General features: G+C 60.5%; 109 protein-coding genes, 1 tRNA gene and 1 pseudogene (2 of these 111 only partly in view). 44 read left to right on the top strand and 67 right to left on the bottom strand.

What is annotated here, in order from left to right; translation table 11 throughout:
• Both J2T09_RS11465 and J2T09_RS11460 read right to left on the bottom strand, forming a co-directional pair.
• On the bottom strand, positions 1–419 hold the 5' portion of the coding sequence (locus J2T09_RS11465; protein WP_306834382.1) for an HNH endonuclease. It extends 139 nt beyond the left edge of the window; the window shows 419 of its 558 coding nt (coding positions 1–419); the start codon lies at positions 417–419; its stop codon lies beyond the left edge, outside the window.
• Positions 420–553: 134 nt separating this feature from the next.
• Positions 554–1195, bottom strand: coding sequence for a DNA-3-methyladenine glycosylase family protein (locus tag J2T09_RS11460; protein ID WP_306834380.1), 642 nt, complete (start codon positions 1193–1195; stop codon positions 554–556).
• 72 nt (positions 1196–1267) lie between these two features.
• Between J2T09_RS11460 and gluQRS the strand changes: the two genes are divergently transcribed.
• On the top strand, positions 1268–2149 hold the full coding sequence (gluQRS, locus tag J2T09_RS11455) for a tRNA glutamyl-Q(34) synthetase GluQRS (RefSeq protein ID WP_306834378.1): 882 nt from the start codon (positions 1268–1270) through the stop codon (positions 2147–2149).
• On the opposite strand, the gene J2T09_RS11450 is transcribed toward gluQRS, so the two are convergent.
• Positions 2114–3091 (bottom strand): YihY/virulence factor BrkB family protein, encoded by a 978-nt coding sequence (locus tag J2T09_RS11450; protein ID WP_306834376.1) that lies wholly within the window; start codon positions 3089–3091, stop codon positions 2114–2116. The two genes, gluQRS and J2T09_RS11450, sit on opposite strands and share 36 nt — an antisense overlap.
• A 119-nt stretch (positions 3092–3210) precedes the next feature.
• Here J2T09_RS11450 and J2T09_RS11445 point away from each other — a divergent pair, with 119 nt between their 5' ends.
• The 6 genes from J2T09_RS11445 (at position 3211) to J2T09_RS11420 (ending at position 7748) form a co-directional block, all read left to right on the top strand.
• Positions 3211–4044, top strand: coding sequence for an SDR family oxidoreductase (locus J2T09_RS11445; RefSeq protein WP_306834374.1), 834 nt, complete (start codon positions 3211–3213; stop codon positions 4042–4044).
• 32 nt (positions 4045–4076) lie between these two features.
• On the top strand, positions 4077–4274 hold the full coding sequence (locus J2T09_RS11440; protein ID WP_112729151.1) for a twin transmembrane helix small protein: 198 nt from the start codon (positions 4077–4079) through the stop codon (positions 4272–4274).
• Positions 4274–4852, top strand: coding sequence for a cob(I)yrinic acid a,c-diamide adenosyltransferase (locus J2T09_RS11435; RefSeq protein ID WP_306834370.1), 579 nt, complete (start codon positions 4274–4276; stop codon positions 4850–4852). Before J2T09_RS11440 ends, J2T09_RS11435 begins: the two co-directional genes overlap by 1 nt.
• A gap of 184 nt (positions 4853–5036) precedes the next feature.
• Positions 5037–5783 carry an electron transfer flavoprotein subunit beta/FixA family protein gene (locus J2T09_RS11430; protein WP_306834368.1) on the top strand — a complete coding sequence of 249 codons (747 nt, stop codon included), beginning with the start codon at positions 5037–5039 and terminating at the stop codon, positions 5781–5783.
• 23 nt (positions 5784–5806) lie between these two features.
• Positions 5807–6736, top strand: coding sequence for an electron transfer flavoprotein subunit alpha/FixB family protein (locus J2T09_RS11425; RefSeq protein WP_306834366.1), 930 nt, complete (start codon positions 5807–5809; stop codon positions 6734–6736).
• Positions 6737–6866: 130 nt separating this feature from the next.
• Positions 6867–7748 (top strand): 3-hydroxybutyryl-CoA dehydrogenase, encoded by an 882-nt coding sequence (locus tag J2T09_RS11420; RefSeq protein WP_306834364.1) that lies wholly within the window; start codon positions 6867–6869, stop codon positions 7746–7748.
• A gap of 4 nt (positions 7749–7752) precedes the next feature.
• Here the strand turns inward: J2T09_RS11420 and J2T09_RS11415 are convergent, their stop codons facing one another.
• From J2T09_RS11415 to tlpA, 3 genes are all read right to left on the bottom strand, one after another.
• Positions 7753–8151, bottom strand: a complete 399-nt coding sequence (locus J2T09_RS11415; RefSeq protein ID WP_306834362.1) for a type II toxin-antitoxin system VapC family toxin — start codon at positions 8149–8151, stop codon at positions 7753–7755.
• Positions 8151–8393, bottom strand: a complete 243-nt coding sequence (locus tag J2T09_RS11410; protein ID WP_306834360.1) for a type II toxin-antitoxin system VapB family antitoxin — start codon at positions 8391–8393, stop codon at positions 8151–8153. The genes J2T09_RS11415 and J2T09_RS11410 overlap by 1 nt, the downstream gene beginning before the upstream one ends.
• Before the next feature lie 104 nt (positions 8394–8497).
• Positions 8498–9172, bottom strand: coding sequence for a thiol:disulfide interchange protein TlpA (tlpA, locus tag J2T09_RS11405; RefSeq protein ID WP_306834358.1), 675 nt, complete (start codon positions 9170–9172; stop codon positions 8498–8500).
• Positions 9173–9193: 21 nt separating this feature from the next.
• On the opposite strand from tlpA, the gene argH reads away from it, so the two are divergent.
• From argH to J2T09_RS11385, 4 genes are all read left to right on the top strand, one after another.
• Positions 9194–10597, top strand: coding sequence for an argininosuccinate lyase (argH, locus tag J2T09_RS11400; RefSeq protein WP_306834356.1), 1404 nt, complete (start codon positions 9194–9196; stop codon positions 10595–10597).
• Positions 10598–10706: 109 nt separating this feature from the next.
• Positions 10707–10916 (top strand): LPS translocon maturation chaperone LptM, encoded by a 210-nt coding sequence (gene lptM / locus J2T09_RS11395; RefSeq protein ID WP_306834354.1) that lies wholly within the window; start codon positions 10707–10709, stop codon positions 10914–10916.
• A gap of 13 nt (positions 10917–10929) precedes the next feature.
• Positions 10930–12198, top strand: a complete 1269-nt coding sequence (gene lysA, locus J2T09_RS11390) for a diaminopimelate decarboxylase (RefSeq protein WP_306834352.1) — start codon at positions 10930–10932, stop codon at positions 12196–12198.
• Positions 12199–12369: 171 nt separating this feature from the next.
• Entirely contained in the window at positions 12370–15144 is a 2775-nt protein-coding gene (locus tag J2T09_RS11385) for a TIGR02302 family protein (RefSeq protein WP_306834350.1), read from the top strand.
• Positions 15145–16131: 987 nt separating this feature from the next.
• Here J2T09_RS11385 and J2T09_RS11380 read toward each other — a convergent pair.
• From J2T09_RS11380 to J2T09_RS11370, 3 genes are all read right to left on the bottom strand, one after another.
• Positions 16132–16512, bottom strand: coding sequence for a response regulator (locus tag J2T09_RS11380; protein WP_306834348.1), 381 nt, complete (start codon positions 16510–16512; stop codon positions 16132–16134).
• A 129-nt stretch (positions 16513–16641) separates the two neighbouring features.
• Positions 16642–17202 (bottom strand): hypoxanthine phosphoribosyltransferase, encoded by a 561-nt coding sequence (gene hpt / locus J2T09_RS11375; protein WP_306834346.1) that lies wholly within the window; start codon positions 17200–17202, stop codon positions 16642–16644.
• A 162-nt stretch (positions 17203–17364) separates the two neighbouring features.
• Positions 17365–18075, bottom strand: coding sequence for a hypothetical protein (locus tag J2T09_RS11370; RefSeq protein WP_306834344.1), 711 nt, complete (start codon positions 18073–18075; stop codon positions 17365–17367).
• 216 nt (positions 18076–18291) lie between these two features.
• Here J2T09_RS11370 and ftsE point away from each other — a divergent pair, with 216 nt between their 5' ends.
• The 4 genes from ftsE (at position 18292) to J2T09_RS11350 (ending at position 21683) form a co-directional block, all read left to right on the top strand.
• Positions 18292–18951 carry a cell division ATP-binding protein FtsE gene (gene ftsE / locus J2T09_RS11365; protein WP_153355299.1) on the top strand — a complete coding sequence of 220 codons (660 nt, stop codon included), beginning with the start codon at positions 18292–18294 and terminating at the stop codon, positions 18949–18951.
• 100 nt (positions 18952–19051) lie between these two features.
• Complete coding sequence (locus J2T09_RS11360) at positions 19052–20002, top strand: cell division protein FtsX (protein WP_306834549.1); 951 nt, start codon at positions 19052–19054, stop codon at positions 20000–20002.
• A 70-nt stretch (positions 20003–20072) separates the two neighbouring features.
• Positions 20073–20801 carry a YdcF family protein gene (locus tag J2T09_RS11355; RefSeq protein ID WP_306834342.1) on the top strand — a complete coding sequence of 243 codons (729 nt, stop codon included), beginning with the start codon at positions 20073–20075 and terminating at the stop codon, positions 20799–20801.
• A gap of 90 nt (positions 20802–20891) precedes the next feature.
• A complete protein-coding gene (locus tag J2T09_RS11350) occupies positions 20892–21683 on the top strand; it encodes a lysophospholipid acyltransferase family protein (RefSeq protein ID WP_306834340.1) in 792 nt (263 codons plus the stop codon).
• On the opposite strand, the gene J2T09_RS11345 is transcribed toward J2T09_RS11350, so the two are convergent.
• Entirely contained in the window at positions 21684–22235 is a 552-nt protein-coding gene (locus J2T09_RS11345) for a gamma-glutamylcyclotransferase (protein WP_306834339.1), read from the bottom strand. It abuts the gene before it with no gap.
• Positions 22236–22280: 45 nt separating this feature from the next.
• Here J2T09_RS11345 and J2T09_RS11340 point away from each other — a divergent pair, with 45 nt between their 5' ends.
• Complete coding sequence (locus tag J2T09_RS11340; protein WP_306834338.1) at positions 22281–23282, top strand: DUF2125 domain-containing protein; 1002 nt, start codon at positions 22281–22283, stop codon at positions 23280–23282.
• On the opposite strand, the gene J2T09_RS11335 is transcribed toward J2T09_RS11340, so the two are convergent.
• From J2T09_RS11335 to J2T09_RS11325, 3 genes are all read right to left on the bottom strand, one after another.
• Positions 23283–24212, bottom strand: a complete 930-nt coding sequence (locus tag J2T09_RS11335; RefSeq protein ID WP_306834337.1) for a prephenate/arogenate dehydrogenase family protein — start codon at positions 24210–24212, stop codon at positions 23283–23285.
• On the bottom strand, positions 24209–25318 hold the full coding sequence (gene hisC / locus J2T09_RS11330; RefSeq protein ID WP_306834335.1) for a histidinol-phosphate transaminase: 1110 nt from the start codon (positions 25316–25318) through the stop codon (positions 24209–24211). Before hisC ends, J2T09_RS11335 begins: the two co-directional genes overlap by 4 nt.
• Positions 25319–25412: 94 nt before the next feature.
• Positions 25413–26156: a class I SAM-dependent methyltransferase gene (locus tag J2T09_RS11325; RefSeq protein WP_306834334.1), complete on the bottom strand. Its 744-nt coding sequence runs from the start codon at positions 26154–26156 to the stop codon at positions 25413–25415.
• A gap of 88 nt (positions 26157–26244) precedes the next feature.
• Between J2T09_RS11325 and gloB the strand changes: the two genes are divergently transcribed.
• Positions 26245–27015, top strand: a complete 771-nt coding sequence (gene gloB / locus J2T09_RS11320; protein WP_306834332.1) for a hydroxyacylglutathione hydrolase — start codon at positions 26245–26247, stop codon at positions 27013–27015.
• On the top strand, positions 27015–27446 hold the full coding sequence (locus J2T09_RS11315) for a cupin domain-containing protein (protein ID WP_306834330.1): 432 nt from the start codon (positions 27015–27017) through the stop codon (positions 27444–27446). The genes gloB and J2T09_RS11315 overlap by 1 nt, the downstream gene beginning before the upstream one ends.
• A gap of 9 nt (positions 27447–27455) precedes the next feature.
• Here J2T09_RS11315 and J2T09_RS11310 read toward each other — a convergent pair whose 3' ends face one another.
• Both J2T09_RS11310 and J2T09_RS11305 read right to left on the bottom strand, forming a co-directional pair.
• The gene (locus J2T09_RS11310) at positions 27456–27581 is read right to left on the bottom strand and encodes a hypothetical protein (protein WP_306834328.1); all 126 of its coding nucleotides are present in this window, start codon (positions 27579–27581) and stop codon (positions 27456–27458) included.
• A gap of 258 nt (positions 27582–27839) precedes the next feature.
• Positions 27840–28613: a DUF3108 domain-containing protein gene (locus J2T09_RS11305; protein WP_306834326.1), complete on the bottom strand. Its 774-nt coding sequence runs from the start codon at positions 28611–28613 to the stop codon at positions 27840–27842.
• Positions 28614–28849: 236 nt separating this feature from the next.
• Between J2T09_RS11305 and rpmB the strand changes: the two genes are divergently transcribed.
• Together rpmB and J2T09_RS11295 are read left to right on the top strand one after the other, a co-directional pair.
• Positions 28850–29140 carry a 50S ribosomal protein L28 gene (rpmB, locus tag J2T09_RS11300; RefSeq protein WP_306834325.1) on the top strand — a complete coding sequence of 97 codons (291 nt, stop codon included), beginning with the start codon at positions 28850–28852 and terminating at the stop codon, positions 29138–29140.
• A gap of 104 nt (positions 29141–29244) precedes the next feature.
• The gene (locus J2T09_RS11295) at positions 29245–29880 is read left to right on the top strand and encodes a queuosine precursor transporter (protein WP_306834323.1); all 636 of its coding nucleotides are present in this window, start codon (positions 29245–29247) and stop codon (positions 29878–29880) included.
• On the opposite strand, the gene J2T09_RS11290 is transcribed toward J2T09_RS11295, so the two are convergent.
• The 5 genes from J2T09_RS11290 to J2T09_RS11270 all read right to left on the bottom strand — a co-directional run bounded on the left by J2T09_RS11290 (position 29867) and on the right by J2T09_RS11270 (position 35099).
• Positions 29867–30433 carry an ATP-binding protein gene (locus J2T09_RS11290; RefSeq protein WP_306834547.1) on the bottom strand — a complete coding sequence of 189 codons (567 nt, stop codon included), beginning with the start codon at positions 30431–30433 and terminating at the stop codon, positions 29867–29869. The two genes, J2T09_RS11295 and J2T09_RS11290, sit on opposite strands and share 14 nt — an antisense overlap.
• A gap of 46 nt (positions 30434–30479) precedes the next feature.
• Positions 30480–31487 (bottom strand): esterase-like activity of phytase family protein, encoded by a 1008-nt coding sequence (locus tag J2T09_RS11285; RefSeq protein WP_306834321.1) that lies wholly within the window; start codon positions 31485–31487, stop codon positions 30480–30482.
• Between the two features lie 14 nt (positions 31488–31501).
• A complete protein-coding gene (gene cobT, locus J2T09_RS11280) occupies positions 31502–33394 on the bottom strand; it encodes a cobaltochelatase subunit CobT (RefSeq protein ID WP_306834319.1) in 1893 nt (630 codons plus the stop codon).
• Between the two features lie 20 nt (positions 33395–33414).
• Positions 33415–34407, bottom strand: coding sequence for a cobaltochelatase subunit CobS (gene cobS / locus J2T09_RS11275; protein WP_306834317.1), 993 nt, complete (start codon positions 34405–34407; stop codon positions 33415–33417).
• 65 nt (positions 34408–34472) lie between these two features.
• Positions 34473–35099 carry a J domain-containing protein gene (locus tag J2T09_RS11270; RefSeq protein WP_306834316.1) on the bottom strand — a complete coding sequence of 209 codons (627 nt, stop codon included), beginning with the start codon at positions 35097–35099 and terminating at the stop codon, positions 34473–34475.
• A gap of 103 nt (positions 35100–35202) precedes the next feature.
• Between J2T09_RS11270 and J2T09_RS11265 the strand changes: the two genes are divergently transcribed.
• On the top strand, positions 35203–35484 hold the full coding sequence (locus tag J2T09_RS11265) for a BolA family protein (protein WP_306834314.1): 282 nt from the start codon (positions 35203–35205) through the stop codon (positions 35482–35484).
• A gap of 18 nt (positions 35485–35502) precedes the next feature.
• On the opposite strand, the pseudogene J2T09_RS11260 reads toward J2T09_RS11265, so the two are convergent.
• The 3 genes and pseudogenes from J2T09_RS11260 to J2T09_RS11250 form a co-directional block, all read right to left on the bottom strand.
• Positions 35503–36249 (bottom strand): annotated as a pseudogene (locus J2T09_RS11260) (transporter associated domain-containing protein); the annotation flags it as partial.
• A 128-nt stretch (positions 36250–36377) separates the two neighbouring features.
• A complete protein-coding gene (aroB, locus tag J2T09_RS11255) occupies positions 36378–37511 on the bottom strand; it encodes a 3-dehydroquinate synthase (protein ID WP_306834312.1) in 1134 nt (377 codons plus the stop codon).
• A gap of 23 nt (positions 37512–37534) precedes the next feature.
• Positions 37535–38131, bottom strand: a complete 597-nt coding sequence (locus J2T09_RS11250) for a shikimate kinase (protein WP_306834310.1) — start codon at positions 38129–38131, stop codon at positions 37535–37537.
• A 235-nt stretch (positions 38132–38366) separates the two neighbouring features.
• Here J2T09_RS11250 and J2T09_RS11245 point away from each other — a divergent pair, with 235 nt between their 5' ends.
• The 5 genes from J2T09_RS11245 (at position 38367) to J2T09_RS11225 (ending at position 42274) form a co-directional block, all read left to right on the top strand.
• Positions 38367–38537, top strand: coding sequence for a hypothetical protein (locus J2T09_RS11245; RefSeq protein WP_306834308.1), 171 nt, complete (start codon positions 38367–38369; stop codon positions 38535–38537).
• A gap of 16 nt (positions 38538–38553) precedes the next feature.
• Entirely contained in the window at positions 38554–39504 is a 951-nt protein-coding gene (xerD, locus tag J2T09_RS11240) for a site-specific tyrosine recombinase XerD (RefSeq protein ID WP_373458423.1), read from the top strand.
• A gap of 53 nt (positions 39505–39557) precedes the next feature.
• Complete coding sequence (locus J2T09_RS11235; protein WP_306834306.1) at positions 39558–40511, top strand: acetyl-CoA carboxylase carboxyltransferase subunit alpha; 954 nt, start codon at positions 39558–39560, stop codon at positions 40509–40511.
• 193 nt (positions 40512–40704) lie between these two features.
• Entirely contained in the window at positions 40705–42018 is a 1314-nt protein-coding gene (locus J2T09_RS11230) for a L,D-transpeptidase family protein (protein WP_306834543.1), read from the top strand.
• 7 nt (positions 42019–42025) lie between these two features.
• Positions 42026–42274 carry a sulfurtransferase TusA family protein gene (locus tag J2T09_RS11225; protein ID WP_306834304.1) on the top strand — a complete coding sequence of 83 codons (249 nt, stop codon included), beginning with the start codon at positions 42026–42028 and terminating at the stop codon, positions 42272–42274.
• A 3-nt stretch (positions 42275–42277) separates the two neighbouring features.
• Here the strand turns inward: J2T09_RS11225 and J2T09_RS11220 are convergent, their stop codons facing one another.
• A complete protein-coding gene (locus tag J2T09_RS11220) occupies positions 42278–43468 on the bottom strand; it encodes a CobW family GTP-binding protein (RefSeq protein ID WP_306834302.1) in 1191 nt (396 codons plus the stop codon).
• A 46-nt stretch (positions 43469–43514) separates the two neighbouring features.
• A complete protein-coding gene (locus tag J2T09_RS11215; protein WP_306834541.1) occupies positions 43515–44567 on the bottom strand; it encodes a D-alanyl-D-alanine carboxypeptidase family protein in 1053 nt (350 codons plus the stop codon).
• A gap of 208 nt (positions 44568–44775) precedes the next feature.
• Here J2T09_RS11215 and J2T09_RS11210 point away from each other — a divergent pair, with 208 nt between their 5' ends.
• Positions 44776–45939: a M20 aminoacylase family protein gene (locus J2T09_RS11210; RefSeq protein WP_306834300.1), complete on the top strand. Its 1164-nt coding sequence runs from the start codon at positions 44776–44778 to the stop codon at positions 45937–45939.
• A gap of 73 nt (positions 45940–46012) precedes the next feature.
• Positions 46013–46089 (top strand) — tRNA-Arg (locus J2T09_RS11205).
• A gap of 20 nt (positions 46090–46109) precedes the next feature.
• Here J2T09_RS11205 and J2T09_RS11200 read toward each other — a convergent pair.
• Positions 46110–47342 (bottom strand): FAD-dependent oxidoreductase, encoded by a 1233-nt coding sequence (locus J2T09_RS11200; RefSeq protein ID WP_306834298.1) that lies wholly within the window; start codon positions 47340–47342, stop codon positions 46110–46112.
• Positions 47343–47481: 139 nt separating this feature from the next.
• On the opposite strand from J2T09_RS11200, the gene dxr reads away from it, so the two are divergent.
• The gene (dxr, locus tag J2T09_RS11195; protein ID WP_306834297.1) at positions 47482–48651 is read left to right on the top strand and encodes a 1-deoxy-D-xylulose-5-phosphate reductoisomerase; all 1170 of its coding nucleotides are present in this window, start codon (positions 47482–47484) and stop codon (positions 48649–48651) included.
• An 81-nt stretch (positions 48652–48732) separates the two neighbouring features.
• Here dxr and hemA read toward each other — a convergent pair whose 3' ends face one another.
• On the bottom strand, positions 48733–49947 hold the full coding sequence (hemA, locus tag J2T09_RS11190) for a 5-aminolevulinate synthase (protein ID WP_306834295.1): 1215 nt from the start codon (positions 49945–49947) through the stop codon (positions 48733–48735).
• 325 nt (positions 49948–50272) lie between these two features.
• Here hemA and J2T09_RS11185 point away from each other — a divergent pair, with 325 nt between their 5' ends.
• The 5 genes from J2T09_RS11185 to J2T09_RS11165 all read left to right on the top strand — a co-directional run bounded on the left by J2T09_RS11185 (position 50273) and on the right by J2T09_RS11165 (position 61609).
• Positions 50273–50539: a YMGG-like glycine zipper-containing protein gene (locus tag J2T09_RS11185; RefSeq protein ID WP_306834293.1), complete on the top strand. Its 267-nt coding sequence runs from the start codon at positions 50273–50275 to the stop codon at positions 50537–50539.
• A gap of 271 nt (positions 50540–50810) precedes the next feature.
• Positions 50811–52742 carry an autotransporter assembly complex protein TamA gene (locus J2T09_RS11180; protein WP_444939723.1) on the top strand — a complete coding sequence of 644 codons (1932 nt, stop codon included), beginning with the start codon at positions 50811–50813 and terminating at the stop codon, positions 52740–52742.
• A 49-nt stretch (positions 52743–52791) separates the two neighbouring features.
• Complete coding sequence (locus J2T09_RS11175) at positions 52792–58887, top strand: translocation/assembly module TamB domain-containing protein (RefSeq protein ID WP_306834291.1); 6096 nt, start codon at positions 52792–52794, stop codon at positions 58885–58887.
• A gap of 221 nt (positions 58888–59108) precedes the next feature.
• Positions 59109–59588 carry a chemotaxis protein CheW gene (locus tag J2T09_RS11170; RefSeq protein WP_153355374.1) on the top strand — a complete coding sequence of 160 codons (480 nt, stop codon included), beginning with the start codon at positions 59109–59111 and terminating at the stop codon, positions 59586–59588.
• Between the two features lie 236 nt (positions 59589–59824).
• Positions 59825–61609, top strand: a complete 1785-nt coding sequence (locus J2T09_RS11165) for a methyl-accepting chemotaxis protein (RefSeq protein ID WP_306834288.1) — start codon at positions 59825–59827, stop codon at positions 61607–61609.
• A gap of 76 nt (positions 61610–61685) precedes the next feature.
• Here the strand turns inward: J2T09_RS11165 and J2T09_RS11160 are convergent, their stop codons facing one another.
• The 16 genes from J2T09_RS11160 to J2T09_RS11080 form a co-directional block, all read right to left on the bottom strand.
• On the bottom strand, positions 61686–63344 hold the full coding sequence (locus J2T09_RS11160; RefSeq protein ID WP_306834286.1) for an OFA family MFS transporter: 1659 nt from the start codon (positions 63342–63344) through the stop codon (positions 61686–61688).
• A 290-nt stretch (positions 63345–63634) separates the two neighbouring features.
• Positions 63635–64435 (bottom strand): formate dehydrogenase accessory sulfurtransferase FdhD, encoded by an 801-nt coding sequence (gene fdhD / locus J2T09_RS11155; RefSeq protein ID WP_306834538.1) that lies wholly within the window; start codon positions 64433–64435, stop codon positions 63635–63637.
• 171 nt (positions 64436–64606) lie between these two features.
• Positions 64607–65500, bottom strand: coding sequence for a LysR family transcriptional regulator (locus J2T09_RS11150; protein ID WP_306834284.1), 894 nt, complete (start codon positions 65498–65500; stop codon positions 64607–64609).
• Positions 65501–65570: 70 nt separating this feature from the next.
• Positions 65571–66503, bottom strand: a complete 933-nt coding sequence (locus J2T09_RS11145) for an L-lactate dehydrogenase (protein ID WP_306834282.1) — start codon at positions 66501–66503, stop codon at positions 65571–65573.
• 61 nt (positions 66504–66564) lie between these two features.
• The gene (locus J2T09_RS11140; RefSeq protein WP_306834280.1) at positions 66565–67689 is read right to left on the bottom strand and encodes a mandelate racemase/muconate lactonizing enzyme family protein; all 1125 of its coding nucleotides are present in this window, start codon (positions 67687–67689) and stop codon (positions 66565–66567) included.
• 6 nt (positions 67690–67695) lie between these two features.
• Positions 67696–69195: an aldehyde dehydrogenase gene (locus J2T09_RS11135; RefSeq protein WP_306834278.1), complete on the bottom strand. Its 1500-nt coding sequence runs from the start codon at positions 69193–69195 to the stop codon at positions 67696–67698.
• A complete protein-coding gene (locus tag J2T09_RS11130) occupies positions 69192–70337 on the bottom strand; it encodes an iron-containing alcohol dehydrogenase (RefSeq protein WP_306834276.1) in 1146 nt (381 codons plus the stop codon). The genes J2T09_RS11135 and J2T09_RS11130 overlap by 4 nt, the downstream gene beginning before the upstream one ends.
• A 408-nt stretch (positions 70338–70745) precedes the next feature.
• Complete coding sequence (locus J2T09_RS11120) at positions 70746–71153, bottom strand: F0F1 ATP synthase subunit epsilon (protein WP_306834274.1); 408 nt, start codon at positions 71151–71153, stop codon at positions 70746–70748.
• 77 nt (positions 71154–71230) lie between these two features.
• The gene (atpD, locus tag J2T09_RS11115; RefSeq protein WP_306834271.1) at positions 71231–72688 is read right to left on the bottom strand and encodes a F0F1 ATP synthase subunit beta; all 1458 of its coding nucleotides are present in this window, start codon (positions 72686–72688) and stop codon (positions 71231–71233) included.
• Between the two features lie 23 nt (positions 72689–72711).
• On the bottom strand, positions 72712–73593 hold the full coding sequence (locus J2T09_RS11110) for a F0F1 ATP synthase subunit gamma (protein ID WP_306834269.1): 882 nt from the start codon (positions 73591–73593) through the stop codon (positions 72712–72714).
• 30 nt (positions 73594–73623) lie between these two features.
• The gene (gene atpA, locus J2T09_RS11105; protein WP_306834266.1) at positions 73624–75153 is read right to left on the bottom strand and encodes a F0F1 ATP synthase subunit alpha; all 1530 of its coding nucleotides are present in this window, start codon (positions 75151–75153) and stop codon (positions 73624–73626) included.
• Positions 75153–75719 (bottom strand): F0F1 ATP synthase subunit delta, encoded by a 567-nt coding sequence (locus J2T09_RS11100; RefSeq protein WP_306834536.1) that lies wholly within the window; start codon positions 75717–75719, stop codon positions 75153–75155. The genes atpA and J2T09_RS11100 overlap by 1 nt, the downstream gene beginning before the upstream one ends.
• 261 nt (positions 75720–75980) lie before the next feature.
• Positions 75981–76364 carry an AGROH133_08824 family phage infection protein gene (locus tag J2T09_RS11095; RefSeq protein ID WP_306834265.1) on the bottom strand — a complete coding sequence of 128 codons (384 nt, stop codon included), beginning with the start codon at positions 76362–76364 and terminating at the stop codon, positions 75981–75983.
• 58 nt (positions 76365–76422) lie between these two features.
• Entirely contained in the window at positions 76423–78645 is a 2223-nt protein-coding gene (locus J2T09_RS11090) for a primosomal protein N' (RefSeq protein WP_306834263.1), read from the bottom strand.
• A gap of 63 nt (positions 78646–78708) precedes the next feature.
• Positions 78709–79854, bottom strand: a complete 1146-nt coding sequence (locus J2T09_RS11085; protein ID WP_306834261.1) for an AAA family ATPase — start codon at positions 79852–79854, stop codon at positions 78709–78711.
• A 44-nt stretch (positions 79855–79898) separates the two neighbouring features.
• The gene (locus J2T09_RS11080; RefSeq protein ID WP_306834259.1) at positions 79899–80825 is read right to left on the bottom strand and encodes a GNAT family N-acetyltransferase; all 927 of its coding nucleotides are present in this window, start codon (positions 80823–80825) and stop codon (positions 79899–79901) included.
• 133 nt (positions 80826–80958) lie between these two features.
• Here J2T09_RS11080 and J2T09_RS11075 point away from each other — a divergent pair, with 133 nt between their 5' ends.
• A complete protein-coding gene (locus J2T09_RS11075) occupies positions 80959–81894 on the top strand; it encodes a tyrosine recombinase XerC (RefSeq protein WP_306834257.1) in 936 nt (311 codons plus the stop codon).
• 83 nt (positions 81895–81977) lie between these two features.
• Entirely contained in the window at positions 81978–83075 is a 1098-nt protein-coding gene (locus J2T09_RS11070) for a TraB/GumN family protein (protein ID WP_373458422.1), read from the top strand.
• A 19-nt stretch (positions 83076–83094) separates the two neighbouring features.
• On the opposite strand, the gene J2T09_RS11065 is transcribed toward J2T09_RS11070, so the two are convergent.
• The 18 genes from J2T09_RS11065 to sdhC all read right to left on the bottom strand — a co-directional run bounded on the left by J2T09_RS11065 (position 83095) and on the right by sdhC (position 101022).
• Positions 83095–83400: a type II toxin-antitoxin system RelE/ParE family toxin gene (locus J2T09_RS11065; protein ID WP_306834255.1), complete on the bottom strand. Its 306-nt coding sequence runs from the start codon at positions 83398–83400 to the stop codon at positions 83095–83097.
• On the bottom strand, positions 83397–83663 hold the full coding sequence (locus J2T09_RS11060) for a ribbon-helix-helix domain-containing protein (RefSeq protein ID WP_306834254.1): 267 nt from the start codon (positions 83661–83663) through the stop codon (positions 83397–83399). Before J2T09_RS11060 ends, J2T09_RS11065 begins: the two co-directional genes overlap by 4 nt.
• 103 nt (positions 83664–83766) lie before the next feature.
• Positions 83767–85173: a dihydrolipoyl dehydrogenase gene (lpdA, locus tag J2T09_RS11055; RefSeq protein ID WP_306834251.1), complete on the bottom strand. Its 1407-nt coding sequence runs from the start codon at positions 85171–85173 to the stop codon at positions 83767–83769.
• Positions 85174–85200: 27 nt separating this feature from the next.
• Positions 85201–85839, bottom strand: a complete 639-nt coding sequence (locus J2T09_RS11050; RefSeq protein WP_306834250.1) for a LysE family translocator — start codon at positions 85837–85839, stop codon at positions 85201–85203.
• Between the two features lie 19 nt (positions 85840–85858).
• Positions 85859–86611, bottom strand: a complete 753-nt coding sequence (locus J2T09_RS11045) for an SDR family oxidoreductase (RefSeq protein ID WP_306834248.1) — start codon at positions 86609–86611, stop codon at positions 85859–85861.
• Between the two features lie 36 nt (positions 86612–86647).
• Positions 86648–87061 carry an MAPEG family protein gene (locus J2T09_RS11040; RefSeq protein WP_306834246.1) on the bottom strand — a complete coding sequence of 138 codons (414 nt, stop codon included), beginning with the start codon at positions 87059–87061 and terminating at the stop codon, positions 86648–86650.
• Positions 87062–87090: 29 nt separating this feature from the next.
• A complete protein-coding gene (odhB, locus tag J2T09_RS11035) occupies positions 87091–88326 on the bottom strand; it encodes a 2-oxoglutarate dehydrogenase complex dihydrolipoyllysine-residue succinyltransferase (RefSeq protein WP_306834244.1) in 1236 nt (411 codons plus the stop codon).
• Between the two features lie 61 nt (positions 88327–88387).
• Positions 88388–91390: a 2-oxoglutarate dehydrogenase E1 component gene (locus J2T09_RS11030; RefSeq protein ID WP_306834242.1), complete on the bottom strand. Its 3003-nt coding sequence runs from the start codon at positions 91388–91390 to the stop codon at positions 88388–88390.
• Between the two features lie 204 nt (positions 91391–91594).
• Positions 91595–92500, bottom strand: coding sequence for a succinate--CoA ligase subunit alpha (sucD, locus tag J2T09_RS11025; RefSeq protein ID WP_112509123.1), 906 nt, complete (start codon positions 92498–92500; stop codon positions 91595–91597).
• 17 nt (positions 92501–92517) lie between these two features.
• Positions 92518–93711, bottom strand: a complete 1194-nt coding sequence (gene sucC / locus J2T09_RS11020) for an ADP-forming succinate--CoA ligase subunit beta (protein ID WP_306834238.1) — start codon at positions 93709–93711, stop codon at positions 92518–92520.
• A gap of 35 nt (positions 93712–93746) precedes the next feature.
• On the bottom strand, positions 93747–94709 hold the full coding sequence (gene mdh / locus J2T09_RS11015; protein WP_112728974.1) for a malate dehydrogenase: 963 nt from the start codon (positions 94707–94709) through the stop codon (positions 93747–93749).
• A gap of 189 nt (positions 94710–94898) precedes the next feature.
• Positions 94899–96059 (bottom strand): cell division protein ZapE, encoded by a 1161-nt coding sequence (gene zapE, locus J2T09_RS11010; protein WP_306834234.1) that lies wholly within the window; start codon positions 96057–96059, stop codon positions 94899–94901.
• A 31-nt stretch (positions 96060–96090) separates the two neighbouring features.
• Entirely contained in the window at positions 96091–96615 is a 525-nt protein-coding gene (locus J2T09_RS11005) for a protease inhibitor Inh/omp19 family protein (protein WP_306834531.1), read from the bottom strand.
• Positions 96616–96755: 140 nt separating this feature from the next.
• Entirely contained in the window at positions 96756–97562 is an 807-nt protein-coding gene (locus tag J2T09_RS11000; protein WP_306834232.1) for a nucleotidyltransferase domain-containing protein, read from the bottom strand.
• A 17-nt stretch (positions 97563–97579) separates the two neighbouring features.
• Positions 97580–98359, bottom strand: a complete 780-nt coding sequence (locus J2T09_RS10995) for a succinate dehydrogenase iron-sulfur subunit (protein WP_306834230.1) — start codon at positions 98357–98359, stop codon at positions 97580–97582.
• 18 nt (positions 98360–98377) lie between these two features.
• On the bottom strand, positions 98378–100234 hold the full coding sequence (gene sdhA, locus J2T09_RS10990; protein ID WP_306834228.1) for a succinate dehydrogenase flavoprotein subunit: 1857 nt from the start codon (positions 100232–100234) through the stop codon (positions 98378–98380).
• A 6-nt stretch (positions 100235–100240) separates the two neighbouring features.
• The gene (gene sdhD, locus J2T09_RS10985; RefSeq protein ID WP_306834226.1) at positions 100241–100621 is read right to left on the bottom strand and encodes a succinate dehydrogenase, hydrophobic membrane anchor protein; all 381 of its coding nucleotides are present in this window, start codon (positions 100619–100621) and stop codon (positions 100241–100243) included.
• An 11-nt stretch (positions 100622–100632) separates the two neighbouring features.
• Complete coding sequence (sdhC, locus tag J2T09_RS10980) at positions 100633–101022, bottom strand: succinate dehydrogenase, cytochrome b556 subunit (protein ID WP_306834224.1); 390 nt, start codon at positions 101020–101022, stop codon at positions 100633–100635.
• 302 nt (positions 101023–101324) lie between these two features.
• Between sdhC and J2T09_RS10975 the strand changes: the two genes are divergently transcribed.
• A complete protein-coding gene (locus tag J2T09_RS10975; protein ID WP_306834221.1) occupies positions 101325–101729 on the top strand; it encodes a hypothetical protein in 405 nt (134 codons plus the stop codon).
• A 9-nt stretch (positions 101730–101738) separates the two neighbouring features.
• On the opposite strand, the gene J2T09_RS10970 is transcribed toward J2T09_RS10975, so the two are convergent.
• Genes J2T09_RS10970 through tsaD form a run of 5 tightly spaced genes read right to left on the bottom strand, consistent with a single transcriptional unit; the run spans position 101739 to position 105250 of the window.
• Complete coding sequence (locus tag J2T09_RS10970; RefSeq protein WP_306834219.1) at positions 101739–102383, bottom strand: class I SAM-dependent methyltransferase; 645 nt, start codon at positions 102381–102383, stop codon at positions 101739–101741.
• An 18-nt stretch (positions 102384–102401) separates the two neighbouring features.
• Positions 102402–102842 (bottom strand): EVE domain-containing protein, encoded by a 441-nt coding sequence (locus J2T09_RS10965; RefSeq protein ID WP_306834217.1) that lies wholly within the window; start codon positions 102840–102842, stop codon positions 102402–102404.
• Between the two features lie 6 nt (positions 102843–102848).
• Positions 102849–103145 carry a YciI family protein gene (locus tag J2T09_RS10960; protein ID WP_306834215.1) on the bottom strand — a complete coding sequence of 99 codons (297 nt, stop codon included), beginning with the start codon at positions 103143–103145 and terminating at the stop codon, positions 102849–102851.
• A 24-nt stretch (positions 103146–103169) separates the two neighbouring features.
• Positions 103170–104159 carry an NAD(P)H-dependent glycerol-3-phosphate dehydrogenase gene (locus tag J2T09_RS10955; RefSeq protein WP_306834213.1) on the bottom strand — a complete coding sequence of 330 codons (990 nt, stop codon included), beginning with the start codon at positions 104157–104159 and terminating at the stop codon, positions 103170–103172.
• Positions 104156–105250: a tRNA (adenosine(37)-N6)-threonylcarbamoyltransferase complex transferase subunit TsaD gene (gene tsaD / locus J2T09_RS10950; RefSeq protein WP_306834211.1), complete on the bottom strand. Its 1095-nt coding sequence runs from the start codon at positions 105248–105250 to the stop codon at positions 104156–104158. Before tsaD ends, J2T09_RS10955 begins: the two co-directional genes overlap by 4 nt.
• A 73-nt stretch (positions 105251–105323) precedes the next feature.
• Between tsaD and hemC the strand changes: the two genes are divergently transcribed.
• The 6 genes from hemC (at position 105324) to J2T09_RS10920 (ending at position 111492) form a co-directional block, all read left to right on the top strand.
• The gene (hemC, locus tag J2T09_RS10945; protein ID WP_306834209.1) at positions 105324–106253 is read left to right on the top strand and encodes a hydroxymethylbilane synthase; all 930 of its coding nucleotides are present in this window, start codon (positions 105324–105326) and stop codon (positions 106251–106253) included.
• 3 nt (positions 106254–106256) lie between these two features.
• Positions 106257–106955 (top strand): uroporphyrinogen-III synthase, encoded by a 699-nt coding sequence (locus tag J2T09_RS10940; RefSeq protein WP_306834207.1) that lies wholly within the window; start codon positions 106257–106259, stop codon positions 106953–106955.
• Between the two features lie 111 nt (positions 106956–107066).
• Complete coding sequence (locus tag J2T09_RS10935) at positions 107067–108536, top strand: mitofilin family membrane protein (protein ID WP_306834205.1); 1470 nt, start codon at positions 107067–107069, stop codon at positions 108534–108536.
• A 9-nt stretch (positions 108537–108545) separates the two neighbouring features.
• Positions 108546–110234, top strand: a complete 1689-nt coding sequence (locus J2T09_RS10930) for a heme biosynthesis protein HemY (protein WP_306834203.1) — start codon at positions 108546–108548, stop codon at positions 110232–110234.
• Positions 110234–110725: a tellurite resistance TerB family protein gene (locus J2T09_RS10925; RefSeq protein WP_306834201.1), complete on the top strand. Its 492-nt coding sequence runs from the start codon at positions 110234–110236 to the stop codon at positions 110723–110725. Before J2T09_RS10930 ends, J2T09_RS10925 begins: the two co-directional genes overlap by 1 nt.
• Entirely contained in the window at positions 110722–111492 is a 771-nt protein-coding gene (locus J2T09_RS10920) for a glutamine amidotransferase (protein ID WP_306834199.1), read from the top strand. The genes J2T09_RS10925 and J2T09_RS10920 overlap by 4 nt, the downstream gene beginning before the upstream one ends.
• A 3-nt stretch (positions 111493–111495) precedes the next feature.
• Here J2T09_RS10920 and J2T09_RS10915 read toward each other — a convergent pair whose 3' ends face one another.
• Complete coding sequence (locus J2T09_RS10915; protein ID WP_306834197.1) at positions 111496–112740, bottom strand: MFS transporter; 1245 nt, start codon at positions 112738–112740, stop codon at positions 111496–111498.
• Between the two features lie 115 nt (positions 112741–112855).
• Here J2T09_RS10915 and J2T09_RS10910 point away from each other — a divergent pair, with 115 nt between their 5' ends.
• On the top strand, positions 112856–112881 hold the beginning of the coding sequence (locus J2T09_RS10910) for a YggT family protein (protein WP_306834195.1). 319 nt of this gene lie beyond the right edge of the window; 26 of the gene's 345 nt are visible here — the first part of the coding sequence; its start codon is at positions 112856–112858; its stop codon lies beyond the right edge, outside the window.

Here is a 112881-nt window from a genome sequence, read left to right as displayed (position 1 = left end):
TGCTTTGGCAGCTTGCTGCCCTTTTTCAGATTGCAGGGCGAACAGGCAGCCACGACGTTTTCCCAGGTCGTCTCGCCGCCATGGGCACGCGGAATGACATGGTCGAAGGTCAGGTCGTTGTGATCGCCGCAATACTGGCATTCGAACTTGTCGCGCAGGAACACGTTGAAGCGTGTGAAGGCCGGGTTGCGGGTCGGCTGCACATAGGTCTTCAGGCTGACGACACTCGGCAGGCGCATCGAAAAGCTGGGAGAAGACACCGCGTGATCGTATTCGGCGATGATGTTCACACGGTCAAGGAAAACCGCCTTGATCGCGTCCTGCCAGGACCATAACGACAAGGGATAATAACTCAGCGGCCGATAGTCGGCGTTCAAGACGAGCGCCGGCAAGGCCTGCGGGGAGACTGCAATCGTCAAATGACGCTCCTACCCGATTCGGCATCTATCTCCTCTATATTAGGACCGTTGTTACAGGAATGTGAAGCCAAGAAATGCAGGGGCTTGCCGGCTGAGCGAATCAGTCACAGGCAATGCGGTGCACTTGTGCCGAATCAGAGCGTCGGCAGGGCATCCCGGCGCATATGGGTGGCGTAATAGGCCCAGAACAGACGTGCCGCCACCGAGCGCCAGGGCGACCAGATTGTGGCCATCTGCCGCAATTGTTTCGGCGATGGACGTGCCTCCAGCGCAAAGGCATGCGCCACGGCTGCCTGCAGGGCAACGTCGCCGCTCGGAAACACATCGGGATGTCCGCCGCAGAACATCAGATAGACCTCCGCCGTCCATGGACCGATGCCGGGCAGAGCGGTCAGCGTGGCAATCGCCTGATCGGGCGGCAGATGCAGCAGCGCATCGAGATCGACACGGTCTTCCACCATCGCTTCCGCAAGACCAGCTAGCGTTTTCGCTTTCGCCCGAGACAGGCCGAACGTCGCGGAAATTTCCGGCGCAATCGCCAGATAGTTTTGCGGCGTCACCATGCCTTGCGCCAGAATGCGGCTCCAGATCGCAGCGGCACTGGCCTTCGACACCATCTGCGAGACGATGATCGAGGCAAGGCTGGCAAAACCGGGTTCGCTCAGCCGCAGCGGCACGACGCCGGATGCGGAAACCACCATTTCAAGGCGCGGGTCGAGCGCGACGAGATGTGTCAGGCCGGTTTCGATATCGGTCATGTCTCGGATTGTTGTCATCGGCCTTCATCGAATTTCGCTGGCGGTTATGGCAGGGCTTGACCCGAAACGCCAAAAACAAGCAAATCGCGCATGCCCGCCAATGTCCACCCAAAACCTGTCTTCCGTTTCGCGCCGAGCCCCAATGGTCTTCTGCATCTCGGCCATGGGCTGTCGGCCATCCTCAACCACGACATGGCGGTGGAGACCGGCGGACGTTGTTTGCTCAGGATCGAGGATATCGACCTCACCCGCTGCACGCCTGAATACGAGCAGGCGATTTTCGAGGACCTGGCATGGCTGGGCCTGACATGGGAAGAGCCGATCCGAAAACAATCGCAACATTTCGATGCCTATGCCGCAGCACTCGCACGGCTCGATGCCATGGGCCTGATCTATCCGGCCTTCCTGACACGCGGCGAAGTGAAAGCGATCGTGGCCGCGCATGAGAAGACCGGAAACATCTGGCCGCGCGATCCCGATGGTTCACCGCTTTATCCCGACAGGGACGCGCAACGATCCGCCGAAGAGCGGCAAGCGCTGATGAGCCAAGGCATTCGCCATGCCTGGCGGCTGGATATGAAAAAGGCCATGCAGCTGGTGAAAACACCATTAAACTGGCAGGAAACCGGTGACGGCGCACGCGGCACCATCCCCGCCGATCCGGCCGCATGGGGCGATATCATCCTGTCGCGCTCGGATGCGCCGTCGAGCTACCATCTGTCCGTGGTGGTCGATGACGCGTTGCAGGGCATCACCCATGTGGTGCGTGGGCTGGACCTTTATCACGCCACATCCGTGCACCGGCTTTTGCAGACTTTGCTCGATCTGCCGCAGCCGCTTTACCACCACCACCGGCTGCTCCTCGACCAAGACGGCAAAAAGCTTTCGAAAAGCAGTGGCTCCACCGGCCTCAAACATCTGCGCGAACAGGGCCTGTCAGCGGCCGATATCCGCCGTCTTGCCGGCCTGTAACGACGGCTCTGCGTCAACGGGGTCATCACCGCCTGCGCCCGTCTTTTCATCGCCCGGCATTTCTCCCGTGCGCAGACGGTGGGTAACCACAGAATAGACGCGGTATTTCATCAGCGCCGCATTCACTTCTGCACCCAGCATGAAAATCACGCCGACCATATAGAGAAACACCAGCACGATCATCACCGAAGCCAGACCGGCATAGGTGGCGGCGTAGGTGGCGAAGGTGGACAGGTAGGAGGCAAAGGCAAACGCGCCGCCGGCCCAGAAAATGATGGTGAGAAACGCGCCCGGCAGGATATCGACCAGACGCCGGCTTCCGGCCGGCAACCATTTGTGCGAGGCGATCAGCCCGATCACCACGATCGCCACCGTGCCATAAATGCCGTAGGTGCTGTAGTTCATCAACCCGCCGAGCCATTCCTGCAATTGCGGAAATCGCGTGCCGGCAAAGCGCAGGGCGATCGGAATGGCGACAAGAAGAATGCTGATCGCCGCAAACACCACAACGATCACGACGATGTAACCGAGGCTGGCAAGACGTGTCATATACCAGGCGCGGGTTTCGCTGACCCGGTAGGCACGGTTGAGCGAGATGCGCAGTGCCTCGACACCATTGGAGGCGAAATAGGCGGCCGCCAGCACCGAAACGGTCAGCAGTCCGCCACGAGGAATTTCCAGCACACGCTGGATTTCCGCCTGCAGCGGATCGGCGATCTCCGCCGGCCAGGCATCGAACAGCAGATGGATGGAGGTCGAGGAAAACGTGCTGGCGCCGAGAAAACCGGCCAGCGCCGTTCCGAAAATCAGGAACGGGAAGAGCGCCAGCAGGCCGGACAGCGCCACATGGCTGGCCATCGCCCAGCCATCATCCTCATGGAAATGGTTATAGGCATCCGACAGAACAGTGTAGACGAGGCTGTACCAGGCGGTTTTGCGCATTCTCTTCGGCCAGGCTTTCCAGCCCTTGCCGCTCCGTTGTTTTCGATCCTGAAATATGGGAAATCGCTGTCCATTGTACAGGATCTATCGTTCCGAATGAGCAGGAAGGTTTGCACACCATGGCCGAGCGGCGCACAATCATCGTCACCGGTTGCTCATCCGGCATCGGCGCCCATTGCGCACGGGCATTGAAGGCCGAAGGCTGGCGGGTTTTTGCGACGGTGCGCGCAGAAGAGGACCTTTCACCACTCGAAGCCGATGGCATCGAAGCCCTGCTGATGGATTACACGAAGCCGGATACGATCGCGGCACTTGTGGAAACGGTCTCGGCCCGCTCGAACGGCCGCATCGATGCGCTGTTCAACAATGGCGCCTATGGCCAGCCGGGTGCGGTCGAGGACCTGACGACCGATGTCCTGCGTCTGCAATTCGAAACCAATGTGTTCGGCTGGCACGAACTGACGCGGCGAGTGATCCCGATCATGCGGGCACAGGGCCATGGCCGCATCGTCAACTGCTCGTCCATTCTCGGCCTCATCCCCTATCGTTATCGCGGCGCCTACAATGCCTCCAAATTTGCGCTGGAAGGCCTGACGGTGACGATGCGCATGGAACTCGACGGTTCCGGCATTCATGTCGCCCTCATCGAACCGGGCCCGATCGCCTCGCGCTTCACCGCCAATGCGCTCGAGGCCGTGCGCAAAAACATCGACCTCGAAAATTCCGCCCATGCGCAGGAATACAAACGGCAACTGGCGCGGCTTGATGGTTCAGGCCCGGTCAACCGCCACAAGCTCGGCCCGGAAGCGGTGCAGAAGGTACTGATGCATGCCTTGACCGCCCCACGGCCAAAGCCACATTATCTCGTCACCAAGCCGGCGAAGCAGGGCATGTTTTTGAAATGGTTTTTGCCGGCGGATCTTTTCTACCGGCTGATGCGCCGGTTTGATTGAACAACAAAAAGAAGATCGGGGAGGCGCCAAAAATGTCCAGTTTTACCACCGTGCTGACGGTGATCGTCATGGGCCTCGTGGCGCTCGTGCTGATCCGTGGCCTGTTCAACATGGTCAAGGGGCAGGATGCCAACCGTTCCAACAAGCTGATGCAGTTGCGCGTGCTGCTGCAGGCGGTCGCCATCGGCCTGATCATGCTCACGCTATGGCTTTCCGGCGGTGGCCGCTGATGGTCAAGCTCAACAAGATTTATACCCGCACCGGCGATAACGGCACGACCGGCCTCGTGGATGGCCCGCGCCGCTTCAAGCATGACCTGCGTGTCGAGGCCTATGGCACAGTAGACGAGACCAATTCGCTGCTCGGCATCGCCCGGCTGCATACCGGCGCGATGTCGACCCTCGATCCGATGCTCTTTCGCATCCAGAACGACCTTTTCGATCTCGGCGCAGACCTTGCCACGCCGGATACCGGCGAGGCTCCGAAATACGAGCCACTGCGCATCTTGCAGTCGCAGGTGGACCGGCTGGAGGCCGAAATCGACCGACTGAACGAAAGCCTCGACCCGCTGACCTCCTTCGTTCTGCCCGGCGGCAGCCCGGCCGCCGCCAACCTGCATGTCGCCCGTGCGACATCGCGACGGGCCGAACGCATCATGGTGGCGCTGGCACAGCAAGCCGATGAGGTGGTGAGCGAAGCAGCGCTGAAATATATCAACCGGCTTTCCGACTTCCTGTTCGTTGCCGCGCGTTATGCCAACGGCAACGGCAAGGCCGATATTTTATGGGTACCGGGGCAAAATCGCTGAATGCGGTTGCCTTCTCGCGGCAAGCCGATGGTGAGGAATGGTGCTATGACAAATCGACACGCCCGATGTCGGGCAACCACATTGTGTTCGCTCAAAAAAATGCTTACCCATGTCGTCAATTGACAACTGAACGCGTGGGAGACGTCGCATCTTGCGGCGGCGTGATGTCCAAAGGAAGGAAGCCATGAAGATCCTTGTGCCGGTAAAACGTGTGGTCGATTACAACGTGAAAATCCGGGTGAAACCGGACAATACGGGTGTCGAACTGACCAACGTGAAGATGTCGATGAACCCGTTCGACGAAATCTCCGTCGAGGAAGCACTGCGTCTGAAGGAAGCCGGCAAGGCGGAAGAGATCGTCATCGTCTCGATCGGCCCGGCCAAGGCGGAGGAAACCATCCGCACCGCTCTTGCCATGGGCGCCGATCGCGGCATCCTGATCGAGACCGATGAAGCTGTCGAACCGCTCGCCGTCGCAAAGCTCTTGAAGGGCGTGGTCGAGGCTGAACAGCCGGGCCTCGTCATCGTCGGCAAGCAGGCGATCGATGACGATTCGAACCAGACCGGCCAGATGCTGGCAGCCCTTCTCAACTGGGGTCAGGCAACGTTTGCATCGAAGATCGACCTCGGTTCCGACAAGGCGACCGTCACCCGCGAAGTTGATGGCGGTCTGCAGACGATCGACGTCAAGCTGCCGGCCATCGTCACCTCCGACCTGCGTTTGAACGAGCCGCGTTACGCATCTCTGCCGAATATCATGAAGGCGAAGAAAAAACCGCTCGACAAGAAGGCTCCGGCCGATTTCGGCGTCGATGTCGCCCCGCGCCTCAAGGTTCTGAAGACGGAAGAGCCGGGTGGCCGCAAGGCAGGCATCAAGGTCAAGTCGGTTGAAGAGCTGGTCTCCAGCCTCAAGACCGCCGGCGTGATCTGACGGTAAGGAAAGGAATAGAAACAATGACCATTCTTCTTCTCGCCGAACACGACAATGCCAGCCTCAACGAGCAGACCGCCAAGGCGCTGACCGCAGCGTCGCAGATCGGTGGCGATGTGCATATCCTGGTCGCCGGCTCGGGCGCCAAGGCTGCGGCCGATGCCGCCTCAAAGCTTTCGGGTGTGGCAAAAGTCCTGCTCGCAGACGATGCGGCATATGCCAACAATCTGGCCGAACCGCTGGCCGATCTGATCGTCTCGCTGGCCGGCTCCTATGACGTCATCCTCGGACCGGCTTCCGTTTCGGTGAAGAACGTCCTGCCGCGCGTTGCAGCCCTGCTCGACGTCATGCAGATCTCCGAAATCACCGAGGTCGTATCGGCCGATACGTTCAAACGTCCGATCTATGCCGGCAACGCCATCCAGACGGTTCAGTCGGGCGATGCCAAAAAGGTCATCACCGTGCGTACCGCCTCGTTTGCGGCAACGGCAGAAGGCGGATCGGCATCGGTCGAAAACGCGACAGCTGCCGGCAATTCCGGCCTGTCGAGCTTCGTGTCGGACGCGCTGGCCGAATCCGAGCGTCCGGAACTGACCTCGGCCAAGGTGATCATTTCCGGTGGTCGCGCCCTTGGTTCCTCGGAAAAATTCCAGGACGTCATCCTGCCGGTGGCCGACAAGCTCGGTGCCGCCGTCGGTGCCTCGCGCGCTGCCGTCGATGCCGGTTATGCCCCCAACGACTGGCAGGTCGGCCAGACCGGCAAGGTCGTCGCACCGCAGCTTTACATCGCGGTCGGCATTTCCGGTGCGATCCAGCATCTCGCCGGCATGAAGGATTCGAAGGTCATCGTCGCCATCAACAAGGACGAGGAAGCACCGATCTTCCAGGTCGCCGATTACGGCCTTGTCGGTGATCTGTTCGAAATCCTGCCGCAACTGGAAAAGGCACTTTAACCGAGTGCATCAAAAGGGGCTGGCTAAAGTGCGCCCGCATGAATAACAATCTGCCGGACCCGATTAGGGTTCGGCATTTTACATTCAGACGACATTTTTTAATGACACCGGCAAAGACGCAGGAGCGAACATGTCCACGGCCATCAGGAATATCGGCATCATCGGCGCAGGTCAGATGGGCTGCGGCATCGCACATGTTTCCTCCATCGCCGGTTACAAGATCCAGATCTATGATCTGGCGCAGGACCGCATCGAAGCGGCCCTTGCCACGATCAACGGCACGCTCGCCCGCCAGGTCGGCGCCGGCAAGCTGACGGAAGAAGAACGCAAGACGGCGCTCTCCCGGATCAGCGGCTCGACCGATGTCAACGACCTCGCCTCGATGGATCTCGTGGTTGAGGCGGCAACCGAAGATGAAGCGATCAAGCGCAAGATCTTTGCGACCGTTTGTCCCGTCCTGCGCCCGGAAGCGATCCTCGCCACCAACACCTCATCGCTCTCCATCACCCGCCTTGCCTCCGCCACCGACCGCCCGGAACGTTTTATGGGCATCCATTTCATGAACCCGGTGCCGGTGATGAAACTGGTGGAACTGGTGCGCGGCATCGCGACGGAAGAAAAGACGTTCAACGCCGCCAAGGAATACGTCACCACCCTCGAAAAGACCTTTACCGTCGCCGAGGATTTTCCGGCCTTCATCGTCAACCGTATCCTGCTGCCGATGATCAATGAGGCGATCTATACGCTCTATGAAGGCGTCGGCTCGGTCGAAGCGATCGACACCGCCATGAAGCTCGGCGCCAACCATCCGATGGGCCCGCTGCAGCTCGCCGACTTCATCGGCCTCGATACCTGCCTGTCGATCATGCAGGTCCTGCATGATGGCTTGGCCGACAGCAAATACCGCCCCTGCCCGCTTCTGGTGAAATATGTCGAGGCCGGCTGGCTCGGCCGCAAATCCGGTCGCGGCTTCTACGACTATCGCGGCGAAGTGCCGGTGCCGACGCGGTAAGGCACTAACCGGCAACGATGTCGGTATGCGAAAAATCATTGCCCTTGAACAGAAGCCGGACGCCGGCTGACTTGGCGCATGCATAGGACATGCAATCGGCCAGATTGAGCTGCGCCGGATGGCCGCGTCCCTTGCCATAGTCGGCAAATGCTTCGACGGAAATGGTGGCAATTGCACTATCGATCGGCATGACGGAAATACCGGCTTCGGCAAGCAGCAGGCGAACACGCTTTTCGACGATCACCGGGTGAATATCGAGCATTGTTGCGAGGCGCATGGAAGCTTCGAGAATGACGAGGCCGGACGTCAGGCAACCCGGCGTCTGTTCGATACGCTGCGCATAGTCTGCGGCATCGGCTTCATCGGCAAGAATGGCAACGATAACCGATGTATCGATGAACATCAGGGTTGCCCCCAGAGTTCATCGACCTCCTGCTTACTGAGGCTGCGCCCCTTCGGACCGGCCTGCGCTTTCAAGTCATGGGCAATATCCGCTGCCCGCTTCGAAAGTGGCACGGTGGCGTTTTCGCGCTGCAATTCCCCTTCCAGCGCCTGAATGACGGCAGCCGTCATCGTGACATTGCGTTTTTTCGCAAGTTTCTCGGCAAGTTCACGGGCACGTTCATCTCGGATTTGCAGCGTCATGACCTGACTCTAAAAGCATTCGGAGAGCATATCATTACGATTGCCGGGCGTCATCCATACAGGACTGGCAGGATGAGGCGAATAAATGACAAGCACAGGATGCCTCAGATCGGCGCCTTGACACCGTTCACCAGCTTCTTGGCATCCTCGCTCGCCCACTCCGCCGGTCCATTCATCGAGCCGATCAGACACCCCTTGTCATCGAACAGCAGCGACACCGGCAAGCCAAAGGCAAGGCCTTCCTTCTTCAGCGCGTTGAACACGCCCATCGAACTGTCGCGATAAAAGCCAAGCGCATCGACGCCGGTATCGGTGAGAAAATTCTTCGGCTTCTGGTCGCTACCTGTATCGATGTTGATGGCGACGACCTCGAAGTCATTGCCGCCCAATTCGTGCTGCAATGTGTTCAGTGCCGGCATTTCCTCGCGGCAGGGCACGCACCATGTGGCCCAGAGATTGAGCAGCACCGTCTTGCCGGCAAAATCGGCCATGGTCAGATCCGGCGCGCCCTCGCCTTTCGCCGCATCCTTGAAGACAAGCGTATCGATCGGGCGCGGGCGATCGACGCCGCTCATCGCCGCCACTTCGCCCTTCGACAGCTCGTTGACCGTCGCCACCCGCTTGACCGCGCCCTCGCAGGCGCCGCCGGCAATCTCGCTGGCATTGCCAGACCCCATGTTCGTCACGTATACCGCCACGGCTCCCGCCAGGATCCCCGCGGTGGCAGCAATGGCAATCAATCTGGCAGACGGTAGGCCGAAAGGTCGTTTCTCTGTCATAACTACTCCAGGACGGGCATCATGGCTGACGGCACGAAGGACGCACTCTCCTCCAACCAGATGTGGGGCGGTCGTTTTGCTTCCGGGCCGGATGCCATCATGGAGGAGATAAATGCCTCCATCGGTTTCGACAAGAAGCTCTACGCCCAGGATATTCGCGGCTCGATCGCGCATGCGACCATGCTCGCCGAAAAAGGCATCATTTCGAGCGAAGATAAAGACAAGATCATCACTGGCCTGAACACGATCATGTCAGAGATCGAGCAAGGCTCCTTCCAGTTCTCGCGCAAGCTCGAGGACATTCACATGAATATCGAGGCGAAGCTGGCCGACATCATCGGCGCCGCCGCCGGCCGCCTGCACACCGCCCGTTCGCGCAACGATCAGGTGGCGCTCGATTTCCGTCTCTGGGTGAAGGAAGAACTGGCCAAGACGGAAAAGATGCTGAGCGACCTGATCGCCGCCTTCCTCGACCGTGCGGAAGAACATGCCGATACCGTCATGCCCGGCTTCACCCATCTGCAGACCGCCCAGCCGGTGACGTTTGGCCACCACTGCATGGCCTATGTCGAAATGTTCGGCCGTGACCGCGCCCGCGTGCGCCACGCCATCGATCATCTCGACGAAAGCCCAATCGGCGCCGCGGCGCTGGCCGGCACGCCTTACCCGATCGACCGCCACATGACCGCCAAGGCGCTCGGCTTCCGCGAACCGACCCGCAACTCGATCGACACCGTGTCCGACCGCGATTTCGCGCTGGAATTCCTGTCGGTCGCCGCCATTTGCGCCATGCACCTGTCGCGTCTCGCCGAAGAGATCGTCATCTGGTCGACGCCGCAATTCGGTTTCGTGCGCCTGTCGGATGCGTTTTCCACCGGCTCGTCGATCATGCCGCAGAAAAAGAACCCGGATGCCGCCGAACTGGTGCGCGCCAAGACCGGCCGTATCAACGGCTCGCTGGTCGCCCTCCTCACCGTCATGAAGGGCCTGCCGCTCGCCTATTCCAAGGACATGCAGGAAGACAAGGAACAGGTGTTCGACGCCGCCGAAAACCTGGAACTGGCGATTGCCGCCATGACCGGCATGATGCGCGACATGACCATCCGCACCGACCGCATGCGCCAGGCCGCCGGCGCCGGTTATTCGACCGCGACCGACCTCGCCGACTGGCTGGTGCGCGAAGTCAACCTGCCCTTCCGCGAAGCCCACCATGTCACCGGCCGCGCCGTGGCGCTGGCTGAAAGCAAGTCTTGCGACCTGTCCGAGCTTTCGCTCGCCGAACTGCAGGAGATCAACCCGGCGATCACCGATGGCGTCTTCAACGTTCTGTCCGTCGATGCCTCGGTTGCCAGCCGCACCAGCTTTGGCGGCACGGCGCCTGCAGAAGTGCGCAAGCAGATCGCCTGGTGGCGCGCGCGCAACTGATGGCAAACAACAGCCGGGCAAGCCGCCCGACTTTTCGAATGTGACTGCACAAGGACGACGAAACCCTCTATGACATCGTCGTCCGCCAAGCTGTTTTAAGGGAACCGGAATGTCGAAATCGCTGCTGAATTTGGGGCGCCATGCTGGCCGCATCACGGTCATCGCTGCCGTTGCCGGCCTCGTTCTTGCCGGCTGTGGCCGCAAGGGCGATCTCGACCGTCCTAGCACGCCGATCGAAATGCAGAACAAGCGCAAGGACACCCATGCGCCGAAGGAACAGGCGCCTGAAAAGCCCTTCGTCCTCGACTCCCTGCTTTAATCCGGGCTGATCCGTGAACCATTTTCAATATATCGACGGCGTGCTGCACGCCGAAAACGTGCCCGTTCCCGAGATCGCCAAGGCGGTCGGCACGCCGTTCTACATCTATTCGACCGCAACGCTTGAGCGGCATTACAAGGTGTTTTCGAAGGCCTTTGACGGCCTCGACGCCATGGTGTGTTACGCCATGAAGGCGAATTCCAACCAAGCGGTGCTGAAGACGCTCGCCCGCCTCGGCGCCGGTGCCGACGTCGTTTCCGGTGGCGAACTGCGCCGCGCGCTGGCAGCCGGCATTCCGGCCGAACGCATCGTGTTTTCCGGCGTAGGCAAGACCGTCGCCGAAATGGATTTCGCGCTTCAAGCCGGCATCTACTGCTTCAACGTGGAGTCCGAGCCGGAACTGGAAGTGCTGAACCTGCGCGCCGTCAAGGCCGGCAAAAAGGCGCATGTCTCCTTCCGCATCAACCCGGATGTCGATGCCCGCACCCATGCCAAAATCTCTACGGGCAAGAAGGAAAACAAGTTCGGCATTTCCTACAAGCGCGCCCGTGACGTTTACGCGCATGCCGCCACCCTGCCCGGCATCGAAGTCGCCGGCATCGACATGCATATCGGCAGCCAGATCACCGAGCTGCAGCCGTTTGCCGATGCCTTCAAGCTGATGCGCGAACTGGTCGAAACCCTGCGCGGCGATGGCCACACGATTACCCATGTCGATGTCGGCGGTGGCCTCGGCATTCCCTATCACGACGACAACAACCCGCCGCCGGAACCGACGGCCTATGCGGAAATCGTCACCGAAGGCCTGAAAAGCCTCAACTGCCGCATCGTCACCGAACCCGGCCGCCTGATCGTCGGCAATGCCGGCATTCTGGTCACGGAAGTGCTGTACGTGAAGGATGCCGGCGAAAAGACCTTTGTCATCGTCGACGGCGCCATGAACGACCTGATCCGCCCGACGCTCTACGAGGCCCATCACGGCCTTCGCCCGGTCGTCCTGCCGGAAAAGGATGCGGCCCACATCAAGGCCGACGTCGTTGGCCCGGTCTGCGAGACCGGCGACTATCTGGCGCTCGACCGCGACATGGCGGTGCCGAAGCCCGGCGACCTGTTCGCCATCGCCTCCGCCGGTGCCTACGGCGCCGTGCAGGCCGGCACCTACAATACCCGGCTTCTCGTTCCCGAAGTGCTGGTCAAGGGCGATACGTTCCACGTCATCCGCCCGCGCGGCACATATGAAGAGCTGATCGCGCTCGATTCGATCCCCGACTGGCTGGCCTGATATCGGCCAAAAACCCGTTCACGATTGAGCGATACTGCGCAAAATGCGGGGGCTTAGGCCCCTGCCCCCTCGTCTTCGCCACAAAGATTGCTATCCTTGCTGTTTGAAGGATCGCGTTTACAGCGCACCGCGCCGCCGATTTGCGCCGCCACGACGACGGAGACGGACCGCATGAGACCGGAAGACACGGGCAACAAGACCGGAAACAGTGCCGCCAAAGGTGCCTTCGCGCTGAAGCCGGAACTGGCCCGCCGCGTTTCCCTCAAACGCGGCGTCGCCCGTCTTGTGCTTTTCCTCGAGCGCCTGCTGCCGCTGGCCATAGCGCCGCTCTGCGTGGTCGCGCTGTTCCTGTCCGTCTCGTGGTTCGGCCTCCTGCGCATCTCGCCGGACTGGCTGCGCTGGACGCTGAATTTTGCCTTCATCTTCGCCTTCCTGGCTTCGCTTCTGCCTTTGGCGCGCCTGCGGTTTCCGAACGCCGCCGATGCCGACCGTCTCTTGGAAGACCGCAATAATCTTCCCCACCAGCCCGTCGGCGTGCAGGACGACGAACCGGCCTTCGAGACTCCATTTTCACGCGCACTTTGGCGCGAACACCAGACCCGCATGGCGCAGCGCATCGCCGCGCTCGATGCCGGCCTGCCCCGACCCGGCATCGCCAACCACGACCGTTACGGCCTGCGCGCATTTCCGGCACTCATTCTGGTCGCAGCCTTCGGGTATTCCTTTTCGAACGGCGGTGGCTCGCCAGCCGATGCCCTCATGCCATCCGCACCGGCTGCCCGCATCAATCCCGATCTGCGCATCGATGCCTGGCTGACGCCACCCGGCTACACCGGCAAGGCCCCGGTTTTCCTCACCGGCCGCCAGTCGACCGGCGCACAGGCCGTCGAAATCCCAGAAAATTCGGAACTCACCGTTCGTGTCACCGGTGGTGAAGGCGAAGAAACCGTTCGCTTCTCACCCCTTGAAGGTGGCGAAGCCCGCATCCTTGCCGCCAACGAACAAAAACCGCAGGACCCAGCCACACCACCGGGCAGCGCACAGCCGGCATCGACCACAGCCTCCGACGACGCAGACAAACCGTTAGCCCCCCGCACCTATGCGATGAAGGTCGGCGAAAGCGGCGATCTCAGCGTCAACGGTCAACAATGGATGTTCGACGTCATCCCCGACAAGGCACCTGAAATCGCCTTCGAAAACCAGCCGCGCCGCGCCGTCAATGGTGCCCTGGAAATCGGTTTCCGCGCCAAGGACGATTACGGGATCGTCAAGGCACAGGCACTGATCGAACCGGTAGAAAAGCCCGACGACAAGGCCAAGCCGCTCTACCCCCTGCCCGACTACAAGCTGGACATCCCGCGTCAAAACAATCGCGAGGCCAAGGGGCTGTCCAGCCGCAACCTCACGGAACATCCGCTGGCCGGAAAACGCGTGCGCATCACACTGGTGGCCACCGATGGCGCCGGTCAGGAAGGCCGCAGCCCGTCCTTGGAAATGGTTCTGCCGTCGCGCAACTTCACCGAACCGCTGGCCGCAGCCGTTGCCGAAGAACGCCAGGTGTTTGCGCTCGACATCCGCCAGATGCCCAAGGCGATCGCGCTCAACGAGGCGCTGACCATTCGCCCCGACGAAACCATTCCCAATCTCAGCCACTTTCTGCTGATCCGGTCCGCACACACGCGCATGGAACTGGCACGCGGCGAGGAACAGCTGAAACAGACCGCCGAATATCTCTGGGAGATCGCCCTCGGCATCGAGGACGGTGACCTTTCGGCTGCGGAAAAACGCCTGCGCGATGCCCAGCAGAACCTGTCCGACGCCATTGAAAAGGGCGCGTCTGACGAGGAAATCGCCAAGCTGACGCAGGAACTGCGTGAAGCCATGCAGGAATTCATGAACGAAGTGGCCAAGCGCATGCAGAACGCGCCGCAGGGCCAGCAGAACATGCAGGCGCAAAACATGATCCGCCAGCGCGATCTGCAGAACATGATGGACCAGATCGAAAATCTGGCCCGTTCCGGCAATCGCGATGCCGCCCAGCAGATGTTGCAGCAATTGCAGCGGATGATGAACAATTTGCAGGCCGGTCGCCCGCAGCGCGGCCAGCAGGGTCAGCAAGGCCAGCAGCAGAACAGCCAGATGCGCCAGCAGATCGACAAGCTCGGCGAGATCATGCAGCAGCAGCAGCGGCTGATGGACGAGACCTTCAAGCTCGATCAAGCCCTGCGCGATCGCCTGCAGCGCGGTGATCCCGGCGAAGAGGGCGAAAGCCCCTATGAGCAGGGCCAGAATCAACAGGGACAAAACCAGCAAGACCAGCAGGGGCAGAACCAGCAAGGTGGCCAGCAGCCCGGTCAACAAGGCCAGCAGGGCCAACAGGGCCAAGGGCAGCAGGGTCAGGGCCAGCAATCGACGGACCAGATGACCGCCGAACAGCTGCGCGAGGCGCTCAAGAATCTGCGCGCCCAGCAGGAAGGTCTCGGCAAACAGCTCGGCGAATTACAGAAGAGCCTCAAGGAACTCGGCATGGATCCCGGCCCCGGCTTCGGTCAGGCCGAACGCGAAATGGGCAATGCCGGTCAGGCACTGGGTCAGGGTCAGGGCGAACAGGCCGTCGAAGGTCAGGGCAATGCGCTCAATGCCCTGCGTCAGGGTGCCCAAAGCATGATGCAGCAGATGATGCAGGCCATGCAGGGCCAGCAGCCCGGACAGGGTCAGGGCGAAGGGGAAGGCATGGCCAATCAGGGTGGCCAGAACGGCCGCGACCCGCTCGGTCGCCTGCGCTCCAGCTCCGGCCCGGAATTCGGCGATCAGGTGAAGGTGCCGGACGAAATCGACGTGCAACGCGCCCGCGAAATCCTCGATGCCATCCGCGAAAAGCTCGGCGGCGCGCTCTCGGGTGAAGCCGAACGGCGCTATCTGGAACGCCTGCTGGAAATGCGCTGATCCGGTGGGGTGCAGCCCTTCCTCCGTCATCCTCGCCCTTGTGGCGGGGATCCAGCAGCGCCGCGTCTGTGGCGCGCAAAACTCGCGAACAGCCACCTCGAAGAGAGAGTTCTCTCACCGCGCAGACGCGCGGTGGCTGGATCCCGGCTCAAGGCCGGGATGACGGCGAGAAAAGAGTGCATCGCACCCAAAGGTGAGCCCCTCACTGGCGATTTCTAACACTTAGCCTTCGGCTAAGATGTTGAAATCGCTTTCTCTCCCACCAGGGGAGAGATAACGCTGCGGCACCCTCGACGCCTCCCTCTCCCCTTGCGGGAGAGGATAGCAAGTCCGCGAGAGGCTAAGCCGAGCGCTGGACGCGCTTGGTGAGGGGGCCCCACCCCAGACTCGACGTCCTGAACGCCGATCCGGCTTACACCGTCATGTCGCAAACAGAACACGCTGCCCCAATTGCCTTATTTCCAGAAAATAGTTTCAAGCGAAAACAACGGCTTGTAAAAAAGTTTAAGCGCACTTCATCCACGCTCTGAAAGCCCGTGCCTAAACTCAACGTGTTCCATCGTGGATACACCGGGAGGCGTCCCGGCGAGTTGGAGCCGGCGCTGGTGTTGGAGAAAAGACGTAAGTCTCCAGCAACAGGGTTCGCGGAAACTGGTTCCCCTCCGGCGACACGGGGGAAGTCGTGCGAGCGTCAAAACTCGTATGGCTTCTGAAGCCCGAAAGAAGCGCGCCGGGCGTGCCTGTGCGGCACACATGATCGCCGGTTCATGAGCAATCACGGGCACGGCTTTCGCAGAGGAACCGAAGTCGCGGACAAAAACCGCCGAAACGGGGCACGTCGTGCGCCATTATAAAATTAAATTAGGAGGCACAGGACGTGCCCCGGCCGCATAACCCGCAAAGCGCGGGTGTTTTTTAAAAATCCGAAGATCGCCAAGGGCGGACTCTGCCCTGACATCAGAGCAGAAAGATTGACGGCGAACCGGATCAGGCCGCCCGCGTCTCGCGCTGCACCGCCAGTGCCTGCGCCACGGCCTTGCGGATATCCGGCAGGGCAAACGGCTTGTCGACCACATCGATCACCTTGGTCATCAGGTCGTCGGCGCGTTCGCGCTGTTCGGCATAACCGGTCATCAGCAGGATGCGTAGGTCGGGAAACTTTGCCGATGCCTGATGCGCCAGCTCGATACCGTCCATGATCGGCATGCGGATATCGGAGAGGAGAAGGTCGAACGGACCTTCATCGAGCAGCGCCAGGCCTTCGGCGCCATCCGCCGCCTCGCAGGTTTCATGACCGTCGAGACGCAATGCGCGAGCCACGAAACGACGCAGGGAATCCTCATCCTCGGTGATCAGGATCTTTGCCATGGCTGTTTTCTCCGTGCTTCAATTTGGCACCCAAATGACCAGTCTTTCCTTTTTAAGGAGTAAACGCCGGTCACAGGGTCAAGCAACGTGGTTAACAGGCCGTGTCATTGTGTCAGGTTACGACATCTGTCAGCCTTCCGATGCGGCCTCGGCATCACCGGTGACGACACCGACGAAAGGCAGTTCGCGAAACGCATAAGCCACGTCCATGCCGTAACCGACGACAAAATAGTCCGGGCATTCGAAGCCGACATAATCGGCCTCGAGGTCTTCCTTGCGCTTGACGCGCTTGTCGAGCAGCACGGCGATGGTGACGTTTCGTGCACCACGTTCGTAAAGCAGTTCCTTGGCGAATTTCAGCGTGCGGCCGGATTCGAGAATGTCGTCGATCAAAAGCACATCGCGGCCATGCACGTCGCTGTCGATATCCTTGACGATGCGAACGCCCTGCGAGACCGTGCCGGTGCCGTAGCTCGACAGCGTGATGAACTCGACTTCCGGGGCCAGATCCACATCGTGCATGGCACGCAGAAGGTCGGCGGCAAAAATGAACGAGCCCTTGAGGATGGCGATGACCAGCAGATCCTTGGTCGGACCGGTGGCGATCTGGGCGGCGATCGCATGGTTGCGCTCGGCAATCTGCTCGGCAGTGTAGAGCGGTTCGATAGTCTTTCCGCGGACCACGGGCATATGCTTCTCCTTTGGCCTGTTGGCGCCCGCGCAATCGACCCGAAAACCGGCTCCGGTTTTCGGAAAGTACGATGCGCAAATCTTAAAATGCTATCGCGTCCACTTTGCGCCATCTCCGGTGCAAAGTGGACGCGATAGTGTAAAGCGGGGCCGATAGCACAATCAGAGGCGCGGGGCACCCTTGTCGACGAAGGAAAGGCGCAAGTCCGGCTTTTTTCCACCGGCATAGGCCATGCGGGCCGAGAATCCACGGCTTTCTTTCGCCCCGATCGACGCCGCCGGCGGCGCGATCAATGTTTCGGCAACCACCAGACCGCCGGACACGAGTTCGGCGCGAATGACTGAAAGCGGCCGGTCGATGGCATCGCCGTTTTCGATAATGCCGGTCACCAGCATGGCCTGCATGCCATTGGCATCCTGCGGCGTCAGGTTGGCATGGGTGATGGTGAGGCCACGCACGGGTGCCGCATCCGCCGGCCCTCCTCCGATCAGCGAAAACCCGCCGGAAAGACCAAAGACCAGCACGAAGACCAGTGCAACGATGGCTGAGAAAAAATCCGCCGACATACGCATCAGCGCCTGTTCGGCGCGCCCCACCAGTCGCGCAGCAAAACCGCGCTGCGCCACCGACGAAACGGCAGCGGGCGCCGGACGGTGAACAGATCGGCGATTGTCGTTGCGGGGAGCGGCTTCGAAACTGCGGCGTTGGGCGCTGTCGCGCACCGTCACGAACTGCGCATCGACAACGTCATTTTGTGTTTGCCGACCTTGCGCCTGCGAACGACGGCTTGGCGAAGGCGGCAGGATGTCGTAGTCAGCGGTCGTGTTCTCTTGGTGTGAACGGCCCTCTTGGCGTGAACGAAATGCGCTCATGGCTTCTCCGGCCTCCTCCAGCCCGTTATCCCCGAGAGTTGAAAAGCACGAAGAAGCAGGGGCATTGAAACGAATCCCGCCCAGAAGTAAATTTAATTGGTTAATGCTTCGCAAAGACGGTCGCTAATCCACCTCTTTCCGCCAAAGATTCATGCTCTGTAAACCTTCTGCGTTTACGCACGCGAAAAACCAAAACCTGATGGACTGGACGATCGGTTGATCCATTTCGAAAATGTCGGTTTGCGGTATGGAATGGGTCCGGAAATTCTCCGGGACATGACGTTCGACATCCCGAGCGGCTCTTTCCAATTCCTCACCGGCCCATCCGGCGCCGGCAAGACCACACTTCTGCGTCTGCTTTTCCTGTCGCTGCAGCCGACCCGCGGCCTGATCCGCATGTTCGATCGTGATCTGACGCAGATCCCGCGCAGCGAAATGCCGATGCTGCGCCGGCGCGTCGGCATCGTCTATCAGGATTTTCGCCTTCTCGATCACCTGACCACCTATGAAAACGTCGCGCTTCCCTTGCGTGTACGCGGCAAGGACGAATCCTCGTATCGTAATGACGTCATCGAGCTTCTGAAATGGGTCGGCCTCGGCGAGCGTATCAACGTTCTGCCGGCAGTGCTTTCCGGCGGTGAAAAACAGCGTGCCGCCATTGCCCGCGCCCTGATGGACCAGCCGGAAATCCTGCTCGCCGACGAGCCGACCGGCAACGTCGATCCGCCGATGGCACGCCGCCTGCTCAACCTCTTCCTCGAACTCAACCGGCTCGGCACCGCCGTCGTCATCGCCACTCACGATCTGGCTTTGATGGATCAGGTGGATGCGCGCCGGATGATCCTCACCGAAGGGCGGCTCGATATCTATGAATGAGTTCGAGCGCATCAGGCGGTCACGCCTGCCGAAACAGGAATCCAAGCGGGCGATCCCCGCCACCGACGACCTGCCGGAGCAGCAGCCGCGCCGCGCCGAAATGCAGGTGCGCCCCACCGGCCCCATCCTGCCGCCCTCCAACATTCAGGGCAATGCGCTGATGGTGGTGATCGCCATCATGTCCTTCCTCGCCTGTCTCACACTCGGCGGCGTCAGCATGGTGCGGGCCACCGCCGCCAGTTGGGAAAGCCAGATCTCGCGAGAAATCACCATCCAGATCAAGCCGGATGACGGGCTGGACATGGATGCGACGCTTGTAAAGGCACGCGATCTGGCGCTCAGCTTCGTCGGCACCCGGGGCGGCACCATCATGGACGACGGTGCCACCGCGCGCCTGCTCGAACCCTGGCTCGGCAGCGGCCTCGACCTCAAGGAATTGCCGGTTCCGCGCCTTGTCATCATCACCATCGATGAAAGCAACCCGCCCGACTTCCAGGCCATGCGCGACCGTCTGCATGCGGAAATCCCGCAGGCCTTTCTCGATGACCACCGCACCTGGGTCGATCGTCTGGTTTCCATGGCCAAGACCACGGTGATGATCGGCGGCGGCATTCTCATCCTCGTGTTCACGGCGATGATCCTGACCGTCGTCTTTGCCACGCGCGGGGCCTTGTCCAGCAACCGCCACATCGTCGAGGTGCTGCATTTCGTCGGCGCCGAAAGCGGTTTCGTGGCCCGTGAATTCCAGAAACATTTTCTGAAGATCAGCCTGAAGGGCTCAGCCACCGGTGGCGTGCTGGCGGCATTGCTGTTCGCGATCGCAAGCTTCTGGCAGAGCCGGTCGCTGGCAACCCCGGAAAGCGATCAGGCGACAGCGCTGTTCGGCACATTCACCATCGGGCTCGGCGGTTATATCGGCATCATCGCCACGATCGCCATCATCGCACTGCTGACGACGCTGACTGCCCGTTTCACGGTCATGCGCACGATCGACGAGATCGATCTGGTCCGCTCCGATCCGGCCCGCTCAGACGGGCTTCCCTCGTCCTGACGTGACCGACGCCGGGCGGCTTCGAAATATGGCCCTGTTCTTGCCGCGAATCTCGGGCTAAGGACAGAGCATGACACCCGGGATGACCAGCAACGAGCAGGAACCGCAGCGCCAGCCGGAACGCCGGAAACGCAGCGGCTGGCTGTCACGCACCAGCCCGCTACGTCGGTTCGGACGCTGGGTGATCTTCTGCTGTCTCGTCGTCATTGCCGTGTTCTGCGGTGGTTTTTTGTGGTTTGCCAACGAGGTAACCTCGCTCAAGGAACCCGACGGGGTGAAGGCCGACGCGATCGTGGTGCTGACCGGCGGTTACCAGCGTATCGATCAGGCCGCCGGCCTGTTGCGTGACGGCGCCGGCAAACGGCTGCTGATATCAGGCGCGCACCCATCCGCCACACCGAACCAGATCCGCAAGACCACCCAGGTTTCCGCCGACCTGTTTTCGTGCTGTGTCGACATCGGTTACGACGCCATCGACACGATCGGCAATGCCAACGAGATCATCCGCTGGATCCACGATCACGGCTATCGCTCGGTTCTGGTGGTGACCAGCAATTACCACATGCTGCGCAGCCTGCATGAACTGCGCCGACGGGATGTGGAAACGGAATTCATCCCCTACCCGGTGATCAATTCCGATCTGGCGCGAAAAGCCTGGTTCACCGATCCGGATGCGATGCGCATCATGCTTGCCGAATACGGCAAGATGGCCGCCGCCATGCTGCGGGACTGGGCCGGCATGTATCAGGGCAGCGGCCTGCGGACCGACGCGGACGGTGAGGCGCCGAAAGGCAAATAACCCCTTCGCCGAACCTGCGAACCGACAGCGCGCTTTCCTCCTTCGCCGATATCGTGTACGCACCGCACACCCACCATCCGGAAATGCTTCATGCTGCTCTTGCGTTCGATCCTGTTCAACACCGCATTTTACGTCAACATCATCACCCGGATGGTCGTGTTCACGCCGATCTACTTTCTGCTGCCGCGCAAGAAGGCCTTTTTCATCCCGAAAGGATGGGCCTCGTCTTCGAACTGGCTGATGGAAAAGATCGTCGGCGCCAAATTCGAGATCGAGGGAACGGAAAACATTCCCGAAGGCGGCTGCATCTTTGCGCCCAAACACCAATCGGCCTGGGATACGTTTGCGCTTCTGCCCTATCAGCGCGACCCGGTCTATATCCTCAAGCGTGAGCTGATGTGGATCCCGCTATTCGGCTGGTATGTCGCCAAGCAGCGCATGATCCCGGTCAATCGCGGCGCCCGTGGTAAGGTCATGGTCGAGGTGATGAAGCGCACCAAGGAAGAAATGGATGCCGGCCGCCAGCTGATCATCTATCCCGAAGGCACCCGCCGCGCACCGGGCGATACACCCGACTATCGCTATGGCATTGCCCGCATCTACCGCGACATCCAGGTTCCGGTCGTGCCGATCGTTGCCCATTGGGGCCTGTTCTGGGGCCGCCGCAAGCTGGTCAAATATCCCGGCCGCTTCAAGGTAAAGATCCTGCCGCCGATCCAGCCGGGCATGGAGCCGGACGCCTTCTTCACCCACCTGATCGCCACGCTGGAACAGGCAAGCGACGAGCTGCTGATCCAGACCGCGATCGACAACCCGCACCTGCCTCTGCCGCCGACTGCCGTGAAGCGCCTGGCGGAACTGCAGGCGCAAACCGTTTCCTGATCAAGAACGGATCGCGACGGCATCCTGCCGCTGCAATGCCTGCACCCGATTGCCGACGCCTTCGAGCCAGAGATCGCGAATGCCCATTTCGCGCAGATGACTCAGCGTGTTGAGCACATAGGCATCGTTGGGACCGGACTGGCCGGTGGAGGCGTGCACGATGCGTGAGGCCTCTTCGACGTCCAGCGCGCCGGCATATTGCTGGTGGGCGCGATCGACGACATAACCGACCGCTCTTGTCTGGCGCCCGTCCGCCAGCATCAGCGGCAGCATGCGCTCCAGATAAACCTTCGTCACAAGTTCGCGTTCATGCAGATAAGCCATGACCGGCTCGCGCAGTTCTCCGCGCACCTTGAAGGCCACTCCGCGGCAGGAACCGCCACGATCAAGCCCCAGCACAAGCCCCGGATTTTCGGGCGTTCCGCGATGCACGAAGGACCGCACGCACAGCGACCGCCGGTATCCGAATGCGCGCGCCGCCAGTCGCTCTTCATACTCAAAGCCCGGATTCCACATCAAGGAACCGTAGCCAAACACCCAAAATTCGTCCATATCCGACGCCACACCTCTGCAATCGAAGCACCATTGGAGAACATCATGGCAGCGTCAAGCCGGCGGAGCGTCAGCGGCAAGATTTGGTTCCTGGCAGCCCTCATCGTTCTGGTGATCGGCGTTTATACGGGCGGCTGGTTTTATGCGGCATCGCTTCTGAAGGAACGCACCTTTACCCTGCTCGGCAGCCAGGAAAAGGCCGGCGTCATCGCCGAATGCACCGATGCCGAATATCGCGGTTATCCGTTCCGCATCGGCCTGTTCTGCTCCAAGGTATCGGTCGATGACCGCAACAATGGCGTATCAGCCGCCTTCGGCAGCCTGCGCTCGGCAGCACAGGTCTATGCGCCGCAACATGTCGTTTGGGAACTGGATGGCCCGTCGGAAATCCGCACCAGCCATGGCCTGAGCATTTCCTCTGAGTGGGAAAGCATGGTCTCCAGCCTGACGGCCAAGGGACGCGGCGTCGAGCGCTCTTCCACGGTCATCAGCGCATTGCAATCGGCAATCGTGTCGTCAGCCACCGGCCAGACCTTCAACTTTGCAGCCGGCGAGACCGAAATGCATCTGCGCCAGAACGGCGCCGATCTCGATGCGGCCATGACGGTGACCAATGCCAGCCTGACGGGTGGCAACCTGCCGCAAGGCCTGCCGGCACTGACCACAAGCGCCGATGTGACGCTGACCGGCAAGGCCGGGCTGATCGACGGCAGTGACCGCAATGTCTCGCTTTATGGTGCCGAAGGCGAAATCCGCAATCTTTCCGCCGACCTCGGCGAAGGCCGGCTGATCAGCCTGTCGGGCCCGTTCAGCTTTACGGCCGACGGCCGCCTGAACGGCAAGATGAAGCTTCGGGTGGAAAAGCTGGAAGCCTGGAAGCAGAGCCTGGAAACCATCATTCCGGGCATCGGGCCGATGCTGAACAACGCCACCAACATGCTTTCCGCTCTTGGCGGCGGTGATCGCGCCTCGATCGATTTCACGATCAAGAACGGCAAGGTTCTGGTCGGCGGCTTCATCGCAATCGGTGAAATTCCGCCGATCTGATTACTTCTTCTGATCCAGCGCGTGGCGTCCGAAGTCGGGCGCATCCACGTCCTGGCCGGCCTGAATGATCGACCGGCGAACATCACGGGTGCGGGTGAAAAGCTCGAACAGCTTGTCGCCCTCACCCCAGCGGATCGCCCGCTGCAGATAGGCGAGATCTTCCGAAAACCGCGCCAGCATTTCGAGGATCGCATCCTTGTTGTGCAGGCAGATATCGCGCCACATGGTCGGATCGGACGCCGCCAGACGGGTGAAATCGCGGAAACCGGAGGCCGAATATTTGATCACTTCCGATTCCGTCACCGTCTCCAGATCATCGGCTGTGCCAACGATGTTGTAGGCGATGATATGCGGCAGGTGCGAGACGATGGCCAGCACCTTGTCGTGATGCTGCGGATCCATGTCATCAACGCGCGAACCGAGAGCGATCCAGAACGCCTTGAGCCTGTCCAGCGCCTGCGCATCCGTTTCCGGCAGCGGCGTGAAGATGCACCAGCGATCACGGAACAGGCCCGCAAAACCGGCATCCGGGCCGGATTTTTCCGTACCCGCCAGCGGGTGGCCGGGAATGAAATGCACACCCGCGGGCACGAACGGTGCCATCTGGGCGATCACCGAAGCCTTGGTCGAACCGACATCGGTCAGGATCGCGCCCGGCTTGAGATTCGGCGCGATCTGCTCGGCAACCGCACCGGACGAACCGACCGGAACGGAGACGATAACCAGATCGGCATCCTTCACCGCTTCGGCAGCGGAAGAAACGTAATGCGTGCCGAGCTCCAGCTCTTCCGCACGCTTCAATGTCTCAGTGCTGCGCGAGGAAATCACCACCTCATTGGCCAGCCCCAGCGCCTTCACATCACGGGCGATGGAAGAGCCGATCAGGCCGATACCGATCAGGGCAATACGATTGAACTGCGGATCGGTCATACGCTTTTCGCCATGAACTCACCGAGTGTTTCGATGACGCCGCGGTTTGCTTCTTCCGGACCGACGGTCATGCGCAGCGCATTCGGCAGACCGTAGCCTTTGACCATGCGCAGGATGTAACCGCGGCTGGTGAGAAACGCATCCGCATCCGGCGCGCGCTTGCCATCAACATCCGGGAAATGGATCAGGATGAAATTAGTGACGGAAGGCGTGACCTTGAGACCGATCGTCTCGAAGGCATGGGTCAGCTTGTCGAGCCACAGCTTGTTGTATTCGACGGCATTGCCGATAAAGGCCTGGTCGCGCATGGCGGCAGCACCGGCAGCGATTGCAGGCGCATTGAGGTTGAACGGCCCGCGCACACGGTTCATCGCATCGACGATTTCGAGCGGGCCATACATCCAGCCGATGCGCAAAGCCGCCAGACCATAGACCTTGGAGAAGGTGCGGCACATGACGACATTGCTGTTGGACGAGACGAGTTCGATACCGGCCTCGTAATCGTTCTTGCGAACATATTCCGCATAGGCCGCATCGAGAACCAGAATGACGTTTTTCGGCAGCCCTGCCTGCAGCCGGCGGATATCCGCAACCGGCACATAGGTACCTGTCGGGTTGCCCGGATTGGCAATGAAGACGAGTTTTGTCTTCGGCGTGACGGCAGCGAGGATCGCATCGACGTCAACTGTGTAGTCTTTCTCCGGCACGGTCACCGGCGTGGCACCGGCGCCCATGATCTGGATCTTGTAAACGAGGAAACCGTGCTCGGTGATGATCGCCTCATCGCCGGCGCCGAGATAGACGTGGCAGAGCAAGCCGAGCAGTTCATCGGAACCATTGCCGCAGAGAAGATTTGCGGCATTCAGGCCATAGATCGAGGCAATCGCCTCGCGCAGATCATGCGCCTGGCCGTCCGGGTAAAGCTCGAGATTGCCGGCAGCCTCGCGAAAAGCCTCGATCGCCTTGGGGCTGGGACCATGCGGCGTTTCGTTGGACGAGAGCTTGTAGACGCGAGCCACACCTTCCGCATGATCCTTGCCGGGCACATAGGCGGCAATATCCAGGATACCCGGGCGCGGAACGGGCTTCATCATCTCGGTGCTCATCAGACAGACCTTCCAGGGAATACGCCGGAAAAGCCGGCGAAAGATTGCCCTGAGGCAATAAAACGGAAGCGCCGTCTTGTCGAGTGGAAGATCGTCAGTCGCGACTACGGGTGCTTGGCACGCCCTGCGGCGACAGAACCGGCACGAAGACACGGCGCGATGCGCGCGCAGCCACCGGCAGGCCCTGATACAGCCGCTTCTGCGCCTCTACCACGATCACGCCTGAAAAGACCGGCCAGAAACGCCGCCCGCCCTGCTCGAAGAGGTGCCGCAGCTTCAGGAGAAACCGCAATTTTGAAGGCGGAAAGAAGAGAGCCTCGGCGCTCGCCGATGGTGTAAAATTGCTTTCCCGCAGAAGCGAGGTGAGCTGGCTGCGCGAATAGGGTCGACCGGAACCGAAGGGCGTATGCTCCATGCGCGCCCACACGCCGCGACGGTTCGGCACAACGATCACAAGCCGACCGCCGGGCGCCAGAACGCGCCAGATTTCCTTCAGGCTCTCTCGCGGATTTTCGGCAAACTCCAGCGAATGCACCATCAGAAAACGGTCGATAGAGGAATCCGGCAGCGGCAGCTCTTCATCGAACACGAGCGCCGTGGAGGAAAGCTCGCCGGGCGGCCAGTTCACCGCCCCCTGCCCCGCCGGCATGAAGGCGAAGGTGCGTTCGGTATCCTTGCGGAAACGATCGAGATAGGGAACCGCATATCCCAGCCCCACCAGCCGCTCCTCCGGCAACCGCGCCCAGAGAGACGATAGCGCCATGGCGATCGACTGTTCGGCCACGCGGCCGAGCGGCGTCTGATAAAATTCGCGGAGGTCTACGATATCGGCGTGCATGGCAATTTTGCTATCAAACGGCTGTTGGACTTCAAGGAACCAATCTCTACATTGTTCAAACAAGCATTCAAACAAGTAGGGCAGACTGATGAAATCCCTGGAGATCGAAGTCTTTTCGTGTCGGACCGACAATTACGGCGTCCTCGTCCATGATCCCGAGACGGGCCTGACCGCCTCCATCGATGCACCGGAAGAAAAGCCGATCGTGGACGCGGCTGAACGGCGCGGCTGGAGCATCAGCCACATTTTCACGACCCACCACCATACCGACCACGTGGAAGCCAATCTGGCGTTGAAGGCGCGTTTCGGCCTGGAAATCATCGGTCCGATCAACGAAGCCGTCGCCATTCCCGGCCTTGATCGCAGCGTCGAGGATGGCGACGAATTCCTGTTCGGTGAACATCCGGTGCGGGTAATCGAAACGCCGGGGCACACCGCCGGCCACATTTGCTTTCATTTTCCCGACGACAAGATCCTGTTTGCCGCCGATACGCTGTTTGCACTCGGCTGCGGCCGCCTGTTCGAGCGCCCGGCTGCCGACATGTGGCATTCGCTGCAGAAACTGGCCGTGCTGCCGGATGAAACCGCCATCTATTTCGGCCACGAATACACGCTGTCCAACGCGCGTTTTGCGCTGAGCATCGACCCGGACAACGAGGCCCTGAAACGCCGCGCAACACAGATCGAGGAGATGCGCGCCGAAGGCCGCTTCACCATCCCGACCATGATGGGGCTGGAGAAGGAAACCAATCCCTTCCTGCGCGCCACCGACCCGTCGATCCGCCGCAATCTGATCATGGAAGGCAAGACCAACGAGGAAGTGTTTGCCGAGATCCGCAAGCGCAAGGACAATTTCTGATGACCGGCAGCGCGGAAGAGATCATTGCCACGCTCGGCATGCAGAAACATCCGGAAGGCGGATGGTATGTCGAAACCTTTCGAGATGACCATGGCGCGCCGCGCGGGCACTCGACGGCGATCTATTATCTGCTGCAAGCGGGAGAGCGCTCGCATTGGCACCGCGTGCGCGATGCCGCCGAAGTCTGGCACTTTTACGCCGGCGACCCGCTGATGCTGAAAATCTCGACCGATGGTCATGAAGTGGAAAGTGTAACGCTCGGCACCGATCTCGTGGCAGGTCAAAGACCGCAAGCCGTGGTGCCTGCGGATGCCTGGCAATCGGCGGAACCGCTCGGCGCCTTCACGCTTGTCGGCTGCACGGTGGCGCCGGGCTTTGATTTCGCAAGTTTCGAAACGGCGCCGCCGGATTGGCAGCCGAGTCAACCTTAGCGGACCGTCCTATTCGCCGGAACGTTCGCGCTTTTTTCGTTCGCTGTGACGGACCCACAGATAGGCGTAGGTCCAGCCGCCTGCGGCGATGGCAAGCGGCAACACAATGAATGCGTAAATCTGCAAACCAGTCATAGCAGACCTCGTAACGTGTACTTGCCCGACAAATGTAATATGGACGCAGCAAAAAGCCAACATGCGCCCACAGCCACCAGCGGCAATGCGCTCGCCATTGATCCTGCCGGCGCATAAAAGGCAGCCGCGATCGGCGCGAACACACCGACAGTCAGGCAGGATGTCGACGCCCGATCAAACGCGTTGGCGATATATTTTGTCTGCTCATTGTGAATGACCGACATTTCCCAACGCCCCCAAGCCGGACTGCAATCAACCTCACCCGCCGTATTTCGTCGCCTTCACATAAAGCGGGCCCATCCGCGTCGGGATATAGGCGTAAACCGGCGCATACACATTGGCCCCCTCCGCCTTGGCGAACCAGACTTCCATCGACACCGTCTTCAGATATTCGATATCCGTACGACCTTTCCGATAACCGGACTTCGGCACGTATCGGATCGAGCAGACGATCGCGTCACCCTTGAAGCCGCTCGTGGAGAATTTTTCCGTGCCCTTGGCCGTCAGCACCAGATCGAGGCGGGACTCGCCGTCATAAATCGGCAGCTTGTTGGGGCAGACTTTGGCATCGGCTGGAAAAATCATGCCGGACAGCGGATCGAGAACGGATCGCAGATCACCATCGCTGATCGGAATCCAGCTTTTCGGCCGCGCCTTCGGCTCCGGTTTCACCGTTGTCGAAACGACATTGCCGTTGCGATACTGGACGTCATAGGTCTGCGTTTTCTTTTTGGTCCTGTAGACCAGCGAATAGGAATTGGCCTGCAGCCGGTCGCGGCGTACGGACCCTTTGACCGTCGTTTCGGCGGAGGTTTTCGCGATCACATCAACGATGCCGGCAGAACTGAAGCGCCCGTTGATCGTATAGGAGTTATCGTCGAATGCACTGGCAAAGGACATGCGTGCCACCGGCAGGATGCCAAGCGAGACGCTGTACTCACTCGTATGGCGGATTTCGGCCGCACCGGCGGGCGGAGCGCCCGCGAACGCAATGACGATGGTGGCGAATGCGGCGGAAACCTTGGCGACCATGAACCAGTCCTGACCTTAAGAAATGTTGACGTCATATAGACGTGCCACTATGGCAAGAAAATAGCGACGCAAGCAGCCTGAGTCGGGATTATCCCGATTCGGTTGAAGGTTTGGCTTGACGCGCGCGGCCCCACTGACTATAGAACCGCAACTTTCCAATCAGGACCAGTTGGATCGGCGTGACGGGCATTGTCCGTATGAGCCTCCGATTGCAGAAGAAAATAAAGGTGAATGCCATGTCTCGTGTATGCGAACTGACCGGCAAGGGCGTAATGACCGGCAACAACGTCAGCCATGCCAACAACAAGACCCGTCGTCGGTTCCTGCCGAACCTCTGCCAGGTCACTCTGATCTCCGACGCTCTCGGCCAGCGTTTCCGTCTGCGCGTTTCGGCTCACGCCCTGCGCTCTGTAGAGCACCGCGGTGGCCTCGATGCATTCCTCGTCAAGGCTGACGAATCCGAACTGTCGATGCGCGCCCGTCTGCTGCGTCGCCAGATCGTCAAGAAGACCGCTGAAGCCGCTTAAGCTTCAACGTTTTACATCATCGGTTTAGGTGAAGGCTTGGGCGTTTTCGCACAAGCCTTTTCCTTTGCTTTATTCCAACTGGTGGCATCTCCCAGGATAAAAAAATGCTGACGCAACGTCATACCCTCATCTATGCCCTCGTCATGGCCGCCATCGTGGTTGCCTCCAACATTCTCGTCCAGTTTCACCTGACGGGAGTGCTCTTCGGCATCGCCCTCGGCGATCTTCTGACCTGGGGCGCATTCACCTATCCGGTCGCCTTCCTCGTTACCGACCTTGCCAACCGCCAGTTCGGCCCGGCCACGGCCCGCCGCATCGTTTATGTCGGCTTTATCGTCGGTGTCGCCCTGTCCTTCTGGCTGTCCGAGCCGCGCATCGCCATCGCCTCCGGCACGGCCTTCCTGATTGGCCAGCTGCTGGATATCTCGGTGTTCAACGAATTGCGCCGCAAAAGCTGGTGGAAAGCACCTTTGGCCGCTTCGATGATCGGCACGGTGATCGACACCGTCCTGTTCTTTTCGATCGCCTTCGCCTCGGTATTCGCCTTCATCGGCCCGAACCTCGAGTTTGCCGCAGCCCAGGCCCCGATCCTCGGCGTCATGGCAACGGAAGCGCCACGCTGGATCTCCTGGGCGCTGGGTGACCTCGTGGTCAAGATCGTGGTCGGCGTCGTTCTGCTGCTGCCCTATGGCGCACTGATGAACGTGTTGAAGCCGATGCCGCAGGTTACCGCCCGCTGAGAGCAACGCCTGCCTGAACAACCGGATGACGGAGCACAGCCTCGGCCAGCTCCGTCACCGAATTCATCGAATTGAGCCGCAACACCGGCGCCGTCTGCGTCTCAAGCCAGGCCTCATGGGCAGCAAGACTGCGCTGCCCAGGCCCCGCCACATCATAACTTTCTGCCCATTCCAGAAAAGCCTGGCTCTTTTGCGCCATATCGCCACCGGCTGAGATGCGCGCGCCATAGCGCTCGGCCTCCCGCTTGCGGATGCGCGCCATGCGGACGGCTGGATCCAGCCTCAAAAACACGATCAGCTGATACAGCGGCTCAATGGACATGCCCCATTTGAGCGCCGACCCGGTCAGCACCCAGCCGCGTTCCGGCTGCGCCTGCTCCTCCAGCATGGCGATACGCGGCCCGATCTCGCGCGGCGTCGTATAGGGCGGATCGGTGGGCATCCAGTAGAAATCGTCGGAATCGAGATGCGGAATGCCGAGCTTCTCCGCCAGCGCGATCCCGAGTGAGGTCGTGCCGGAACCGGATGCACCCATGACATGAATACGAACCATCATCCTCTCCTCCAGACCGTCAACAGCGGACGATAGAGAAGCGACCTCAAGGGTTCAACCGGAACTCCAGCATCAGGTTACGCTGAAAAATGGAATGATTGTCATCCGACACGACGATCAGATGCGGCACGCCATCCGGCCCGGCCACCACATCGATACCTTCCATATTGTCGATCTGCTGGCCGAGATCGGCCTCGATCAGCATGTCTCCATCCACCAGCGCGCCCGGCTTCAGGCTGTCGCCATCAATCCGGCGAATACGCATGCCGACGCCGCCCAGCAGGCTGAAAGACCGTTCCAGCAAAAGCAGGTCTCCGTCCGGCAGAAAGGCGCCATCGGTGATGTCGAAAGGATCGTGCCGCTTCACCTTGAACTGGCCCTTGCGCGGCCCGTCGAGGATGGCGGCGTAAAAATTGCCCTCGTCATCGACGCTCTTTTCCGCAACGACAACAATGGCACCGGAAAGCGGACTGGTTTCGGGAGCGGCAACCACGGTTTCCAACCCGCCATTGGCACGCAATTCCCGAAGCGGAATAAGAAAATTCAGCGTCCTTTTCGGACGGGACGTTTCGAAACCGGGATCGGGATAGACATCCACGCGGTGGCGGCGCTCGAAACTGACGATCACTTCGCCATCCCGAAGCGTCACGCCCTCGGCATCGATATCGCCCTTGGAACGCGGTTCACGGCCACTGGCATCAACCATGGGCCGGATGCGGACATCACGCATGCCCGACAGATGCCCCTGCCCATCCCGTTCGATCGCGCCGGTCATCCAGTGGCCGGTATCGAGCACGGCCACAAAGCTTTTCCCATCCGGCCGGAAACGAATACCGGACACGCCACCGAGAAGATCGTTGCTGGATGTATATTCGATGCCGCCGACAAACTCGAGCGCGCCGAATCTCGTGGCGGGATTGCCTGCCTTGAATTCACGAAAGGCACGCGCTTCTATCGGTGCATCGACCTCCGCCGCCATCGAAGACAGCGGAGCGAGCATCATCAGCATGGCCGCAACGACCGAGATGCGAAGACCGGAAGACTTGTGGCGCATACGCGGGTAGGCTCTCAACCCGCGCGACGGCCGCGGCCGGTGCCCGTATTTTCTTCGAACAGCGAAGCAAGCTGTTCGGTCATGGCGCCAGCCAACTCGTCGGCATCCACAATGGTGACAGCCTTGCGGTAATAACGCGTGACGTCGTGACCGATACCGATGGCCAGCAATTCGACCGGCGAGCGTGTTTCGATCTGTTCGATGACGGCGCGCAGGTGCCGTTCCAGATAATTGCCGGGATTGACCGACAGCGTCGAATCATCGACCGGCGCGCCATCCGAAATCATCATCAGGATCTTGCGCTGCTCACGGCGATTGATCAGACGGTTATGGGCCCACATCAGTGCTTCGCCGTCGATATTTTCTTTGAGCAGGCCTTCACGCATCATCAGGCCGAGATTGCGGCGCGAACGGCGCCACGGCGCATCGGCAGACTTGTAGATGATATGACGCAGATCGTTGAGACGGCCGGGCGTCGACGGCTTGCCGCTGGCAAGCCACTGCTCACGCGACTGTCCGCCCTTCCAGGCCTTCGTGGTGAAGCCCAGAATCTCGACCTTGACGCCGGAGCGTTCCAGTGTGCGGGCGAGAATATCGGCGCACGATGCGGCAACGGTGATCGGGCGACCACGCATGGAGCCGGAATTGTCGATGACGAGAGACACGACCGTATCGCGGAATTTCGTGTCACGTTCCTTCTTGAAGGACAGCGGCTGCATCGGATCGATGACCAGGCGCACGAGACGGGCCGGATCGAGATAACCCTCTTCCAGATCGAAATCCCAGGAACGGTTCTGCTGCGCCATCAAACGGCGCTGCAGACGGTTGGCCAGACGGCCGACGGCGCTCTGCAGATGCGCCAGCTGCTTGTCGAGGAAAGCGCGCAGGCGATCGAGCTCGGCCTCGTCGCAAAGCTCTTCTGCGGTGATTTCCTCGTCGAATTCCTTGGTGAAGATCTTGTAATCGACCTTCTCGTTGAAATCGTCGAACGGGCTGTTGGGGCGCTTGGTCTCGCCGGGCGTCTCGGAATGTTCATCGCTCTCTTCCGACATGTCGTCATCGGAGATTTCGGCGCCGTCCATCTCGCCGTCGTCCATCTCGTCTTCGGCAGCCTGGCTCTGTTCGGCCGGCGCCGCGTCGGATCCCGCCTCTTCCTCGACCTCTTCGTTTTCGGTCTCGTTGCTCTGGCCCTGGTCTCCGTCGCTCTGGTTTTCGAGTTCTTCCGGCTCGCTCTCGTCGTCGCCGTAATCCTCGGCCATCTGCATGGAGGACAGCATATGGCGGATGAGTTTTGCAAATGCCTGCTGGTCCTCGATCGCATCCTTGAGGTTATCGAGATCGGCAGACGCGTTTTGTTCGATGAACGGGCGCCACAGATCCAGCACCTTGCCGGCGCTCTCCGGCGGCGTCTGACCCGTCAGCTTTTCGCGCACCAGCATGGCAACAGCTTCAGCGATCGGCGCATCATCCTGACGCTCGATACCGGAGAAATTCGCCTTGGCATATTTTTCGGCATTCATGCTGCCGATATTTTGCGCCATGCCGGCCATGCGCAGCGAACCGATGGATTCGACGCGCGCCTGCTCGACGGCATCGAAAATGGCGCGGGCATCCGAACCTTGCGGCGCCATCGTCGCATGAACATTGGTATCGTGGCAGGCGAGCCTGAGCGCCATTGAGTCGCCAAGGCCGCGGGTGACCGCCAGCTCATGGGCAGTCGGACGTTTCGAGATTTCCGGCAGGCGAATGCGTTCGCCGGCCATGCCGGGGCGCTCGTTGGCGAAGGTGACCTCTACCTCGCCATTTCCGGCAACCGAACGCACGCATCCGGTAATCGCCCGGCGCAACGGCTCGGTATCGACCGGACCGCCTGCCTTGGGCTTCGAATTGTCTCCGCGACCTGCCATGCTTGCTGCTCCCGCGCTCTTTAAGCCCCGAGAACGATGTTGGCGGCGCTTTCCTTCAGCTCGACACCGAAAGCGCGCTGGTACTGTTCGGCCACCAGCGTGCGTTCCAGTTCGTCGCACTTGTTGAGGAAGGTGACACGGAAGGCGAAGGCGACATCACCGAAGATTTCGGCATTTTCCGCCCAGGTGATGACCGTACGCGGGCTCATCACGGTCGACAGGTCTCCGTTGATGAAGGCCGAACGGGTCATGTCGGCGATGCGGACCATCTTGGAAACCGTCTCGCGGCCTTCAGCCGTCTTGCCGAAGGATTTGACCTTGGCGGCAACGATATCGACTTCCTTTTCATGCGGCAGGTAGTTCAGCGTGGTGACGATCGACCAGCGGTCCATCTGCGCCTGATTGATCTGCTGCGTGCCGTGGTAAAGGCCCGTCGTATCGCCCAGACCAACCGTATTGGCGGTCGCAAACAGGCGGAAAGCGGGATGAGGACGAATGACGCGGCTCTGGTCGAGAAGCGTCAGGCGGCCGGAGCTCTCCAGCACGCGCTGGATGACGAACATCACGTCCGGGCGGCCGGCATCGTATTCGTCGAAAACGAGAGCGACATTGCGCTGGTAGGCCCAGGGCAGGATGCCGTCCTTGAATTCGGTGATCTGCTTGCCGTCTTTCAGGACGATGGCGTCCTTGCCGACGAGATCGATACGGCTGACATGGCTATCGAGGTTGACGCGCACGCAGGGCCAGTTGAGGCGGGCAGCGACCTGTTCGATATGGGTCGACTTGCCGGTGCCGTGAAAACCGGAAACCATGACGCGGCGGTTATGGGCAAAACCGGCGAGGATGGCGAGCGTGGTGTCGCGATCGAAAAGATAGTCGGGATCGAGATCCGGAACGTAAGGATCGCCGTTGCTGTAGGCCGGAACCTTCAGGTCGGTATCGATGCCGAAAACGTCTCTTACGGAAACGGTCGTGTCGGGAAGATTGGAAATATCAAGATCAATTTTGCTCATCACCACTCCATGCCGGACGGTCCGTAGCCCGGCAGCAATCCTTGCTGCATCCTGTTCGTTACGGCTTAGCAGAAACCAGACTGTTTCAACAACTGATATGCTTGAATTACCGCGCGAAAACGTTCTTCCGATCCCCGGTCGCCGCCATTGGCATCGGGGTGATGCTTCTTGACGAGCTCCTTGTAACGACGCTTGATATCCTCAGACGTTGCGCCTGCGGTCAGCTCCATCGTGTCGAAAGCCTTCTGCTCCAGCGTCTTCAGCTTGCGTTCCTGCGGGAAACGCGGGCCACCGCCGGCACGCCCCTCGCGCACGAAACCGAACGGATCCTTGACGCGGTTATGACTGGCGGCGCTGCCGGAACGCACGGTCGCGTGCAAAGGCGCGTCCTTGACGTCCTTGTTGACACCAACCGACCAGGTCGGGCGATGACCGGTGATCGCTTCCTTCTGGTAACGGGCGATCTCGCTGTCGGACAGGCCGGAGAAATAATTGTAGCCCTTGTTATAGTCCTTCACGTGTTCGAAGCAGAACAGGAAGAACTGCCCTTCGGCATTGCGGCCGACGGGGGCACGGTGGGCGCCCGGCTTGTCGCACCCATCCCATTGGCAGGTCGGTGCCTGCGCGGGCTCCTCCTGCTTGCGGTTCCGGCGCGTCCGGATACGGTCGAAATATTTAGAATCTAGGTTCATCAGACGCACATTATGGGCTGCACAAAGGGTGAGAACAAGAATTGACAATTCCCTTTGCTGCTGGTTTCTGGAGTGCCCTTTCCCGCTGCTTCGGAGCAATGTCATGACCACAAAAGCCCGCATCGAGGCGAGCCTCACACACGCCCTGCAACCGGAGCGGATGGACGTGATCGATGAAAGCCACCAGCACGCCGGTCATCAGCCACATTTCAACGGCGAAGGCGGCACCCATATGCGGGTGCGCATCGTTTCGAAAGCGTTCGAGGGAAAGAGCCGTGTCGAGCGGCACCGGATCATAAATGATATCCTGAAGGCCGAACTTCAAGCCGGTGTGCATGCGCTTTCTGTCGAAGCATCAGCACCGGGCGAGCCGACCCGCTGGTAACAATCGCGCGAGCGCTAATTACGGTATTGGCGCGACCGCCGGCCGGATACGCAGACGGGTGATGCGATTCTTTTCGCGCTTCAGCACGATGAAACGCTTTTCGTAAAAGGTGAAAGCCTGCCGCTCTTCCGGGATCAGTTTCGATTCGTGGATGACGAGGCCGGCAATCGTCGTCGCCTCCGTATCGGGCAGGCTCCAGCCCAACGCACGATTGAGATCGCGGATCGACACCGAGCCATCAACGATGATCGAACCATCGGCATCCTGCCGCACACCCTGCAGTGACGGATCGTGCTCATCAGCAATATCGCCGACGATTTCCTCGATGATGTCTTCCAGCGTGACGATGCCCTGCATCTCGCCATATTCATCGACCACCACGGCCATATGCACCTTGCGGCGCAGGAAGGCGTTGAGCTGATCCTTGAGGCTGGTCGTATCCGGGACGAACCACGGCTTTTGGGCGACCTTGACGATATCGACCGTTTCCGGCCGCACATCCGGCTCGGACAGAGCCCGCAACAGATCCTTGGCATGAATGACGCCGACGATGTTTTCCGTCGAACCACGCCAGACCGGCATGCGGGTATAGGGGCTTTCCAGCACGGTGCGGACGATCTGTTCCGGCGGATCGGCAGCATTGACGGCGCGCATCGCCATGCGGTGCACCATCACGTCGGAGACTTCGAGCTCTTCCAGATCGAACAGACCGCTCAGGCGATCGCGGTCCTCTCTGTCGAAATCACCTTCACGATGCACCTCATCGAGGGCTTCGTGCAAATCATCATGCGAGGCCAGTTTCAGCGTCGAAGGGGTCGGCGTCGTGCCCGTCGCGCGCAGCGTGCCGCGCACAAGAGCATTGACGAAGCGTGACCAGAACCCCTTCTTCGACGTCATCGTGCCTTTTGCAACTCCAGGAATGTCAGGACTTCCGACGCCGCCACATCATCAGCGACATAAGACTGGCCGATGCCGCGCGTGAGAATGAAGGTGAGCTTGCCGCTCTTGACCTTCTTGTCCTGTGCGATCGCTTCCATCAGGCGCTCGACCGGCAGGACTTCACCCGGAATGTCGCTGATACGGGTCGGCAGGCCGACGGCCTGCAAATGCGCCTCGACACGCTCGGCATCATCCGGGCTTGCCAGATTGAGACGGGCGGAAAACCGGTAAGCAAGCGCCATGCCGATGGCGACACCTTCGCCATGCACAAGGCGGCTGCTGTCATATTGCGTCGCGGCTTCCAGCGCGTGGCCAAATGTGTGGCCAAGATTGAGCAGCGCCCGGCGGCCGTTTTCGAATTCGTCCTCGACGACGACATCCGACTTCGCCTGACAGCTGATGGCAATCGCCTCGGCACGGGCCGGACCGCCGGAAAACACATCTTTCCAGTTCTTTTCCAGCCATTCGAAAAAGTCAGGCTTGTCGATCAGTCCGTATTTCGCAACTTCAGCATAACCGGCGCGGAATTCGCGTTCGCTCAGCGTGTTGAGCGTATCGGTATCGGCCAGAACCAGATCCGGCTGATGGAAGACGCCGAGCAGGTTCTTGCCGTGGCGGGAATTGACGCCGGTCTTGCCACCGACGGAACTATCGACCTGAGAGAGGAGCGAGGTCGGGATCTGCACGAAACGCACGCCACGGCGCACGATGCCGGCGGCAAAACCGGCGAGATCGCCGATCACGCCGCCACCCAGCGCGATGATCGCATCGTTTCGCTCGATCCTGGCTGCCAGCGCCATGTCGCAGACGGCAGCCAGATGATCGAGGCTCTTGGTCTTTTCGCCAGCCGGCAGCGTCAGCGAGGCAACCTCGATACCGTCGGTCTGCAAGGCATCCGTCAAAGCTTCAAGATAAAGCGGCGCAACGTTCTCGTCGGTGACGATGGCGACCTTGCGGCCCTTGATGCGGCTGGTGATTTCTCCGCCCGCACGCCCGATCAGGCCGGGGCCGATGAGAATATCGTAGGCGCGGTCACCGAGCGGAACATGCACCAGTTTCTCAGTCGCTTGCGAAGAGGACGTCGTCATTTCAATCACTTTCCACTGCTGGATTACTGGCCGCGGGCGGAAAGCCCCGCAATCGCAGCCAGTACATTATGCGCCATGGTTTCCTTGCGGACATCCGCCGATTCGACCGTCAACTCGGCTTCCGCATAGATCGGGTAACGCTGGTTCATCAGGTTTTCCAGCGTCTGCTTGGGGTTTTCGGTCTTCAGCAATGGCCGCGTATCGCGCTTGCGCACGCGCTCCCACAAAAGATCAAGATCGGCGCGCAGCCAGATCGACAACCCGCCATCCTTGATATGCCCACGTGTCTGCTCGTTGATGAAGGCGCCGCCACCGGTAGAAACAACGCGCTGCGACTGATGCAAAAGCCGCTCCATCACCCGCGCTTCAAGCGCACGAAATTCCGTTTCGCCATAGGTGGCAAAAAGTTCGGAAATCGTCATGCGCGAAACCTTTTCGATTTCGGCATCGGTATCGACGAACGGCAGCGAAAGCTGCTGCGCCACCAGACGGCCGATCGCCGACTTGCCCGCGCCCATCAGCCCCACGAAGATCAGGTTGCGGCCACCCAGTGCCTCGCGCGCCCTGTCGCTCAGCGACGGCGCTGCGGTGAGTGCCTCGGGCATAACAAGATCGGTCATTGCCGGGTAAGCCTGTTCCTTGGGGTCTTCCATAGAAAACCCTATCGACAAATGCACCGGCAGCGTCAAGGCTTGTCACCCTCGAAAGATGCAACCGACGCTTCTGGACAGTGATGCGAAGCAGACCTGCAACGCGAACGGAAAACCGCAGGCCGGGTACCCGAATGTCAGCGAAAGCCGGCTTGCACTGAGAGAAGGCTTTGCTCATAAAGGGGCCAATCAAACGGAGCCCCGCATGCCCACACTCTTCCGGTTTCTCTTCATCCTGGCCGTCATCGCAGGGGTGATCTACGGAAGCATGATGGCGCTGGTTCTGCTGGTGGAACCGAAGGAGCGCGACGTGACCGTGCGCGTACCTTCCGAACGCCTGAACCCACCGGCCCCGACCGCCCCGGCAAGACCTTGAACGAAATGGACCGGACGTGATGGATTTGTCTGGCGCACAACTGGAAGCTTTTCTGGAAATGATGAGCGCGGAGCGCGGAGCCGCCGCCAACACGCTCTTATCCTATGAACGCGACCTGACCGACCTGCGCGAATTTCTCGGCAAGAAGCAGACGCTGGTGCTCGCTCAGAGCGCCGACCTCTCCGCTTATCTCGCCCATCTCGGCCGCCAGGGTTTTGCCACATCGTCGCAGGCGCGACGCCTGTCTTCCATGCGGCAATTCTACAAGTTTCTCTACGCCGAAGGCCTGCGCGGCGACGATCCGACTTCCATTCTCGATGCCCCCAAGAAGGGCCGCTCGCTGCCGAAGACCTTGAGCGAGGATCATGTCGGCAAGCTGCTCGCACAGGCGGCAAGCGAAGCGGCAGATCCAGCACCCGGGCAGTTGTCACGGCAGCGCATGCTGGCGCTGCTGGAGCTTCTTTATGCGACGGGCATGCGTGTCAGCGAGCTCGTTTCCCTGCCGGCGCGCGTGCTCGATCAGCAGGGCCGCTTCCTGATGATCAAGGGCAAGGGCAACAAGGAAAGACTGGTGCCGCTGTCGCGCGCCGCCATCGAGGCGATGCGGATTTATGGTGAATCGAAAACAGAAGCCGCACGCCGGAAGGAACAGACGGAAGAAAGCCCGTGGCTTTTCCCCTCTTCCGGCAAGGACGGTTTTTTGCCCCGCCAGGTGTTTGCCCGCGACCTGAAGGATCTGGCCATCCGGGCTGGATTACCGGCATCGGCGATCTCTCCACACGTGCTGCGTCACGCCTTTGCCAGCCATCTTCTGGCCAATGGCGCAGACCTGCGTGTGGTGCAGGAACTGCTTGGCCATTCAGACATTTCCACCACGCAGATATACACACATGTTCTGGAAGAAAGGCTTCGTGAACTGGTGGAAACGCATCACCCTCTTGCAAAACAGGCCAAAAACCGGGATTAGAGCGGTCAAACGCGCGGCCAGCCATCAGCCAGCAAGATCGGAAAATGGTTCTTATGCAGACTTATCTCGATTTCGAAAAACCCATTGCGGATCTCGAAGGCAAGATCCACGAGCTGAAAAAGCTCGCAACCGAAGACGAGAGCATCGATACCTCGGACGAGATCGGGCGCCTCGAAATCCGGGTTCGCGAAGCGATCCAGGATATCTATTCAAAACTCACCGCCTGGCAGAAGACGCAGGTTGCGCGCCACCCGCAGCGCCCGCACTTCGTCGATTACGCGGCAAGCCTGTTCACCGAATTTACGCCGCTCGCCGGCGACCGCACGTTTGGTGAAGACGCCGCCATTCAGGCAGGCCTTGCCCGTTTCCGCGGCCAGCCGGTCGCGCTGATCGGCCAGGAAAAGGGTCACGACACCAAGACCCGCATCAAGCACAATTTCGGCAGCGCCCGGCCGGAAGGGTATCGCAAGGCCATGCGCGTCATGGAAATGGCCGACCGTTTTGGCCTGCCGGTCGTCTCGTTGATCGACACGGCCGGTGCCTATCCCGGCGTTGGCGCCGAAGAGCGCGGCCAGGCGGAAGCAATCGCCCGCTCGACGGAAATGTGCCTTGGCCTGAAAGTGCCGATGGTTTCTATCGTCATCGGTGAAGGCGGTTCCGGCGGCGCGATCGCGATCGCTACCGGCAACAAGGTCTACATGCTCGAGCATTCGATCTATTCGGTCATTTCGCCGGAAGGTGCAGCCTCGATCCTGTGGCGCGACAGCACTCGCGCCCGCGAAGCAGCGACCAACATGAAGATCACCGCCGAAGACCTCAAGGGCCTTGGCGTCATCGACGAGATCATTGCGGAGCCGCTGGGCGGCGCCCATCGTGAACCGGAAACCGTCATCAACGCCGCCGGCAATGTCATCGAAAAGGCACTCGCCGAGCTCGGCCAGCTGTCGGGTGAAGAAGTGCGCAATGCCCGTCGCCAGAAATTTTTGGCGATCGGCCGCAATCTTTAAAAGTCGATGCGGCCGGAAAACCGCCGCATTGACAGTCACATTGCTATGCTAGACCATGCCGGTCGCTTGATTTGCGGCCGGCATCGTCGTATGCGGTTAAGAAGATGTAAAGATTACCATTCTATTGAGAATGGATGCGAAGCTTGCCTCCGCTTGCTTCATTCGTATCGTCAGCAATACGTGGTTGTCCGTGATGCGCCTGAAACACATCGCCCTCGCCCTTCTCGTCGGCACGGTTTTGACCGGCTGCAATGACACGCTGGATTCAGCGTCGAGCATCGATATTTCCAAGGTCAAGAACAAGGTCGAGCAGCCTCTGTCCTCGCGCATCGTCGCCGAGATGCAGAAGAAGGACATGCCGCGCACCTCGCCGATCATGATCCGCATCTTCAAGGAAGAAGGCGTGCTGGAGATCTGGAAGGCGAAGGCCGACAACCGCTTCGACAAGCTGACCAGCTACCAGATCTGCGCCTGGTCCGGCAAACTCGGCCCCAAGGTGAAGGAAGGCGACCGCCAGGCACCCGAAGGCTTTTACGGCCTGACGCCTGCGCACCTGAACCCGAATTCCAAATATTACCTCGCCATCAATACCGGCTTCCCGAACCGTTATGACGCCGCCAATGCGCGCACCGGTTCGAACCTGATGATCCATGGCGCCTGTTCGTCGTCCGGCTGTTATTCGATGACCGACGAACAGATCCTCGAAATCTACGGTTTTGCCCGCGACGCCTTCAAGGGCGGCCAGACCTCCGTGCAGATGCAGGCGTTCCCCTTCCGCATGACGGCGGAAAACATGGCCCGCCATCGTGGCAGCGAACATTTCGAATTCTGGAAGATGCTGAAGGTCGGTTACGACAATTTCGAAGTCACCAAGCGTCCGCCAGAAGTGAATGTCTGCGAGAAGAAATACGTCTTCAACCAGCAGGCCAGCGGCGGCTTCAATGCAGGTGGCGCCTGCCCGACCATGTCGACGCCTCCGGCGCTGAACGTCGCACTCGCTTCTTACGAAAAGAACTACGATCTCGCCTACACCAAGGCCGTGAACAAGCTCGACGGCATGGTCTGGTACGAGCCGAGCGAAGCCGAGCGCAAGGCCGTTGTCGCCGACAAGCGTAAGGGCCGCGAACTGGCATTTGCGCCGACCGGCACCTCGCTCGAAGCCGGCAAGCTGATGAAGCAGTCCGAATTCGAAAAGATGATGGCCTCGCGCATGGGATCCGGCTCTAAGCCGGCAGGCCCTGTTGTTGCCTCCGCTCCCGCCAATGGCACCGCAGGCGCTCAGGCTGCCCAGCCACGCACCAGCGCCGCTGCGGTGATGGAAGCCGAAGCCCAGAAGCGCCGCGGCGCACCGGCGGCTGCCGACACGGCGCAGACCAATGTCGCGACCAAGACCGACCGCGACGGTTCGACTTCCACCGGTGCCATCCCTGTTCCGGCGCAGAACCCGCTTGCCTATGCACCGGCACCCCAGCCGGAAGAAAAGAAGCCGTTCTGGAAGCTCTGGTAGTTGCCCGATGGGCGACACCAGCGACACAGCCGCAGTTTATGATCTCAGAGGCCTCAAATGTCCGCTGCCGGTGCTGAAAACGCGCCGGCGCCTGAAGGACATGCATTCGGGCGATGATCTTCTCATCGAGACCAGCGACCCGCTCGCCGGCATCGACATCCCGCATTTCTGCCGGGAAGACGGGCATACCGTCCTGTCATCTGAAAAAACGACGGACGGTCACCGTTTTCTGATCCGTAAGGGACCTGTGGCCTGAGCCTCAGAGTTTCAGGCCGGGCACGGCAAGCGGATTGTCCTCCAGCGCCGCGCGATCAGGCCGATCCACACGCGGCTCACCGGTAAAGGCGGCAAACAGGTCCTTCACGAAGGCTTCCGGCATGCCCTGCGTGATCAGCACCATGCGCGTGCGACGATCGCTGCCCTCCGGCCATTTCGCCAGACGTTCCGGCCGGTGAAAGATGCTCTGCACGCCATGCAGCACCAGCGGGCGATCAGGATTGTCGCTGAGCGCCACGATTGCCTTCATACGCAAAAGCTTTTCGCCATGCGCCGAGCGCATGAGGTCCACGAACATCTCGATCGCCATGGGCGAGATCGGCTGGTCGTGGATCATCGAGAAGGAGCGAATGTCATCGCCATGGCGGTTCACATCATGATGGTGGTGATGACCATGGTCGTGATGGGAATGTCCATGGTCATGCCCATGGTGATCATGGTCGTGGTGATGGTGGCCATCATGATGATCATGATGGCTATGATCATGTGCGTCCGCCGCCATCTCGTCGCGCAGCCAGCGGCTTACATCGGCGATCTTGGTGTCCGGATCATAGAGACCATTGGCAAGGATCATGGCCGTGCCGGCCTCGGCGCTGTCACCATCGATCACCGGCGCGCGCGGATTAAGTGTAGCAAGTCGCGCCTTCAACGCCGCCAGCGTATCGGCTTCCGCCATGCCCTGTTTCGAAATTATCAGCCGGTCGGCCACCGCCGCCTGCTTCACACCTTCCGGATGACGGTCGAGCGTGGACAGGCCATTGACGGCATCGACCACGGTAATCACGCCATCCAACTCAAAATTCTGGGCGATGACCGGATTGCCCATCACCGCCTGCATGACCGGCGCCGGATCGGCAAGGCCGGTCGTTTCGATCACCACGCGGCGGATCGGCTGCAGCTTTTTCGTCTGCACCTGATCGATCAGCGTCGCCAGCGTGTCCACCAGCTCGCCGCGAATGGTGCAGCACAGGCAGCCATTGGACAGCTGCAGCAAGGTATCACCTGAGGATTCGACGAGCAGATTGTCGATCCCCACCTCACCGAACTCGTTGATGATAACCGCCGTATCCTTGGTCGCCGGATCTTTCAGGATACGGTTGAGCAAGGTCGATTTGCCGGCACCGAGAAAACCGGTGAGGATCGAAACCGGAATACGGTCGCGCAGGATGGACATGGTCTGTACTTTCTGGCCTGCTTTTGGCGGAACCAGATCGCCGCGATCAGAAAGTGCTCGGACGCGGGATCGGGATCGGCACGTTGGCGAACTGGCCGGCGCCCGTGGTCGAAGCAACCGCTTCCACGCCCGCCATGGGTGCGGCGGAGGTATAGACGATCGGGTGCGACAGCTCGCGGATATAGGGTGAATGGGTAATCATGCGGCCGGCATCGTCGCGCGTTTCGCTGCGCATCTTTGCCGCCTTGGGGTTACAGATTTCGGCGCTGATATCGTTGACGGCGACCGTATCGCCATAAGGCGCCAGACGGCCAAGCGGTACACCTTCGTTCGCACCGGCGGTCAGCCCCGCCTGCAGCAGGTTGGCGGTGTCATCGGCGCGACCGGCAAGGCTATCCGAGCCGAGCACGACCGTGACGACCGAGCGCCCGTTACGGGTGGCCGAACCGATCTGGTTGAAACCGGAGGCACAGATAAAGCCGGTCTTCATGCCGTCGGCACCATCGAAACGGCCGATCAGCATGTTGAAATTGGCATATTGTTTCTTGCCGACGTCGATACCCTCGATCGAGAAATAACCGGCAAATTCCGGAAACTCCCGCTTCAATTGAACCGTCAGGATCGCAAGATCACGCGCGGTCGTATATTGCCCCTTGCCGGGCAGGCCATGCGGATTGATGAAGCGTGTCGAATTCATGCCGAGCCGGGCCGCTTCGGAATTCATCATCGCCACGAACTGCTCGTGCGAACCACCGACGGTTTCGGCCACCGCGACAGCGACATCATTGGCGGATTTCACCAGCGTCATCTTCAGCGCATTGTCCAGCGTCAGGCGCGTGCCCGGCTTGAAATACATCTTGCTGGCCGGCTGGTCGGCCGCCCGCTTGCTCATCGTCACGACGCTGTCGAGGCTCAGTCGCCCGCCCTTGATGGCACGGAAGGTGACATAGGCCGTCATCAGCTTGGTCAGCGATGCCGGATACCACTTGCGAAACGCTTCCGTGTGACTGATCACCCGGCCGGTGCGCACATCGACCACCATTTTCGGATTGGCCTCGGCCACCGATGCGAAACCGGCGGAAAACACCGAAAAAGCCATCAGGGCACCGATCGATTTCGAAACGAGCGGCAAAATAGTCTTCGATTTATGCAAGGGGTCGTCCTCGTACAATCCTGAGCGTGACGAGCATGGCCGTTATTCGACCACTATGGCCTAGCAATGGCAAAGATCGTTGATTCCGTCAATTCCGCAGCGCAATATGGAGCCGAACACCACATACCGTGCAGACAAGCGAAATGGATACCGGATGCCGATCTTGAACAGAGCCGCCGAAATGCAGGATGAAGTAACCGGCTGGCGCCGCCATATCCATGAAAATCCCGGCATTCTCTACGAGGTCGAGCATACCGCCGGTTTCGTGACGGAAAAGCTGAAGGAATTCGGCGTCGACGAGGTGGTGACGGGCATCGGCCGCACCGGCGTGGTCGGCATCATTCGCGGCAAAAACCCCGGCAGCCGCACGATCGGTTTTCGCGCCGACATGGATGCATTGCCGCTGACCGAGATCACCGGCGCCGAATGGGCATCCAGAACGCCGGGAAAAATGCATGCCTGCGGCCATGACGGCCACACCGCCATGCTTTTGGGTGCTGCCAAATACTTGGCCGAGACGCGCAATTTCAGCGGCACGCTGGCCGTCATCTTCCAGCCGGCCGAAGAAGGCGGGCGCGGCGCCGAGGCCATGGTCAAGGACGGCATGATGGAGCGGTTCGACATTCAGGAAGTCTATGGCATGCACAATCGACCAGGCATTCCGCTTGGCCAGTTCGCCATCCGCAAGGGCGCCATCATGGGCGCACCGGACAAGTTTTCCATCACCATTACCGGCCGTGGCGGCCACGCTGCCGAACCGCACAACACGGTCGATCCGATCGCCATCGGCGCGCAGATCGTCAGCAATCTGCAGCTGATCGCATCCCGCAACATCAATCCGCTGCGCTCGGTCGTCGTTTCGGTCACGCGTTTCCAGGCCGGCACGACCCACAATATCATCCCCGAGACGGCGGAACTGGAAGGCACGGTGCGCACGCTCGATGAAGCAGTGCGCGATTTCACCGAGGAACGCCTGCGCCAGCTGGTGGAAACCATCGCAGCCGCCCATGGCGCGACGTCGACGTTCGACTACGAGCGCGCCTGCCCGGTAACGATCAACCATGATGCCGAAACGCTTTACGCAGCCGATGCAGCGACTGCTATTGCCGGCCCGAACAATGTTGATACCGATACCGGCCCGATGATGGCCGGCGAGGATTTTTCCTTCATGCTGAACGCCCGCCCCGGCGCCTTCATCTTCATCGGCAACGGTGACAGCGCCGGCCTGCACAACCCGGCCTATGACTTCAACGACGAGGCAATTGCCCACGGCGTTTCCTTCTGGGCAAAACTGGCGGAACAACGTTTGACCGGCTGAGAACACATGTGACGCCTGCACCATAAAAGGGGCTTGGCTTGCGGCCCGGCCTTTTGTATGGATGACCTTGTGTGGTCCCGTAGCTCAGTAGGATAGAGCGCGAGATTCCTAATCTCGAGGCCACTGGTTCGAATCCAGTCGGGATCACCATTCCTCTTTAAATTGCGAATTTATCGCCTCCGCACATGCTCCATGCGGAAGCCAAGCCCGATCAACCGCCCCGCCAGATGCGCAAGCAGCGGAAAACGCGCAATGCCGCGAATGAAGGCCGGCGGGCCTTTGCGTTTTTCCTCGTTTCCTTGATCCGTTCGGCGTGAACTGCGCATCATCAGCTGCAGTTTTTGCGTGGCACGCGTCGGAAAACTGCGGCGGGCTTCGACAGCCGCCAGATCGCTATCCGCCAAACCACTGGATTTCAGTGGTTCGGCCAAAAGATTTCCGGCCGCCACCGCATCCTGAATGGCCAGATTGACGCCGACACCGCCGATCGGCGACATGGCATGCGCGGCATCACCGATGCACAGCAGGCCCGGCCGCCACCAGCGTTTCAGTCGGTCGATCCGCACCTGCAGCAGGCTGACATCATCCCACCCGTTGATTTCGGACATGCGCTCAGCCGGCAATGGTGACACGGCAATCACGGCATCGCGAAATGCCGCGATGCCCCGCGTCTTCATCTCCGCAAACGTGCCGCGCCGGATCACGAAACCGCATTGCCAGTAGTCACCGCGATCAATCAGCACAAAACCCTGCCGCGGTCCGGCATGGCCCATCGTCTCGTTCGGGTCACCCGGCTGTTTGGACAGTTTCATCCAGACGACTTCGCTTGGAGACCCGAAACTTTCGACCTCCAGACCAGCCTTGTCGCGCACCACCGAATTGCGGCCATCGGCACCAACCACGAGGTCGCAGCGGATTTCGGTCAGGCCTTCCGGCGTCGTCGCATGAAGGCCGGAAACTTTCCCATTGGCCTCGATGAGGTCTTCCACACGCGCTTGCATGATCAGCCGGAAATTCGGGTAACGCGCCGCCTCGCGGCTGAGAAAATCCAGAAATTCCCATTGCGGCATGAAGGCGATGAACTTGTGATGCACCGGCAGTTTTGAGAAATCGGCGATGGTGATCTGCTTGCCCGAAATCTCGGCCGACAGTTTTGGCGCCTTCGTATGCGGCAATTGAAGGAACGCCTCGTCTAGGCCGAGTTCGCGCATCACTTCCAGCGTCGAGGGATGGATCGTATCGCCGCGAAAATCGCGCAGAAAATCCTCATGTTTTTCCAGAACCACGACATCGACGCCCGACCGCGCCAGCATCAGACCAAACATCAGCCCGGCCGGGCCACCTCCAACAATGGCGCAGGTTGTTTCGATCTGTTCGGAAAATTCGGAGTTGATGCTGGTCATGCCGTACTTTCCACCGCCGACGTGATCCGATCAAGCCATTGCTTTGTCACACTCGCTTGCCACGCCGAAAACCGGCGGGACTTGTGACCACGCCCATTCAACGATAGACCGGCCGACATAACAGGCAGGCGGACACTTCATGGCATCGGCGCAGCATTCGCGTTCCATCACCGTTCTCGGTTCCACGGGCTCGATCGGCGTCAGCACGCTGGATGTGGTCAAACATCTCGGTCGCGAGACGTTTGAAGTCGCAGCACTGACCGGCAGCGGCAATATTGCTCTTCTGGCCGAACAGGCCCGCGGTTTTGATGCCAAGCTGGCCGTGACGGCCGACGAAAGCCGCTATAACGACCTTAAAGACGCGCTTGCCGGAACCGGTATTCAGGTTGCGGCCGGCAGAAGCGGCTTGATCGAGGCAGCAGAGATGGATGCCGGGCTGGTGATGGCGGCCATCGTCGGCACGGCGGGCCTTGCCCCCACACTGGCGGCGGCAAGACGCGGCGCCGATATCGCACTCGCCAACAAGGAATGTCTGGTGTCCGCCGGCGATCTTTTTGTCGAGGCGGTCAAACACGGTGGCGGCAAACTGCTGCCGGTCGATAGCGAACACAATGCCATTTTTCAGGTTCTGGAAGAAAACCAGCGGCATGCGCTGGAGCGGGTGATCATCACCGCGTCCGGCGGACCTTTCCGCACCTATACGCTGGAACAGATGGCGGACGTGACCGCGGAAGTGGCACGCGCCCACCCCAACTGGTCGATGGGTCTGAAAATTTCGATCGACAGCGCCTCGATGTTCAACAAGGCGCTGGAAATGATCGAGGCCAAACACCTGTTCGGGCTGACACCGGAACAGGTGGAGGTGATCGTGCATCCGCAGTCGATCATCCATTCCATGGTGGGCTATACGGATGGATCGGTTCTGGCGCAGCTCGGCTGCCCGGACATGCGCACGGCCATCGGGTACGCCATGCAATATCCCAAGCGCGCCAGCCTTCCCGTCGAACGGCTGGATTTTACAAAACTTTCACGGCTGGATTTCGAGGCGCCGGACGAGACCCGTTTCCCGGCATTGCGACTGGCACGGCTGGCCATGACGCGCGGCGGCGTTCAGGGTGCGGTGCTGAATGGCGCCAAGGAAGTGGCGCTCGAGGCGTTTATTGACGGCCACACCGGTTTCCTGACCATGGCCGAGATCACCGAAAAGGTGATGACCGAGCTTTCGACCTTGCCGGCGGCATCCAGCATGGACGATGTTTTTGCGGCCGACACCGAGGCCCGCCGCCTCGCCGCCCAGCATATCGGCTGAACCAAAACCTTCGCGGCACCAAACAAAAAGGCCTGATCGGGATCGACCAGGCCTTTTGCATTCCATCAATGTCATTTCAGCTTACGCAACGTGGCGAGCCAGCGCGCAGCGCGACCACAGCTGATGCAGCGAATCGACCAGATGTTCGAGATCGGCATCGGTATGCAGCGGCGTCGGGGTGATGCGCAGACGTTCGGTCTTGCGCGGCACGGTCGGGTAATTGATCGGCTGCACGTAGATGCCGCAATTGTCCATCAAGAGATCCGAGATCCACTTGCACTTGGCGGCATCGCCAACCATGACCGGCACGATATGGCTCGGATTCGGCATATGCGGAATGCCCTTGGCATCCAGCATGGACCGCAGCTTGCGCACGCGCTCCTGATGGCGGGCGCGTTCAAACTGGCTGTTCTTGAGGTGGTGGATCGAAGCGATCGCACCGGCAGCCAGCGCCGGCGGCAGCGCTGTCGTGAAGATGAAGCCGGAAGCGAAGGAACGCACGAAATCGCACAGCGCGGTCGATGCGGTGATATAACCACCCATCACGCCAAACGCCTTGCCAAGCGTGCCTTCGATGACGGTGATACGATCCATCAGGCCTTCGCGCTCGGCAATGCCGCCACCGCGCGGGCCGTACATGCCGACCGCGTGCACTTCATCGAGATAGGTCATGGCGCCGTATTTGTCGGCCAAATCGCAGATTTCCTTGATCGGCGCGATATCGCCATCCATGGAATAAACGCTCTCGAAGGCGATCATTTTTGGCGCCTTGGGATCGGCCGCCGCAAGCTTGGCTTCCAGATCGGCAAGATCGTTGTGCTTCCAGATGACGCGCTCGCACTTGGCGTAACGAATGCCTTCGATCATCGAGGCATGGTTCAGCGCATCGGAAAAGATGATCATGCCCGGGATCTTCTGGCCGAGCGTGCCGAGGGCTGCCCAGTTGGACATGTAACCCGAATTGAAGATCAGGCCGGCTTCCTTGCCGTGCAGGTCTGCAAGTTCGCGCTCCAGCAGAACGTGGTAGTGGGTGGTGCCAGAAATATTCCGGGTGCCTCCCGCACCCGCGCCACAGTGATCTATGGCTTCGTGCATGGCGGCAAGAACAGCCGGGTGCTGGCCCATGCCGAGATAATCGTTGGAACACCAGACGGTGACATCCTTCGTGCCGTCAGGCGTGTGATGCGTCGCGCGAGGGAAACTTCCGCGCTGGCGCTCAAGGTCTGCAAACACGCGGTAGCGGCCTTCCTGATGAAGTCCATCCAGCTCGTTCTTGAAAAATGCCTCGAAATCCATGTCACACTCCAGAAACTGCACTTTTGTGAGTTCTGCCTTTTCTTCCGTCAACCCCAGCAATGTCTAATAGAGGACACTGCGGCAAATGGCCCGCTTTTTTGAACTGTTCTAGTCAAAAGATAGAGAGGCCATACGCCCCCGTGTTGATCGATGTCAAATTTTGACGAATTGCATTTTTGTGAGCAGGCTTTCGGACCGGTTCAACCGCGACAAGCTGGACATACGCTCGTTGAAGCCTATTCTTTGTGGTGACGATGCTGCTCGCGGGATGCGGTGAGAGGCGAGATCACTCCCTGCAGCCGTCTTCAATGAAGTGGAGAGAGTTATGAAAAAACTGATGGTCCTCGCTCTGGCCGGCCTGTCGCTGGCAGGCTGCACCCAGACTGAAAAGGGCGCCGGCATCGGTGCTGCCTCGGGCGCCGTGATCGGCGGCCTGGCAACCGGTAACGTTCGTGGTGCTGCAGTCGGCGGCGCGATCGGCGGCGTCGCAGGTGCCGTGATCGGCAACGTGTCCGAACAGCCTGGCCAGTGCTATTACCGCGACCGTTACGGCCGCCGTTACATCGACGATTGCCCGCGCGGCGGCTACTGAGCCGGCGGACAAGACCTTATCAAACATCAAGCCCGCGGATCATTTTCGCGGGCTTCTGCATGAGCCAAGACCGATTGACAGACCATTGAGGCCCGGCTTTTTCATCTACAATGGCGCGGCGATTGGGCAACACCCCTGCGGCAACAACCCGGAATTTTTCCATAAAGATTCGACCTGGCTCATTAAAAGACATATGTTGCCCCTGTTTTTGCGAATAAATTAGCATTCAAGACAAACGGCAAAGACCGGCGAGGGCGGACACATCCTAGTATTGCGGAAACGCCTCCACACGGCACCGGTCATTCGATTCGCGCATCGTAGCGCGACGGCACTGGCCATTGCCCTGGCGACGACAAGCTTTTTCGGATCTGCACCGGAAGCGCATGCCCTGAAGATTTTCGGCCTGACCCTGTTCGAGGGCGACAAGGACGAGGTCGAAGTGATCGACCCCGTCAAATATGACGTCACCTTTCAGGCCGGCGACGCCGACAGCAATCTCGAGGAACGGCTGGAAAATGCCGCATCGCTGATCGCAGACAAGGAAAACCCGGTTTCCGGCGATCTCGGCATCGTCATCAAGGCCCGCGAGGATCGCGATCGTCTGGTTGCCGTTCTCTTCGAGGAAGCCCGTTACGGCGGCATCGTCAACATCACCATTGCCGGGCAGGATATCGACCGCCTGCCGCCCAATCCGAGCTTCGATCGCAGCAAGCCCATTCCGGTCACCGTCTCCGTCGAGCCCGGCCCGGTCTTCACGCTCGGCAAGATCACCATGCTGGGCGACGCCGCCGGCCGCGATCCGGCGGAATACGATCTGACGCCCGATGGAAAAGCCGGCTCCCGCCTGATCATCAAGGCCGGAGAGACCATTATCCGGGACCTCAAGAACGAAGGCCGGCCGCTGGCCGAACTGACGACGCGCGAAGTCGTCGCCGATCACTCCACCAACAAGGTGGATGTGACGCTGGACGCACGTGGCGGCCCGGTCGCGCCATTCGGCAGCGTCGCCGTCAAGGGCGCGCGTGCGGTCAATCCGGATTTCATCCGCCGCTATTCACGCCTCGACCAGGGCCAACAATATTCGCCGGACCAGATGAAGAAGGCAGCCGACCGCCTGCGTGAACTCAGCGTGTTTTCCAGCCTCACCATCCAGGAAGACAAGTCACTGGCGCCAGATGGCTCCATCCCGCTCTCTATCGAGGTGTCGGAAGGCAAATTCCGCTACTTTGGTTTTGGTGCCGAATATTCATCGCTCGATGGCGGCGGCCTGTCCGGTTACTGGGGTCACCGCAACCTGTTCGGTCAGGCGGAATCACTGCGTGTTGAAGGCGAAGTGTCAGGCCTCGGCTCGACCGAAGGCACCGATGTCGGCGATCTCAACTATCGCGCCGGTGTCTATTTCAAGAAACCCGGCATGTTCCTGCCGCAGATCACCTTCGATGCGAGCGTCGAGGCCAAGACGGAAAACTACGACACGTATGATGCCGAATCGGTCACGGCACTTGGCCAGTTCACCTATGAGCTGACGGATCAGGACAAATTCACCGGCGGCGGCGAGATCGCCTACACACAGACACACGACGTTTACGGCGACAACGACTACCTGACCTTCAGCCTGCCGGTCTCCTACGAACGTGATGCGCGCGACAACAAGCTCGACCCGACCGAGGGCTATTACGGCACGCTTTCGGCAAAGCCGAGCTACGAGGCATTGAATGGTACGGTCTTCTCCTCTTTCGAAGGCTCCATTTCCGGCTATCTTGGATTGGGACAGGAGGATCGCGTTGTTCTGGCCGCAAGACTTGCGGCAGGAACCCTGATCGGCGGCGATGGTTTGGCAAGCATACCGGCAACAAGACGGTTTTATGCAGGCGGCGGCGGATCGGTGCGCGGTTACTCCTATCGCGAGATATCGCCCTACAACAGCGATGACGAAGCGCTGGGCGGGCGCTCATACATGTTAACGTCTTTGGAAGCGCGTATAAAAATTACCGACTCGATCGGAATTGTGCCGTTTTTGGATGTCGGTACGGTGGCCACCGAAATCGTGCCCGATTTCTCCGATATCCGCATGGGTGCCGGCATCGGGCTTCGCTACGCGACGCCTTTCGGTCCGCTCCGTATCGATTTTGCGCTTCCGCTTGATCGATATGAGGGCGGCAGTTCATACGGCATCTATGCAGGCATAGGGCAGTCGTTCTAAGAGAATGCAGCGAGCCCGAAGGGCAAGTGGAAAGGTCTGATCGCGTTCGATGACAGTATTGTTTCGCCTGATGAAATGGATCATGCGCGCCGTTGCCGGTGTCGTGGCGATTCTGCTCGTCCTGGGCATCGCCGTCATCCTGTTTGTCGGGCTGGTGCCCGCCGGCGGACGCATGGCCGCCGATACCATTTCCTCTCTCGTTTCCACGCCTGACCAGACGGTCAAGATTTCCCGGCTGAAGGGCGTATTGTCCGGCCGTCTGCGCATTGAAGGCGTCACCCTTGCCGACCGTGAAGGCACATTTGGCGAAATCCGCAATATCGCCGTCGACTGGTCTCCGCTTGCCCTCTTGACCGCAAAATTTCATGCAGAACGTATTGCGATCCAGTCCATCTCGCTGACGCGCGCACCGGTCGAGAGCGAGACACCGGCGGAAACGACAGCCAGCGGCAGCGGCTTCTCTCTTCCTGTAGAACTGAAGATCGACCGCCTGGAACTGCCGGACATTCGCCTGGCCGAAGCTCTGGCCGGCCGTGATTTTTCCATCGCTGCCCATGGCGCAATCGATGCGACCTCCGAGCGCGTTGGCCTGAATTTTGCCGCCCACCGGCAGGACCTGCCGGATGCGATGGCCGAGGCCGATATCATATATGCGCCTGAGCAGAATGAACTGAAGCTGAAGGCTTCTGTTGCCGAACCACAGGGTGGCCTGATTGCCCGCCTGCTGAGACTGCCCGGCAATCCGTCCGTGGCCATGGCGCTGGATGGCAGCGGCCCGCTTTCCAACTGGACCGGCCAGTTGGACGGCAATGTCGACGGCGCCCCTGTCATCAGCATCAACGGCAAGCACACCCTCACCGACACCGGTCGCCATCGCCTGGAACTGACCGGTGGCGGCCAGTTGCAGGAAATGCTGCCGCCGGCCATACGTCCGTTCTTCAACGGTCTGACGGCCATCGATGTTGCCACGCGTTTTGGCAACGGTGACCGTATCGAAATCGACAAAGGCAATATCAGCACGGGTGCCGTCAAGGTTTCGGCTTCCGGCGCGCTCGACCAGAAGGGCGACAACAGCCTGACCGCCAGCGTTGCCGGCGCCAACGGCCCGATCGCCATCAACTGGCCGCTGCAGCAGAACCAGCAGGCCCGCCTTTCGATCGACAATGTCAATTTCACGCTGACGGGCGCAGCGACTTCTGCCCGCTTCAACGCAACGGCCGCCATCCGCTCCGCAGACCTGCCGCAGGGCCGGTTCGAGCAGGTTCGCCTGCAGGCGGAGAGCGAGGATCTCGATCTCGTCGAACGCGCAGGCAGTATCCGCAGCCGGCTTACCATCGCCCGTTCCGCCTTTGCCAATGCCGATCTGGACCGCGTCCTGCGTGCACCATTGACGCTGGATGCGCCCATCCGCCTTGCACTTCCGGCCATCGGCCTCGATGCGGCGACGCTTGAAAGTCCCAATCTCAACGGCACGATCAGCGGCGCCTACGACCTTTCCAAACAGGCTGTCACCGGTAATATCCGCATGACCGCCAACCCGGCCGCATTGCCGCCGGCGCTGGCCGGAAAGTTTTCCGAATCGATCGGTGCCGAAGCCTATGTCAACGCCGTCATCGGCGGCCGCATGGCGCTGGAAAACCTGACGATCCGTTCCGGCACCATCGATGGCCACGGCAATATCGTCATCGAGAACCAGAAGATCGACGCAAGGCTTGCCGGACGCCTGCCGGATATCGGCAAGCTTCGCCCGGATGCGAAGGGCGCCGCCGGTTACGACATTGCCGCGACTGGCCCGCTTTCGGCCATGACGGTCAAGGGTGTGATCAATTCGGCAGAAGCCCGTGTCGCCGGCCGCATGATCGAAGCCTTCAGCGTCAATGTCGATGGCACGGCAGACCCCGCAGCACCGCGCGGACGCATCGGCCTGACGACACGTGTCGATGGCAAACAGATCGATGCGGGCTCAGATGTGGCCTATGTCAGCAACCGGCTGTCGACCTCGAACCTGCATGTCGATATCGGCCCCAACAAGCTGACCGGTGGGCTCGATTTTTCCGAACAGTTTCTGCCTCAAGGCAATCTGGCATTCGATTTCCCCGACATCGCCTTGCTTGCCTCATTCGCAGGCCAGCAGGTGCAGGGCGATCTGAAGGGCACGGTCAATTTCGTCAACGCGGGCGATACGCCTTCCGTCGCCATCAAGGCTGGCGGCAACGCGCTCACCCGCAGCGGCATGACCATCACCTCGCCATCGATCGACATGACGCTGCCGAACCTCAGGGCCCTGACGGCCGAGGGCACGATCCGGGCCGCCAGTATCGGTGCCGGCGCACAGGCGTTGAAGGATGTTGCGCTCGGCATCCGCCGCGATGATGTTGCCACGCTGTTCGATCTTTCCGCCCAGTTCGATAACGCGCCGCTTTCAGGCGCCGGTTCGCTGACGCAGAATGAACGAAGCATGACGGTCGCCATCGACCGTTTCACCGCCAAACCGCGCGGCATTGACGTTGCCCTGTCGCGACCCGCGCAGATTGCCATTGCGGACGGCACTGTCAGCTTGTCCGAACTGACCATCAATGCCGGCAATGGCCGCGTGGTTTTGGACGGTCAGGCAGGAAACAATCTCAATCTGACAGCCACCGTCACCACGCTTCCCGCAACGCTTGCCAATGCCTTTGTCCCGAATATCGATGCCGCAGGCGCGATAACCGGCAAGATCGTGGCTACGGGCACGGCTACGGCACCGATTGTCCGCTACGACCTGCAATGGAGCGACGCGCAGCTACGCCAGACCAAGGCCGCCGGTATCGCCCCTTTCCTGATCGAGGCCAACGGCCAGCTTCAGGATAATGTCATCACGCTCGGAACCACGCGCCTGACCAACCCGGACGGTCTTTCGTTTGGCGCCAATGGCTCCATCGGCCTCAAGGACGGCGGCCCCGGCCTGAATGTGAATGCCGAGATCGGCGCGCTGCCGGCAAAGCTCGCCAATGGTTTTCAGCCCGGTCTCGATGCAGCCGGCACCATTTCCGGCTCTGTAAAGGTCAATGGCGGCCTTTCAGCACCCGTGGCCGCTTTCGATATTTCGCTTCGGGATGCAGCCATCAAGCAGACGCGCCAGGCCGCCATCGGCCCGCTTGCTGTGACCGCCAGGGGCCGGTTTGAGAACAATCGGGTCGTGCTCGATGACCTGTCCGGCTCTGGCCAGGATCTCGGCGTTGCGGCAAAAGGCTGGCTTGACCTTGCCGGCGATCGCCCACTGGCAATCGAGGGCAGCATTTCCGCCCTGCCGGCAAAACTCGCCAATGCCTTCAGCCCGAACCTCAATGCGGCAGGCTCGATCTCCGGTACGCTCAATGCCACCGGCAATCTTTCCGCTCCCAGTGCCGTTGTCGATCTTACCGGCAGCAACCTTGCCATCGGCGCAGGCCCGACCTCGTTGAGCGGCCTTCAGGCGCGCCTCAAGGGACGGCTCGAAAATCAGGCCGTGACGCTGGAGACGGCCGACCTCACCGGACCGCAGGGCCTGTCCTTGACCGCGCGCGGCAATGCGGCCCTCTCCGGCGACCGCAAGATCGACGTGACTGCCAATCTCGCTTCCGTTCCGGTGGCGCTTGCCAATGTCTTCCGTCCCGATCTTGACGCCAGCGGCGCCATCAACGGCTCCGTGACGGCATCCGGCACGATCGACAAGCCGAACCTTCGCTATGATCTCGGCACGACCGAAATCCAGACCCGCCAGACACGTCAGGCCGGTGTTTCCGCCCTGCAGATGAGGGCAAAAGGCAATTTCGAAAACGGCACCGCGACACTTGAAGAGACCAGCCTCACCGGTTCCGGCGGTCTGTCCGCCACGGCAACCGGCCGCGTTGTGCTGAACGGAGCCTCAGGCGCTCCTGCTATCGACGTCAATGCCGACATCGCCGCCCTGCCCGCCAGCCTCGCCAACGGGTTCGTACCCGGCCTTGATGCGGGCGGCATTATCGCCGGCAAGGTCACATCGACCGGTACGACTGAGGCTCCGGCGATCCGTTATGACCTGCGCTGGAACGATCTTGCGTTGCGACAGACCCGCGCCGCCGGTTTGCAGGCCCTTCAGCTGAATGCTGCCGGAACGTTCGAACAGGGTGTCGCCAATCTTGAAAGCGTCAAGCTGTCCGGACCCTCGGGCGTTGCGCTCGACGCGAAGGGCTCCGTCAGCCTCGTGGGCGAACGTCCGATCGATGTCACCGCCAATGTCGCATCACTGCCGGCAAGCCTTGCGAATGCCTTTCTCCCGGGCATCCAGACCGGTGGCAACATCACCGGTTCGGCCACGGCAAAAGGCACGATGGCGGCACCGGCCCTTCGCTACGACCTGCAATGGAATGACGCAGAAATCCGTCGTCAGGGTGCTGCCGGCATTTCCGGCATGAACCTGAAGGCGGCCGGCAATTTCGAGAACAATACGCTGAATCTGGCGGAAACGCGCCTCACCGGCCCGCAGGGCATGTCGCTGACGGCAGGCGGCCGCGTGGTCCTCGGCGGCAAGTCCGGTCCCGTGCTCGACGTCAACGCCGATATCAACGCCCTTCCTGCAAGCCTTGCCAACGGTTTCGTGCCCGGCCTCGATGCCGGCGGCAAGATCACCGGCAAGATCACCGCACTCAACAACGCATCCGCTCCGGGCGTGCAGTTCAATGTCGCCTGGGACGATGCCTCCGTCGCACAGACGCGCTCTGCCGGCCTTGCACCTTTCCGGATTTCCGCAAACGGCCGTTTCGAAAACAACACCGTCACCGTCGATACCCGGCTTTCCGGCCAGTCCGGTCTGGCGATTTCCGGAAACGGCTCCGTCGGTCTTGCCGGCAATCGCCCGCTCAACATGAAGATCAATGGCGGCGTGCCCTTTGCGCTTCTCGGCGCACAGCTGGCCGGCCAGGGGTTTGTACTCGAGGGCAACGGCCAAATCGATGTGAATGTCGGCGGCACCGCGACGGCGCCACTGATCACCGGTTCGGCCAGCACATCCGGCGCGCGGCTGATCGATGTGCGCCGCAACCTCGCTCTTGAAAACCTCACCGCCAACATCGCCTTCAACCGCGATCAGGCGACGCTCTCATCGGTCACGGCCAACCTGTCGACAGGTGGCACCGTTTCCGCACAGGGCACGATCGGCATCAATCCTGCCGCCGGCCTGCCGGCCGACCTGACGGTGACGCTTGCCAAGGCTACTTATGTCGATGGCCAGCTTCTGGCTTCGACCGCCGATGGTCAACTGACTGTCAAAGGTCCGCTTCTGACCAACGCCACTCTTGGCGGTCGCCTGAACCTGTCGAAAACGTCGATCACCGTTCCTGCCAAACTTCCGTCGTCTCTGGCAGAACTCAACATCAAGCAGAAGAACGCCCCCGCCGATGTGCGCCGCCAGATGGCCGAGATCCAGCCCAAGGGTGGCAGCGGCAGTTCTTCGGCACTCGGTCTCGACCTCGTCATCAGCGCACCGAGCGGCATCTTTGTCCGCGGTCGCGGCATCGATGCGGAACTCGGCGGCGAATTGAAGGTCACCGGCACGTCGGCAGCACCGAATGTATCCGGCGGTTTCGAGATGCGCCGTGGCCGTATCATCATTCTCACCAAGCGTCTGGATTTCACCGAGGGCAAGATCACTTTCGGTGGTGGTCTTATCCCGGTTCTCGACATGGAAGCCAATACCAGTTCGCAGCAGACCACCATCACGGTCAATGTTGTGGGTGTCGCCAACGATCCTGATATCAGCTTCTCCTCCTCCCCTGCCCTGCCGCAGGACGAGGTACTGGCCCGTCTCGTGTTTGGCCAGTCGATGTCAAAGCTGTCGCCGTTGCAGATCGCCCAGCTGGCCGATGCCGTCAGCCAGTTGGCCGGTGGTGGATCGAACTCGCTTCTCGACACGCTTCGCGCCAATCTCGGCGTCGACGATCTCGACATCAACACGGATTCAAGTGGCCAGACGACGGTTTCCGTCGGTCGTTACATCAACGACCGCACCTATCTGCAGCTCGAACAGGGCGGCAAGGCAGGTGCACGTGCCACCATCAATCTGGATGTCGGACGTGGCGTAAAACTCAAGGCCGGCGCCGGCGGCGATGGCGGTTCGGCCGGTGTGTTTTACGAAAAGGAATACTGATCGGATAAGGCATTCCATCGGTATCTGCTAACCGGCTGATTCCGCGCCGCCTTTTGGCGATCGGTTTAGATTTAAGAAATACTCTTCCCCTACAGTAACCTTCGAATCGATCGACAGCACATCCCGTGCCATCGGCGGCAAGATTATTCGGTTACGGTCGCGAGCACAGTTCAAGGTGCGTCCGCTCCCGTCCAGCAAAGGGCAATGGGGTAGAGTTTCAGATGGCTACGATGGTAAATTCCGTAAGCTATGGCGATGAGAACCTGGAGATCATCGCGTTCCGTCTGCACGATCAGGAATTCTGCGTGAAGACCACGACCATCCGCGAAATCCGCGGCTGGGCACCGTCGACGCCGATCCCGCATGCACCGGCTGACGTCATCGGCGTCATGAACCTGCGCGGCTCGGTCATCCCGATCATCGACCTTGCCTACAAGCTCGGCATGAAGAGCACCGTTGCCAACGAGCGCAGCGCCATCGTCGTTGCCGAAGTGCACAACATGGTCATCGGCATGCTGGTCGATCGCGTGTCCGACATCCTGACGATTTCCGCAAGCCAGGTTCAGCCGGTGCCGGAAGTCTCGGCCTCCTTCGACAAGTCCTTCTCCGAAGGCGTCATCGCCAATGAGAACGGCATGATCTGCTTCCTGAACCTCGCCAAGATGTTCAAGGGCACCGAGGCCGAAGACCTCGCAGCCTGATCACGTTTCCAGGCGATACAAGCATCCACAAGGCCACCCGTTGCGGTGGCCTTTTTTGTTGCATTGCCGGGCAAACCCTTTGTTCACATGTCGCGAAATATTGTGATTCCCGTTCACTTTGTTTCAATTTATTATTAAGTTTTAAATGTCTAAAGTAACCATGAGATGAATCGCCGGTTGTATTCGCCTGCCGTTAGACGAACCGACGAGAACACATAGGCCCTTGGGAGCGAAGAATGTTCGGACTTGGCACGTCAGGCGCACAGCAGGTTGTCGACGCATTATCCAGATCACAGGCGATTATCGAGTTCGACCTTCAGGGCAACATTCTCTTCGCAAACGAGAATTTCTGCCGGGCGCTCGGGTATCGACTGGAAGAGATCAAGGGCCAGCATCATCGCATCTTCTGCGATCCGGCCTATGCGGCGACCGCGGAATACCGGCAGTTCTGGGCCAATCTCGGTTCCGGCAAGTTCGATACTGGCGAATACAAGCGCCACACCAAGGCCGGTGAGGAAATCTGGATCCAGGCCTCCTACAATCCGGTCCTGCGCGGTGGCAAGCCGATAAAGGTCGTCAAGATCGCTGCCGACATCACCGCTGCCAAGGCAAGGGCCACCGAGGACGCAGCAAAACTTTCAGCCATTTCCCACTCCCAGGCCGTCATCGAATTCACGCCGCAGGGCGAAATCCTCGATGCCAACGACAATTTCTGCCAGGGACTGGGCTACACGCTTTCCGAAATCAAGGGCCGGCATCACCGCATGTTCTGCGACGCCACCTATGCCGCCTCGCCCGAATATACCGCATTCTGGCAAAAACTCGCTTCCGGCGAGTTCATCGCCGACGAATTTGTACGTTTCGGCAAGGGTGGCAAGGAAATCTGGATCCAGGCGGCCTATAACCCGATCCGCAACCTGAAAGGCCAGGTCTACAAGGTTGTGAAATTCGCCACCGACGTAACCCCGCGCATGAGCGCCATCACCAGCCTTGGCAATGGCCTGAAGGCGCTGGCCGATGGTGACCTCGAGCAACGTCTCGACATGACCTTCGTGCCCAGCATGGAAGCGACCCGCCACGATTTCAACGAAGTGGTCGCCAAGTTGCGTGCCGCCATGCAGACCGTCGCGGAAAACGCCACCGGTATTGCCGCCTCTTCGAGCGAGATTACCAGCGCATCCGATGATCTTGCGCGCCGTACCGAGCAGCAAGCTGCCTCTCTGGAAGAAACCGCAGCGGCATTGGAAGAAATTACCACCACCGTATCCGATAGCAGCCACCGCGCCGATGAAGCAGGACGTCTCGTCACGCTCACCAAGCAGAATGCCGAGCAATCGGGCCAGATCGTCCGCGATGCCATCGCCGCCATGGATCAGATCAGCAAGTCTTCTGGCGAGATCACCAATATCATCAGCGTCATCGACGAAATTGCCTTCCAGACCAATCTTCTGGCGCTGAACGCCGGTGTCGAGGCAGCCCGCGCCGGTGAAGCCGGCAAGGGCTTTGCAGTCGTGGCACAGGAAGTACGCGAATTGGCCCAGCGCTCGGCGACCGCTGCCAAGGAGATCAAGACGCTGATCAACGCATCCAGCAGTTATGTCTCCAACGGCGTCAGCCTCGTCGGGCAGACCGGATCGGCACTGGGCGAGATCGTTGAGCAGGTTGCGGCTATTCACACCAATGTGGCGGCGATCGTCGAGGCATCCCGTGAACAATCGGCCAGCCTCCAGGAGATCAACCAGGCGGTCAATGTGATGGACCAGGCCACGCAGAAGAATGCCGCCATGGTGGAGGAAACCACCGCCGCCAGCCATTCTCTCTCCTCGGAAGCGGAGAACCTGCGACGCCTGCTGCAACAGTTCCGCATGGGCCGCGCCACAGGCCCGGCCAGCGCTACACCTGTGGCAAGGCATGCGGCCCCTGCGGTTCACACCCGCGCGTCAACCACGCGCCCGGCAGCACGCACTGCCCAGGGCGGCCAGGCGGTTGCCGTATCCGAAGATGGCTGGGAAGATTTCTGACCGTCTTCACATCCCGATCAAACGGAAAAGGGCAGCCGAAACTGCCCTTTTTGTATTCAGGTCGAAAGTCCGGTGATTAACCGAACAGCACCAGGCTGCTCTTGAGGGTCGTCCAGACACCCCAGATAAGCGGAATGCCGACGACAGCCCAGGCGAAGGCCGCCTTGGCATCGAGACCACCCGTGCCGATACCGAACGAACCCGTCGGGCCCGCATTGGCAGCAGCCGTCTTGGCCTGCAGCGAAGCAACTTCTTCATCCGACATGAACCACTTGTCGCCAAGCGGACGCACCAGGAAGTTGGCAACGAGACCGAGAGCCAACATGCCGGCGAGGATGTACATCGTGCCGGTATAGAGTTCCGGACCCGGTGCAACACCTGCGCTGATCTGTGCTTCGCGGATGTAGTTGACGACGACCGGTCCGAGGATACCGGCCGTTGCCCAGGCGGTCAGCAGACGGCCGTGGATGGCGCCAACGAACTGCGTGCCGAAGATGTCGGCGAGGTAAGCCGGAACCGTTGCGAAACCGCCGCCATACATCGACAGGATGATGCCGAAGGCAAGCACGAACAGCGCCTTGTTGCCCATATCGGCAAAGGTCGGAGCCAGCGTGTAGAGGATGATGCCGAGGATGAAGAACGTGTAATAGGTGTTCTTGCGTCCCAGCTTGTCCGACAGCGATGCCCAGACGAAACGGCCACCGATGTTGAAGAGCGAGATCAGACCGGTAAAGCCTGCAGCAATTGCGGCGATCTGAGTCTTCTGGGCAGCATCGAGCTGCGAGAAGGTCAGGTCAGGCAAGCCGATCAGCGAGCCAGCAAAAATTTCCTGCAGCATCGGCGAAGCGACACCGATAACGCCGATACCAGCCGAAACGTTCAGGCAGAGAACGGCCCAGATCAACCAGAACTGCGGCGTCTTGTGCGCATCGCGCAGGTGGACGTGCTTGGTGGTGATCATCGTCGACTTGGAGGCCGGGGGCGTCCAGCCTTCCGGACGCCAGCCGGCCGGCGGAATGCGGTAACCGAAGGCGCCGCCCATCATGAAGACGAAATAGATGACGGCCATGACGACAAAAGTCTGCCAGACGCCGATCGATACATCCGTCTTGAAGAAGTTCATCAGCAGGTTGGCAAGCGGAGCACCGATCATGGCGCCGCCACCAAAGCCCATGATGGCCATGCCGGTTGCCATGCCGCGACGGTCAGGGAACCACTTGATCAGGGTCGAGACCGGGGAAATGTAACCGAGGCCGAGACCGATGCCGCCGATGACGCCGGCACCAACCCACATCAGCCAAAGCTGATGGGTCATGACGCCGAGGGCGGCAACGAGGATACCACCGCACCAGCAAAGAGCCGATACGAAGCCTGCCTTGCGCGGGCCGACCTTTTCAAGCCAGCCGCCCCAGATGGCAGCCGAGCAGCCAAGCAGGACGAAGAACAGCGTGTAGATCCAGCCGAGATCCGAAACGCGCCAGTTGCACTCGGTGCTGAAAAGCGCGGAAACGAGTGTCATGCTGGCGCAGGCTGCGTCCGGCGTACCGGGGATTGCCTTGGTCAACGGCAGCCAGAAAACGCTGAAGCCGTAAGCCATGCCGATGCAAAGATGAATGGCCAATGCTGCCGGTGGCACCAGCCAGCGATTGAAACCTGGTTTCGCAATAATGCGTTCGCGGTCGAGAAGACCGGCGTTGCCTGCAGAGCCTTCGCCCGCAGATGTCGCAACTGCCATGCGCATTCCTCCCTCTGGGAAATAATGTTGAGATCAAGAACGCAACCAATCTTCCCACCCGGCCGCACGCAAACATGCGGTGTCCCCCGGGATCGGGAACGATCGGGCGCTTTGCCATCGGTCTTGGGGGCGATGGTGCGGCGCAAACGCGTTCTTGGCATTTGCCATTAAACAGTCGCTGCCGCCATCGATACGGCAAAATGCCGCAGAAACATCCGCAGGTTAAAAAACCTGTTAATATCGGGCGCTAAATCGTTAAGAACACAACAGAAAAGAGCGATGCAAAGAGGTCACAACCGGATTCTGCCGGCATGTGTGAAAATCTCAAAATCCTCTCCTCGCGCCAAGGCAACGAGCGTCAGGCCCGCAGCTTCGGCCGTTCTGATCGCCAGTGCCGTCGGCGCCGAGATGGCGATGAGAATTGGCGCGCCCAGAATGGCTGCCTTCTGCACCATTTCGACCGAGATGCGACTGGTGACGACCACAGCACCGACACCGCCTTGACGCCCCGCTCGCAGAACGGCTCCGGAAAGCTTGTCGAGCGCATTGTGACGCCCGACATCCTCCCGCACGGCAATCAACCCTTCTCCCGGCACAAAAAATCCGGCGCCGTGCACGGCACGCGTTTGCGCATGCAACGGCTGTGCGTGATTGAGCGCGGAACTTGCCGCCACGACGTCATGCGCCGATAGAACCAGATCCACGGCAGACACATTCGGCACCGGCCGCATGGCCTGTTCGATGGATTCAATACCGCAAAGACCGCAGCCCACAGGCCCGGCCATATGGCGACGACGCGCGCGAAGCGCATCTTCCTTGTCTTCCGCCAGCGTTACCTGAACATCGATCCCGTCGCCTTCCTGCAGAACATCGATCGTTTCGATCTCGGCAAGCGAAGTAATGATACCTTCGGTGAGGCTGAAGCCCGTGGCAAAGTCCTCCAGATCCGCCGGTGTCCCCATCATCACCGCATGGCTGGAACCGCCATAGGAAAATGCGATGGGAACCTCTTCCGGCACGGATCGAACCGCTTCACGCACCACACCGTCGCGACGGATCACCTGCGGAACAGACGCGGTCGTTGCTGTCAGGTTCGTGACGGTATCGTGCGCCGGAGCGGACATGGAGGGCATCCTTATTGCAATAGGCGACCATGATGTGGTCGCTCTAAATAGTCATCGAATTAAAACGCGCAACGGGCATCATCCGCTCTATCGGCGGAAATCCGTGGAACATCGCTTCGACCGGCACCTTTCGCGGCGTCAATCGAGCCCGAGATCGGTCAGGCTCCGGGCCTCGTGCAACAATGCGGAAACCAGTGGCGTAAACGGTTCGCGGTGCGTGGCAACAAGCCCGACGCGGTGACCGACCTTGGGTTCAACGATCGGGATCGTGCGGATACGCGAGGCAAAACCGAACGAATGCGCGACGTTGCGTGGCATGATGCTCGCCCAGTTGCCGGTGTTTACATGCGCCAGAAGCACGACCATGGAATTCGATTCGAGCATGGTGCGGACACTCACACCGGCACTGGCCAGATGCTGATTGATGATGCGGCGATTCTGATTGTCGGGCGTCAGCAGGCAAAGCCTCAGCCCCGCCATGTCCTTCCAGCTCACCTGTTTGCGGTCGGAAAGCGGCGTGTCCTCGGCCGTCACCAGCGTATAGTGCTCGGCATAAAGCGGCACGGTGGTCACCCGCCCAAGCGGCTCGTTGTCGAGATAGGTCAGACCGGCATCGATCTCGAAATTCTCCAACTGGCTCAACACCTGCAATGACGTGCGCGAGACCACGGAAAAGGTGACATCCGGATGTTTGGCCTGGAATGGCCCGGTCAGTTTCGGCACCATGGCAAGCGCGGTGGGGATCGCCGCCAGCCGGATATGTCCGGCCAATCCCTTGCGAGCCGCCCGCATTTCCTCACGCATGGTCCGCGTATCACCGACGATCCGTCGCGCCCATTCCAGCACGCGCTGGCCTTCCGGTGTCAGCCCCTGAAAACGCGAACCGCGCACGACCAGCCCCACACCGAGACTTTCTTCCAGCTGGCGGATCGCCGCAGACAAGGTCGGCTGGGAAATGCCGCAGTCCTCCGCGGCGCGCCCAAAATGCTGCTCGCGCGCCAGTGCGATGAAAAATTCAAGCTTGTCGATCATGGAAACTCCCTCGGCATAAAGGGCTAGCCGGTTCCGAGCACCAATTCAACAGCTTGAGATCATTAGTGGATCAGAGCTTCAACGCATCCGCTATGCCTTTGAGAAGTTCGGCGCTATGTCGCAGCGCCCTCTGCTCCGCGGGGGAAAGGTCGGGCAGCATATCCATGCTCACGCCATTGGCGCCGATGACCCGCGGCAATGACAGCGCCACCTGCTCGATCCCTGCAACATGATCGGTCACCAGCGACACCGTCAAAACGGCACCTTCATCGCGGGCAATGGCCCTGACGATACGGGCGATCCCGGCACCGATGCCATAATAGGTCGCCCCCTTGCCCTCGATGATCTTGTAGGCGGCGTTGCGCACATTGTCGTCGATGTCAGCCCGCACCTTCTCCGTCAGCGGTGCACCGATCTGTTCCGCGAAGGAGGCGAGATCGACAGAGCTGGCGCGCGCACTCTCCCAGACCAGAACTTCACTATCGCCATGTTCGCCGATCACATCGGCATGGATCGATTGCGGCGAGATGTTCAGGTGCCGGGCGATGAGACTGCGAAACCGCGCGGTGTCGAGAATGGTGCCGGAGCCGATCACACGTTGCGCCGGCAGGCCGGAAAGGCGCTGGGTGATGAAGGTAATCACGTCCACCGGGTTCGAAGCGACAAGCAGGATGGGATTGCTGACAACAGCCAGAACCTGCCCGACGATCTGCCGAAAGACTTCCGTGTTGCGTCCCAGAAGCTCAAGCCGCGTTTCGCCGGGCTTCTGGCTGGCACCGGCGGCGAGGATGACAATACCGGCGCCGTCGAGATCCGAATATCCCCCGGCCCTCACCCGCGTTGCCGACATGAAGGGCACGGCATGGGCGATATCCTCGGCCTGCGCGATCGCCAGGGCCTCATTGCGGTCGATGATGACGACCTCGCTGGCATAACCAGTAATGGCGAGCGCAAAACCCACCGAACTGCCGACCATGCCTGCACCGATAATACCGACCTTCATGAAAAACACTCCGTGATATCTGCTGTTCAATATAGAGTGGACGGATACGACGTCCTTGATCCTAGCCGATCTGCGTTGCCTTCAGCCGGTCCTCATCCAGCACGATGCCCAGCCCTGGCGCATCGCCCAGTTCAAGCCAACCCTCCCTGTGGGCAAGAGGTGCGATCAACGGATAATCCCGCCGCGCCTCGCTCCATTCCGGATTGTCGTAAGGATATTCGAGGAAAGGCGCATCTCCCGCCCCTGCGGTCAGATGCGCATTGGCCAGCACACCGATGCCATTGGTCCAGCTATGCGGCGTGAAGGTGACGCCCGCCTCGCGCGCCTGATAGACCAGACGCCGACAGCCGGTGATGCCGCCGACCAGAGCGACATCCGGCTGGATAACATCGAAGGCGCGTTCCTCGATGATATCGCGAAACTCGTAAAGCTCGCGGGTCATCTCCCCGCCGGCTATGCGAATGGAGGTGGCTTCCCGCAATGCCTTCATGCCCTTGCGATCAGAACGGTGCAGCGGTTCCTCCATCCAGTAGATGCCGAGCCGTTCCAGTTCCTTCGCCACGGCCAGCGCATCCTTGAAGGTCCATGCCAGTGTCGTATCCCAGGGCATGCGCCAACCCTGGTTACAATCGACCATCAGTTCCAGCCGGTCACCGACGCGCGCCCGGATCGCCTCCAGAGCTTTTACATCGTCGCGCCAGCTTGAGCGCCCACCGGCCGAAGACGAGAACCGCACCTTCATCGCGGTAAAACCTTCGTCTAGATAACGTTCGGCCTGCGCGGCCATCTCAGCCGGTTCGCGCAGCACGCCGGAAGACGCATAAAGCCGGACACGATCGGCGCGCCCACCCAGCATGCGCCAGACCGGCTCCCCCGTCACCTTCCCGGCCAGATCCCACAGCGCCAGATCGAGCGGCCAGCAACGGCCGTAGTGAAAATTGATATGCGACAACACTTCGTAATGGCGTTCCAGATGACGCGGGTCATGGCCGAGAAAGAGATCCTCGTGGCCCTCGAAACCCTTCATCAGGTCGCCGGAACCGATGCCCTCGCGACCATCCTCATCACGAACACGGACGATGGTGGTATCGAAATGATGGCGAGGACGACCGTCCCAACTGGCCTTGAAAGACGGGTCGAGCGGCAGCCGATGGTGTGAGATTTTGATCGATGCGATACGGCTCATCTGCCCTCACCCGAATTGCTGCCAGATCGTCTTCAAATCGCAATATTTGTCGATCGCGTGCACCGAACGGTCGCGCCCGAAACCGGACTGCTTGAAGCCACCGAAGGGTGTCGCAAAATTCGACATGTCATAGGTGTTGATCCACACCGTGCCGGCATGCAGGCTTTCCGAAAACCGGTGCGCGCGATCCATGTCCCTGGTGAACACGGCACCGGCCAGACCGTAGATCGTGTCATTGGCAAGCCGCAGCGCCTCTTCCTCCGTATCGAATGGAATGGCAGCCAGAACCGGCCCAAAGATTTCCTGGCGGGCGAGGGTCATGTCGTTGGTCATGTCCACGAAGACACCGGGCGAGACGTAATAACCGCCGGACTCAGACAGCACCTGCTCGGCACCGAAGGCGCGCCTTGCCCCTTCCCTCTCGCCTTCCGCGATCAACCCGAGCACCTTGTCCATATGGGCCTGTTCGATCAGGGCACCGATCTGTGCTGAAGGTTCGAAAGGATGGGCAAGCGTGATATCGTTTCTCGTCACTGCTTCGATCTTCTCGATCAGCGCTTCTTGCACCGAACGTTCGACCAGCAGGCGTGTCGAGGCATGGCAGGTTTCGCCGGAATTGTAGAAACAGCCCCAGGCCACGGCGGAAGCCGCCGCATCGAGATCGGCATCGGCAAAGACCACGAGCGGCGACTTGCCGCCAAGCTCCAGCGCCACCCGCTTGATGTTGGATTGCGCGGCATATCCCATGATCAGCTTGCCGACCTCGGTCGAGCCGGTAAAGGCGATCATGTCGACATCCATGTGCAGGGCCAGCGGCTTGCCCGCCTCCTCGCCATACCCGGTGACGACATTGAACACGCCGGGGGGCAGGCCTGCTTCCACGGCAAGCGAAGCCAACCGGATGGCCGACAGCGACGACTGTTCGGCCGGTTTCAGCACGACGCAATTGCCGGCAGCGATCGCCGGGCCGAGTTTCCACGCATCGATGATCATCGGATAGTTCCACGGCGTGATGGCGCCGATAACCCCGAGCGGCACTTTTCGAACCAGCGCAAGCGCATTTGGTCCCGTTGGTGCGATCTCGTCATAAAGCTTGTCGATTATCTCGGCATAATACTGGATGCCATCGGCACACAGCCGCACGTCGACATTCAGCGAGGCAAGCACCGGTTTGCCGACATCGATCGTTTCCAGAAGCGCCAGTTCCTCGGCATGGGCGCGAATAAGTTCCGCCCAGGCGAGCATGATACGCTTCTTTTCCAGAGGTTCCTTATGCCGCCAGATACCGCTTTGAAACGCCTTGCGCGCCGAGGCGACAGCGGCATCGATATCGACCGCATCGCCGCGCGCCAGCACCGCCCCCGGCCTGCCGTCCATCGGTCGCGTCCGGGCAAAGGTTTTGCCGGAAGCTGCGGCGCGATATTGTCCATCGATAAAACACCGGCCCTCGAGCGTCAGCACGGCCAGCGCATTTTCCCAATGCTCCCTTGTAAAACTCCCTGTCATCGGAGCGACCTCGGCAGGGACATGATCATCGCGGCAAACCGATCGACATCGTCATCCGAGACATCACGGATCGTGGCCCTGCGCATCGGGCGATTTTCCGTCGCGCGCATCTCGGCGGCAAGGTCATCGGAAGAATAGGCATCGAAGGCAGCCGGCAGTGCACGATGGATATCGCAGCGATCCATCAGATCACTCACGCAGGCAGGCAGCATGGCAGCTGTCTCCAGGCCAAGAGCCCTTGCCGCCGCATCCAGTTCCGGTGTTCGCGCCGCCACCAGCCATGGCAGTGTCGCTTCAAAAGCCAGCGCCGTCGCAAGACCATGATGGACGGGGCCAAGGCCCGCCATCGCATGGCTGATATTGTGGGCGATCGCGGTGCCGCAATTGTCGATGGCGATGCCGGCGTAACACGAGCCGAGCAGCACCCTGCCACGCGCCTCGAGATCAGCCGGCGACGTCACCGCCGTTTCCAGCGAGCCGGCAACAAGCCGCAATGCCTCATGGGCGTAAAGCTGCGCACCCTTGTGGGTATTGCGGTTGGTGGCGGCCTCGAAGGCATGAATGAGGGCATCCATGCCGCACCACGCCGTCAGGTGCCGCGGAAGTGTCACCGTGAGCGCCGGATCGAGAATGACGAGATCGGCCTTGGTCTCCGGCCCCCATATCCAGAGCTTTTTACCTTCGGGGCCGGTGAAGATGTTGGTGGCGGAGGTTTCCGAACCGGTACCGGCCGTGGTCGGCACCATGATCTTTTTCAGCGGGTTTTTGGGCAGTGGTTTGGCAGCCAGCGCATAAAACATCGGGTCCTGACCCGAGGCTGCGCAGCAGGAGGTGATCTTGGCGATATCGAGCGCCGAACCGCCGCCGACACCGATGACAAGCTGCGCACCACGCGCCGCCCGCATGGCCGCCTGCAGATGGGAAAGTTTCGGCTCGCCGGCAAAATCGGCAAACAGCGAAGCGATAATGCCATGCGCTCTCAGGTCATCGATCAACCGGTTGGCAAGACCGGTCGCCGCCAGAAAGCTGTCCATGACGACCAGTGCCCGGTCGATACTGCCAAGCGTGGCTGCAGCCGCGCCGATTTCGGAGAATGAACCGGCCCCGAAGCGCATGTCCGGAATGAAGGAATTGGAAAACATCAATGCTGCCCGCCCCCATGAAGTGACGGTATCAGCATGCCTGATCGGTCAGGATGCGCAAGACGGCAAATCCGCCAGAGCGGTTCATTGTTAAATGGAACCAGTTCTGCCGGAGCAGGTTTTCGTCGGGGCAGTGGCGATTGGCGAAGTGCATACCTCCCGGTACGTGCGAGCCAATCGCCGCTGATCCCGGGGGAAAGATGCCCGGCCCTAAAGGGTTGGCTGAAACGGGCCGCCTGATCGCATGGCCGGCTTGGCCGTATGCTTTGGCTACGATACGCGCCGGCCATGCGACCATCCGACTCCGTTTGAGCCAACAGAACTGATTCCATTTAACAATGAACCGCTCTAAACGAAAAAGGCGACCCGAAGGCCGCCTCATCATTTGATCCAAACCGGTGTGCAGCCTCAGGCCGCAACAACCGTGTTGTTCAGATGCGTCAGTTCTGCGAGGAACTGCTCGAGCTTCGTCTTGTGCTCGTCGCTATCGGCGTTGTCGATTTCCTTCTGGGCGTGCTCGATACGCGTCTGCAGCGTGTCGCGCGTCACGGCCTGAAGGGCCATTGCCGATTCGGCCAGCAGCGTGCAGCCGGTCGGCAGGATGTCGGCGAAGCCGCCGAAAACGACATACTTTTCCGTCTGGCCGGAAGCCAGCTTAACGGAAACGACGCCCGGCTTGATGGTCGTCATCGTCGGTGCGTGATTGGCCAGCACCGTCATCTCGCCAAGGGTCGCCGGGATAACGACTTCGCTCACCTTTTCGGAGACGAGAAGACGCTCGGGCGATACGAGTTCAAAATTGAAGGTGTCGGCCATGACGGTCCACTTTCAGATGATGTTGCAGGCAGGAACCGACGGCGCGTTTTGGACGCGCCGTCGAAACGTCAATCGGATCAGTCAGCAGCCTGAAGCTTCTTGGCCTTTTCCATGGCTTCTTCCATGGAGCCGACCATGTAGAAGGCAGCTTCCGGCAGGTGGTCGTACTCGCCGTTGACGAGTCCCTTGAAGCCCTTGATCGTGTCTTCGAGAGCAACCAGCTTGCCCGGCGAACCGGTGAAGACTTCGGCGACGAAGAACGGCTGCGACAGGAAGCGCTCGATCTTGCGGGCGCGGGCAACCGTCAGCTTGTCTTCTTCCGACAGTTCGTCCATGCCCAGGATCGCGATGATGTCCTGAAGCGACTTGTAGCGCTGCAGGGTCGTCTGAACCTTACGGGCGACTTCGTAATGCTCTTCGCCGACGATCATCGGGTCGAGCATGCGCGAGGTCGAGTCGAGCGGGTCAACGGCCGGGTAGATACCCTTTTCAGCGATCGAACGCGACAGAACCGTCGTTGCGTCCAAGTGGGCGAACGAGGTTGCCGGTGCCGGGTCGGTCAAGTCGTCGGCGGGGACGTAAATGGCCTGAACCGAGGTAATCGAACCGGTCGTGGTCGTGGTGATGCGTTCCTGCATCTGACCCATGTCGGTTGCGAGCGTCGGCTGATAACCAACGGCCGAAGGAATACGGCCGAGCAGAGCCGACACTTCCGAGCCAGCCTGCGTGAAGCGGAAGATGTTGTCGACGAAGAACAGAACGTCCTGGCCCTTGTCGCGGAAATCTTCAGCGATGGTCAGACCGGTCAGGGCGACGCGAGCGCGCGCACCCGGCGGTTCGTTCATCTGGCCGTAAACGAGAGCAGCCTTGGAGCCTTCGCCACCGCCGTGCTTGTTCACGCCCGATTCGATCATTTCGTGGTAAAGGTCGTTACCTTCGCGGGTACGTTCACCCACGCCGGCGAAGACCGAATAACCACCGTGCGCCTTGGCGACGTTGTTGATCAGTTCCATGATGAGAACCGTCTTGCCAACGCCGGCGCCGCCGAACAGGCCGATCTTGCCGCCCTTTGCGTAAGGAGCGAGAAGGTCGACGACCTTGATGCCGGTGACGAGGATCTGGCCTTCAGTTGCCTGGTCGACGTAAGCCGGGGCTTCCTGGTGGATGGCGCGCAGATGCGTGCGGTCCAGCGGGCCTGCTTCGTCAACCGGCTCGCCGATGACGTTCATGATACGGCCGAGCGTATGATCGCCAACCGGAACCGAGATCGGTGCACCGGTGTCAGCAACCGGCTGGCCGCGAACCAGACCTTCGGTCGAGTCCATGGCGATGGTGCGGACGGAATTTTCACCGAGATGCTGCGCAACCTCGAGAACAAGGCGGTTGCCATTGTTGTCGGTTTCAAGTGCGTTCAGGATCGGCGGCAGTTCGCCTTCGAACGATACGTCGACGACGGCGCCGATAACCTGGGTGACCTTGCCGGCAGCGGCAGGCGCGCTCTTGGCGCGGGTCTTCAGGGTAGCTGCTCTAGCCATGTTTCTTACCCTTTCTAAGGACTTCAGAGCGCTTCCGCGCCGGAGATAATTTCAATGAGTTCCTTGGTGATCTGTGCCTGACGCTGACGGTTGTAGGACAAAGTCAGCCTGTTGATCATATCACCGGCATTGCGGGTCGCGTTATCCATCGCGGACATCTGCGCACCGTAGAAGGAAGCGTTGTTTTCGAGGAGCGCCCGGAAGATCTGCAAGGCCACGTTCTTCGGCAGCAGTTCTTCGAGGATTTCCTGTTCGCTCGGCTCGTATTCGTAGAGTGCTGCGGCAGCGTTATCGCTTTCCGTAACCTCTTCGAACTTGGCCGGGATGATCTGCTGGGCAGTTGCCACCTGCGAGATCACCGACTGGAAGCGTGCGTAGAACAGCGTGGCGATATCGAACTCGCCAGCGTTGAACATGGTCAGCACCTTCTGCGCCACCTCATCCGCCTGAACGAAGCTGAGCTGCTTCACTTCGCGGAAGGTGATGTAGTCGACGATGTTCTCGCGGAAGGAACGACGCAGGATGTCGTTGCCCTTACGGCCGACCGTCAGGATCTTGACCGTCTTGCCTTCCGACAGGAGCTTCAGCGCGTGGTCGCGGGCAAGGCGGATGATGGAGGAGTTGAAGCCCCCAGCCAGACCGCGCTCGCCGGTGGCGACCACAAGAAGATGAACCTGGTCCTTGCCGGTGCCCGTCAGAAGCAGAGGTGCTTCCGCGTTGCCGGCATTGGCAGCCGAAAGGCTGGCCAGAACCTTGCCCATGCGTTCCGCGTAGGGACGAGCGGCTTCGGCAGCCTCCTGAGCGCGACGCAGCTTTGCCGCGGCGACCATTTTCATCGCCTTGGTAATTTTCTGCGTCGCCTTGACGGAGGCGATCCGGTTTTTCAGATCCTTAAGTGAAGGCATCCGTTATCGGTCCTCGGGCTAGTTCCGGTTTCAGGCGAAAGACTTGGCGTAGGCGTCGAGCGCAGCCTTCAGCTTTGCCTTGGTGTCGTCGGAGACCTGCTTCTCGGTGCGGATCGCATCGAGAACCGGCTTGCCTTCGCCACGCATGTAGGACAGCAGACCCTGTTCGAACTTGCCGACGTCGGAAACCGCGATCTTGTCGAGGTAGCCGTTGACGCCTGCGAAGATGACAGCAACCTGTTCTTCGGTCTTGAGCGGCGAGAACTGCGGCTGCTTCAGGAGTTCCGTCAGACGAGCACCACGGTTCAGCAGGCGCTGGGTCGAGGCGTCGAGGTCGGAACCGAACTGGGCGAACGCGGCCATTTCACGATACTGGGCAAGCTCGCCCTTGATCGAACCGGCAACCTGCTTCATGGCCTTGATCTGAGCGGCGGAACCAACGCGCGAAACCGACAGACCGACGTTAACGGCCGGACGAATGCCCTGATAGAACAGGTCGGTTTCAAGGAAGATCTGGCCGTCGGTGATCGAGATCACGTTGGTCGGAATGAAGGCCGAAACGTCGTTACCCTGCGTTTCGATGACCGGCAGAGCCGTCAGCGAACCATTGCCGGCATCGTCGCCCATCTTGGCGGCGCGCTCGAGCAGACGCGAGTGCAGATAGAAAACGTCGCCCGGATAAGCTTCGCGGCCCGGCGGGCGGCGCAGCAGAAGCGACATCTGACGGTAGGCAACAGCCTGCTTGGAAAGGTCGTCGTAACCGATCAGGGCGTGCTGGCCGTTGTCACGGAAATATTCGCCCATGGCGCAACCGGCGAACGGTGCGAGGTACTGCATCGGAGCCGGGTCGGAAGCCGTAGCGGCAACGATAATCGAGTACTGCAGGGCGCCGCGCTCTTCCAGAACCTTGACGAACTGGGCAACGGTCGAACGCTTCTGGCCGATAGCAACATAGACGCAGTACAGCTTGTCGCCGTCTGGGCCGTTGTCGTGAATGGCCTTCTGGTTCAGGATCGTGTCGAGAATGATGGCGGTCTTGCCAGTCTGGCGGTCGCCGATGACGAGCTCGCGTTGGCCACGACCAACCGGGATCAGAGCATCGATGGCCTTGAGGCCGGTCGACATCGGCTCATGAACCGACTTGCGCGGAATGATGCCGGGAGCCTTGACGTCGACGCGGGCGCGGCGGGTCGCATTGATCGGGCCCTTGCCGTCGATCGGGTTGCCGAGCGCGTCAACGACGCGGCCGAGCAGTTCCGGACCAACCGGAACGTCAACGATGGCGCCCGTACGCTTGACGGTATCGCCTTCCTTGATGGCGCGGTCGGAACCGAAGATAACCACACCGACATTGTCGGCTTCAAGGTTGAGGGCCATGCCGCGGACGCCGCCGGGGAACTCGACCATTTCGCCGGCCTGGACGTTGTCCAGACCGTAAACGCGGGCAATACCGTCACCGACGGAAAGCACCTGGCCGACTTCGGAAACTTCGGCTTCCTTGCCGAAATTCTTGATTTGATCTTTCAGAATTGCGGAAATTTCCGCGGCGCGGATGTCCATCAGCCAACCTCTTTCAGTGCAAGCTTAAGGGTGGAAAGTTTGGTGCGAAGGGAGGTGTCGATCTGGCGCGAACCAACCTTGACGATCAAGCCGCCGAGGATCGACGGGTCGACAGTCACATTGATGGTGACATCCTTGCCAGTGACGCCCTTCAGCGCCGTCTTGAGTTCTTTGTCCTGCGCTACGGTGAGCGCATGCGCCGAAGTAACTTCGGCAACAACTTCGCCGCGGTGAGCCGCAGCAATGTCCTTGAACGAGCGAATCATGCCCGGCAGCGCGAAGAGGCGACGATTACCGGCAACGACCTTGAGGAAGTTCGCAACGACCGGACCGAAAGCGGCCTTTTCAGCGACAGCCGCAACGGCAGCGCTCTGCTCCTCGGAGGTGAAGACCGGGCTCGCCACGAGGCGGCGCAGATCTTCGCTCTCATCGAGCATCGCCTGAAACCGGTCAAGATCGCCAGCGATCTGCTCGATCGCATTGGTCTCGACAGCCAGCTCGAAGAGCGAGGATGCGTAACGTTCGGCAACGCCGGAAACGCGCTGGGATGTGTCTGCCACGGGCACAAGTTCCCTGATTGTCATCCAAACATCTGGCCCGCTTTGAGCGAGCTAGTCAAACGCTTGAAATCGTTTCAATTTTTTAAGACGCGCAGGGAGGACCCCCCTGTCATTCTTTTTAATTCGCGGTTCGTCTAGCATAGGACGTTTGGACTCGCAACACGCGCAGGGGCGCAAATCGGCCTCTCTGTGGTGGGTTTGCCCGCTTTTAAACGCTTTCCGCAAAAGCTTTTGGCGCGACCGGTGGTCACAGCGACGTGGAACCGGTCAGAAATACCCTAGGGAATAACCGAGAGGGCCTGCGGCGAGCAGAAGCTGCAGCACCAGAAACGCCAGATTGCGGGCGACAAAACCACGATCGAGAAAGACGGACAGAAGTCGCCCGAACGCGGAAAACCCGAGAGCGACGCCGACCATGAGATAATAATAATCCTGGGCGAACAGGAGCGCGCAAAGCGGCAGGCCGAAATAAAGGCCACCAGCCGACCGCGTGGCGCCGTATCCCTCCGGCGTGATCTGCCCGACCTGAAATCCACCCAACCGCAGCGCCGTTCCCGGCAATGCCAGCAGAAAAAGACCAAGCAAGGCGGTGACGACCGATGCCATGAAGGCGATCTGTTCGGGCGTTTCGGTCGGGAAATAGAATTCCATGAGGCGTTTGCTCCACGCATGCGTAAGATGAGGGTGTGTAGCAGCTAACCGGTCATGGTTAAAGAAAGCTCTGCGGATCGACGTCGAGCTGTACCTGAACGGAACCGCGCTGTTTCGGCCCGGAATTGAGCATCACACGCAAAAATGCCTGCATGTCGGAATTGCGCCGGCCATGCACGAGAAGGCGGAAACGGTGGCGTCCGCGCACCAGCGCCAGCGGCGCTTCGGCGGGACCGAGCACGGAAATACCGGTCACTTTCGGAGCGGCAGCGCGCAAGGCCCGCGCATGGGTTTCGGCATCGGCACGCGTATCGGCCGACACGATGATCGAGGCCAACCGCCCGAATGGCGGCAGGATGGCTTTTTCGCGCTCGTTGATTTCGCGCTCGTAGAAGGCCGAAGCATCGCCAGACACGATCGCCTGCATGACCGGATGCATGGGCTGATAGGTCTGCAACAGGCCAAGGCTCTTCAAGCCGGTACGACCGGCGCGACCAGTGACCTGGCTCAAAAGCTGAAACGTCCGCTCGGCAGCGCGCGGATCACCATTGGCCAGGCCCAGATCGGCATCGACGATGCCGACCAGCGTCATCAGCGGAAAATTGTGGCCCTTGGCGACGAGCTGCGTGCCGATGACGATATCGGCTTCACCATTGGCGATCGCCTCAAGTTCCAGCCGCATACGCTTCACGCCACCGAGAATGTCGGAAGACATGACGATGGTGCGGGCATCGGGAAAATGTTTCTCCACCTCTTCGGCGATACGCTCCACCCCCGGGCCGCAGGCAACGAGATGATCGAACGTGCCGCAATCCGGGCAGTGTTCCGGCGTGTGCTGGTGATAGCCGCATTGATGGCATTGAAGCTGGCTCTTGAACCGGTGCTCGACCAGCCAGCTGGAACATTGCGGGCACTGGAAACGATGACCGCAGACACGGCAAAGCGTGAGCGGTGCATAACCACGCCGATTGAGGAAAAGCAGCGCCTGCTCCTTGCGCTCGATCGTGCGTCCCATCGCTCGCAACAATAGCGGCGAGAGAAAACCGCCACGTTCCGGCGCGTGCCGGCGCATGTCGATCAGATGCAGGTCCGGCAGGGCCGCATCACCGAAACGGGTCGGCAGCTGCACGAGATTGTAACGGCCCGACAGGCCATTGACCTGACTTTCCACCGAGGGCGTGGCCGACACCAGCACGACAGGAAAATCGCCGATGCGGCCGCGCACCACCGCCATGTCGCGGGCATTATAAAAGACGCGATCTTCCTGCTTGTAGGCAGGGTCATGTTCTTCATCAACGATGATGAGACCAAGCTCCTCGAAGGGCAGGAAGAGCGCCGAACGGGCACCGGCCACCACGCGCACCTCGCCGGTGACAACGCCGCGCCAGACCTTTTCACGCATGCGCGGAGAGAGGTCGGAATGCCACTCGCCGGGCTTGGCGCCAAAACGGTCTTGAAAGCGCTCGAGGAAAGCCGGCGTCAGCGCGATTTCCGGCAAAAGGATCAGCACCTGCTTGCCGCGCCGCAGCGTTTCGGCAATCGCCTCGAAATAGACCTCCGTTTTGCCCGACCCGGTGACGCCATCGATCAGCGACGCGGAAAACCCGCCATCACGAATGGAGGCGACGATTTCGGCGGCGGCTTCCTTCTGCACGCCTTCGATACGCGGCGCTGCATAATCCGGTTCCGGCTTCGCCACGACAGGTGGTGGCGGCAAGAAAACCGTTTCAAAAACACCCTGCGCCGTCAGCCCATCGATGACACTCATGGAGACGCCGGCAGCATGCGCCAGCCCGCTGCGCGTCCATGGAATATCTTCACCCCTGGCGATATCCAGCACGCGCACACGCGCAGGCGTCAACCGTTCCGGCTGGCCGCCGACATAACGCACGGCCTCGACCATCGGCTCGGGATCAAGTGCCGCCGGTGCTCTGACCGCCATGCGCGCCACTAGGCCCGGCGGCGACAGTGTGTAAGCGGCAACCCAATCGACGAAATCGCGCATTTCCCTGGAAAGCGGCGGACAATCGAAAGCGAGCGTGATCGGCCGCAGTTTCTTCGGATCAAGCCCGTCCTGACTTTCGCCATCCCAGACCACACCGATCAGCTGGCGCGGCCCGACCGGCACCTGCACGACCGAACCCGGCTCGACATGCATGCCCTCCGGCACGGCATAACTGTAAGGCACCGGAACAGGCAAAGGCACAAGCACGGGCACCACACGCTTCAGCGGCGGCGCCTCGAACAGTGAACCGAAAAGACTGGAATTATCTGTGCCCAAATTACCTATGCCCGTGTGCGGCGACCATGCCGAAAGAGAGAACAAAAGTGAACCCTATACCGGTCATTCGTCCTCATCATCTTGCATGACACCCGTCAGCAGTCGCATGCCTTCGATCCAGGTGGCACCCTCCTGACGGATCACCCGTTTCGGCCGAACGCCGCATCGCGCCTGAATGGCCGACGCCAATTGCTGCGAATGGGTAACGACCCAGATCTGGCTATATTGTGATGCCTGCGCAATCATGTCGGCCAGCGGCACCAGCATGTCCGGGTGCAGGCTGGCTTCCGGCTCGTTAAGCGCGATCAACGGTGGCTGGCGATAGGACATCAGGGCGGCTGCGAGACCGAGAAAGCGGATCTGGCCATCGGACAGTTCACGCGGGTGGAACGTGCGCAGGGGGAAATCCGGAAAGACCAGCCCGAATTCGGCATATTCGCCGGGTGGCGGCACCGAAAGTTCCGCTCCGCCCAGCGCATCCGCAATCGCCCGGTCGAGTTCCACCGTATCACCGCGCGTATGGACGAGCGTGGCAAACACCGCCGCCATGTTGCGACCATCCTCCGCCAGCAGGGGCGAGGTGACGGCAAGACAGGGTTGCCGCAATGGCGAATCGCGATCGGTTCGAAAACCATGGAAAAAACGCCAGTTGTCTATCCCGCGGCGGAACGTGCCGATCTCGGGATAGTGGCCGGCATTGCCGAGCAGCGAGATCGCCGTCTCCGATGTCAGCGCCTGTTCCGGATATTCCTGCATGCGCCCGCGCTCGCCGCGCACCATGATGCCGGGGCCGTCGCGCTTCATCATCGTCACCGGCCGCGAACCGGTATCGACCCAGAATTCTTCCGCCTTGATTTGTGGTTCGAAGGCAAAGCCGGCGGCGGCCTTTGGCGGACGCAGGCCCGCCTCGACGCGGTAACGGAAGCTGATGGCGCGCTCCTCGTCCAGCACCTCGATTTCCAGCCGGATGCGGAAATTCTTGTCTGTCGGCGAGCGCCGGCCGGACCACAGCACGGAGGCCATGCCGCCCTCGGCAGCAATCTCATGCGCCAGCGTACCACGCACCGCCGCCTGCACCAGTTGCAGCGCGCGATAGAGATTGGACTTGCCGACGCCGTTTTCCCCGACGAACACGTTGACGCCGGCAACATCCATATGGATGGAGCGCAGGGACCGATAGTTTTTGGCAAACATGGATCGCAGCAGCATGACCCGATCCTACATCTCCTGGAGAAGAAAACGAAAGAGAGACCTCAGGCCGCAGCCGAACTGTCATCCACCCCAAAGGCAAAACGCGCATCCGCATCGGCGGCGAGATTGTGCACAGTGTGCCGCTCCAGCGCCTGCGTAACCTCGTTGATATCGCCATCCAGCGCTTCCGGCGGAATGAGGTGGCCAACCGTCATGTCGAAACGGTTGCCCTTCTTGTTGAGGAGTTCGTAGAAAACAGTCATGTCGCGCAACTCGGTCGACCATTTGGCGAACCAGTAGAACAGGCCGGAATTGCGCGCGGTCATGTGGATCGGCAGGATCGGCAGATTGTATTTGCGGGCAAGACCGACCGCCGAGGTTTTCCACGGACGCTCATTGAGCTTGCCGTTTTCCCAATAGGCAATGCGACCTGACGGGAACAGCACGAGAACCTTGCCCGCCTCGACCGATTCGTTGGTCAGCACCAGCGTTTCGCGGGTCTTCAGCTTGCTCTTGTGCTCTTCGCGCCATTCCACCGGGATGATGGTTTCGGCAAAACGCGGATTGACGCGCACCGCATCACGGTTGGCAAACACCATGAGATCCGGCCGCTTCGGCTTCAGAAGATCAAAGACGGCAACACCATCGGCAATGCCGGTCGGGTGATTGCTGACGAGGATAAAACCACCGGAGGCCGGAATGCGATCCGTGTGTTTTGCCTGCACATCGAGATGCAGCAGGTCACTCATATATTCGAAGGATTCGAAACCGCTGAGAGTGGCCACATCATTGGCAAAACCGATGGCGCGGTCGTAACGCAGCAGCGAATAGAGAAAAGGCCGCATCAGCGGCCACAGCGGATGTTTGACGATGCGCTGGCCGCGTTCGGCAATCAAGGTATCGACGATATGTCCGGGGCGACCTTGGGAGACGAGCGCTATCGTTTGAGCAAAGTGACCGAATGCGGTCGAATTATCACGGCGCGCCATACAAACTCCATTACCACTTGCCGTATATCGCAGTCCCTCGCGATGTCAAAACGACATTCTACCGGCTTTAGGGAATTCGTAACGGAACCATCGGCAATGTGGGATTTTGGCACACGAATTCAACAGGCCTGTGATGAACGAAATCCTGATCATTGCGGCTCCCGAACTTCTGGAGAAGCGTCGCGAGTGGCTCGCTAGCCTGTCCGACGAGCGCCGGCTTTCCGAAAATACGCTTCAAGCCTATGAGCGCGACACCCGTCAATTCCTGAAATTCCTCACCGGCCACCTCGCCGAACCGGCGCGTCTGAGCGATATCCACACGCTGCGTCCTGCCGATCTGCGCGCCTTTCTGGCGGCGCGACGTCGCGAAGGTGCCGGCAATCGCTCGCTCGGCCGTCATCTCGCCGGCCTGCGCTCATTTCTGCGTTATCTGGAGCGCAAGGGGCTGGTGAACGCCGCCGGCGCCTCCGCCATCCGCACACCAAAACAGCCGAAATCGCTGCCGAAACCGCTGTCGGACACACAGGCCATCACCGTGGTCGGGTCAGACGCGCAATTGCACGAGACACCATGGATCGCCGCCCGCGATGCCGCCGTGCTGACCCTGCTTTACGCCTGCGGCCTGCGCATTTCCGAAGCGCTCGACCTGACACCCGCCGACCTGACACCCGGCGCGACATCGCTGCGCATCACCGGCAAGGGCAACAAAACCCGTGTCGTGCCGCTTCTGTCGGCAGCGCTTGAAGCGGTCGAAACCTACAAAAAACTCTGTCCCTACCATTTGGCCGACAACGAACCGCTGTTTCGCGGGGCTCGTGGTGGAAAACTGCAGCAGGCGATCATCCAGAGCGAGATGCGAAAACTGCGCGGCGCGCTCGGCCTGCCGGAAACGGCCACACCGCATGCGCTGCGCCATTCCTTCGCCACCCATCTTCTGGCCGGCGGCGGCGACCTGCGTACCATTCAGGAACTGCTCGGCCATGCCAGCCTGTCCACCACGCAGGTCTATACCGGCGTCGATGCCGCCCGCCTGCTGGAAGTTTATGACCGGGCACATCCGCGCGCCTGAGGGCCCGCATCCGAGCGGACTGCAAGCATTGTTTAACCACGCCCGTTAAGGGCTTTTCGACGTGCAGGCGGTAAATCGACAGCATGACAAAATTTGCGCTCCATTCGTCCAGACATCCCCGCTCGCATCAGCCTGGAGATACCGCCCTCTGGCTGATGGCGGCACTGCATGTCATCGTCTTCCTGTCCTTCATGGTCGTTCTGGCGTCGCTTTCGCCAGCGCATGCACAGGATGCGGCAGCCCCCGTCTGCACCGGCAAAAACGTTCTGGACGAGTTGAAGGCACAAGATCCGGCGCGCTACGCCAAGGTTCTGGCCGAGGCGGAAAAGACACCGAACGGCAAGGGCATTTTCTGGAAGATCGAAAAGGACGGCGTGGCGCCGTCCTACCTGCTCGGCACCATGCATGTCACCGATCCGCGTGTGCTCGCCATGCCGGAAGGTGCCGCTGATGCTGCGAAGGATGCCAAGGCAGTTGCGATCGAATCGGACGAGATTCTCGACGAGAAAAAGGCCATGGCGGGGCTGATGACCAAGCCCGACCTTTTGATGTTCATGGACGGCCAGACCATCAAGACGCTTTTGCCGGAAGATAAGGTGGAAAAGCTGGAAGCGGCTCTCAAGGAACGGAATATCCCGCTGGCCGCCGTGCAGAGCTTCAAGCCCTGGATGATTTCCGGCATGATCGCGCTTCCGGCCTGCGAACTGGCACGCAAGGCCAATGCCGCCCCCTTCCTCGACAAGAAGATCGCGCTCGATGCCATTGCTGCCGGCAAGCCGGTAAAGGGCCTTGAGACGATGCAGGAGCAGATCTCCGCCATGGCAGCCCTTCCGCTCGACCTGCACCTGAAAGCACTGGCGGAAACGCTGGAGCTTGGCTCACGCATGGACGACGTGACAGAAACGATGACGGAGCTTTACGTTTCCGGCGATATCGGCCTGACCGTGCCGATGCTGCGTGCGATGACGCCGGAAGAGGACGCCAAGGAAGCCGACGATGGTTATGCCGCCTTCGAAGAAATGATCATCACCAAGCGCAATCACATCATGGCGGAACGCGCAGCTCCGCTTCTGGCCGAAGGCGGGCTCTTCCTCGCCGTTGGTGCGCTGCATCTGCCGGGCGAAGAAGGCGTGATCGAGCTTCTGCGCAAACAGGGTTTCAAGGTCACGCGGGTCAACTGACCAATGGCAGATGCATCGGCTATCCTTCTGGCCAATGCATCCTTTCCATGTCGCGGCCAGCATATATAAGTCGCAGGATAGTCAGATCATTTCCCAACACACGATATGCGACGACCACCCGTTTTTGAAAGGCTATGGTTCGCACACCCGTCGCGAGGTCGTCGCGGACGCGACCTCGCAGCGGCATATCACCAAGGGCGAAGCAAAACCGTCGAAGCTTGCGTACAAACGCGATTGACCGCCCCGGACTATCCTTGGCAATAAAATTGTAGATCGCCTCAAGATCCCTATCCGCCAAAGGGTGGAAAAGGATCCTGACCGTCATCGGCCGGATTTCTTCAGGCGATCAGTATGGAGACGTTCGATCCGCTCGAACACGTCATTGGCCGGTATCCCGGCGGATTCATCATCAATGGCTTCCCGGATTCTGGCATCCATCATCCGATTTCTCGCGCTTTCTTCACGACCAAGAGCCTGGATCGCAGCCGCAACCGCCTCATTGATCGAAGCATAGGCACCTGCATCCACGCGTTCATTGAGCGCTTCAACCATATGGGACGGCAAAGTGATGCTGATCTTGTCGTTCATGACGGTCACCTGAAAGAACGAAAAAAGGGTAGGCCAAAAGCCTACCCTTTTCAATCTCGCCACGCCGACCTTCTAAAGGAGATCAGCGGGCATGTCTCACCGATCACATATGGATCGGCTTGGCAAACGTCGCGAGCGCTGCTTCCTTGACGGCTTCCGACATGGTCGGATGCGCATGGCAGGTGCGGCCGAGGTCTTCCGACGAACCGCCGAATTCCATCAGCACGGTGATCTCGTGGATCATTTCGCCGGCGCCGAAACCGACGATATGGCCACCGAGAACGCGATCGGTTTCCTTGTCGGCCAGGATTTTCACGAAACCGTCCGTGACCTGCATGGCGCGGGCGCGGCCGTTTGCCGTGAACGGGAACTTGCCGACCTTGTAGTTGACGCCGGCAGCCTTCAGTTCTTCCTCGGTCTTGCCGACGGAGGCGACTTCCGGCTGGGTGTAGACGACGCCCGGAATGACATCATAGTTCACATGGCCGTGCTGGCCGGCGAGGATTTCGGCAAGAGCGACGCCTTCATCTTCCGCCTTATGCGCCAGCATCGGGCCCTTCACGACGTCGCCAATGGCATAGATGCCGGCAACATTGGTCTTGAAGCCGTGATCGATTTCGACGCGTCCACGGTTGTCGAGGGCAACGCCCGCACCTTCCAGACCGAGACCTTCGGTGTAAGGCTTGCGGCCGGTGGAAATCAGCACGACGTCCGCTTCAACGGTAACGGCTTCGCCACCCTTGACCGGCTCATAGGTGACCTTGGCGCCGGCTTCGGTCTTTTCGACAGCCGTCACTTTGGCTTCGGTGCGGATATCCATGCCCTGCTTGGCGATCATGCGCTGGAACTGTTTCGACACGTCGGCATCCATGGCGCCGAGCAGCTTGTCGAGATATTCGATGACGGTGACCTTGGCGCCGAGGCGCATCCAGACCGAACCGAGTTCGAGGCCGATGACACCGCCGCCGACAACGATGAGGTTCTGCGGCACCTTGGTCAGATCAAGCGCGCCGGTCGAGGAAACGATGACCTTTTCGTCGATATCGACATTGACGCCCGGAATGCCGGCAACGTCGGAACCGGTGGCGATGACGATGTTCTTCGTATCGAGCTCCTGCACCTGGCCGTCTTCAGCAGTAACGGAAACCTTGCCCGCGGCAACGATCTTGCCGGTGCCGATAAAGCCGTCGATCTTGTTCTTCTTGAACAGGAAGGACACGCCTTCGACGTTCGACTTGATGGTGGCATCCTTGTGCGCCATCATTTTTTCGAGGTTCAGCACCGGTGCCGACACCTCGATGCCGAGCGAATCCATGCCGTGTGCAGCATGGTGGAACATTTCCGAAGCGTGCAGCAATGCCTTGGACGGGATGCAGCCGACATTGAGGCAGGTGCCGCCGTAGGTGGCGCGCTTTTCGATGACGGCGACCTTGAGACCGAGCTGGGCTGCCTTGATGGCGCAAACATAGCCGCCGGGGCCGGAACCGATAACGATCACATCATAGGACATTGTTGCTTTTCCTCTTGGGTTGTCTGTTTAGTCCGCCGCACGGGTCAGTGCGAGGCGGAAGCCGAAGCCGACCAGAGCGGCGCCGGTAATGCGGTTGAACCATTTGCCACTGGCGATGAAACGATCGCGAACAGCCTTGACGGTGAAGAAGGTGGAGACGCCGGCGAACCACACGGCCAGCGCCGTCGCCATGCCGATGCCATAGCTGAACTGGATGAGCGCGGGCGTGTCGTGATGCACCAGCGTCGAAAACAGCGACAGGAAGAACAGCACCGGCTTGGGGTTAAGCGCATTGGTGATGAAACCCATGCCGAGGCATTTCAGCGCCGAGATCGGCTTGCGATCAGCGTCCGTGACATTGATCGCATCGACGTTGAAGCCGGACGAGCGAAACGACATGATGCCGAGATAAATGAGGTAGGCCACGCCGGCCCATTTGATCATCGAAAACAGCAAAAGCGATTGCGAAACGATCAACCCGAGACCGAGGATCGTGTAGCTGATGTGAAACAGCAGCGAAAAGCCCATGCCAAGACCGGTCATCATCGCCGCGCGCCGGCCATGCACGATGCTTTGACGCAGGATAACGGCAAAGTCAGCGCCCGGAACGATGATGAAGATCGAGAAGACGGCCATCAGGCCGAGAAATTCGAGAATGTACTGCATGGTCAACCCGCCCCTGGCATCATCTGCCGCCGCTCACGTTGAGTATCGAGCCCGTGATATAGGAAGCCTCGGACGACAACAGGTAGAGCACGGCATCGGCAATTTCGTCAGCCGTGCCCGCCCGCTGCATCGGAATGCTTGGCGCCAGATCGCGCGCCCGGTCCGGCAGCCCGCCGGAAGCGTGAATTTCGGTGTCGATGACACCTGGCCGCACCGCATTCACCCGCACACCCTCGGTCGCCACTTCGCGGGCAAGACCGATGGTAAAAGTATCTATCGCGGCCTTGGAGGCAGCGTAGTCGACATATTGCGAGGGAGAACCGATGATCGCCGCCATCGAGGAGATGTTGACGATGGCACCCCCCTTGCCGCCATGGCGGGTCGACATGCGCCGGACAGCCTCGGCAGCGCAGAGGATGGAACCGGTGATGTTGATCCGCATCATCCGCTCGATGCGTGTCACCGACATCTCGTCAACTCGTGCCGGCGCATCAACGATCCCGGCATTGTTGGCAAGCCCATCCAGCCGCCCGAAACGTGCGTCGACAGCCTGAAAGATCGCCACGATATCAGCCGCATTGCCGACATCACCCTTGATCGCAAAAGCCTCGCCACCGCCCGCCGCAATCTGCGAAACAACCGCATCGGCAGCAGTCTGGTTGGCGGCATAATTCACGGCCACGCGCCAGCCTTTGCGGGCAGCAGCCAGACAAATCGCAGCGCCAATGCCGCGGCTGCCACCAGTGACGAGCAGAACGGGTTTATCAATCATGGAAGCGCACCCCGATTATGTCTCGCTGCGGCGTCATCACAGGAACAACCCGATCATCATGATCAACAGCCCGAGCAGGCTGACCACCCAGACCAGCGAACGCACATAGGCAACGCCGCCGAGATAAAGCGGAATATAGACGATACGGGCAATCAGCCAGACCCAGCCGCCGAGCAATCCAAGGCCGGACGTATCGCCGGTCAGGATCATCGCAAGCAGCAGACCGATAAAGGCCGGATAGGTTTCCTGGAAATTTTTCGACGCGCGGGCCGAACGCCCGGCAAGCGCGCTCTTCGGCTCATTGTCGCCGTCACGCGGCCCGGCATTCCATTGCAGGCCGCGTTCCTTGGTCGCAAAATTCCCCTGCAGAAGGATGTGGACCACGAGCAGGACGACGCTTAAGGCGAGCAGCACCAGAAGTGTGGTGGCATTGGCTGAAGCGGCGTCCATCGTGGTCTCCTCCGGTCAGGACGGAATGATCAGAGGTCCAGAACCAGACGTTCCGGATCTTCCAGGCTTTCCTTGACGCGCACGAGGAAGGTGACCGCTTCCTTGCCGTCAACGATACGGTGATCGTAGGAGAGCGCCAGATACATCATCGGCCGGATGACGACCTGACCGCCGATCGCGACCGGACGCTCCTGGATCTTGTGCATGCCGAGAATACCCGACTGCGGAGCATTCAGGATCGGCGAGGACATCAGCGAACCGTAAACGCCACCATTGGTGATGGTGAACGTGCCACCCTGCATGTCGGCCATGGAAAGCGAACCGTCGCGGGCAGCCTTGGCAAGACGGCCGAGTTCCTTTTCGACGCCGGCGATCGAACGCTGGTCGGCATCACGGATAACCGGAACGACGAGGCCCTTGTCGGTGCCGACGGCCATGCCGACGTGGCAGTAGTTCTTGTAGATGATGTCGGTGCCGTCGATTTCGGCGTTGACGGCCGGCAGTTCCTTCAGGGCGTGCGTGACGGCCTTGGTGAAGAAGCCCATGAAGCCCAGCTTTACGCCGTGCTTCTTTTCGAACACGTCCTTGTAGCGGTTGCGCAGGTCCATCACGGCCGACATGTCCACCTCGTTATAGGTGGTCAGCATGGCTGCCGTGTTCTGGGCGTCCTTGAGGCGCTTGGCGATGGTCTGGCGCAGGCGCGTCATCTTTACGCGTTCTTCGCGCGAAGCATCGTCGGCCGAGGAAACCGGACGCGGCGCAGCCGGAGCCGCGGCAGGTGCTGCCGGAGCCGAGGTGCCCTTGGCGATGGCAGCCAGAACGTCCCCCTTGAGGACCTGACCACGCTTGCCCGAACCGTCGATATCCGAGGTCGAGATGTTGTTGTCGGCGGCAACCTTGGCGGCAGCCGGAGCAGCCGGCATGGCGGAGCCAGCAGCCGGAGCGGCAGCAGCGGCCGGTGCCGGAGTTGCTGCGGGAGCGGCGGCAGGCGATGCAGCCGGAGCAGCAGCGGAAGCGGAGCCTGCAGCACCTTCGGCGATCTGGCCGAGCAGGGCATCGAGGCCAACGGTTTCGCCGTTCTGGGCGACGATCTCGGTCAGAACGCCGGATGCCGGGGCCGGCACTTCGACGGTGACCTTGTCGGTTTCGAGTTCGACCAGCGGCTCATCGGCCTTGACGGTGTCGCCGACCTTCTTGAACCAGGTGCCGACGGTCGCCTCGCTGACGGATTCGCCGAGGGTGGGAACGCGGATTTCGGTGGCCATGACTTGTTTCCGTTTTTGTCAGGTGTTCGTTGAATTTGCGAAAGGCGGGAGGCTGATGAGATCAGCCGCCCAATGCGTCTTCGAGGAAGGCTTCGAGCTGCTGCAGATGCTTCGACATCAGGCCCGTTGCCGGAGAGGCGGCGGCCGGACGGCCGGTATAGCGCACGCGCTGATACTTGGCGTCGATATGCGCCAGCACCCATTCCAGATACGGATCGATGAACGACCATGCACCCATGTTCTTCGGCTCTTCCTGGCACCAAACCATTTCGGCATGGCGGAAGCGGGAAAGCTCGTTGATCAGAGCCTTGGCCGGGAACGGATAGAGCTGTTCGACGCGCAGCAGGTAGACATCGTCGATGCCGCGCTTCTCGCGTTCTTCCAGCAGGTCATAATAGACCTTGCCGGTGCACATCACGACGCGGCGGATCTTGGCATCCTTCTGGAGCTTGATCGGGCCGTCCTTGATCACCTCGGCATCATCCCACAGCAGGCGGTGGAACGAGCTTTCGCCGGCCATTTCGGCAAGCGTCGAAGTGGCGCGCTTGTGACGCAGCAGGGATTTCGGCGTCATCAGGATCAGCGGCTTGCGGAAGTCGCGCTTCACCTGGCGGCGCAGGATGTGAAAATAGTTCGAAGGCGTCGTGCAGTTTGCGACCTGCATATTGTCTTCAGCGCAAAGCTGCAGGAAGCGTTCCAGACGTGCCGACGAATGCTCCGGACCCTGACCTTCATAACCATGCGGCAGAAGGCAGACGAGACCGGACATGCGCAGCCACTTGCGTTCGCCCGACGAGATGAACTGGTCGAACACGACCTGCGCACCATTGGCGAAGTCGCCGAACTGGGCTTCCCAGAGCGTCAGCGCACTCGGGCGGGCCAGCGAATAGCCGTATTCGAAACCGAGAACGGCCTCTTCCGAAAGCATCGAGTTGATGACTTCGTATTTGCCCTGGCCGGCCTGCAGGTTGGAGAGCGGGATGTAACGCTCTTCACTGTCCTGATCGTAGAGAACCGAGTGACGTTGGCTGAAGGTGCCGCGTTCGCAATCCTGACCCGACAGGCGGATCTTTGTGCCTTCGACGCAGAGCGAACCGAAAGCCAGCGCTTCCGCCATGGCCCAGTCGATACCCTCGCCCGTCTCGACCATCTGCGCACGGTTTTCCATGAAACGCTTGATGGTGCGATGAGCGTTGAAGCCCTCTGGAATGGTCGCCAGCTTGCGGCCGATTTCCTTGAGGCTCTTCATCGGCATGGCGGTCTTGCCACGACGCTGTTCGTCGGCATTGTCGGCGGAGCGCATGCCCGACCACTGGCCGTCCAGCCAGTCGGCCTTGTTCGGGTTGTAGGACTGACCGGCTTCGAACTCGGTTTCCAGATGCGCACGCCAGTCGGCCTTCAGCTTCTGGAAGTCGCCTTCGGTGATCACGCCTTCGGAGATCAGGCGCGCGGCATAGATCTCGGAAACCGACTGATGCGCGCGGATGACCTTGTACATTTTCGGCTGCGTGAAGGACGGCTCGTCGCCTTCGTTATGGCCGAAGCGGCGGTAGCAGAACATGTCCACAACAACAGGCTTGTGGAACTTCATGCGGTATTCGGTGGCGATCTTGGCCGCGTAGGTCACCGCTTCCGGATCGTCGCCGTTGACGTGGAAGATCGGCGCCTCGATCATCTTCGCGACATCCGACGGATAAGGCGACGAACGGGAGAAGCCCGGATTGGTGGTGAAACCGATCTGGTTGTTGATGATGACGTGCATCGTGCCGGCAACGCGGTGACCGCGCAAGCCAGACAGGCCGAGAATTTCGGCAACCACGCCCTGACCGGCAAAGGCGGCATCGCCGTGCAGCAGGAGCGGCAGAACCTTGGCGCGCTCGGAGAGCGGAATGATGTTGTCCTTGTCCCAGACCTTGGTCAGCATGTCCTGCTTGGCGCGGGCCTTGCCCATGACGACAGGGTTGACGATTTCAAGGTGCGACGGGTTGGCTGTCAGCGACAGGTGAACCTTGTTGCCGTCAAATTCGCGGTCGGAAGAGGCACCGAGATGGTACTTCACGTCGCCCGAACCTTCGACTTCGTCGGGCTTGAACGAACCGCCCTTGAATTCGTGGAACACGGCGCGGTGCGGCTTGTGCATGACGTTGGTCAGAACGTTCAGACGGCCACGGTGAGCCATGCCGACGATGACTTCCTGCAGGCCTTCCTGGCCGCCGCGCTTGATGATCTGTTCCAGCGCAGGGATCAGCGCTTCACCGCCGTCGAGACCAAAACGCTTGGTGCCCTTGTACTTGACGTCGATGAACTGCTCGAAACCTTCGGCCTCGACCAGCTTGGAGAGGATCGCCTTCTTGCCTTCCGGCGTGAACTCGACGCCCTTGTCCGGACCTTCGATACGTTCCTGGATCCATGCCTTTTCGTCCGGGTTGGACATGTGCATGAATTCGACGCCGATGGTCGAGCAATAGGTGCGCTCGAGGATATCGATCATTTCGCGAACGGTGGCGTATTCCAGACCGAGCACGTTATCGATGAAGATCTTGCGGTCGTAATCGGCCTCGGTGAAGCCGTAGGACGCCGGCGACAGTTCGTTATAATCCTCGACCGGGCTGGCGATGCCGAGCGGATCAAGCTTGGCATGCAGGTGGCCCCGCATGCGGTAGGCGCGGATCATCATGATGGCGCGCACGCTGTCGCGGGTCGCCTGATGAACGTCTGCCGGGTTGGCCGGCTGGCCGGTCACGGCAGCAGCGGCCTCGGCCTTGGCCTTTACCTTGGTTTCGATGGCCTTTTCGATCACGACCGGCCAGTTGCCGTCGAGAGCATGCACCAGATCGCCGCCGGCAGCCTGCGGCCAGTTGGCGCGCTTCCAGGAGGCGCCCTTGGCGGCCTTCTTGACGTCATCGGGACTATCGGCCAGCGCCTTGAAGAAGGCCTGCCACTCCTCGTTCACGGAGTTCGGATCTTCCTCGTAACGCGCATGAAGCTGCTCGATATAGGGAGCGTTCGCGCCGTCGAGGAAGGAAGTGATGAGAAACTGCTCGTTGGCTTCTTGCCGTGCCATGATGTCCCGCGGGCGCCGCGCCCGCCTCCTCACGTAATTGAGGGCCGGGAAAACAAAGCGCCGGCCGCCGCTTGGGTCTTGTCTCTATTCGCCGTTCGAAACGGCAGCGCCCTGAAGCGCCGGATCGGGAGGCGGAAAGGGCCGCCTGCCCGATTTTTCAGACCAGCTCCGGCTTTCCTCGCCGGAGATGGTCCCTATGTGGTCTCAGCCCTTGAGGACTTCAACCAGCGTCTTGCCGAGGCGTGCCGGAGAAGGCGAAACCTTGATACCGGCCGCTTCCATGGCAGCGATCTTGGATTCCGCATCGCCCTTGCCGCCGGAAACAACTGCACCGGCGTGACCCATGGTACGGCCCTTCGGAGCGGTACGGCCGGCGATGAAGCCTGCCATCGGCTTCTTGCGGCCCTTCTTGGCTTCATCGATCAGGAACTGGGCTGCTTCTTCTTCAGCCGAACCACCGATTTCGCCGATCATGATGATCGACTGGGTGGCTTCGTCCGCGAGGAACATTTCCAGCATGTCGATGAATTCGGTGCCCTTGACCGGGTCGCCGCCGATGCCGACAGCCGTCGTCTGGCCGAGGCCTTCGTTCGACGTCTGGAAAACGGCTTCGTAGGTCAGCGTGCCGGAACGCGAAACGATACCGACCGAACCCTTGCGGAAGATCGAGCCCGGCATGATGCCGATCTTGCATTCTTCCGGCGTCAGAACGCCCGGGCAGTTCGGGCCGAGCAGGCGCGACTTCGACTTGTCGAGCTTGGCCTTGACGCGCACCATGTCCATGACCGGGATACCCTCGGTGATGCAGGTGATGAACGGCACTTCGGCTTCGATCGCTTCGATGATCGCGTCCGCGGCACCTGCTGGCGGAACGTAGATCACGGTCGCATCGGCGCCGGTGCGTTCCTTGGCTTCGGCAACCGAAGCGAAGATCGGCAGTGCCGTACCGTCGACGCCCGACGACCAGGTTTCGCCACCCTTCTTCGGGTGAATACCGCCGACCATCTTGGTGCCGTAATAGGCAAGCGCCTGTTCGGTGTGGAACGTGCCGGTCTTGCCGGTCAGGCCCTGAACAAGGATCTTGGTGTCTTTATTGACGAGAATAGACATGTATCAGGTTCCTCAGATTAGGCTTTGATCGCCGCGACGATCTTCTTCGCCGCGTCATCGAGATCGTCGGCGGCGGTGATCGCAAGACCGGACTCGTTGAGGATCTTCTTGCCGAGCTCGACATTGGTGCCTTCGAGGCGAACGACGAGCGGAACCTTCAGGCCAACTTCCTGCACGGCAGCGACAACGCCTTCGGCGATGACGTCGCAGCGCATGATACCGCCAAAGATGTTGACGAGGATGCCCTCGACCTTCGGGTCGGCAGTGATGATCTTGAAGGCAGCAGCCACCTTCTCCTTGCCGGCGCCACCGCCGACGTCGCAGAAGTTAGCCGGCTCTTTGCCATAAAGCTTGATGATGTCCATCGTCGCCATGGCGAGACCGGCACCGTTGACCATGCAGCCGATATTGCCGTCGAGAGCAACATAGGCGAGGTCCCATTTGGAGGCTTCGATTTCCTTGCTGTCTTCTTCTGTCTCGTCGCGCAGCGCCTTGACGTCGTCGTGGCGGAACAGCGCGTTGCCGTCGAAGGACATCTTGGCGTCGAGAACGCGCAGATGACCGTCCTTCATGACGATCAGCGGGTTGACTTCGAGGAGAGCCATGTCCTTTTCGCCGAACGCCTTGTAGAGCGCCGGGAAGAGCGCCTTGGCATCTTCCGCAGCCGCACCCGAAAGCTCGAGAGCCTTGGAGATCTTGGCAACGTCGTCAGCCGTCACGCCCGTGACCGGGTCGATGGCGATCGTGTGGATCTTTTCCGGCGTGTCGTGGGCAACGGCTTCGATGTCCATGCCGCCTTCGGTCGAAACGACGAAGGCAACCTGACCGACCGAACGATCAACCAGCAGCGAGCAATAGAGTTCGCGCTCGATGTCGGCACCGTCTTCGATGTAGAGACGGTTGACCTGCTTGCCGGCATCGCCCGTCTGGGCGGTGACCAGCGTGTTACCGAGCATGTCCTTGGCGTGCGCCACGACTTCCTCGATCGACTTCGCCAGGCGAACGCCGCCCTTGGCATCCGGGCCGAGTTCCTTGAACTTGCCCTTGCCGCGACCGCCAGCATGGATCTGGCTCTTGACGACGTAGAGCGGGCCCGGAAGCGACTTGGCAGCGGCTTCGGCTTCCTCGACCTTGAGGATGGCCACACCTTCGGCGACCGGTGCGCCAAAGCCCTTCAGAAGAGCCTTGGCCTGGTATTCATGAATGTTCATGGGGCTATGTCCCTGTTTGAATTATTTCGGGCCGATTACTTGAGAGCCGGCGCGATGGCGATGCAGGCTTCGCAAAGACCGGCGACAGCGCCGACCGACTTCTGGAAGGCGGCTTCTTCGTCCTTGTTGAATTCGACTTCGATGATGCGCTCGACGCCACCGGCACCGATGATCGTCGGAACGCCGACATACATGTCGTTGACGCCGTACTGACCCGAGAGGTGGGCAGCGGCCGGCAGAACGCGCTTCTTGTCCTTGAGGTAGGACTCAGCCATTTCGATCGCCGAGGCGGCCGGAGCGTAATAGGCCGAACCGGTCTTCAGCAGGCCAACGATTTCGGCGCCGCCATCACGGGTGCGCTGGATGATTTCTTCGAGACGCTCGGCAGTAACCCAGCCCATCTTGACCAGATCGGTGAGCGGCACGCCGCCAACGGTCGAATAACGGGCAAGCGGCACCATCGTGTCACCATGACCGCCGAGAACGAAGGCCGTGACGTCCTGGACGGAAACGTTGAATTCTTCGGAGAGGAAGAGGCGGAAGCGAGCCGAGTCGAGCACGCCGGCCATGCCGACAACCTTGTTCTTCGGCAGGCCGGAGAACTTCTGGAGAGCCCAGACCATGGCGTCGAGCGGGTTGGTGATGCAGATCACGAAGGCGTTCGGGGCATATTTCTTGATGCCGGCGCCGACCTGCTCCATGACCTTGAGGTTGATGCCGAGCAGATCGTCGCGGCTCATGCCCGGCTTGCGGGCAACACCGGCGGTGACGATGCAGACATCTGCGCCTTCGATGGCAGCGTAGTCGCTGGCGCCGGTGAGCTTGGCGTTGAAGCCTTCGACCGGACCGGACTGGGCGATATCGAGGCCCTTACCCTGCGGGATGCCGTCGGCAATATCGAACAGGACGATGTCGCCCAGCTCTTTCAGGCTGGCGAGATGCGCCAGCGTGCCGCCGATCATACCGGAACCAATAAGTGCAATCTTCTTGCGTGCCATCGAGATGCTTCCTCTCCATTCAAATCCATGGCCGGCACGGACAGTTGTCGACCGATGTGGGGAGAGGACATAAACCGGCTGCGACAAATTGGCAACCGGTTATTATACCGATTCATTCGACGCTATATTTTTCAATCGTTTAGATATCAAAACTCTTACGTAAACGTAAGAGTTTATGTCATCAATGTGTTAGATATCAGCACGTTCGCTTTTGTGCAGCGCAAGATAATCGGCGCTGCGCATCTCGAAAAGACGGGATACGGTGCGGTCGAATTCGAACCCTTCCGTGCCGCGACGCTCCGTCAAAAGATCTTCCGCCGGCGCGGCCGCGGTTGCATAAAGACGCACGGATTTGTCGTAGAGCGCATCGACCAGAGTGATGAAGCGCTTGGTCTCATTGCGCTTTTCCGGACTGAGTTTTGGAATGTGCTCGATGAAGATTGCATCGTAACGATCGGCAATGGCCAGATAGTCGCTGGCGCCGAGCGGTTTTTCGCAGAGATCGGCAAAACGAAAGCGCGCGGCACGGCCGGCCGCAACAGGCACATGGATGCTGCGTCCCTTCATCGGGATCTCATCCGGCGCCGATTTCGCGCCATCGACGACCTGATGCCAAGCCACTTCCATGGCCGCATCGGCGCGCTCATCGGCCGGCGTCATGTAGACCGGCAGGCTGGCGAGCTTTTCCATGCGGTAATCGGTCGGGGAATCGAGCGTGGTGACGTCGACATTCTGCTGCAGGAGACCGATGAAGGGGAGGAACAAACTTCGGTTCAGCCCTTCGCGATACAGGTTTTCCGGCGCCACGTTGGACGTGGCGATCAGAACGCAACCCAGCGAAAACAGTTCGGTGAACAACCGCCCCAGGATCATCGCATCGGCGATGTCGGTTACCGTAAACTCATCGAAGCAAAGCAGTTCCGCTTCGGCGAACAGCGCGGCGGCAACCGGCGGCACGGGATCGGCCTGCTTGGTCTCACCGGCCTTCAGCTTCTGCCGGTGTTCATGGATGCGGCCATGCACATCCGCCATGAACTCGTGAAAATGCGAACGGCGCTTGCGCTCGATCGGAGCCTTCGCAAAAAACATGTCCATCAGCATGGTCTTGCCGCGGCCGACGCTGCCATAGACATAAAGGCCGCGAATATGCTGCGGCTTGGCGCCTCTTGCGAACAGCCAGCCAAGCGCACTTTTCTTTTTGGCGGGACGCGCGTCTCGCAGAGAGGAAAGGACGTGGTCGAGCCTGGCTGCGACTTCAAGCTGCGCGGCATCCGCCTGCAGCTTGCCTGCCGAGGTCAGCGACTTGAGTTCGTCGCCGACGCTCAGCTTATAATCCGGTATGCGTTCCAATCAGCCCTCCCCGCCGATACCTCGTCGGGTTTTAGCGGCTGAGGCTGACCGGTTGGCCGGAATTGGTGGTGCCGTCGTAACGGTTGTCGGCGCTCTTGTAGACGCGGCCGATGACATCGCCGTTGCGGTTCTTGAACTGCACCATCTTGCCGGACACTTCCCACGAGCCCATGGCCGTAAGTTCACCGGCGCAACCGCGCGTGCCGCCACGCGAGCCGCTGCCGAGATTGGTCAGCGTCAGGAACATGTCGCAGGATGCGCCACCGTTGGAAACGCGCCAGTTGCCGACCATGGATTCCTTGGTGACGTCCATGGCATTGGCCGGCGTGGCACCCGGATCGAGCGACGCCATGTTCTGGTTGCCCATCGGCGCATTCGGGAACTGCTGGCCACCGGCGCCCGGAGGCGGCAACTGACCGGACTGCACGGAGGGAACCGGCTGCGCCTGCAAAGGCGGCGGCGACTGCAGGTTGCTGTAGGGGTTGTTGGACGTTCTCTGGCAGCCCGCGAGAGCAACGGCAACCACAAGTCCTGTCACCACATATTTCAACTGCATCATTTCACTCCTGCGTTCAGTGCGCGCCGCACCATGCCACTGGCCCAGGGCCACTGAATTTAAGCCCGATTATCGTAAAGCGATTTGGTTAATCAAGTCGTACCACAACAATTTGACGATGCTTTGATCAGGCCAGATCGTCAGATACCTCGATCTATTTCCCGGATATAAAAGGCATCCGTCTTTTCTTTCATGGCCTCGTCATCGGCGGTTTCGATAAGGCCGAACGATTTAGAAAGCCCACCAAAGGTCGTCACCGCGTCCTGAAGTAGGGCGGCGATCGGCGCTGGTACAGGCCCTTCTCCCATTTCGCGCGTCATCTTTTTGAGGGCAACGAGATCAAGAATGCCCTGTCGCTGGTCATCCGGCAGGCGGCAACCGTCGAGGCATTCCATCATGTTCATCGGCGGCAGGAGATTAAAATCACGCTGACGCATCCAATGCAGGGCAATGGCCGGACGAACCGAATAAAGCAGCTTCTTGAGTTTGGACTGGGCAAAACCGTCGCTTGGCACATGCCGATGCAACAGGCCGACATAATGCAGCGCCACCTTGCGCGGCACCATGATCTCGTCGAGCAGAAGCTTCAACCGGTCGCGAAAACCCGGCTTTTCCTCATAGGCGATGGGTGACGTCACCCATTCAACCAGCGCTGCATTGCCCTTCAGCGCCAGCAGCAAGGCCTTGCGCAGATCCCAACCACCCGCATCGACATCGCCGACGATCGGAAACTCGATGACATCTCTTGGCGGAAACAGGCTGAGGTAATCGTTGCGCGAACGCACGTAGATGAAGCGGCAGTCATAATCGCTGTCAGGGGATGGGAAACCCCAGGCGCGGCTGCCGCTTTCAATGGCAAAACCGATGCGGACACCGGAAGCCTTTACGGATTCGAGCCGCTTGCGGATTTCAGCAACGGCAAGCGGATCGAATTCGCTGAGTGACATGTCTATCCTTCAAGCGCCTAGATGCGGCGCTCGACCATCATCTTCTTGATTTCGGCAATCGCCTTGGCCGGGTTCAGACCCTTCGGGCAGGCCTGGGCACAGTTCATGATCGTGTGGCAGCGATACAGACGGAAGGGATCCTCGAGATTGTCGAGACGTTCGCCCTTGGCTTCGTCACGGCTGTCGATCAGCCAGCGATAGGCCTGCAGGAGAACTGCCGGACCGAGATATTTGTCGCCGTTCCACCAGTAGCTCGGACAGGAGGTCGAGCAGCAGGCGCAGAGAATGCACTCGTAGAGACCGTCGAGCTTGAGGCGATCCTCATGGCTCTGCTTCCACTCCTTGGCCGGCGTCGGAGATACCGTCTTCAGCCACGGTTCGATGGAGCGGTGCTGGGCATAAAAATTGTTGAGGTCCGGAACGAGGTCCTTGACGACCGGCATATGCGGCAGCGGGTAAACCTTGACCGTGCCGTTCACCTCTTCCATGCCCTTGGTGCAGGCAAGCGTATTGGTGCCGTCGATGTTCATCGCGCAGGAGCCGCAAATGCCTTCGCGACAGGAACGGCGCAACGTCAGGGTCGGGTCGATCTTGTTCTTGATATACAAGAGACCGTCCAGCACCATCGGGCCGCAATCGTCGATATCGATGTAATAGGTATCGATGCGCGGGTTCTGGCCGTCATCCGGGTTCCAGCGATAGATCCGATATTCCCGAACGTTCTGGGCACCTTCCGGCTTAGGCCAGACCTTGCCTTCGGTCATCTGGGAATTTTTTGGGAGAGCGAGTTCAACCATGGTCCAATTCCCTTCAGATCAATAGACGCGGGCCTTCGGCTCGATCTTGTAAGGATCGATGCCGTCGGCAATCAGGTCGGTGTGGACCGGGCGGTAGTCGAGCTTGACGTCACCCGCATCATTGACCCAGGCGAGCGTGTGCTTGCGCCAGTTGACGTCGTCACGGCCGGCGAATGCACCCTCGGTGTAATCCTCGCGTGCATGGGACCCACGGCTTTCCTTGCGGGCTTCCGCGCCGTAGACGGTGGTGATGGCGTTGGCCATCAGGTTGTGCAGTTCTAGCGTCTCGACGAGATCGGAATTCCAGATCATCGAACGATCGGTGACCTTCACATCCTTCATCTCACCCCAGATCTGGCTCATGCGGCGACAGCCGGATTCGAGCGATTCCTGAGTACGGAACACGGCAGCATCGTCCTGCATGGTGCGCTGCATGCGGTCACGCAGAACGGCCGTCGGCGTACCGCCGGAAGCGTGACGCAGACCGTCGAAACGATCCATGATCTTGTCGCAGGCGGCAGTGTTCAGTGCCGGGATCGGCGAGGCACGGTCGATGACCTGACCGGCGCGGATGGCGGCGGCGCGGCCGAAGACCACGAGGTCGATCAGCGAGTTGGAGCCGAGACGGTTCGCACCGTGAACCGAGGCGCAACCGGCTTCACCCACGGCCATCAGGCCGGGCAGGATGCGTTCCGGATTGTTGCTGTCGGCATTGAGCACTTCGCCCCAATAGTTGGTCGGAATGCCGCCCATATTGTAGTGAACCGTCGGCAAGACCGGGATCGGCTCGCGGGTCACATCGACACCGGCAAAGATCTTTGCCGATTCCGAAATGCCCGGAAGACGTTCGTGCAGAACGGCCGGATCGAGATGGTCGAGATGCAGGAAGATGTGATCCTTGTTTTTGCCGACGCCACGGCCTTCACGGATTTCCATCGTCATGCAACGCGAAACCACGTCACGCGAGGCAAGATCCTTGGCCGAAGGCGCATAACGCTCCATGAAGCGTTCGCCTTCGGAGTTGACGAGATATCCGCCTTCGCCGCGTGCACCTTCGGTGATCAGGCAACCTGAACCGTAAATGCCGGTCGGGTGAAACTGAACGAATTCCATGTCCTGCATCGGCAGGCCGGCGCGTGCCACCATGCCGCCACCGTCGCCGGTGCAGGTATGAGCGGATGTCGCCGAGAAATAGGCGCGGCCATAACCGCCGGTCGCGAGAACCACCATCTTGGCGGCAAAACGATGGATCGTGCCGTCATCGAGGTTCCAGGCCACGACGCCTTCGCAGCGACTGCCATCGTCCGACATGATCAGGTCGAGCGCAAAATATTCGATGAAGAATTCGGCATTGTTGCGCAGCGACTGGCCATAAAGCGTGTGCAGGATGGCGTGACCGGTACGGTCGGCGGCAGCGCAGGTGCGCTGTACCGGCGGGCCGGCGCCAAAGTTCTGCATGTGGCCGCCGAATGGGCGCTGGTAGATCTTGCCTTCTTCATTTCGAGAGAAGGGCACGCCGTAATGCTCGAGTTCGTAAACGGCCTTCGGCGCTTCCATGACCATGTACTGCATGGCATCCACGTCGCCCAGCCAGTCGGAACCCTTGACGGTGTCGTAAAGGTGCCACTGCCAGCTGTCCGGCGTCATGTTCTGCAGCGAGGCGGCAATGCCGCCCTGTGCCGCGACGGTGTGCGAACGCGTCGGGAAGACTTTTGTGATGCAGGCGGTTTTAAAACCCTGTTCGGCCATGCCGAGCGTGGCGCGCAGGCCGGCGCCACCGGCGCCGACGACGATCACGTCATAGGAATGGTCGACATAGGTGTAAGCTTTGCCGTTCTGAGCGGCCCCTTGGGCGATAGGTGTAACGGATGCCATGGCGGGTTATCCTACGAACGCAATTTTCAGAACGGCGAAAAGACAGAGCCCACCGATCAGCATTGCAAAGAATGTATTGAGCATCATCACGAAGAACTTCAGGCCTTCATGATGGACATAGTCAACGATGATTTCCTGCACGCCGATGCGCATGTGCACGAGACCGGCAATGATCATCATGCCGAACAGCACGGCGACGATCGGGTTCGACAGCGCACGCACGACATCCTCGTAAGGCGCACCGGCATAACGGATCAGGAAAATGATGAAGAAGATGGCCAGCGGCACCATGGCCACGGCAGACATCCGCTGCACCCAGAAATGCTCGGTGCCTGCCTTGGCAGAACCGAGACCGCGAACTTTGCCCAGAGGCGTACGCATATCCATGATTTTTCCCCTCAGATCGCCAGACCGACGATCCAGATCACCACGGTGAGACAGATCGATACGATCGGCAGGGCAATTGCCAGCTTGGTGGTGAAGTGCTTGTCGAAGCCGTGACCCATGTCCCACATGAAGTGGCGCATGCCGCCGAGCATGTGGTGAACCAGAGCCCAGGTATAACCGAACAGCACGAGAAGACCGATCCAGGTGCCGAGCAGCCAGCTGATCCAGTCGAAATATGGCTTGCCCGAGGCTGCGGCAATTAGCCACCATGCCAAAATAATGGTTCCCACAGCCAGTGCTCCACCGGTAATACGGTGAACAATCGACATGACCATAGTGGGAATAGGCTTGTAGATTTGCAGGTGCGGCGACAGGGGCCGCTTATTCGTCACATTCGCCATCATATCCTCGCGGCGTATCACGGGGCGCGCAAACCTCCTGGCGCTCTCCCGGCAATGCACGATGCCGAAGAAATGTGCATTGCATCATGCGATGCTTTAATCGCCGATTGCCGCGACCACAAGCTTATTTCAGAGCGATTCCGAATTTAATCGATTGGGGAACTGCACTGTCATGCAGCATTTCTATCCCGCCGAAACTTAACCATTTCAGTCAGTTTTCCGGAAACAGAAAAACTACTGGCGTTTTCCCGATGCATATGTGTTAACGGTTGATTAACCGTAATGCGTTCGGAGGATCCGCCATGAGGGCGAAAAGCATCTGCCGCGGCATGACTGCCGCTCTTCTGTTTGTGTGCGCCGCAACCATCGCCGATGCCCGTGATCATTCTCTCGGCAGCGGAAATGGACCACTCGGCAACAATCTCGGTATTCAATCCTACGGTGGCGGCGAAAGCAGCACGGGTTATTATACCCGTGCAAGGCATGACGCATTCTACGGCGTCCGGCACGGCACGATCGTGTCGACCCGCTCCGCAGCTTATCGCACATTCGTGACGATCGACGGCCGTGATGATGCCGGCAAATCTTCCCTGGCGCCAAGAGCCAAGATCATCGATGTGGATCCCGTCGCCTATAACAACGCCTTTGCCCCGCGCAATGGCTGCGTCATTGAATCGGGTGTCTGCGTGATTCGCGGCGACCGATAGGGCTTACGCTCAAGCGAACCGCCACACGGTGGTTCGCTTGACCTCGCTATCTTCCAGCGCACGGGTCACCGGCACTTCATAGGTCGCCAAGGCGAAGAGGCTATCCTTCGGGCAATAGGCGCGGCCGGGATCACCAGCGATGACGTGTCTACCCTCCGCCGCCAGCCGCTTGAACCACGGCACCAGAGTCGCGGCAAAATCTCTGTCGTAAAAGACATCGCCGGCGAGGATAACATCGGCATCAACCTTTCGACCAATCAGGTTCTCGCGGGTGAAGCTGAATTCAACACCATTGGCGTCCGCATTCAGCGACACCGCCGTTTCCACCCATGGGTCGATATCGGCGGCAAGAACCTGCGCCGCCCCGGCCTTCATCGCCGCAATTGCCACCAACCCGGAGCCGGTTGCAAAATCCAGGACACGCTTGCCGGCCACCAGTTCGGGATGATCGAGCACATGGCGGGCCAGCCCCTGCCCACCCGCCCAGGCAAAAGCCCAGAAGGGCGGCGGCAGGCCGATTTCCTGCAACTCGTCCTCGGTTTTCAGCCAGAGATCATGCGCTTCGCTGGCCAGATGCAACAACACTTCCGGCACATGCGGCGGGCGCATGAGATCGGTATTGGCCAGAATGAAGTTTTTGGGATCGGTCTTCACGCCGCACCCGCCTTCAGATCAATCCGGTGACTTCGGCGGATTATCGACACCACCGAGACGGCAGATCTCGAAATATTCCTCGTCCGTCACCGGCTGCACCGAAAGCCGCATGGACGTGACCAGCGACATCTTTTCGAATTTCGGATTGGCCTTGACGTCCTTGAGCGTGATCGGCTTTGGCACATCGGTGACGGCACGGATATCCACGCAGTCCCACTTGGGGTCGCCCTTTGCCGACGAATCGGGATGCGACAGCGCGCAGACCTCGACGATGCCGACAATCTCCAGCCCCTCGTTGGAGTGGTAGAAGAACCCCTTGTCGCCGATCTTCATGGCCCGCATGTTGTTGCGCGCCTGATAGTTGCGCACGCCGGTCCACTCTTCGCCGACAGCGCCCTTGGCCTTCTGCTGTTCCCAGGACCAGACATCGGGTTCGGATTTGAAAAGCCAGTAAGCCATATGCGATCAAGCCTTCGGCGGGTTGAAAACCCAGTTGAACGGTTTCACTTCGACCTTCTCGAAGAGGCCAGCCTTTGCATAAGGATCCGCATCGGCCAGTGCCTTGGCTTCTTCGATCGTTGCGGTCTCGACAATCACCAGACTGCCATTCGGCTTGCCATCGGCATCGAGAAACGGGCCGGCCATTTTCAAAATGCCCTTTTCGTTGAGCGCCGTCAGGTGCTCCACATGCGGCGGGCGCGTGGCCATCCGCAATTCGAGCGAATTCGGCTTGTCGGTGCAGATGAAGGAAAAGAGAGGCATCGTGTCAGAACTCCCGTGATAAAATCATTCCGTGGTGATCGGCCGCGTCATCAACGCTTCCATGGCAGCGCGAACCCCGAGGCGACCATCGATGATCGCGGCAACAGCTTCGGCCACCGGCATTTCAATACCATTTTTGCGCGCCAGCCTGACGGCGACAGAGGCGGTATGTGCCCCTTCGACCAGCCCACCCGCCGCAACATCCGCTGGCACGCCTTCACCGAGCGCGATACCGAAACGCAGATTGCGCGACTGATGGCTGGTCGCCGTCAGCACCAGATCGCCCAGCCCCGAAAGCCCGCGAACCGTATCGGCAGAACCACCCAGCGCCACGACCAGACGCGACATTTCCGCAAGCCCACGCGCAATCAGCGCCGCTCGGGCGCTGTCGCCCAGACCGGCACCCTCCACGACACCACAGGCAATCGCCAGCACGTTTTTCAGTGCGCCACCCAACTGAACGCCGATGCGATCGGATGAGGCATAAAGGCGAAAGGTCGGGCTGGAAATGGTCTGGGCCAGATGTTCGGCTACGCCCAGATCTTCAGCGGCAATCGACATGGCCGTCGGCAGGCCACGCGCGATATCGGCGGCAAAACCGGGGCCGGAAAGAACGGCGACCGTGTTGTTCGGAAGCGAAGCCCGCAACACATCCGTCAGCATGCGTCCCGAAGAACGTTCGATGCCCTTGGCACAGGTGACGACCACGACCTCCTTGCGAAGATAGGGACCGTAATAATGCGCCGCTGCATCATGCGCCTGTGCCGGCATGGCAAACAGAACGAGATCTGCCTGTTCCAGCGCATCCGGCTCGGCCGAAAACTGCAGATTGTCCGGCAAGGGCACACCCGGCAGCACCGCATCATGGATACGGTCATCGCGCAGGTCAGCCATAAGAGCCAGATCACGGCCGATCAGCGTCACGTCCGAGCAGCCATCCAGCGCCATGACTGTCGCGAGCGCGGTGCCGAACGCACCGGCACCGATGACGGCGATCTTCTGACGCTCGCTCATGCCTTCGCTCCCCTTTTGCCGGAACCGAGCAAAGTCTGCGCCGCCGTATCGAGCGGCCAGCGCGAACGCGGCGCAACTTCCAGCGTATCGGGCGACACATCCTGTGCCATCCGCTCAAGCCCGGCCCAGGCAATCATCGAGGCATTGTCGGTACACAGGTTCATCGGCGGCGCGATGAACCGGAAACGATGTTCGGAACACAGCGCCTGCAAGGTACGGCGAATGTCTTGATTGGCGGCAACGCCACCGGCCACGACAAGCGCGGGATTTTCCACGCCGCCATATTCCGCCTTGAAGCGTGCAAGGCCACGGCCGATACGGTCCTTCAATGTGCGCGAAATCGCCTTCTGGAACGAAGCACAGATATCCGCGACATCCTGATCGGAAAGTGGCGCGATTTCTGTCGCCGCCTGCCGCACGGCCGTCTTCAGGCCGGAAAAGGAAAAATCGAGACGGGCTTCGCCAACGAGCGGGCGCGGCAGCACAAAACGATCCGGATTGCCGGACAACGCTGCCTTTTCCACCGCCGGACCACCCGGATAAGGCAGGCCGAGCAGCTTTGCCGTCTTGTCGAATGCTTCGCCGAGCGCGTCATCGATCGTCGTGCCCCAGCGTTCGTATTCACCGACACCCTTGACCAGAATAAGCTGGGTATGGCCACCGGACACAAGCAGCATCAGGTAAGGGAAAGACAGGCCATCCGTCAGCCGCGCCGTCAGCGCATGGCCTTCGAGGTGATTGATGGCATAAAGCGGTTTGCCGGTGGCAAGCGACATCGCCTTTGCCGTCATCAGGCCGACCAGAAGGCCGCCGATCAGGCCCGGACCCGAGGTCGCGGCAATCGCATCGATGTCCGACAGCGACAGATTGGCGCGGGCAAGCGCCTCGTCGATCAGCCCGTCTACGGCCTCGACATGGGCGCGTGCGGCAATCTCCGGCACCACGCCGCCATAGGCGCTATGCTCCTCAAGCTGCGAGAAAACAACGTCGGAGAGAATTTCACCACGCCCGTCGTCGTGACGTGCGACTACCGCCGCGGCGGTCTCGTCGCAGCTGGTTTCGATGCCGAGAATACGCAGAAACGGTGCCATGGGTCTGTCGGATTGATTGCGATGGGGCTAGAAGCCGGTTACGAAGCTACCGCCTAACAATGGATGACTGCGGATGCAAACAAAACCTTTCCGGATCGGCACGCGCGGCAGCCCGCTTGCGCTCGCCCAGGCTGCCGAGACCCGTTCCCGGCTGATGGAGGCCCATGGCCTGCCAGAGGAAATGTTCGAGGTCGTGGTGCTGTCCACCAAGGGCGACCGTATTACCGACCGCGCCTTGAGCGAGATCGGCGGCAAGGGCCTGTTCACCGAGGAACTGGAACAACAGCTGCTGTCCGGCGAACTGGATTTTGCCGTTCACTCGTCGAAGGACATGCCGACATGGCTGCCGGATGGCTTGGAAATTTCGGCCTATCTCCCACGCGAGGATTTTCGTGATGCCGTCGTCGGTCGCACCGCGCCGAGCCTGACCGCCCTGCCCGACCGCGCCATTGTCGGCTCCGCCTCGCTGCGCCGACAGGCCCTGATCCGCCGCATGCGCCCGGATATCGAGGTCATCGTGTTCCGCGGTTCGGTGGAAACCCGCCTGCGCAAACTCAACGAAGGGCAGGTTGACGCCACGCTTCTGGCGCTGGCCGGCCTGAAACGCCTCGGTCGCGAGGATGTGATCACCGAATTGCTGGACCCGACGGAATTTCCGCCGGCCCCGGCACAAGGTGCGATCTGCATCGAAAGCCGTGTCGGTGATCGTCGCGTGCTGGACCTGCTCGAAGCCATCAACCACAAGCCGACCTATGATGCGGTTTCCTGCGAACGTGCCTTTCTGGAAGTGCTGGACGGTTCCTGCCGAACACCGATCGCCGGTTATACCATCGTCGATGGCGACCACCTGAAATTTTCCGGCCTTATCCTCACGCCGGATGGCACCCAGGAACATGCCGTCAGCATCGACGGTTTGTGCGCTGATGCCGTCAAGCTCGGCAGGCAGGCGGGTGAAACCGTGCGCACCGCGGCCGGCCCCGGCTTTTTCGCAAGCTGGAGCTGACCGATGCGGGTGGTGGTAACGCGGCCGCTCAACAGGGCTGAAGCCACCGCCACAGAACTTCGCGGCATGGGGCACGAACCGTTGCTGTTGCCGCTCAGCGAAGCCCGGCATCTGACGGGTGCAGCCGAGCAAGCCCTTACCAAGCCTTACCCGGCCATTGCGCTGACGAGCGCTGAAGCATTGCGAGCGCTGGCGAGCTTCGATCTCTCGACACATCTGCACACACCGCTGTTTGCCGTTGGCCGCAAGACAGCGGCAGCAGCGGAAGATGCTGGCTTCAAAAATATCCGTATAGCCGATGGCGACGGCGCTTCGCTTGCAGGGCTGATTGTCCAGCACGCCCCGTCCCATGTTGTCTATCTGACGGGACGGCCACGATCACCAACGTTTGAAACGGCGCTCGACGCAGCCGAAATCCTGTATTCCATCATCGAATGTTACGAGATGGTGCCGCTTCAGCCCTCAACTGCAGACATCCAGTCGCTGCTTGTCGCGCCACCCGACGCCATTCTTTTCCATTCGCGCGAAACAGCCCGCCTCTTTTTCGCGCTGCCGGCAATTGCCGACAGTCTGGCGGCATGGCGCTCCAGCAAGATCGCCTGCCTCGGCGCGCGCATCGCCGACGCCATACCTGCCGCCTTGCAGGACCGGGTAAAAATTGCCGAACGACCTGATGAAGCCAGCTTGCTGGCACTTCTGTAACCATCACGTCGGATAACAAGGCACTCGCAGCGGCCTAATTGGGCCTACGCCCCTTCCCTTCGCTGGTCGCGCTGTCTACTTTTGTTTTGAATGCCAAGAAATGAGGTTGCCATGGTTTCGGACAAGCCCCCACGCCGCTCCAAATCGGACAAGTCTCCCGTCACGATCGATCTTGCGGCCGAAGACGTCAGCACGATTGCGACCCCCGTGCGCAGTGATGACAGCGACATTCCGGCGGCTGCGGCAAAGCCGGACGCCAAGGCGGCCGATGCCGGCAAACCTGCATCCACCACGGATGACACGGTGACATCCAAGGCTGAAACGGCAAAGCCGGCAGACACCAAGGCCACCGATGCAAAACCGCCGGCAGCGAGCAGCACGGCAACCGGCAAGGTTGAACCGACCAAGGCAGCCGAGGCGCCCAAGCCGACCGCTACGAGCGGCGGACCGGGATCAACTCCGACACCGGCGGCAAACACCTCTTCCGGCAGCAGCGCGGCCGCATCCGGAAGCAATCATGCAAGCGCCAATACGGTCGGCAGTTCTGCCAAAACAGACGCCCCCAAACCCTTCGGCACCAGCACTGCCGGCGCAAGCAGCACGGCCGGCACCTCATCGACGGCGGCAAAACCCGATCCGAAACCGGCAACAACCGGCACTGGCGCAACATCGGCCACCAAGGCACCCGCCCGGCAGGCACCGGCAACCTCCTCATTGATCGCCGCCGGCATCTTTGGCGGCATCGTCGCCCTGGCGCTGGCCGGCAGCATGTTTTACGCAGGCATCATCCCCGGCACATCGAGCGGCAACACGACTGAAAACGCTGCACTTCAGCAGCAGATCGACAGCCTGAACCAGCAACTGGCATCCAGTACCGCTGCAATCGAGGCTCTCAAGACGGCGGCAACGGCGGGCAATGGTGGCGATGTCAGCGCCGAGATCGCCGAGCGGCTGGCGGCTCTGGAAGCCAGGATTGCCGAAGCCGGTTCCGCCACAGCGACCACCGACGCCCTGACGCAGCGGCTGGCGGCGCTGGAAACCAAGGTCGACGAGCCCGGCCGTGGAGAGGCCGTCGCCAAGGCGCTTGCCGCTTCCGCATTAAAAACCGCCATTGATCGCGGCGGCCCCTTTACCGGCGAACTGCAGACCTTTGCCGGCATCGCCGGTAGCGATCCAGCCGTTCAGACGCTGGAAAAATTTGCACAGTCAGGCGTGCCTTCGGCATCCGACCTCGTCCAGAAATTCCCGCAGACGGCCACGGCCATCCTCAACACTGCCCACCAGACCGATGAACAGGCCGGCATCGGTAGCCGGCTGTTGTCCAGCGCCATGCAGATGGTCAAGGTTCGTCCCGTCGGCGATGTCGAGGGTGATACGCCGGAAGCAATCGTCGCGCGCATGGAAGACAAGCTGCGCAAGGGTGATCTGAAGGGTGCATCGACGGAATGGGATGTCCTGCCGCAGCCTGCCAAGGATGCGTCTATCGCCTACAAGCAGACGCTCGATGCCCGTATCGAGGTCGATGGCCTTGTCGACAACACGCTCAACCGCGCCATTTCTGGCGCCAGCAATGCAGGCTGAGGTTCATCGATGATCCGTTTGTTTTTATTCGCCATCGTTGTTCTGGCCTGTGGCTGGGGATTTTCCTGGCTGGCCGATCGCCCGGGCCTGATCGCTATTACCTGGCAGGGCCAGTTGATCGAAACCAGCCTGATGGTGGCCGCCACGCTGCTGGTCGCCATCGTTGCAGCCATGATGTTCATCGGCTGGCTGGTGCGCATCCTCTGGAGTTCGCCGCATCTGGTGCAGCGCCATTTTCGCGCTCGCAAGCGTGATCGCGGTTATCAGGCGCTCTCGACCGGCCTGATCGCCGCCGGCGCCGGCAATGCCAATCTTGCCCGCAAGATGAGCTTGCGCAGCCGCAGCCTGATCCGCGCCGATCAGGAACCGCTCATCCTACTGCTTGAAGCACAGACCGCGCTGATCGAAGGCAAGCATGACGAAGCCCGTTCGATCTTCGAATCCATGTCGCAGGATCCTGAAACCCGCGAAATCGGCCTGCGTGGCCTCTACATGGAAGCTCGCCGCCTCGGCGCCGATGAAGCAGCAAAACAATATGCCGAACGTGCCGCCGAAAACGCGCCCTACCTGCCCTGGGCAGCACAGGCGACGCTCGAATACCGCTCGCAGGCCGGTCGCTGGGAAGATGCCATCCGCCTGCTCGATCAGCAGCGCGTGGCCGGCATTATCGAACGCGATAAGGCCGATCGCCTGAAGGCCGTGCTTCTGACCGCACAGGCCGGCGAAAAGCTGGAGGGTGATCCGCGCGGTGCGCGCGACAATGCCACTGCTGCATTGAAACTGGCCAAGGATCTGGTTCCGGCCGGCGTGATCGCCGCCAAAGCCTATGCCCGCGAAAACAACCTGCGCAAAACAGCCTCCGTTCTCGAAAACCTCTGGAAGATCGCGCCGCATCCGGAAATCGCCGAAACTTACGTCCGTGCCCGCAGCGGCGACAGCACCGTCGACCGCCTGAAGCGTGCGGAAAAACTGGAGGCCCTGCGTCCCAACAATGTCGAATCGCTGATCGCGGTTGCCCGGGCAGCGCTGGACGCGCGCAATTTTGCCAAAGCGCGCGCGAAGGCCGAGGCCGCCGCCCGCATGGATTCGCGCGAAGGCGTTTTCCTTCTCCTCGCGGATATCGAGGAGGCAGACACCGGCGATCAGGGCCGTGTGCGCCACTGGCTCGGCCAGGCATTACGTGCGCCGCGCGATCCGGCATGGGTGGCCGACGGCATCGTTTCGGACCACTGGCTCGCCGTATCGCCCAAAACGGGCAGGCTGGACGCATTCGAATGGAAGGTGCCGTTCGGCCAGCTGGAAGGCCCTGTTGAAGAAGGCAGTCTGGCCGAAAACGCCATCGCCAGCCTGCCGGCCGTCCACACGGCGCCAGAGCAGACGGACGTGAAGGTTGCCGAGACGAAGCCGGAGGATAAAACCTCCACAGCGACGGAACCGACAGCTGCTCCTGCACCCGCCCCTACCCCCGCACAGACCGAAACGCCAAAATTTTCGCCGCTGACCTTCAAGGTTGAGGAAAAGCCGGTCTCCAAACCGGTCCCAAAACAGACACCCGCGCCTGCGCCCGTACCGGCCAAAACCGAACCTGCGACGAGCGAAGCGGAACCCGATCCGTTCAATGGCCGGCCACCGGATGATCCGGGCGTAAAGGATCAGACTGCAAGCAACGAAGCCCCGACACGATTGAGGCTCTATTGATGCTGGAGAGGATACAGGCGTTTCTCCAGACATTGACGGTCGGCCGCTCCGAAAACGAGTTTTCGGGCGACGATCCGCGTGTCGCCTTCGCGGCGCTTTGTTTTCAGGTCATGGAAGCGGACGGCCAGGTTTCGAAGTCCGAGATGCAACGCCTGAAGGATCTGCTCGGGGAGCGTTACAGCCTGACAAGCGGTCAATTGCAGGCACTAATCGAGGCGGGTCAGGAAGCCGGCCTCGAGGCGGTAGATTATTACCGCTTCACCTCGGACCTGAAACGCCATCTGTCGCCGGAGGAATGCACGGAACTGCTCGGCATTCTCTGGGACCTCGTTTATGCCGATGGTGACCGCAGCGAAATGGAAGACCACGTCATCTGGCGGGTTGCCGATCTGCTCGGCATATCCTCGCGGGATCGTGTTCTTCTGCGTCAGCAGGCCGCCTCGCGTGCAAAATCGGAAAACCTCGCAGAGGAGACTGAGGAACAGGAATGATCGTCCCGCCTGCCCGCCGCACGAACAAGGCACCGATACTCGTCGTCCTGCATCAGGAACGGTCCTCCCCCGGTCGGGTCGGGCAGATGCTGGTGGAAAAAGGTTATCCGCTCGATATCCGCCGCCCCGCTCTCGGCGAAAGCCTGCCTCCGACGCTTGCCGATCATTCCGGTGCGGTCATTTTCGGCGGACCGATGAGCGCCAATGACGAGCATGATTATGTCAGGGACGAGATCGACTGGATCAAGGTACCTCTGAAGGAAAACAAGCCCTATCTCGGCATCTGCCTTGGCGCGCAAATGCTGGTGCGCCATCTCGGCGGCAAGGTGCATGCCGACAAACAGGGCATGACCGAAATCGGCTGGTATCCGATCCGCCCGACCGAACACGGGCGCCTGCTCACGCATTGGCCAAAGATGGTTTACCAATGGCACCGCGAAGGGTTTGAGGTGCCGCGTGGTGCAAAACTTCTGGCGGAAGGCGATGCCTATCCGCATCAGGCCATCCGTTACGGCGACAATGCATGGGGCGTGCAGTTCCACGCCGAACTCACCCGCGCCATGATGCAGCGCTGGGTCGTGCATGGTGCCGAGCGCTTTACGATGCCGAATGCGCAGGTGGGAAGCCGGCACCTGGAAGGCCGGATGCTGTTCGACCAGCCCCTCAAGGAATGGCTGTGGAACTATCTCGATCTGATTTTCGAACCGGAAAAGCAGGAAGCCGAACTGCCCAGATACAGCCCGGCTCCGGAGCCCGCAAACGCCTGAGCGTTACCGTTCCGTACGATCCGGCGCCTGCAGGCTGTCGATTTTTCGAAGTTGCGGAAAACCGAGCGACCAGATCACTGCCACCGCCAGCGTCCCGAAACCGCCGATCACGACGGCAGGAACCGCGCCGATGAAATGCGCCATCGTGCCGGCGCGGAATTCGCCGAGTTCGTTGGACGCGCCGATGAACACGCTGTTGACGGCGTTGACGCGGCCACGCACTTCATCCGGCGTCCAGAGCGCGATCAGCGTTTCGCGGACATAAACGGAAATCATGTCGGAAGCGCCCATCACCGCAAGCGCGGTGACCGATATCCACGGTGTCTGCGACAGGCCGAACACCGCCGTGCCGAGACCGAACAGGGCAACGCCCACAAACATGGCAATGCCGGCATTGTGCTGGATCGGCCGGAAGGCCAGCCAGATCGCCACGATGATGGCGCCAACGCCCGGAGCGGAACGCAGCAGGCCGAGACCGAGCGGACCAAGAGCAAGGACGTCGGTCGCAAACACCGGCATCAATGCGACGGCGCCGCCGAGAAGCACGGCAAACAAGTCGAGCGAGATCGCACCCAGCACTACTTTTTCGCGGCTGATGAAGTGGAAGCCCGCAAGAATTTCCGTCCAGCTGGTAGCCTTGGATGATGTGCGCTGCGCCGGTTTCGGAATGATCGACACCAGAACGGCACCAGCTAAGAACATGGCAAGCGCCACCGAATAGGCGATCGAAGCACCGAGACCATAAAGCAGGCCGCCGGCCACCGGGCCGATGATCGATGCCGTCTGCCACGAGGACGAATTCCAGGCGATCGCGTTGGCTAGATCCTTTTCCGGCACGAGATTGGGCGCCAGCGACTGCACGGCCGGGCCCATGAAGGCGCGCTCGATGCCGAACAGCACGAGGATGATGAAGACGGGCAGCGGCTCGAAAGCCCCCGCCAGCGTCAACCCCAGAAGTGCAGCGGCAGAAATGGCCGCCAGCGCCATGCAGGCCGACACGATGACACGGCGATTGTAACGATCCGCCACCGAGCCGGTGACAAGGATCAGCAGCAGCGCCGGCAGGAACTGCACGAGACCGATCAGGCCGAGATAAAGCGTATTGCGCGTCACCTCATACATCTGCCAGCCGACGGACACGCTGACGATCTGGATGGCGAAGGCGGCCAGGAAACGTGACGAGAAAAACAGGGCGTAGGAGCGATGCCGAAAGGCGGCAAAACGGTCTCCCGAGGTCGAGATGCTCATTGAAAACGCACTTTCAGAAAGCCGACAAAACGGCAGGACTGTCACGAACGCGCGTTAAGCATGTTTTTTCTGAGCCAACGGCGCGGCACTTGCTCGTTAAGTCTCCAATGTCTACATGTCTGTCAACCACGAAATGGAGAA

It is taken from the genome of Neorhizobium huautlense (genome assembly GCF_030811685.1).
Classification (GTDB): domain Bacteria; phylum Pseudomonadota; class Alphaproteobacteria; order Rhizobiales; family Rhizobiaceae; genus Neorhizobium; species Neorhizobium huautlense_A.
The sequence above is the reverse complement of the archived record's forward strand: the minus strand, read 5'-3'. Positions and strand labels throughout refer to the sequence as shown.

What these genes read in the sequence shown, in the direction of transcription:
- J2T09_RS11460 (WP_306834380.1), bottom strand. Translation starts at nt 1,195, where the DNA reads ATGACAACAATCCGAGACATGACCGATATCGAAACCGGCCTGACACAT.
- gluQRS (WP_306834378.1), top strand. Translation starts at nt 1,268, where the DNA reads ATGCCCGCCAATGTCCACCCAAAACCTGTCTTCCGTTTCGCGCCGAGC.
- J2T09_RS11450 (WP_306834376.1), bottom strand. Translation starts at nt 3,091, where the DNA reads ATGCGCAAAACCGCCTGGTACAGCCTCGTCTACACTGTTCTGTCGGAT.
- J2T09_RS11445 (WP_306834374.1), top strand. Translation starts at nt 3,211, where the DNA reads ATGGCCGAGCGGCGCACAATCATCGTCACCGGTTGCTCATCCGGCATC.
- J2T09_RS11440 (WP_112729151.1), top strand. Translation starts at nt 4,077, where the DNA reads ATGTCCAGTTTTACCACCGTGCTGACGGTGATCGTCATGGGCCTCGTG.
- J2T09_RS11435 (WP_306834370.1), top strand. Translation starts at nt 4,274, where the DNA reads ATGGTCAAGCTCAACAAGATTTATACCCGCACCGGCGATAACGGCACG.
- J2T09_RS11430 (WP_306834368.1), top strand. Translation starts at nt 5,037, where the DNA reads ATGAAGATCCTTGTGCCGGTAAAACGTGTGGTCGATTACAACGTGAAA.
- J2T09_RS11425 (WP_306834366.1), top strand. Translation starts at nt 5,807, where the DNA reads ATGACCATTCTTCTTCTCGCCGAACACGACAATGCCAGCCTCAACGAG.
- J2T09_RS11420 (WP_306834364.1), top strand. Translation starts at nt 6,867, where the DNA reads ATGTCCACGGCCATCAGGAATATCGGCATCATCGGCGCAGGTCAGATG.
- J2T09_RS11415 (WP_306834362.1), bottom strand. Translation starts at nt 8,151, where the DNA reads ATGTTCATCGATACATCGGTTATCGTTGCCATTCTTGCCGATGAAGCC.
- J2T09_RS11410 (WP_306834360.1), bottom strand. Translation starts at nt 8,393, where the DNA reads ATGACGCTGCAAATCCGAGATGAACGTGCCCGTGAACTTGCCGAGAAA.
- tlpA (WP_306834358.1), bottom strand. Translation starts at nt 9,172, where the DNA reads ATGACAGAGAAACGACCTTTCGGCCTACCGTCTGCCAGATTGATTGCC.
- argH (WP_306834356.1), top strand. Translation starts at nt 9,194, where the DNA reads ATGGCTGACGGCACGAAGGACGCACTCTCCTCCAACCAGATGTGGGGC.
- lptM (WP_306834354.1), top strand. Translation starts at nt 10,707, where the DNA reads ATGTCGAAATCGCTGCTGAATTTGGGGCGCCATGCTGGCCGCATCACG.
- J2T09_RS11385 (WP_306834350.1), top strand. Translation starts at nt 12,370, where the DNA reads ATGAGACCGGAAGACACGGGCAACAAGACCGGAAACAGTGCCGCCAAA.
- J2T09_RS11380 (WP_306834348.1), bottom strand. Translation starts at nt 16,512, where the DNA reads ATGGCAAAGATCCTGATCACCGAGGATGAGGATTCCCTGCGTCGTTTC.
- hpt (WP_306834346.1), bottom strand. Translation starts at nt 17,202, where the DNA reads ATGCCCGTGGTCCGCGGAAAGACTATCGAACCGCTCTACACTGCCGAG.
- J2T09_RS11370 (WP_306834344.1), bottom strand. Translation starts at nt 18,075, where the DNA reads ATGAGCGCATTTCGTTCACGCCAAGAGGGCCGTTCACACCAAGAGAAC.
- J2T09_RS11360 (WP_306834549.1), top strand. Translation starts at nt 19,052, where the DNA reads ATGCAGGTGCGCCCCACCGGCCCCATCCTGCCGCCCTCCAACATTCAG.
- J2T09_RS11355 (WP_306834342.1), top strand. Translation starts at nt 20,073, where the DNA reads ATGACACCCGGGATGACCAGCAACGAGCAGGAACCGCAGCGCCAGCCG.
- J2T09_RS11350 (WP_306834340.1), top strand. Translation starts at nt 20,892, where the DNA reads ATGCTGCTCTTGCGTTCGATCCTGTTCAACACCGCATTTTACGTCAAC.
- J2T09_RS11345 (WP_306834339.1), bottom strand. Translation starts at nt 22,235, where the DNA reads ATGGACGAATTTTGGGTGTTTGGCTACGGTTCCTTGATGTGGAATCCG.
- J2T09_RS11340 (WP_306834338.1), top strand. Translation starts at nt 22,281, where the DNA reads ATGGCAGCGTCAAGCCGGCGGAGCGTCAGCGGCAAGATTTGGTTCCTG.
- J2T09_RS11335 (WP_306834337.1), bottom strand. Translation starts at nt 24,212, where the DNA reads ATGACCGATCCGCAGTTCAATCGTATTGCCCTGATCGGTATCGGCCTG.
- hisC (WP_306834335.1), bottom strand. Translation starts at nt 25,318, where the DNA reads ATGAGCACCGAGATGATGAAGCCCGTTCCGCGCCCGGGTATCCTGGAT.
- J2T09_RS11325 (WP_306834334.1), bottom strand. Translation starts at nt 26,156, where the DNA reads ATGCACGCCGATATCGTAGACCTCCGCGAATTTTATCAGACGCCGCTC.
- gloB (WP_306834332.1), top strand. Translation starts at nt 26,245, where the DNA reads ATGAAATCCCTGGAGATCGAAGTCTTTTCGTGTCGGACCGACAATTAC.
- J2T09_RS11315 (WP_306834330.1), top strand. Translation starts at nt 27,015, where the DNA reads ATGACCGGCAGCGCGGAAGAGATCATTGCCACGCTCGGCATGCAGAAA.
- J2T09_RS11310 (WP_306834328.1), bottom strand. Translation starts at nt 27,581, where the DNA reads ATGACTGGTTTGCAGATTTACGCATTCATTGTGTTGCCGCTTGCCATC.
- J2T09_RS11305 (WP_306834326.1), bottom strand. Translation starts at nt 28,613, where the DNA reads ATGGTCGCCAAGGTTTCCGCCGCATTCGCCACCATCGTCATTGCGTTC.
- rpmB (WP_306834325.1), top strand. Translation starts at nt 28,850, where the DNA reads ATGTCTCGTGTATGCGAACTGACCGGCAAGGGCGTAATGACCGGCAAC.
- J2T09_RS11295 (WP_306834323.1), top strand. Translation starts at nt 29,245, where the DNA reads ATGCTGACGCAACGTCATACCCTCATCTATGCCCTCGTCATGGCCGCC.
- J2T09_RS11290 (WP_306834547.1), bottom strand. Translation starts at nt 30,433, where the DNA reads ATGGTTCGTATTCATGTCATGGGTGCATCCGGTTCCGGCACGACCTCA.
- J2T09_RS11285 (WP_306834321.1), bottom strand. Translation starts at nt 31,487, where the DNA reads ATGCGCCACAAGTCTTCCGGTCTTCGCATCTCGGTCGTTGCGGCCATG.
- cobT (WP_306834319.1), bottom strand. Translation starts at nt 33,394, where the DNA reads ATGGCAGGTCGCGGAGACAATTCGAAGCCCAAGGCAGGCGGTCCGGTC.
- cobS (WP_306834317.1), bottom strand. Translation starts at nt 34,407, where the DNA reads ATGAGCAAAATTGATCTTGATATTTCCAATCTTCCCGACACGACCGTT.
- J2T09_RS11270 (WP_306834316.1), bottom strand. Translation starts at nt 35,099, where the DNA reads ATGAACCTAGATTCTAAATATTTCGACCGTATCCGGACGCGCCGGAAC.
- J2T09_RS11265 (WP_306834314.1), top strand. Translation starts at nt 35,203, where the DNA reads ATGACCACAAAAGCCCGCATCGAGGCGAGCCTCACACACGCCCTGCAA.
- aroB (WP_306834312.1), bottom strand. Translation starts at nt 37,511, where the DNA reads ATGACGACGTCCTCTTCGCAAGCGACTGAGAAACTGGTGCATGTTCCG.
- J2T09_RS11250 (WP_306834310.1), bottom strand. Translation starts at nt 38,131, where the DNA reads ATGACCGATCTTGTTATGCCCGAGGCACTCACCGCAGCGCCGTCGCTG.
- J2T09_RS11245 (WP_306834308.1), top strand. Translation starts at nt 38,367, where the DNA reads ATGCCCACACTCTTCCGGTTTCTCTTCATCCTGGCCGTCATCGCAGGG.
- J2T09_RS11235 (WP_306834306.1), top strand. Translation starts at nt 39,558, where the DNA reads ATGCAGACTTATCTCGATTTCGAAAAACCCATTGCGGATCTCGAAGGC.
- J2T09_RS11230 (WP_306834543.1), top strand. Translation starts at nt 40,705, where the DNA reads ATGCGCCTGAAACACATCGCCCTCGCCCTTCTCGTCGGCACGGTTTTG.
- J2T09_RS11225 (WP_306834304.1), top strand. Translation starts at nt 42,026, where the DNA reads ATGGGCGACACCAGCGACACAGCCGCAGTTTATGATCTCAGAGGCCTC.
- J2T09_RS11220 (WP_306834302.1), bottom strand. Translation starts at nt 43,468, where the DNA reads ATGTCCATCCTGCGCGACCGTATTCCGGTTTCGATCCTCACCGGTTTT.
- J2T09_RS11215 (WP_306834541.1), bottom strand. Translation starts at nt 44,567, where the DNA reads ATGGCTTTTTCGGTGTTTTCCGCCGGTTTCGCATCGGTGGCCGAGGCC.
- J2T09_RS11210 (WP_306834300.1), top strand. Translation starts at nt 44,776, where the DNA reads ATGCCGATCTTGAACAGAGCCGCCGAAATGCAGGATGAAGTAACCGGC.
- J2T09_RS11200 (WP_306834298.1), bottom strand. Translation starts at nt 47,342, where the DNA reads ATGACCAGCATCAACTCCGAATTTTCCGAACAGATCGAAACAACCTGC.
- dxr (WP_306834297.1), top strand. Translation starts at nt 47,482, where the DNA reads ATGGCATCGGCGCAGCATTCGCGTTCCATCACCGTTCTCGGTTCCACG.
- hemA (WP_306834295.1), bottom strand. Translation starts at nt 49,947, where the DNA reads ATGGATTTCGAGGCATTTTTCAAGAACGAGCTGGATGGACTTCATCAG.
- J2T09_RS11185 (WP_306834293.1), top strand. Translation starts at nt 50,273, where the DNA reads ATGAAAAAACTGATGGTCCTCGCTCTGGCCGGCCTGTCGCTGGCAGGC.
- J2T09_RS11175 (WP_306834291.1), top strand. Translation starts at nt 52,792, where the DNA reads ATGACAGTATTGTTTCGCCTGATGAAATGGATCATGCGCGCCGTTGCC.
- J2T09_RS11170 (WP_153355374.1), top strand. Translation starts at nt 59,109, where the DNA reads ATGGCTACGATGGTAAATTCCGTAAGCTATGGCGATGAGAACCTGGAG.
- J2T09_RS11165 (WP_306834288.1), top strand. Translation starts at nt 59,825, where the DNA reads ATGTTCGGACTTGGCACGTCAGGCGCACAGCAGGTTGTCGACGCATTA.
- J2T09_RS11160 (WP_306834286.1), bottom strand. Translation starts at nt 63,344, where the DNA reads ATGGCAGTTGCGACATCTGCGGGCGAAGGCTCTGCAGGCAACGCCGGT.
- J2T09_RS11150 (WP_306834284.1), bottom strand. Translation starts at nt 65,500, where the DNA reads ATGATCGACAAGCTTGAATTTTTCATCGCACTGGCGCGCGAGCAGCAT.
- J2T09_RS11145 (WP_306834282.1), bottom strand. Translation starts at nt 66,503, where the DNA reads ATGAAGGTCGGTATTATCGGTGCAGGCATGGTCGGCAGTTCGGTGGGT.
- J2T09_RS11140 (WP_306834280.1), bottom strand. Translation starts at nt 67,689, where the DNA reads ATGAGCCGTATCGCATCGATCAAAATCTCACACCATCGGCTGCCGCTC.
- J2T09_RS11135 (WP_306834278.1), bottom strand. Translation starts at nt 69,195, where the DNA reads ATGACAGGGAGTTTTACAAGGGAGCATTGGGAAAATGCGCTGGCCGTG.
- J2T09_RS11130 (WP_306834276.1), bottom strand. Translation starts at nt 70,337, where the DNA reads ATGTTTTCCAATTCCTTCATTCCGGACATGCGCTTCGGGGCCGGTTCA.
- J2T09_RS11120 (WP_306834274.1), bottom strand. Translation starts at nt 71,153, where the DNA reads ATGGCCGACACCTTCAATTTTGAACTCGTATCGCCCGAGCGTCTTCTC.
- atpD (WP_306834271.1), bottom strand. Translation starts at nt 72,688, where the DNA reads ATGGCTAGAGCAGCTACCCTGAAGACCCGCGCCAAGAGCGCGCCTGCC.
- J2T09_RS11110 (WP_306834269.1), bottom strand. Translation starts at nt 73,593, where the DNA reads ATGCCTTCACTTAAGGATCTGAAAAACCGGATCGCCTCCGTCAAGGCG.
- atpA (WP_306834266.1), bottom strand. Translation starts at nt 75,153, where the DNA reads ATGGACATCCGCGCCGCGGAAATTTCCGCAATTCTGAAAGATCAAATC.
- J2T09_RS11095 (WP_306834265.1), bottom strand. Translation starts at nt 76,364, where the DNA reads ATGGAATTCTATTTCCCGACCGAAACGCCCGAACAGATCGCCTTCATG.
- J2T09_RS11085 (WP_306834261.1), bottom strand. Translation starts at nt 79,854, where the DNA reads ATGCTGCTGCGATCCATGTTTGCCAAAAACTATCGGTCCCTGCGCTCC.
- J2T09_RS11080 (WP_306834259.1), bottom strand. Translation starts at nt 80,825, where the DNA reads ATGGCGCGCCGTGATAATTCGACCGCATTCGGTCACTTTGCTCAAACG.
- J2T09_RS11075 (WP_306834257.1), top strand. Translation starts at nt 80,959, where the DNA reads ATGAACGAAATCCTGATCATTGCGGCTCCCGAACTTCTGGAGAAGCGT.
- J2T09_RS11070 (WP_373458422.1), top strand. Translation starts at nt 81,978, where the DNA reads ATGACAAAATTTGCGCTCCATTCGTCCAGACATCCCCGCTCGCATCAG.
- J2T09_RS11065 (WP_306834255.1), bottom strand. Translation starts at nt 83,400, where the DNA reads ATGACGGTCAGGATCCTTTTCCACCCTTTGGCGGATAGGGATCTTGAG.
- J2T09_RS11060 (WP_306834254.1), bottom strand. Translation starts at nt 83,663, where the DNA reads ATGAACGACAAGATCAGCATCACTTTGCCGTCCCATATGGTTGAAGCG.
- lpdA (WP_306834251.1), bottom strand. Translation starts at nt 85,173, where the DNA reads ATGTCCTATGATGTGATCGTTATCGGTTCCGGCCCCGGCGGCTATGTT.
- J2T09_RS11050 (WP_306834250.1), bottom strand. Translation starts at nt 85,839, where the DNA reads ATGCAGTACATTCTCGAATTTCTCGGCCTGATGGCCGTCTTCTCGATC.
- J2T09_RS11045 (WP_306834248.1), bottom strand. Translation starts at nt 86,611, where the DNA reads ATGATTGATAAACCCGTTCTGCTCGTCACTGGTGGCAGCCGCGGCATT.
- J2T09_RS11040 (WP_306834246.1), bottom strand. Translation starts at nt 87,061, where the DNA reads ATGGACGCCGCTTCAGCCAATGCCACCACACTTCTGGTGCTGCTCGCC.
- odhB (WP_306834244.1), bottom strand. Translation starts at nt 88,326, where the DNA reads ATGGCCACCGAAATCCGCGTTCCCACCCTCGGCGAATCCGTCAGCGAG.
- J2T09_RS11030 (WP_306834242.1), bottom strand. Translation starts at nt 91,390, where the DNA reads ATGGCACGGCAAGAAGCCAACGAGCAGTTTCTCATCACTTCCTTCCTC.
- sucD (WP_112509123.1), bottom strand. Translation starts at nt 92,500, where the DNA reads ATGTCTATTCTCGTCAATAAAGACACCAAGATCCTTGTTCAGGGCCTG.
- sucC (WP_306834238.1), bottom strand. Translation starts at nt 93,711, where the DNA reads ATGAACATTCATGAATACCAGGCCAAGGCTCTTCTGAAGGGCTTTGGC.
- mdh (WP_112728974.1), bottom strand. Translation starts at nt 94,709, where the DNA reads ATGGCACGCAAGAAGATTGCACTTATTGGTTCCGGTATGATCGGCGGC.
- J2T09_RS11005 (WP_306834531.1), bottom strand. Translation starts at nt 96,615, where the DNA reads ATGCAGTTGAAATATGTGGTGACAGGACTTGTGGTTGCCGTTGCTCTC.
- J2T09_RS11000 (WP_306834232.1), bottom strand. Translation starts at nt 97,562, where the DNA reads ATGTCACTCAGCGAATTCGATCCGCTTGCCGTTGCTGAAATCCGCAAG.
- J2T09_RS10995 (WP_306834230.1), bottom strand. Translation starts at nt 98,359, where the DNA reads ATGGTTGAACTCGCTCTCCCAAAAAATTCCCAGATGACCGAAGGCAAG.
- sdhA (WP_306834228.1), bottom strand. Translation starts at nt 100,234, where the DNA reads ATGGCATCCGTTACACCTATCGCCCAAGGGGCCGCTCAGAACGGCAAA.
- sdhD (WP_306834226.1), bottom strand. Translation starts at nt 100,621, where the DNA reads ATGGATATGCGTACGCCTCTGGGCAAAGTTCGCGGTCTCGGTTCTGCC.
- sdhC (WP_306834224.1), bottom strand. Translation starts at nt 101,022, where the DNA reads ATGGCGAATGTGACGAATAAGCGGCCCCTGTCGCCGCACCTGCAAATC.
- J2T09_RS10975 (WP_306834221.1), top strand. Translation starts at nt 101,325, where the DNA reads ATGAGGGCGAAAAGCATCTGCCGCGGCATGACTGCCGCTCTTCTGTTT.
- J2T09_RS10965 (WP_306834217.1), bottom strand. Translation starts at nt 102,842, where the DNA reads ATGGCTTACTGGCTTTTCAAATCCGAACCCGATGTCTGGTCCTGGGAA.
- J2T09_RS10960 (WP_306834215.1), bottom strand. Translation starts at nt 103,145, where the DNA reads ATGCCTCTCTTTTCCTTCATCTGCACCGACAAGCCGAATTCGCTCGAA.
- J2T09_RS10955 (WP_306834213.1), bottom strand. Translation starts at nt 104,159, where the DNA reads ATGAGCGAGCGTCAGAAGATCGCCGTCATCGGTGCCGGTGCGTTCGGC.
- tsaD (WP_306834211.1), bottom strand. Translation starts at nt 105,250, where the DNA reads ATGGCACCGTTTCTGCGTATTCTCGGCATCGAAACCAGCTGCGACGAG.
- hemC (WP_306834209.1), top strand. Translation starts at nt 105,324, where the DNA reads ATGCAAACAAAACCTTTCCGGATCGGCACGCGCGGCAGCCCGCTTGCG.
- J2T09_RS10940 (WP_306834207.1), top strand. Translation starts at nt 106,257, where the DNA reads ATGCGGGTGGTGGTAACGCGGCCGCTCAACAGGGCTGAAGCCACCGCC.
- J2T09_RS10935 (WP_306834205.1), top strand. Translation starts at nt 107,067, where the DNA reads ATGGTTTCGGACAAGCCCCCACGCCGCTCCAAATCGGACAAGTCTCCC.
- J2T09_RS10930 (WP_306834203.1), top strand. Translation starts at nt 108,546, where the DNA reads ATGATCCGTTTGTTTTTATTCGCCATCGTTGTTCTGGCCTGTGGCTGG.
- J2T09_RS10925 (WP_306834201.1), top strand. Translation starts at nt 110,234, where the DNA reads ATGCTGGAGAGGATACAGGCGTTTCTCCAGACATTGACGGTCGGCCGC.
- J2T09_RS10920 (WP_306834199.1), top strand. Translation starts at nt 110,722, where the DNA reads ATGATCGTCCCGCCTGCCCGCCGCACGAACAAGGCACCGATACTCGTC.
- J2T09_RS10915 (WP_306834197.1), bottom strand. Translation starts at nt 112,740, where the DNA reads ATGAGCATCTCGACCTCGGGAGACCGTTTTGCCGCCTTTCGGCATCGC.